This is a genomic window from Streptomyces echinoruber, from assembly GCF_014651135.1.
Taxonomy (GTDB): Bacteria; Actinomycetota; Actinomycetes; order Streptomycetales; family Streptomycetaceae; genus Streptomyces; species Streptomyces echinoruber.
In genome coordinates, this window is record NZ_BMWH01000003.1 from 182,745 (window position 1) to 292,339 (window position 109,595).

Consider the following 109,595-nt stretch of genomic DNA (forward strand, 5'->3'; position numbering starts at 1 on the left):
GCCCCGGCGGGCCGGCGGCGCACAACGGCGGGCCCGCCGGGACCGTGCCGGGCAGACCGGGTACGGGGGCAACAGGTGCAACAGGTACGGGTAGAGCAGGTACGGGTGGAGCAGGTACGGGTGGAGCAGGTGCGGGCGGACCGGGCGCGGGCGGGCCCCTTCCCGGCGGCCGTACCGCACCGGAGACGTCCGGGGCATCCGGGGTGCCCGGGACATCCGGGACGCTTCCGGTGACCGGGACGCCGCCGACGGCCACCGTGCCCCCCTCCGTCCCCACCCCACCTCCCACCCCCTCCGTACCTTCCACCTCCTCCGCCCCGACCACTCCCATCGCTCCCACCGCTTCCTTGGCCCCGCCCGCCGCGCCCCCCGACACCTCGCCGAACTCGCCGAACTCGCCGAACTCGCCGAACTCGCCGAACGGCGCGCATCCCCACGGCCCGGGAGCACCGAGCCCACCGGCCGCACCGGACTTGCCCGATCCGGCCACCGGACTCCCGGACCATGCCGCCGCCGCGGGCCGCGTCGACCGGGCCCGTGCCCGCGTCCCCCGTCCCGCTCCCACCGCCGGTCCGCTGCGGCCGTCCGTGCTGCTGGAGCTCGTCCTGCGCGGCTGGGAGCCGGACCGCTGCGACTGGCGGCTCTCCGTCATCCGCCCGGACGGCGAGGTCCTGGGCCTGGACGAGGCCGAACGGGTCCCGCTGGCCGAGCTGCCCGGCCCGCTCGCCGCGCCGCTCGCGGAGGCGTTCCGCCTGTGCGACGAGCCCGGGCGGCCCGCCGCGCTGCAGGCGGCTCTGCCGCACGCGCTGCTCGGACTGGACGTGGACGCCTGGGAGGTGGTGCCCGGCGTACCGCTCGGCGCGCAGCGGCCGGTCGTCGTCCGCTGCGCCGACCGCGACCAGTTGCCCGGTACGGACGCGTGCGGACCGTACGGCGACACCGGCGCGCCCGGCGACCCGTACGCGGGGAACGGCGACCCGTACGCGGGGAACGGCGACCCGTACCCGGCTGCCGGCGACCCGTACGCGGGAGACGGATTCTCGGCCGCGCAGGAACACCGGGAACGCGCGGCGCGCTGGCGGTGGGTCCACCAGCAGGGTGCCCGGGCGGAGGTCCTCGACTGCAAGGACGGGGTGCCGATGCCCGTGCCGCTGGTCGACGAGCTGCGCGAGCTGCCGCACGCGGCGGTGCCCGTCCTGTGCCGCTACGGCGACCACCGCTTCGAGGACGACTCGGTCGCGCTGGCCCGGGTCGTGCACGGCGGCTTCGGGGTGGCGCTGTGGCGGCGCCGGCGCGGTGGACGGGCCGCGGCGGAGGCGGTCTGCGGGGAGTTCCACCGCCGGGCCGGCGACACCGTGGCGGGCGCGGGCAGCGCCGAGCGGCTGCCGGAGCTGGTGCGCGTCCTGCGCGCGGGGGTGCGCGCGGGCCGCGCGGAGACGTACTGGGCCGACGGCATCGCCCTGTTCTACGACGACCCGCACCAGCCGCTGCCCGGCACCGGCGACCTGCTGGAGGCACCGTGATCCGGCCGGCCTCCGCGATCCCGCCCCGGCCCGCGCCCCCGGCCACCGGGGGCCGCGCACAGGCGCCCCGCGCGTCCCGGCCGCCGGCGCCCGCGCGCCCGCCTCCCCGGCGGCCCCGCCCCGGTCCGGCCCACCGCCGGCCCGCAGTCGGCCCGTCGCCCGTGCCCGCGCCCAAGCGGCAGTCAACTGCCCTGCGCGGAAAGGGAGTAGGCGACCGTCCGGGAAGCACCGGGGCTCTTACCAGGCCTGCGAGGGATCGATACCGTGAGGCACGTTCGACGGCAGCCGGGGTGGACGAGTGACGGACGACGAGGGCCGGACCATGACCGAATCCAGTGAGTGGCTCATCTACCGGGGTGCCGGCGAACCCCACGACGGCATCGACCGGCTGCCTCCGCCCCCGCCCTGGCGCGACTTCGCGAGCCGCGAGGCGGCCGGCGACGGCGGCGACGGTTCGCAGGACCGCAGGCTCGGCGCCCACCGGCACCTGGCCGAGCTGCACCGGCCCGGCGCCGAGGAACTGGAGATGATCAACGCGGCGCTCTACCTGCGCCGCCCCCTGCTGGTCACCGGCAGCCCCGGCGCGGGCAAGAGCACCCTGGCCCACTCGGTGGCGTACGAACTCGGCCTGGGGCCGGTGCTGCGCTGGTCCATCGTCAGCCGCTCCACGCTGCAGGACGGGCTGTACCACTACGACGCCATCGCCCGCCTGCAGGACGTGCAGATCGCCGCACAGGGCGGCCACGGCACGGCGGCCGGCGCGCCCGGCGCCGTGGAGGGCATCGGCAGCTACATCCGCCTCGGCCCGCTCGGCACCGCCCTGCTGCCCTCCGACAAGCCGCGCGTCCTGCTCATCGACGAGCTGGACAAGAGCGACATCGACCTGCCCAACGACCTGCTGAACGTGCTGGAGGAGGGCGAGTTCCACATCCCCGAGCTGGAGCGCATCGCCGACCGGCTGCCCGACGGTCAGGCCGAGGTGCTCACCGCCGACGGCACCAGGACACGGGTGCGCGACGGCCGGGTGCGCTGCCGGGCGTTCCCGTTCGTCGTCCTCACCAGCAACGGCGAGCGCGACTTCCCGGCCCCGCTGCTGCGCCGCTGCATCCACCTGGAGCTCGGCCGGCCCGACCACAAGCGGCTCGCCACCTTCGTACGGGCACATCTCGGCGAGGAGGCGGCGCGCCGCGGCGACGACCTGATCACCCGGTTCCTGGAGCGGTCGCGCAGCGAACTCCTCGCCGCCGACCAGCTGCTGAACGCCATCTACCTCACCGACGCGGCGGCCCCGCCCAGCCGCGAGCGCCTCGCCGACCTGCTGATCCAGCGGCTCGACCGTCCGAGGTGAGGCGCCGATGCCCGACACCGCGCCGCCGCACGGCCCCCCGCCCTCCGGACCCGGCCACGGACCCGGGCCCAGCTACGGCCACGGACCCGGACCCAGCCCCGGCCACGAGGCCGGGAGCCGCGCAGTGCCCGCACCCGACCCCATCGCCGAACTCGTCGCCCGGCTGCGGGAGATCGGCCTCGACCCGGACGCCGAGGGGCTCTGCGACGCGCTGTGGCTGGCCCGGTGGACACGGCGCCCGGACGCGGAGCGGGAGCCGGAGGAGCCCTCCGGTGCCGCGGCCCGCGCCCGGCGCGAGGGCGGCGGGGCACGCGCGGACGTCCCTCCGCGGGAGCCCGGGCGGGAGCCGCGCGAGGTGCGGGAGCCGCCCGGCACCGCACCCCCGGGGCCCGAGCCGGCCGGACCCGAGGGGGAGCGGCGCGTGGCCCTGTACCCGGTGCCGCGCGACGGGGCGCCGCCGGACGACGGCGGACCGCCGCGCGCCCGCCGTGTCCGGCCCGCGGCGCTGCCGCTCGGCGTGCCCGCGGCGCCCGTGCTGCCCGCACCCCTGGAACTCCAGCGCGCTCTGCGGCCGTTGCAGGGCTACCGCAGTCCCGCGCCGCCGCGCCGCCGGCTGCTCGACGAGGTGGCCACCGCCGAACGCAGCGCCGATGCGGGCGGGTTGGTGCTGCCCGTCTTCCGCGCGGTGACCCGGGCGGACGCGCGGTTGCAGCTGCTGATGGACGCGTCCTCCTCGATGCGGGTGTGGGACCGGATGTTCGCCGAGCTGGAGCAGGTCTTCGCGCGGCTCGGCGCGTTCTGGGACATCCAGACCGGCCACCTGCACCAGGGCCCGGACGGCGCACCCGCCGTCAGCCGCAGCCCGGAGCCGTACGCGGCCCCGCTGCACTCCGCCGACCGGCTCGGCGACCCCACCGGGCGCCGCATCACGGTCCTGGTCAGCGACTGCGCGGGCCCGCTGTGGCGCACCGGCCGCGCGCACCGGCTGCTGTACCAGCTGGCCCGGCAGTCCCCCGTGGCCGTGCTCCAGCCGCTGCCGCAGCGGCTGTGGAACCGCACCCGGCTGCCGGTGACCTACGGCCTGCTCACCCGCGGCGAGACGCTCGCGGGCGCGGCCGCGCTGCGGGTGCGCACCCCGGCCGGCACGCCGGTGGAGGCGCGGCGCGGGACGCTGCCGGTGCCCGTGCTGCCGCCGGAGCCGGTCGCGCTGGGCGCCTGGGCGCGGCTGCTGTCCGGGGCGGGCACCGCGCCGGTCTCCGGCGCCGTCGGCTGGGTGCGCGCCGATCAGCCGCCCGCGCCCGGTGCGCGCGCCGGGCGCCGGCCCTCGCCGCTGGAGCTGCTCAGCCGGTTCCGCTCCACCGCCTCCGCGGCCGCCGGCCGCCTCGCCGTCCACCTGGCGGCGGCCCCGCTGTGCCTGCCCGTGATGCAGCTGGTGCAGCGCACCATGCTTCCCGACTCCGGCCCCGCCGAGCTGGCCGAGGTGCTGCTCAGCGGCCTGGTCACCCGGGCCGCGGACGACCACGGCACCCCGGGCGTGCAGTGGTACGAGTTCGCGCCCGACGTGCGGGAGGCGCTGCTGGCGTCGCTGGGCCGGGACGAGGCGATGCTGGTGCTGAAGCACTGCTCGGAGTACATCGAGCAGCGCTACGGCAAGGGCGGCCCCAACTTCCCGGCGCTGGCCCTCGCCCAGCTCGGCGACGGCGGCACGGGCCGCCCGTACCCGGCCGGTGAACGGGAGGCCGGGGAGGAGTCGGGCGGGACCGCCCTGGTCCCGCAGCCGTTCGCCGAGGTCGCCGCGCGGGTGCTGGAGCGGTTCATGCCCCTGCCGGACGAGTTCGCCCGCTACGGCCGGGACCGGTCGGGACCGGTGCCGTCGCGGCCGGCGCACCGGGCGGTGCCCCGCGCCCGCGCGCTGGTGGAACGGTTCGACCGGGAAGGCATGGTGCAGGACCTCATCGACGCCGTCCAACTGCTGCGCGGCGCCGCCGAACACGAGCGGCCCGCGGGCGCCGACCGGGAGCTGTGGACCGAGTACGCCCACTGCGTGCTGCGGCTGTGGGAGGTGCAGGGCGGCGCGGACCTGCTGCGCGAGGCGGAGACCGCCGCCGAACGGGCCGTCGCCCACCCCCACGCCGTACGCGAACGCGCGGTCCTCGCCCGGGTGCTGCGCGCCGCGGCCACCGACCGCCGGCGCCGCGGCGACCGGGCGGGCGCGTTGGACCTGCTCAGCCGCGCCGACCGCGAGTACGCGGTGGCCTGCGCCGCTCCCGACCTGGACGAACAGGAGGCGCTGCGGCTGACGTTGGAGCGGGTGGCCGGGCTGGAGGCCCAGTGGCGGCTCGGCGACGACAGCGCGTTGCTGCAGGGCGCGGTCGGCATGCTGGAGGCGTTCGCCGACGTCTGGCCCGACCGCCCCCGCCCGCCGGAGCTGCCGCTCGCCCACGGCCGGATGCTGCTGCTCCTGGCGGAGGCGACCGCCGACCCGGAGCAGGCCCGCGGCTACGCGGAACAGGCGGCGCGCTCGCTGCGCACGGCCCTGGAGCCGGCGGCGGACGAGACCGGCGGCGGCCCCGGCGCCGGCTCCGGCGGCACCTCTGGCGAGGCGTCGGGCGGCACCTCCGGTGGTATCTCCGGCGACGGCTCGGGCGGCATCGCCGGCCGCGACCGCGTGCGCGTCCTGCAGGACCTGGCGGACGCCCTGCTGCGCGCGGGCGGACCGCTGGACGAGGCGCAGGCCCGCGTCGACGAGGGGCTGGCCCTCGCCCACGAGCAGAGCTCGCGCGCCGCGCTGCTGCTGCGGGCCGGGCGCATCGCCGTCGCCCGGCACGCCGAGACCGGCGACCCCGACGAACTCACTTGTGCCGCCGAGCGGTTCGCCGAGGCGGCGCGCCACACGCCGCGGGACGCGTCGGCCCACGCCGACATCCTCGCCGAGTGGGGGCAGGCGCTGCTGCGGCGGGCGGAGCAGGCCACCGGCGCACGCCGGCCGGAGTTCCTGTCCCGGGCCGTCCGCGTCCTGCGCGACTGCCGCACCGAGACCCCGGCCGGCAGCCGCCACCTTGCCCAGCGCCTGATGCTGCTGGGCCGCGCCCTGATGCTGCGCTACCGCACCCGCGGCGACCGGGTCGACCTGCGCGAGGCCGAGTATCTCTTCGGGCTCGCGGCCGCGGAGGCCGAGGACCCGCTGCGGGCGGCGCGGTGCTGGCTGGAGCTGGGGCAGGCGCAGTTCGAGGCGTTCCAGAGCCTGGGCCGCCCCGCCCGCCTGGACGAGGCCGTCGACGCCTTCCGCGCCGCCGCCGAGTCGGCCCGCGCGGCGGAGGCGGACGCCCGGACCGAGCAACTCCGCCGCACGGCCGTCGAACTGGGCGCGCAGGCCCACCACTGGCGGGGTATGTCCTACGAGGCGGCCGCCCGTCCCCGCGCCGCCCGCGACGCCTACCGGGCGGCGCTGGCGGAGTGGTCGAGACTGCCGGACGGCACGGTCGGCACGGGGGAGCCGACGGCGGGTCAGACGGCCCAGCGGCTTGCCGAGTTGGCGTGAGGATCCGGGACGAGGAAGGAGCGGGGCGGGCGATGAGCCGGAACGACGGGGAGGCACCCGGGGTGCCCGAGAAGCCGCAGGTGCCGCAGGTGCCGCGAGAGGCGGAACCGCCGGAACCGCCGGAGGCGTCGCGGGCGCCGCGAGCAGCGGAATCACCGCGGGTGCCGCAGGTAGTGGAAGTACCGCAGGAGCCAAGGAAGTTGCGGCAGCCACAGGAACCGGGAGCACCGCAGCCGCTCCCCGACCTGCTGAGTCTGGGACTGGCCGAGCTGCGGACGATCGACCACCCGGTGCTGCGCGAGGTCCTCGCGGACCTGCGGGAGCGGGCGGCGCAGCCCAGCGAGACCCTGTGGGGCTTCAACAACGCGTTCTGAAACGGCCTGCAAGCGGTCGTGACCGGTCGAAAAACTCTCTTGACCGGTCAGGTATCGGTCAGATGGGAACGTGACGCGTTTGTGCGGTCCTCCGCCCCGGGCATGTCGTCCCGGACGGGCAGGAGGCCGTGACGCAGGTCCACGGGCGGCCGCACGGCGAAAGACGGCTGGGGGGTGCCGGGAATGTCCGAGGAGACCGCGCCCGCGGGACGGCAACCACCCCACCCTTTCAGGCAGTTCATCGTCAAGATGCACGGCCGCTGCAACCTGGCCTGCACCTACTGCTACCTCTACACCGGCCCCGACCGCACCTGGCGCACCCGCCCCGCCGCCACCCCGCCGGACGTCCTGGAGCGCACCGCCGCCCGCATCGCCGAGCACGCCGCGACCCACGGCCTGACGTCGCTCTCCCTGGTCCTGCACGGCGGCGAGCCCCTGCTCGCGGGCGCCGCCGCCCTCGCCCGCTTCACCACCCTGGTCCGCGACCGCGTCCCGTCCGCCTGCCGCGTCCACGCCACCGTCCAGACCAACGGCACGCTGCTGACCGAGGACGGCCTGGCGGTCCTGGCCCGGCACGGCGTCCGCGTCGGCCTCAGCCTCGACGGCGGCCTGCCCGGCCACAACGCGCGCCGCACCGACCACGCCGGCCGCCCGTCCTGGCCGGCCGCCGCCCGCGGGGCCCGCCTGCTCGCCGCGCGCTTCCCGCAGGCGTACGCGGGCATCCTCACGGTCGTCGACCCCACCCTGGACCCGGCCGAGACGTACGACTCCCTGCTCGCCCTGCGCCCGCCCGCCCTGGACCTGCTGCTCCCGCACGGCAACTGGACCACCCCGCCGCCCCACCTCGCCGGCACCCGCTACGGCGACTGGCTCTGCGCCGTGTTCGACCGCTGGTGGCACGCGGGGCGGCGGCGGACGCGCGTGCGGCTGTTCGAGGAGTGCATCGCCCTGCTGCTGGGGCTGCCGGCCGCGACGGAGTCGCTCGGGCTCGCGCCGTTCGACGCGGTGGTGGTGGAGACCGACGGCGCGATCGAGCAGGTCGACTCGCTGAAGTCGGCGTACGAGGGAGCGGCGGAGACGGGTCTGGACGTCTTCCGGCACTCCTTCGACGAGGCGCTGCGCCACCCCGGCGTGGCGGCCCGCCAGGCCGGGGCGGCGGCCCTGCCGGCGCAGTGCCGTGCCTGCCCGCTGCTGCACGTCTGCGGCGGCGGCCACTACGCCCACCGCTACCGTGCCGGGGCGGGCTTCACCAACCCCTCCGTGTACTGCTTCGACCTGCAGCGTTTCATCCGCCACGCGGCGGGGCGGCTCGCCGCGGGCACGGCACCCGCCCTCGCCTCCGTCCCACGCCGAGGAGGCACCCCGTGACGTTCCCGCCCATCCCGGACCGGGGCCTGACCGAACTCGGCCGCACCGAGGGCGGCCCCGCCACCCTCGACCTCCTTGTCCGCGACCAGGACACCCGGCGGCTGCTGATGCTGCGGGCGGTCCTGGACGCGGTGGAGTCGGCGGAGGCCGGGGTGTGCTCGGCGGGGGAGCGGAGGAGGTTCCGGGAGGACTGGGGGTTGCTGGAGGAGGCGGACCGCACCACCGGTACGGGGCCGGCGGGCCTTGCCGCCGGCCCCGTACCGGCACCCCGCACCACGGCCGAGCCCTCCACCGCGCCCTCCGCCGAGTCCCCGAACCCCCCGGTGTCTCCCGCCCGGACGCGGCTCTTCGCCCCGCTGACCGGCCCCTGGGCCCGCAGCTGCCTGCGCGGGCTGGCGGCGGCGTCCGCCGCCCGCACGCCCGGGCAGCGGCGCACGCTCCGCCGTGACCTGGCCCACTTCAGCGCTCTGGCCGCGGCGGCGGCGGTGCGCGCCGGCATCCCCGTCACCACGCGGCTCACGGCCCGTGACGGACTGCTCGTCCTGCCGTCCTTCGGCGCGCTGCGCACCGCCCGGACGGGCGACGCACCGGTCGACCTCGACCACCGCGGCGCCCGCCTGACCTTCCGCCAACCGGGCGCCGCCGACGTCGTCGTCCACCTGGAGCGGGGCATCGGCGCCTGGTCCGCCGCCCCCGCCTGGACTCCGGCGTACGCACTGCCGGGCCTGCTGCCGTCGGCGCCGCCGCTGCCCCTGGACGACCTGGACCCCTACCGCTTCCTGGAGGACGGCGGCCGCCACCGGACCCTGAGCCGGCCGGCCACCCTGGACGACGCGGAACGCAAACGGTGGCTGCAGGCGTGGTCCGGAACAGCGGCGGCGCTGCGCCTGGGGGGCGAGCAGCGCGTGCACGAGGCGCTCCGGCTGCTGCGCTGCCTGGTACCGCTGGAGGCACCGCCGCACCCGGCCGGGGGCAGCCACGGCGGGGGCAGTTGCAGCGCCACCCGGCGGGAGTCCTTCGGCGCGGTGCTCAGCAGCACCCCGCCGACACCGGCCACGCTCGCGGCCACCCTCGTCCACGAGCTCCAGCACACCAAGCTCTCCGCGCTCGGCGACATGGTGACGCTCCACCACGCCGGGCCCGAGGAGCGGTACTTCGCCCCCTGGCGTCCGGACCCGCGGCCCTTCGACGGCCTGCTGCAGGGGACGTACTCCCATCTGGCGCTCGCCGACTTCTTCCAGCGCTGCGCCCTCGGCGCGTCCCGCCCGGCCCACCGGGAGGCCTCCTGGCGGCACCACGCCCACTACCGGGAACAGGTGGCGGCCGCGCTGCCCACGCTGGTGGGCTCGCCCGACCTCACGGCGCGGGGCCGCCTGTTCGTCGACCGGATGGTCGAGGTGTTCACCCGGCTGGACGACCACCCGGCGCCCCGCGGCCACACGGCACGGGCCAGGGCGTACGTGGAGGCGGCCCGCGCCCTGTGGACCGCACGGGGCGGCGGTCACCCCAACGGGTGAAGAAAAAGCCACCAGTTGAGGGATGAAGATCGTTTCGTTCGGGTGGAAGGGTGGGAAGATTGCGCTCCATGGAGTGCGCCCGCGGCTGCCCTTTCCGCCTCTGTTGCGCCTCCCTCACGGCGTTTTACGATGACGCTCCTACGAGCTAAGGAGGCCGCTGTTGTCTGGGGCTCGTACGTCGGTCCGGCCGGCCGAGGGGGAAGCCGGGAAACAGACCGTCACGATCAGTTTCGCCGGGTTCAACCGCGCCTGGGCGGCCTGGATCGGAGACCGACTGGAGCGCCGGGGATTACGGGTCGTCTACCAGCGCTGGGACTCACCGGCCGAGATCCCCCTGGTGGACAGCCTGCGCGACCTCACCCTCGCCCAGGGCCGGATCCTCGTCCTGGTCAGCGAGTGGTACTTCCAGCTCGGCCCGCGCACCCACGAGGAGTGGAACCGCGCCCTGCGCGAAGTGGTCGCGCCCGATCCCTCCCGGTTCGCCGCCGTGTCGGTCACCACCGCACCGGTGCCGGCCGCCACCGCGGTGCTCGCCCCGGCGGACCTGACCAACGTCGGCCCCGACGAGGCCGAGCGCCGCCTGCTGGACCGTCTGGACCTGCGCGCCGACCCGCTGCCCGACGGCCGTGGCGACGACCGCCGCGGTCCGCGCTTTCCCGCCCTCATGCCGGAGGTCTGGGGCGGGGTGCCGCGCCGCAACACCCGCTTCACGGGGCGCGAGAGGCTGCTCAACGACGCCTACCACAAGCTGCAGGAAGCCCCGCCCGGCGCCGGTGTCCTCACCTTCCACGGCATGTCCGGGGTGGGCAAGACGCAGCTCGCGGCCGAGTACGTCTACCGCTTCGGCTCCGAGTACGACGTCGTGTGGTGGGTGAGCGCCGAGAACCGCGTGCGCTACCGCCGCCTGCTGGCCGAACTCGCCCCCAGACTGGGCCTGTCCACCGGCGCCGAATACGGCGAGCGGCTCCGCGCCGTGCGTGACTCCCTGCGCCGCGGCGAGCCGTACGCCCGCTGGCTGCTGGTCCTGGACGGCGCCGACGAACCCGGCCAGCTCTGGAACATGGTCCCCACCGGCCCCGGCCATGTGCTGATCACCTCCCGCAACCCCGAGTGGAGCGAGCACAACAGCATGCTGCTGGAGGTGCCGGTCTACGACCGCGACGAGTCCGTCGCCTTCATCCGCCGCCGCGCCCCGCGCCTGACCGAGGCCGAGGCCGACCAGCTGGCCGAGGCCCTGGAGGACCTGCCGCTGCTGCTGGACCAGACGGCGGGCTGGCTCAACGACTCCGACCTGTCCGTGCAGGAGTACATCCAGCTGCTGGAGGGCGGCATCGACCAGGACGTGGTCAAGGTCTCCGCCGACTTCCCGCTCGCCTTCCAGACCGCCTGGTCGATACTGCTGAACAAGCTCCGCGAGACCGTACCCGAGTCCGTCGACCTGCTGCGCCTGTGCACCTTCTTCGCGCCCGGGTCCGTCCCCGTGCACCTGCTGCGGGAGCTGCCGCAGGAGGAACTGCCGGAACAGCTCGCCGGGTTGCTCAACGACCCGCTGCTGTGGAACAAGGCGATCAACCAGTTGCGCCAGTACTCCGTGGTGCGCCTGGAGTCCCACGAGACGTCCCTGGACGAGTCCGGGTCCGCCGGCGAGTCGGTCTACCTGCACCGCATGGTCCACCAGATCGTCCACAAGGACATGCCCGACGCGGACCGGCGCGAGTTCGTCGACGTCGTACGGCGGGCCCTGGCCGCCGCCGACCCGCGCCGGCCCGCCGACCCGGACTTCTGGCCGGCCTACGCCGAGATCACCCCGCACCTGAAGCACGCGGACGTCCTGCGGACCACGGACGCGAACGTCCAGCGCCTGGTCCTCAACTGCCTGCGGTACATGTACGTCTCGGGCGAGTTCGCCTCCGGCATCACCCTGGGCAGGCGCGCCCTGAAGGCGTGGAAGCAGCTCCTCGGCGAGACCCATCCGCGGATCTGGTCCCTGACCCACCACTACGCCAACCTGCTGCGCGCGGTCGGCGACTACGCGGCGACGGAGACGCTCGACCGGGCCACCGTCGAGCACCTGCGTCAGGAGCGGGGACCGCAGGACCTCGACCACCTGCGCGCCGCCAGCGGCCTCGCCGCCGACCTGCGCGGCCTCGGCCGCTACGCGGAAGCCCTGGAGGTTTCCCACTGGATCCTGGCCGCCTACGACGAGCTCTTCGGCGACCAGGACGCGCGCACCCTCCAGGCGCGGAACAACGTCGCCGTCTCCCTCCGCCTCCTCGGCCGGTACGCGGAGGCGTTGGAGGCAGACCGGGTCACGCTGGAGGCCAGAAGGAGGCTCCTGCGCGGAAGGCACCACCTGACGCTGTACTCGGAGCTCCACTACGCGACGGACCTGCGCCTGCTGGGCCGCTACACCGAGGCGGAATCCATCCAGACGACGAACGTGAGGGAGCACCGGAACGTCCTGGGCTCCGACAATCCCCAGACGCTGCTGGCGGAGCACAACCTCGCCCACTGCCACTACCGCATGGGGGACCGGGACAGCGCACGCCAGTTGTTCACCCGCGTCCTGGAGCGCTGCGAGCGCAAGCTCGGCGAGACCCACCCCTTCAGCCTGCAGTTCGCCACCAGCATGAGCTGCTTCGCCCGCGAACACGGCGACATCGACGAGGCCCGGGCACTGAGTGAATCCGTCATCGCCCGCTACGAGACGCTGCTCCCCGAGGGCCATCCCTACATCTGCGGAATCCACTCCGACCACGCCCTCATCCTGAGCAAGGTGGGTGAGCGCGCCCAGGCGCACGACCTCGCCGAGAGGGCCCTGCGGGACATGACCGCCGCCGTCGGCGAGCGGCACCCCTGGACGCTGGGCTGCGCCGTCAACGCCTCGGCCCTGCGCAACCTCACCGGGGACCACGAGTCGGCCGCCGACCTGAGCCGGGACACGGCGACGCGGGCCATCGAGGTCCTCGGCCGCACCCATCCGCTCACCCTGTCCGCCCGCACCGCGTACGCCGACGACCTGCGCGCCCTGCGGGACCGCCAACAGGCCGAGAAGGTCGAGCAGGAGACACTGACCGACCTGGAGGAGACCCTGGGCCGCCAGCACGTCCACACCATCTCCGCCCGCTCCCGCGTCCGTCCGTACTGGGACTTCGAACCGCAGGTCATCTGAGCCGCCGCGCCCGGCACGCCCCGCCCGGCACGCCCCGCCCCCTCCCGCACAGCCGAAGGGCCCGTCCCGGACGATCCGGAACGGGCCCTTCGGGGTGGGCCGGGGGTCACCGGCTCACGTGGGGATCACGCCTCGAAGACCTCGCGCACCAGCTGCTCCTGCTCGGCCTGGTGCCGCTTGGCGGAGCCCACCGCCGGGGAGGACGAGTGGGGCCGGGAGATGCGGCGCAGGCGCTCGGCGGCGGGGATGTCCGCGCCGACGGCCAGGTCGAGGTGGTCGATGAGGTTGAGGGCGATGAAGGGCCAGGCGCCCTGGTTGGCCGGCTCCTCCTGGGCCCACAGGTACTTCTCGACGTTCGGGTACTTCTTGATCTCCTCCTGGAGCTCCGCACCCGGGATCGGGTACAGGCGCTCGATGCGGATGATCGCGGTGTCCGTCACGCCCCGCTTCTGCCGCTCGGCGTCGAGGTCGTAGTAGACCTTGCCGGAGCAGAAGACGACCTTGCGGACCGCGGCCGGGTCGACCGTGGTGTCGCCGATGACCGGGCGGAAGCGGCCGGTGGTGAACTCCTCCGTCCGGGAGGCGGCCGCCTTCAGGCGCAGCATCGACTTCGGGGTGAAGACGATGAGCGGCTTGTGGTGCGGGTTGTGCACCTGCCAGCGCAGCAGGTGGAAGTAGTTCGACGGCAGCGTGGGCATCGCGACCGTCATGTTGTTCTGCGCGCACAGCTGCAGGAACCGCTCCGGGCGGGCCGAGGAGTGGTCCGGGCCCTGGCCCTCGTAGCCGTGCGGCAGCAGCAGCACGACGCCGGAGGTCTGGCCCCACTTCTGCTCGGCCGAGGAGATGAACTCGTCCACGACCGTCTGGGCGCCGTTGGCGAAGTCGCCGAACTGGGCCTCCCACATCACCAGGGCGTCCGGGCGGGCCAGCGAGTAGCCGTACTCGAAGCCCATCGCCGCGTACTCGCTCAGCAGCGAGTCGTAGACGTTGAAGCGGGCCTGGTCCTCGGACAGGTACAGCAGCGGCGTGTAGTCCTGGCCGGTCTTGCGGTCGATGAGGACCGCGTGGCGCTGGCCGAAGGTGCCGCGGCGGGAGTCCTGGCCGGCGAGGCGGACGGGCACGCCCTCCAGCAGCAGGGAGCCGATGGCGAGGGTCTCGCCCATGCCCCAGTCGATGGTGCCGTCCTCCACCATCGCCGCGCGGCGCTGCAGCTGCGGCAGCAGGCGCGGGTGGACGGTGAAGTCCTCGGGGATGTTGATCTGGGACTGGGCGATCCGCTTGACGACCTCGGCGGAGACCGCGGTGTCGACCGGGACCGGGAAGCCGTCCTGCGGCTCCTGCGGCTCGGCCGGGACCGGCTGGGTGGTCGTGGTGGCCTCGCGGACCTCGGTGAAGACCTTCTCGAGCTGGCCCTGGTAGTCCTGCAGCGCCTGCTCGGCCTCCTCCAGGGTGATGTCGCCCCGGCCGATCAGCGACTCGGTGTACAGCTTGCGCACCGAGCGCTTCTTGTCGATCAGGTCGTACATCAGCGGCTGGGTGAAGGCCGGGTTGTCCGACTCGTTGTGGCCGCGGCGGCGGTAGCAGATGAGGTCGATCACCACGTCCTTGTTGAAGGCCTGGCGGAACTCGAAGGCCAGGCGCGCCACGCGGACGCAGGCCTCCGGGTCGTCGCCGTTGACGTGGAAGATCGGGGCCTCGATCATGCGCGCCACGTCCGTGGCGTACATGGAGGAGCGCGAGGACTCCGGGGCGGCGGTGAAGCCGACCTGGTTGTTGATGACGATGTGGACCGTGCCGCCGGTGCGGTAGCCGCGCAGCTGCGACATGTTCAGGGTCTCGGAGACCACGCCCTGGCCGGCGAAGGCCGCGTCGCCGTGGATGGCGACGGGCAGGACGGTGAAGTCCGTGCCGCCCTTGTTGATGATGTCCTGCTTGGCGCGGGCGACACCCTCCAGGACCGGGTCGACGGCCTCCAGGTGCGAGGGGTTGGCGACCAGCGACACCTTGATCTGCTCGCCGTCCAGGCCGGTGAAGGTGCCCTCGGCGCCCAGGTGGTACTTCACGTCGCCGGAGCCGTGCATCGACTTCGGGTCGAGGTTGCCCTCGAACTCGCGGAAGATCTGCGCGTACGACTTGCCGACGATGTTGGCCAGGACGTTGAGGCGGCCGCGGTGGGCCATGCCGATGACGACCTCGTCCAGGCGGGACTCGGCGGCCGAGTCCAGCACCGCGTCCAGCAGCGGGATGACGGACTCGCCGCCCTCCAGGGAGAAGCGCTTCTGGCCGACGTACTTGGTCTGCAGGAAGGTCTCGAAGGCCTCGGCCGCGTTCAGGCGGCGCAGGATGCGCAGCTGCTCCTCGCGCTCCGGCTTGGTGTGCGGGCGCTCGACGCGGTCCTGGATCCACTTGCGCTGCTTGGGGTCCTGGATGTGCATGTACTCGATGCCGACGGTGCGGCAGTACGAGTCGCGCAGCACGCCGAGGATGTCGCGCAGCTTCATCATCGACTTGCCGGCGAAGCCGCCGACGGCGAACTCGCGCTCCAGGTCCCACAGGGTCAGGCCGTGCTCGACGATGTCGAGGTCGGGGTGCTTGCGCTGGCGGTACTCCAGCGGGTCGGTGTCGGCCATGACGTGGCCGCGCACCCGGTAGGAGTGGATCAGCTCGAAGACCCGGGCGGCCTTGGTGACGTCGTCGTCGTGGCTGGCGTCGATGTCCCTGAGCCAGCGGACCGGCTCGTAGGGGATGCGCAGCGCCTCGAAGATGCCGTCGTAGAAGTTGTTCTCGCCGAGCAGCAGATTGGCGACCTGGCGGAGGAACTCGCCGGACTGGGCGCCCTGGATGACGCGGTGGTCGTAGGTCGACGTCAGCGTCATGACCTTGGAGATGCCCAGCTTGTTCAGGGTGTCCTGGCTGGTGCCCTGGAACTCGGCCGGGTAGTCCATGGAGCCGACGCCCATGATCACCGACTGGCCGGGCATCAGGCGCGGCACCGAGTGGACGGTGCCGAGGCCGCCGGGGTTGGTCAGGGAGACCGTCACGCCGGTGAAGTCGTCCATCGTCAGCTTGCCGTCGCGGGCGCGGCGGACGATGTCCTCGTAGGCCTGCCAGAACTCGAAGAAGTTCATGGTCTCGGCCTTCTTGATCGCCGCGACGACGAGCTGGCGGTCGCCGTTGGGCTTGACCAGGTCGATGGCGAGGCCGAGGTTGACGTGGTCCGGCTTGACCAGGGTCGGCTTGCCGTCCTTGACGGCGTAGTGCCAGTTCATCGACGGCATCGTCTTGATGGCCTGGACCATCGCGTACCCGATGATGTGCGTGAAGGAGATCTTCCCGCCGCGGGCGCGCTTGAGGTGGTTGTTGATGACGATGCGGTTGTCGAAGAGCAGCTTCACCGGGACCGCGCGGACCGAGGTGGCGGTCGGGATCTCCAGGGAGGCGTCCATGTTCTTCGCGACGGCCGCGGCGGGGCCGCGCAGGGTCACGGTCTCGGGACCCCCGGCCTGCGCCGCCGGCGCCGCGGGTTCGGCCTTGGCCCTGGGCTGCGCGGGCTTCGGCTGAGCGGGGGCCGGCGGTGCCGCGGCGGGCTTCGGCGGGGCGGGGGCCGCGGCGGCGCCGTCGACCTGCGCGGGCCGCGCCGGAGCGGCCGGCGGCCGGGCCGGAGCAGGGGCCTGGGCGGCGGGCTTCGCCGGGGTAGAGTCCGCGGGCCTGGCGGCCTCGGGGGCCGGGGCCTGCGCCTGCTGCTGGGCGGCGCCCGGCTTGTAATCGGCGAAGAAGTCCCACCAGGCGCGGTCTACCGAATTCGGGTCCTGGAGGTACTGCTGATAGATCTCGTCGACGAGCCACTCGTTGGCGCCGAACGCGGCGGCGGGGTTCTTCCCGCCTTGGTCGGTGTCGGTCGAGATGCTCGAGTTACTGGGGGACTGTGGCGACACGGCGGCAACCGCCCTCTTCCGCTTCACAAGATGTATGGACAGCGGGAATAAAGGCTACGCCTCCCGGTGGCCGAAGGTCAGGCCGGGCCCGTTCATCGTCGCGTAAGTCACATCTCGGAGCGTGTTTCGGGCCTGGAAATGGCGGGAAACAAGCGTGGTTCGGATACGGCGGGGAATACGCCGCCGGGGCCCGGCGCCGCTCGCGCACGGGCCCGTCCCTGATCACACGTGTCCGCCCGTGCGAACGCTCGTGGATCTTGTCCTGCCGGTTCGAACCTTACGTCAATCCGACGCGGGCCGCTCTCCTGGAAGAGTGACAAGAATCCGGCACCCCCGCTCGGATTCGGCCACGCCTATCCGCCCGCCGTGCAGGTCCACCGCCCAGCGGGCGATCGCCAGCCCGAGACCGGTGCCGCCGTCGCTGCCCGGACCGTGCGGCCTGCTGACACTGCCGCGGTTGAACCGCTCGAAGACCCGGTGCCACTCCGAGCGCGGAATGCCGGGCCCCTCGTCGATGACCTCGAGCCGCAGCGAGTCCGGCTGCGGCCCGCGCCGTGCCCTGACCGTGACGCGGCCGTGCGGCGGACTGTGCTTGACCGCGTTGTCGATCAGGTTGGCGACGACCTGGTGGATGCGCTCGGGGTCGGCGAGCGCGGTCAGCTCCGGCGGGGAGACGTCCAGGTGCAGGTGGACGTCGGTGCGGGTGTGGCTGCCGGAGTTGGTGGCGATGCCGGCGCGCGCGGAGGCGACCATGTTGGCCTCCTTCAGCACGCCCGACAGGTACGGCCACACCTCGAAGCGGCGCTTCTTCAGCGGCACCACGCCGTTGTCCAGGCGGGACAGGTCCAGCAGCGTCTCCACCAGCCGCCCGAGCCGCTCGGTCTGCTTCAGCGCCGTGCGCATCGTCTCCGGGTCGGCCTCGGTGACGCCGTCCACGATGTTCTCCAGCACCGCCCGCAGGCCCGCGATGGGGGTGCGCAGCTCGTGCGAGACGTTCGCCACCAGCTCCTTGCGCTGCCGGTCCTGCGCCTCCAGCTCGTCCGCCATGCGGTTGATGGTCCGGGCCAGGTCGCCCAGCTCGTCGCGGCGGTTCTCGCGCACCCGGCGCGTGTAGTCGCCGTGCGAGATCGAGCCGGCCACCGCGTTCATCTCATCGAGCGGCGAGGTCAGCGAGTGCGCCACGAACTGCGTGATCAGCAAGGTGGCGATCATGGAGAACACCATGATGAACCGCAGCTCGGTCTTGGTGTGCACCGCGATCATCGACAGGCCCGTCGTGATCAGCACCGAGATGACGACCAGCGCGGCCAGCTTGGTCTTGATCGAGAACGGGCGCAGACCGCCCCAGGACCGTCCCCCATCCGGCCGCGCGGCCGGCGCGTCGCTCATGGCGTCGGGGTCTCCAGCGCGTAGCCGACGCCGTGCACCGTGCGGATCCGCTCGGCGCCGATCTTGCGCCGCAGCGCCTTGATGTGGCTGTCGACGGTCCGGGTGCCGGAGGCGTCCGCCCAGTCCCACACCTCCGCCAGCAGCTGCTCCCGGGAGAGCACCGCGCGCGGGGTGTTGGCCAGGCACACCAGCAGGTCGAACTCGGTGGGCGTCAGGTGGACGTCCTCGCTCTTGACCCGCACCCGGCGCTGCGCGTGGTCGATCTCCAGCTCACCCAGCCGCAGCACGCCCGAGCGCGGGGTGGCCGCGGCCAGCGCGGCCCGCTCCACCCGGCGCAGCAGCACGTGCACGCGCGCCGCCAGCTCCCGCATCGAGAACGGCTTCGTCATGTAGTCGTCGGCGCCGACGCCGAGCCCGACCAGCATGTCGGTCTCGTCGTCGCGCGCGGTGAGCATCAGCACCGGCACCGGCCGCTGCGCCTGCACCCGGCGGCAGACCTCCAGGCCGTCGAAGCCGGGCAGCATCACGTCGAGGATCAGCAGGTCGGGCTGCCATGCCTCGGCGGTGTCGACGGCGGCCGGCCCGTCACCCGCGGTCTGCACGAGGAAGCCCTCGGCGCGCAGGCGGGTGGCGATGGCGTCCACGATCGTCTGGTCGTCCTCGACCACGAGGATCCGGCGCTGTGCGCCCGGGGTCGTCGTCGCCGTGCTGTGGGAGGTGTGTGTCTGCTCCATCGCCCGCCCCTTGGTTTGCTCTCCGGAATCCGTGGGGTGATCCCTGGTCTGCGCAGACCCGCGGTCCGCGCGGGACTGCGATTGACGCTTGAATGATCTGCGCCGGGCAGCAGACTACGGGGAGTTGCCGCGCCTTTGCTATCCAGGGCGGACGCCGAGGTGGACGACGTCGGGAACGCCCCGGGCAACGGGGATCTCTTCGGTACGCACCTGCTGGAACCCGGCATTCCGCAAGCTTCCCTCGAATTCCGGGGACGGTTCGGCCGACCACACCGCGAGCACTCCGCCGGGCCTCAACACCCTTGCGCAGCTTGCCAGTCCGGCCGGTGTGTACAGTCCCCGGTTGTCGTCGGTGACCGTCCAGCCGGGGCCGTTGTCGATGTCGAGACACAGGGCATCCCACGTGACGGATGTCTCATTGACGTAGCTGATGAGGTCCGCTTCCACGAGGTGCGTGCGCGGATCGGCCAGCGCCCGCGCGGAGATCGCCGACAGCGGGCCGGCGCGGTGCCAGTCGACGACGGCCCGTTCGCGTTCGACAACCGTGATCCGGCCCCAGCGCGGCTGCGTCGCGGCGTGCGCCAGCGAGAACCCGACGCCGAGACCGCCGATCAGCAGGCGCGGTGCGGGGCGCTCGCCGAGGGCGGCGAGCGCGGCGTCCACCAGCCGCCGCTCCGACCGCCCGTCGGAGGTGTCCATCAGGAAGCACCCATTGGCGATGATCTCCAGCACGTCGCCGCGCCGCCGCAGCACCACCTCCCCCCAGGGGCCGTCGCGCCGGTCGAGCACGACGGGGTCGGCGCGGGTGTCGCGCAGCCGGCTGCGGCTCGTGTCGTGAGGAGCGCTCATCCGACCCATCCTGCGCCGGGGGCGGGGCGGGGGCGAGCGGTTTTCCGGGGTGGTGCGCCTTTCCGGGGTGGTGTGCCTTCCCGACCGGCCGGAGTGCCCTCCCTCCCTTGCCCGCTCACCGGTATGCGCCGTCTTGCCCTTCTCGTCCCTCCTGATCGCTCACGGCGAACAACAGCTGGGCGGCGCCTGGGGAACAATCGGAGACTCACGAGCATTGAGTCGGCATAGCTCAACTTGACTGCCGAAGGGGAGATCATGGCATCGACGTCCACACCGCTCACCCTGCCCGTGCTGCCGCTCGACGGTGAGGTCGTACTGCCCGGCATGGTGGTTCCCCTGGACCTGAGCGACTCCGAGGTGCGCGCGGCGGTCGAGGCCGCGCAGGCCGCCGCCAAGTCGGAACCCGGAAAGCCCAAGGTGCTGCTGGTGCCACGCATCGACGGCACGTACGCGGCCACGGGCGTCCTGGGCACGGTCGAGCAGGTGGGCCGGCTCGCCGACGGCGACCCGGGCGCGCTCATCCGCGGCCGGAGCCGCGTCAGGATCGGCGCCGGCACCACGGGGCCGGGTGCGGCGCTGTGGGTCGAGGGCACCACGGTCGAGGAGACCGTTCCGGATCCGCTGCCGGGCCACGTCACCGAACTGATGAAGGAATACAAGGCCCTCGCCACCAGCTGGCTGCGCAAGCGCGGCGCCTGGCAGGTGGTCGACCGGGTCGCCGCGATCGACGACGTCGCCGCGCTCGCGGACAACTCCGGCTACTCGCCGTTCCTGACGGTCGAGCAGAAGGTGGAACTGCTGGAGACGACCGACCCGGTGGCCCGCTTGAAGCTCGCCACCCAGCAACTCCGCGACCACCTCGCCGAGCAGGAGGTCGCCGAGACCATCGCCAAGGACGTCCAGGAGGGCGTCGACAAGCAGCAGCGCGAGTTCCTGCTGCGCCGCCAGCTCGAAGCCGTGCGCAAGGAGCTGCGCGAGCTCAACGGCGAGCCGGAGAAGGACGAGTCCGACGACTACCGGGCCCGCGTCGAGGCCGCCGACCTGCCGGAGAAGGTGCGCGAGGCGGCGCTGAAGGAGGTCGACAAGCTGGAGCGGACCTCCGACCAGTCGCCGGAGGGCTCCTGGATCCGCACCTGGCTCGACACCGTCCTCGACATGCCGTGGAACACCCGCACCGAGGACCAGTACGACATCCAGCGCGCCAAGGAGATCCTCGACGCCGAGCACTCCGGCCTGAAGGACGTCAAGGAGCGCATCACCGAGTACCTGGCGGTGCGCAAGCGGCGCGCCGAGCGCGGCCTCGGCGTCATCGGCGGCCGGCGCGGCGGCGCCGTCCTCGCCCTCGTCGGCCCGCCCGGCGTCGGCAAGACCTCCCTCGGCGAGAGCGTGGCCCACGCCATGGGGCGCAAGTTCGTCCGCGTGGCCCTCGGCGGCGTGCGCGACGAGGCGGAGATCCGCGGCCACCGGCGCACCTACGTAGGCGCCCTGCCCGGCCGGATCGTGCGCGCCATCAAGGAGGCCGGGTCGATGAACCCGGTGGTGCTCCTGGACGAGATCGACAAGGTGGGCTCGGACTTCCGCGGCGACCCGGCCGCGGCCCTGCTGGAGGTGCTGGACCCGGCGCAGAACCACACCTTCCGCGACCACTACCTGGAGGTCGAACTCGACCTGTCCGACGTGGTGTTCCTGGCCACGGCCAACGTCCTGGAGGCCATCCCCGAGGCCCTGGCCGACCGCATGGAGATCGTCCGCCTCGACGGCTACACCGAGGACGAGAAGATCGTCATCGCCCGCGACCACCTGATCCCGCGCCAGCTGGAGCGGGCCGGCCTGGACAAGGACGAGGTCGTGATCGACGAGGGCGCGCTGCGCAAGCTGGCCGGCGAGTACACCCGCGAGGCCGGCGTGCGCAACCTGGAGCGGTCCGTCGCCCGGCTGCTGCGCAAGGTCGCCGCCCAGCACGAACTGGGCGAGCGCGAGCTGCCGTTCGCCATCACCGCCGACCACCTGCGCGAGCTGATCGGCCGCCCGCACCACGTGCCCGAGTCCGCGCAGGACCCGGCCGAGCGCCGCACCTCGGTGCCGGGCGTGGCGACGGGCCTGGCGGTCACCGGGGCCGGCGGCGACGTCCTCTACGTCGAGGCGTCCCTGGCCGATCCGGAGACCGGCGCGGCGGGCCTGACCCTCACCGGCCAGCTCGGCGACGTGATGAAGGAGTCCGCGCAGATCGCCCTGAGCTTCCTGCGCAGCCACGGCGCCGAACTGGAGCTGCCGGTGGGCGACCTGAAGGACCGGGGCGTGCACATCCACTTCCCGGCGGGCGCGGTCCCCAAGGACGGCCCCAGCGCGGGCATCACGATGACGACCGCCCTGGCCTCCCTCCTGTCCGGCCGCCTGGTCCGCACCGACGTGGCCATGACCGGCGAGGTCTCCCTGACCGGCCGCGTCCTGCCCATCGGCGGCGTCAAGCAGAAGCTGCTCGCCGCCCACCGCGCGGGGATCACCACCGTCATCATCCCCAAGCGCAACGAGGCCGACCTGGACGACGTCCCCGCCGAGGTCCTGGACAAGCTCGACGTCCACCTCGTCACCGACGTCCGCCAGGTCCTGGAACTGGCCCTGACGCCCGCCGCCAGCGGCGCCGAGCCGGAGGTTCCGGTGGCGGCGATGGGGGTACCTCCCAGGCTTTGAGCACTGGGGGAGGACGCCGCGGGGAAGGGGAGGGGCCCGGGTTCCGTGAGGGAGGCCCGGGCCTCTTCGTACGTGCGCGTGCCGCGGGGACCGGTCAGCCGTTGGCCAGGGCCTGTACCCGGTCCAGTGCCCCGTTGCCGTGCTTGTTCGGGGGCGACCCCCGAGCCTCCGGCCGGGAGGGTGCGGGGTCAGCCGTTGGCCAGGGCCTGCACCCGGTCCAGTGCCCCGTTGCCGTGTTTGTTCGGGGGCGACCCCCGAGCCCCCGGCCGGGAGGGTGCGGGGTCAGCCGTTGGCCAGGGCCTGTACCCGGTCCAGTGCCCCGTTGCCGTGCTTGTTCGGGGGCGACCCCCGAGCCCCCGGCCGGGAGGGTGCGGGGTCAGCCGTTGGCCAGGGCCTGCACCCGGTCCAGTGCCCCGTTGCCGTGCTTGTTCGGGGGCGACCCCCGAGCCCCCGGCCGGGAGGGTGCGGGGTCAGCCGTTGGCCAGGGCCTGTACCCGGTCCAGTGCCCCGTTGAACTTGTCGTGGTCACCCACCGTCGGGCCGGACGAGGTGTACTGCCACATCGTGTGGAACGCCCAGCCCGCCGGCAGCGTCCCTGGGGCCGAGGCGTAGCGGGCGATCCACAGGGGGTTGGTGGATCCGAAGCCGGCGTAGTTGCCGGTGCACTGGGTCCACCAGGAGGTGGCGGTGTAGATGACGGCGTCGCGGCCGGTGCGGGCCCGGTAGGTGGCGAGGAAGTCGCTGATCCAACTGACCATGGCGGACTGGGTCTTGCCGTAGCAGGCCGCGCCGTAGGGGTTCCACTCGATGTCCAGGACGCCGGGCAGGGTCTTGCCGTCCCGGGACCATCCTCCGCCGTGGTCGACGAAGTAGTTGGCCTGGGTGGCGCCGCTGGTGGTGTCGGGCGTGGCGAAGTGGTAGGCGCCGCGGATCATGCCGATGGCGTAGGAGCCGTTGTACTGCTGGGCGAAGTAGGGGTTGGTGTAGTACGTCCCCTCGGTGGCCTTGGTGTAGGCCCACTTCACGCCGCTGTTCCAGAGGGTGGCCCAGTCGACGTTGCCCTGGTGGCCGGAGACGTCGACGCCCTCGGTCTGGGTGACGGCGGCGGGGGCGGGGGCGCCGGCGGCGCGGCCGTCGTGGGCCAGGACGCCGATGCCGAGATAGGCGGAGCCGCGCGGGGGAGCGGTGGCCGCGGCGGAGGGCAGGGCGGTGAGCAGGCAGAGCGCGGCGAGCAGGGCACCCGTGACGGTGAGGCGCCGTGGGGAGGGCAATCCGGGTCTGTGCGCGAGCATGACGTGCCTCCGAAGGCTCGGTGGTGCTCGGTGGGGATGGTGGAGATGGTGGAGATGGTGGAGATACAGAGAACGCCGGGCAGGCCCGTGCCAGGGACGGACGGTGCGGGGGAGGGCGGGACGTCGCCGGCCCGCCGGGGGAGCGCGGTGTTCGTCCTGGCGTGGGCATGCCAGTAATTGCCTGGGCAAGAAGCTACGCACGTAGAACGGAGCCTGGGAAGGGGGTCCGGAGGCTGCCGTTGGTCCAGTCCTGCGAAATACTGACGGAGCTGCGGCGATGGCCGTGCGTGGCGGAAAATTTCACCACCCGGAAAACCGACACAGGGGCTGACGTGCACGAAGACGGAAGAAGCGGCGGGCGCCGAGGTGAGCCCGGCGCGTCGTCGAGTGGGGTGGACCAGGAGTTCCTGTCCCTGGAGCGGGAGTTGACGGTGTTCCTGCGCCGGGCCCGGGCCAACCAGGCCGAGATGGCGCGGGAGGTCCATCCCGACCTGGAGTCCTCCGCGTACGGCCTGCTGGTCCGCCTCGGCGAGTGCGGCCGCCAGCGCGCCACCGACCTCGCCGCCTACATCGGCGTCGGCAAGGCCACCATGTCCCGCCAGCTGCGCGCCCTGGAGGAGCTCGGCCTGGTCGCCCGCGAGCCCGACCCCGCCGACGGCCGCGCCTGGCTGGTCCACCTCACCGAGGAGGGCCGGCGCCGCCTCGGCCGCGTCCGCGAGGCCCGCCGCGCCACCTACGTCCGCCGCCTCGCGCACTGGGACCGGCGCGAGGTCGCGGAACTGGCGCGGCTGCTGCACCGGCTGAACACGGGGATGGAGAGGTAACCCCCGAAAGGTTTCGGCCACCGGTCATCCCCGGGGCGCTGGGCCACCCAGGCCGCCGAACCACCCCCGGACCCGGGCCACCGCCACCCCCGCCCCGGGCCGCTCCCGCCGCCGGGCCTTCCCCCAGCCCCCCGCCCGCCCCGGTCGCGCGGCGGACAGAGCTACAGCTCCACGTACACCACCGTCGCGTCGTCGTGCGTCTTGCTGCGCCGCAGGTATCTCCGCTCCTCGGCGTCGGCCCGCTCCAGGGCCCGCACCCGCTCCACGAGGGCCGCCGCGCCCTCCTTGCGCAGCAGGGAGAGGCAGCCGGCCCAGTCGCCCTCGCCGAACCTCTCCACCCAGCGGGCGGCGCCGTCGGTGAGGGCGGCGAGGGTGCGCACGCGCGCGCGGGGCAGCGTGCCGGTGACGGCGCGGGCGGCCACCGCGGGGTCGGCGGCGGCCGTGAAGAAGCCGCCCTCCTTGTTGCGCAGGGTGGCGTCGACGACGTCGTCGGTGGTCAGCAGGGCGCGCGGGATGCGGGCGAGGCGGTCGTCGAGGACGGGGGTGACCGCGCCGTCGGACGACTCGACGAGGAGGGCCGAGTCGGACAGCACGAGGTACTCCACGCGCTCGGCGTTCCACCGGGCGAGGACCACCGTCGCCTGCGGTGTGCGCGGGTGAGAAAGGTCACAGGTGTCCGCGTGGGCCTCGGCGGTGCGGGCGACGGCCCGGGCCAGCGCCTCGGCGAGGGGGACATCCCGGAGTGAAACGGTCAGTTCGGTCAGCGCGCCGCCGAGTCGCGCCGTGAACCACGGGACGGAATGCAGGCATCCCGTCGCGCCCCGCGGCGGCGTCACGCCGTCCAGGACGACGAGGGAACCGCCCAGTCCCGAGGCGGGTAGCGCGATGCTTGCGAAGTCCTCGTTGGGGTAGGACGGATCTCCGGGCTCGGAAACGACCTCAGTGCGCATTCGGCCAGTCTGCACGAGGCCTTCACAGTGTTCACGAACGGCTGGCAAACAGTGCGGAGTTGTCGCAGGCGCGCAGGTCGGTGCCGGGTTTGGGGGAGAATGCTGCGCTCCGGGGGAGCGTGGTGGCGAATACTGCCAAAGGCTGCCGCCGACGTCCAACCGGCCCGCCGTCGGCGGCCGCGGCACGCGCCGGAGGAACTTGCCCCTCAACTCCCCTCCGATGTTCACTCCTTCGGGTGGCGGCTCGGGTGATACGGGACCACTGCCCACCGGCACTGGGAGGGTCGGAACCCGAAGGGCGTGCCCCCTGCCCGAACGCGGTCGAGTACGCCGGGCGAGGGCGCGGCGGCAGTTGACAGAATGTCACCCGGGACCTTGGTACAGCGGTACGGCGAGTACAGGAATGCGAGCACCGGTGCAGAAGACGCGGCCTCGGCGCACAGGCAAGCAGGCGGCCTCCCCGGCGGGTGCGGAGCGCACGTCGGACACCTCCACCCCCACGACACCCGACGTCGGCAAGGGCCGTCCCACGCATGTGCGCAACCGGCTGATCGCCGCCGTGGCCGTGGTGGCCGCCGCCATCGCCGGGGCCGGCGCGCCCTCCGTGCTGGCGGCCTCCCGGCAGCTCGGTGACTCCCAGGACCTGGTCACGCTCGCCGAGCGGACCGGGGACGCCCTGGCGCTGGCCCACTCCCTCGCCGACGAGCGCGACGAGGTCACCGCCTACATCGCCGCCGGCCGCCCCAAGTCGAAGGCGCCCGACGAGCAGCAGAGCACCCGCGTCGACCGGCAGGTCGAGGAGCTGCGCGGCGACCCGGACATCCCCGCCTGGCTGCGCAGCGACCTCGACGGCGTCGGCGCCGTGCGGCGGGCCGCGCTGACCGGCCGGAGCAGCGCGCTCCAGGCCCACCAGGCGTACTCGGCGGCCATCACCGACCTGCACCGGCTCGCCGAGGAACTGGCCGAGAAGATGCCCGCGCGGGCCGGCGCCGGGGCCCACGCCCTGGCCGAGCTCGACACCGCCGTCCAGCAGGCCGCCGCCGCCCGCGGGCTGCTGCTGGCGGCGCTGAGCGTGCCGCACGCCGCGCAGTCCGCCGTCGACCCCGTCACCGGCCTGCCCACCGCCTCGGCCTCCTCCGGCGCCGGCGCCAAGCAGCGCGACGCGCTCAGCGCCGCCGCCCAGCAGGCCCGGCTGCGCTCCGACGCGGCCCTCGCCGACTTCCGCGACACCGCGCCCGCCGCGGCGAAGGCGTCGTACGACTCCACGGTCACCGGGCCGGAGGTGGAGGCGGCCGACAAGTACCTCGCCGCCCTCACCGACCAGCCCACGCTGTCCGCCGGCGACCTGAACACCAGCACCGGGAAGGTCGGCGACGCCCTGTCGGCCCGCGTCGACGCGATGCGCGGCGTGGAGGCCGCCCTCTACGACCGCCGCGCCAAGGACCTCGCCAAGCTCCGCGACGACGACGTCACCGCACTGGAGATCCGCGTCGCCGTGCTCGGCGCGCTGCTGCTGGTCGCCGTCGGCGTCACCACCGCCCTGGCCCGCAGCCTGACCCGCCCGCTGTCGGTGCTGCGCCGCGGCTCGGCGCGGCTGGCCGGCGCGGAGGACCTCACGGCGCAGGAGCCGGTGCGGTTCACCGGCCGCAACGACGAGTTCGCGCAGGTCGTGCGGAACGTCAACGCCCTGCACGCCCAGGCCGTCGCGCTCGCCGAACGCGTCGCCACCCTGGAGGCCGACCGCAAGCACCTGGTCGGGCAGCGGCAGAAGATGGCCGACGCCCGCGAGGAGCTGCGCGCCGAACTCGACCGGGCCGGCGAGCGGCTGGAGACGATGCGGCGCAGCATCGGCGGCACCTTCGTCAACCTCGCCCTGCGCACGCTCGGCCTGGTGGAGCGCCAGCTCACCGTCATCGAGGGCATGGAGGAGCGCGAACAGGACCCGGAGCGGCTCTCCACCCTGTTCAAGCTCGACCACTTCGCCACGGTCATGCGCCGGCACAGCGAGAACCTCCTGGTGCTGGCCGGCTCCGAGCACGTGCAGCAGCACGCCGGACCGGTCCCGCTCGTGGACGTGGTACGCGCCGCGGTCAGCGAGATCGAGCGCTACGAACGCGTCCGCATCACCGCGCTGCCGCCGCACACGCACGTCGCCGGGTTCGCCGCGGACGACCTGAGCCACCTGCTGGCCGAACTCATGGAGAACGCCACCGCCTTCTCCCCGCCGGAGCAGCCCGTCGAGGTCTCCGGGTGGCTGCTGGAGAACGGCGAGGTGATGCTCTCCGTGCAGGACGAGGGCATCGGCATGACCGCCGAGCGGATGAGTCGCCTCAACGCCCGCCTGGCCGACTTCGACCCCGAGGCGCCCTACGACCACGGCGGCGACGACGGCCTCGGCCTCGGCCTGTACGTGGTCGCGCGCCTCGCCCACCGGCACGGCCTGCGGGTGCAGCTGCGCGAGCAGAAGCAGGGCGGGATCGCCGCGGTCGTCGTGCTGCCCAAGGCCCTGCTCGCGGCCCCGCCTGCCGCGGCCCCGGCCGCCGCCCCGGCCTCCGACGGCACCCACGGCTTCTCCCTGCCCGGCGCCGACGCCGAGGCCAACTCCAACGTCCTGCGCGGCCGTACGGCCGGCGGCGACCCGCTGGTCGCCGCGGCGGAGCGGGCCGTGCAGCGGGCGGAGAAGGACGCGGCAGCGAAGACCGAGGCCGCGGAAGCCGGCCCCGCGCCCGCCGCGGAAGCCGCGTCCCGGGCGGCGGACCGGCCGGAGCGCACCGCGCCGTCCGCGCCCGTACCCGCACCGGCCCCCGCCCCAAAGGCCGCCCCTCGCTCCGGTGGTGCCGCCGAGCACCCCGCCGAGACCACGATGGAGCTGCTGCTGCCCCAGCCCCCGGCCGAACCCGCCGAGTCCGCGGCCCCGGCCGCCGGGCCCGGCACCGAGCCGGAGGCCGCCACAGCCGGGGCGCCCGCCCCCGAGTCCCGGTCCGGCCACGCCGCCGCTCCCGCCGGCCGCACCGCATCCGGCACCGGCACGTCCTCCCCGTACTCCATAGGCCCCGACAGCCACGAGCGGGCTCCGGACGAGGGCGGTGACACCGGGGAGACCGAGGAGACCGAGGAGACCGAGGAACAGGTCACCGCGAAGGGTCTGCCCAAGCGGACCCCGAAGATCGCCGCGCCCGCGGCGGCGCCGCGTCCGCGCACCGGGTCCGTCGACGCGGAGGCGCTGCGCCGACGCCTCGGCGGCTTCCGCCGGGGGGCGGAGGCCGGCTACCGGCGCGTCGAGGCGGAGATCGCCGAGCGGACCGGCCAGAACGCCAGGCCCGCGACCGGGCCGGCACATGCCGAAGAAACAACGGGGGGCACAGTCGAGGAGGCAAGCAGTTGACCGCGCCCAGTACCTTCGGACTGAGCAGTGAAGCCCGCAACCTGCACTGGCTGCTGAACAACCTCGTCGAGGAGGTGCCCGGCATCCTCTCGGTCGCGGTGGTCTCCTCCGACGGTCTGCTGCTGCTCTCCTCCGATCCCGGCCGCAACGCCGAGGCTCAGGAGGCCAGGGGCGTCAGGCGCGCCGGCCCGCGGGGTTCCTCCGCGGATCTCGCCACCATCGTCTCCGGCATCGGCAGCCTCACCGTCGGCGCCGCGAAGCTGATGGACTTCGGCAAGGTCAAGCACACGATGGTGGCGATGGATGAGGGCAGCCTGTTCGTGATGTCCATCAGCGACGGGTCGCTGCTCGGCGTGCACGGCTCCGCGGACTGCGACATGAGCGTGGTGGCGTACCACATGGCGCTCTTCGTGGGCCGCGCCGGGCACGTGCTGACCCCCGAGCTCCGCAGTGAGCTGCGCAGGTCCCTGGAGCAGCAGGCCCCGGCAGGGAGCGAACGATGAGTACCGGACCCAAGAGCCAGCTCCCGGTGCGCGGCGGCGACCGCAAACCGGCACGTGTCAGGCCGTATTCCCTCACGGGCGGCCGTACCCGCTTCGGTCATGTCCTGCTGGTCGAGACCTTCGTGGCCGCACTGGAGGCCCCGAAGGAGCGCAGGGAACTGACGAACGGTACGCTCACCACCCGCGTGATGCCGGAGATGCAGGCCATCGTCGAACTGTGCCGCCGCATGCGCACGGTGGCCGAGATCGCCGCGTTGCTGAAGATGCCGCTGGGTGTGGTCCGCGTGCTCCTCAGCGACCTCGCGGACCAGGGAAAGATCCGTGTGTACGGAACCGGGACCGGCCACGGCACTGGCCGGCCGGACCGCGCGCTGCTGGAAAGGGTGCTGAGTGGACTCCGCCGTCTCTGACGCCGCACGCGTCGCCCCACTCGTCGAGCCCGACGAGGAGCTCAAACCCTGGCAGACCGACCGCACCCGCGCCCCGATCGCGACGAAGATCGTGGTGGCGGGCGGCTTCGGTGTCGGCAAGACCACGCTGGTCGGCGCCGTCTCGGAGATCACTCCGCTGGAGACCGAGGCGCTGATGACCGAGGCCAGCGAGGAGCACGACGACCTCTCGGCCACGCCCGGGAAGCTCACCACCACCGTGGCCATGGACTTCGGCCGCATCACGCTCGACGACGACCTGGTGCTGTACCTGTTCGGTACGCCGGGCCAGCAGCGGTTCTGGTTCATGTGGGACGACCTGGTGCGCGGCGCGATCGGCGCCGTCGTCATGGCCGACACGCGCCGGCTGAAGGACTGCTTCCCGGCACTGGACTACTTCGAAAGCTGCGGGCTGCCGTACGTCGTCGCGGTCAACCACTTCGACGGCAGCGAGCTGTACGACCCCGAGGACGTACGCGAGGCCCTCACGATTCCCGCGCACATACCTGTCATGATCATGGACGCGCGGCGCAGGGTTTCGGTCATCGAGGTCCTGCTGGCCCTGGTGGGTCACGCGCTCGACGAGACGCCCGAATAGGGCGCCCTCGCCGGCGGGCCGACAGCAGCCGTCGTCGTCGTCCAGTAGTCGTAGGAGACACCACCCGTATGCGGAAGATACTCGTCGTCGGAGCCGGCCAGTCCGGCCTCCAGATCGCCCTCGGCCTCCAGCAGCACGGCTACGAGGTCACCCTGATGTCCAACCGGACGGCGGACGAGATCCGCTCCGGCCGGGTCATGTCCACGCAGTGCATGTTCCACACGGCGCTGCAGCACGAGCGGGACCTGGGCCTGAACTTCTGGGAGTCGCAGGCACCGAAGATCGAGGGGCTCGGCGTGTCCGTCGCCGCCCCCGGCTCCCACGACCCGGGCCCCACGCAGCGCGCCATCGACTGGGTGGGCAGGCTCGACAGGTTCGCGCAGTCGGTCGACCAGCGGGTGAAGATGGCCGGTTGGATGGAGACGTTCGCGCAGCGCGGCGGCCAGCTCGTCATCCACGGCGCCGCCGTCTCCGACCTCGACTACTTCTCCCGCGCCTACGACCTGGTACTGGTCTCGGCGGGCAAGGGCGAGCTGGTGCAGATGTTCGCCCGCGACCCGGAGCGCTCCCCCTACAGCGAGCCGCAGCGCGCCCTGGCGGTGTCCTACGTCCACGGGCTAGGCCCGCGTCCGGAGCACCCGGACATGGAGGCCGTGCGCTGCAACCTGGTGCCGGGCGTCGGCGAGCTGTTCGTCATGCCGTGCCTGACCACCTCCGGCCGCGCCGACATCCTCTTCTGGGAGGGCATCCCCGGCGGTCCGCTGGACGTCTTCAACGGCGTCAAGGACCCCGCCGAGCACCTCTCCCTCACCCTGGAGCTGATGAAGAAGTTCACGCCCTGGGAGTACGAGCGCGCCACCAAGGTCGAGCTGACCGACGCCGGCGGCACCCTGTCCGGGCGGTACGCCCCCACCGTGCGCAAGCCGATCGGCCGGCTGCCCGGCGGCGGCGCGGTCCTCGGCGTCGCCGACGTCGTCGTCGCCAACGACCCGATCACCGGGCAGGGCTCCAACTCGGCGTCCAAGTGCGCCGCGGTCTACCTGAAGTCGATCCTGGAGCACGGCGACAAGCCGTTCGACGAGGCGTGGATGCAGGCCACGTTCGACCGCTACTGGGACATCGCCCAGCACGTCACCAAGTGGACCAACGCCATGCTGGCCCCGCCGCCCGAGCACGTCCTCAACCTCATCGGCGCCGCCGGGCAGCTCCAGCCGGTCGCCGACCGCATCGCCAACGGCTTCAACAACCCGGTCGACTTCGAGGACTTCTTCTTCGAGCCGGAGAAGGCGGAGGCGTACCTGGCTCAGGTCGCGGGCGCGGTCCCCGGCCCGGCGGGGGCGTAACCCCCGCCGGCACCGGACGGCGGCTTCGGCGCGGCGCAGGAGCGCGGGGGCGCGCCGTCCGGGGCGGGGCGGCCAAAGGGGCCGGGCCGCCCGGCGCTTTCCCGGCAGGCCCCGTCGGGCTGCTCCACGGCGTACCGCACGGCGCTTGCGTCCTGCGGCGCCGCCGCCCGCGCGGTGCCGAGGGCGCCGGCGGCGACGAGCCGCCGCGCCTCGGCGACGCCGTCGCGCTCCAGTGCGGCGAGCGCGGCGAGCTGCTCGCCGTCGAGGGAGGACAGCAGCTCCTCGACGTCGCCGAGCCGGTCGCGCACGGTGTCGAGTTCTCGCTTCCTGCGCTCGGCGAGGGCGAGTTGCTCGTCGAGCGCCCTGCGGGCCTGCCGGGCCAGCTCGTCGGCCCGCCGCGCGCCGCCGGTGACGCGCCCCACCGCCTCGGCCCGCTCCCGCGCCACCTGCCCGACCACGTGGTCCTCCTCCAGGGCGTGCTGCGGGTCGCGGGCGAGCAGCAGCCGCAGGGAGGACGGAAGGCCGGTGCTGCTCTGGTACTGCTGCCGGGCCAGCCGCCCGGCCGCGCCCCGGCTGTCGTGCAGGGCGAGCCGGGCGCGGGCGAGCGCGCCGTCCAGCCGCGCCACCTCGGCGCGCTGCCACCGCAGCCGCTCCTCGGTGACGCGGTAGGCGTCGCCGGCCTGCTCGGCCTGCCGGTACAGCCGCTGAAGGTCCGTCAGCAGTCCGGCGACCGACGGCCCGGACCCGGGCGCCGCCGCCGCGGGCAGCGGCACGAGCACGGCCTGGGCCGCCACCGCGGCCGTGGACACCAGACGCAGCACCCTTCCTGACACGTCATCACCTCCGCAGCGCGGGCGGCCTCTCCGCCCGCACCGCGAGGATCACCACGCCGCGCCGCGTTCCGCGCGCCGAGCGTGCGCGAAACGGCGCAACGGTGTCACACGTCCGTGTCGCCCGGCTTGCCGCCCGGGCTCCGGCGGGTCCCCTTCCCGGCTCCCCGCCGCGACCAGGGCCACACCGGCCCGCCGCCTGCCCGGCCCTCGGGGTCGTGGACGTACTTCCAGCCCCGCGGCAGCCCCAGCCGGGTGCCGTGCCCCCGCGGCGCCAGGCGGTAGACCAGGACGGTGGGCGGCCCGCCGGCGGGATCGGGGACGGGAACGCGGTAGGTCCTGGGGGGCCGGCCGGTCAGGCCCAGCAGGACGGGCAGGACGCGGCCGTCCAGGGGGCCGCCCTCGAAGGGGATGTCTTCGCTCTTCACGGCACCAGTGTCGGCCGTCGGCGGCGCGTCAGCCCTGCTCGGCGACGCGGCGCACGATCGCCTCGGTCTGCGCGTCCCGGCGCGCGGTGACCGTCAGCACGGCCACGAACTGCTCCACCAGCCAGTCCCGCAGCTCCTCGGCCGGCGGCTGCTTGCCCTCGTCCAGCCAGATCAGCGAGGCCGCCTCCACGGCGGTGATCCACATGCGGACCGTCATCCGCAGCCGGGGCCCGGGCCGGTCGACCCCCAGGTGGCTGAGGATGTGCTCGGCGGCGGCGCGCCGCACCCCGTCGACGATCGCCGAGGTCCGGGAGGTCTCCACCACGCTGCCGCCCTGCAGCAGCGCGCTGAACCCGGCGTCGTGCTCGTCGACGAACGCCAGGTAGCGGTCCAGCGCGCGGGCCAGCCGCGGCAGCAGCGGCCCCTCGCGCGGCTCGTCGAAGCAGTGCCGCAGGTCGTCCGCCGCCGACCTGAGCGCCGCCTCGTAGAGCTGCTGCTTGCCGCCGGGGAAGTACCGGTACACCAGCGGCCGCGACACCCCGGCCGCCTCCGCCACGTCGTCCAGCGAGACGTCCTCGGGCGCACGGTGCGCGAACAGCGACAGCGCCGCCCGCAGGAGCTGGCTGCGGCGCTCCTCGACGGTGAGCCGGCGGTAGGCGCGGGTGGGGGCCTGCGGGGTCATGGCCGCAGCGTAACCGGTGCGGGCGGACGGGTCCCGGGCGTGTGGGCCGCCGGCCCGCGCGCCCGGGTGGCGGTCTTCTTCTACGCCGGCAGCCCCGGCTCCTACGCCGGCAGCCCCGGCTCCTACGCCGGCAGCCCCGGCTCCTACGCCAGCAGCCCCGACGACTTCCACAGCCGCCGTCCGACCCCGCGCAGCACCCCGATGTCGTCGAGGAAGTCGGTCAGCCGCTTGGCGCCCTGCTGCATCACCTCGCGGCGGTGCGGGCTGGCCTTGACCTGGGCCACGGCCTCGCGCTTGTCGAGGCCGACGTTGGTGTACACCTCGGGGTTGACGAAGGCGACGGAGAAGACGCGGGCGAACTCGCCGGAGGAGATGCGGGTGAACTCCTGCGACCACTTCGGCGCGGTCACCATCTGGCGCCGCAGCTCCTCGCGGGCGTACCGGACATGGCGGGCCTCCTCGATGACGTGGATCCGGGTGACGCCCCGGACCAGCGGCTGGACGCGCTCGTCGGGGAAGGTGAGCCGCTGCATCCAGTCCAGCACCTCCTCCCCGAGCAGGGTCGCGGCGAAGGAGCCGGGCGTGGTGGAGACGGTCTTGAACAGCCGGCCGAGGTGCTGGTGGAGGCGGCTGACGGGGTACCAGGGCGCGTCACCGCGGGCGATGAGCCGGGCGAACATCTTGGAGTGCCGGCACTCGTCCTCGATCTCGGTGAGGGCGTAGCGGACGTGCGCGCTGGTGGCGGCCTTGTCGTAGATGTGCCGCACCATCAGCTGCATCAGGATGATCTCGAACCAGATGCCGAGGGAGGCGAGGGCGGTGGCCTCGTGCTGGGAGAGCAGGATGCGCTGCTCCTCGCTCATCCGCTTCCACAGCGGCGTGTCGTACAGCGACACCAGCTCCGGCGGCCAGAACCACTTGCCCTCCTCGTAGGGCGCGTCCCAGTCCAGCTCCTTGTCCGGGTCGAAGGAGTGCCTGGCGGACGACTCGAGGAGCCGTTCGGCCACCTGCTCCCGGTCCTTGAGCAGGCCCAGTGCGTCGCGCAGTCCGGCGATCGCGTCGGCTTCCGTCAGGGTCGTCATGGCTGCTCCGTCTCGTTGCCCGGGGTCACCTTCACGCCTCTTATGAGACTGCCTGTCAGCAAGCTCGTCAATCCCTCGCGCAGGACTTGTTGACTCGGCGTCTACCACGTGTGAGCCTGCGAACATGCCGACCTTCGAGCTGTACGCCAACGACCCCGGTGACCCCCTGTGGCAGGTGCCCGCCTCCGGCGCGGCCCGCTTCAGCTGGGAGTACGACGACGGCCGCGACCGCCTCCTCGCCCTCTACCAGAAGGGCAAGGACAAGCAGTGGGACGGGCAGAAGCGCATCGACTGGGACCTGGAGGTCGACCCCTACGACCCGCTGGGCACCCCGGACGAGGCGCTGTCCCTCTACGGCACGAAGCACTGGGCCAAGCTCACCGACAAGGACAAGGGGGAGCTGCGCCGGCACTACGCCTCCTGGCAGTTCAGCCAGTTCCTGCACGGCGAGCAGGGCGCGATGATCTGCGCCGCGCGGATCGTGGAGTCGGTGCCCGACCTGGACGCCAAGTTCTACTCCGCGACCCAGACCATGGACGAGGCCCGGCACGCCGAGATCTACGGCCGGTTCCTGCACGAGAAGATCGGCATGGTCTACCCGATCAACGACAACCTCCAGGCGCTCCTCGGCGACACCCTGCGCGACTCCCGCTGGGACATGCCCTACCTGGGCATGCAGGTGCTCATCGAGGGCCTGGCCCTGGCCGCGTTCGGCATGATCCGCGACACCACCGACAAGCCGCTGCCCCAGCAGATCCTCGCCTACGTCATGCAGGACGAGGCCCGGCACGTCGCCTTCGGGCGGATGGCCCTGCGCGACTACTACCAGCAGCTCACCGACGCCGAGCTGCGCGAGCGCGAGGAGTTCGTCATCGAGGGCTGCCATCTGATGCGCGACCGGCTGCGCGGCGTGGAGGTCCTGGAGAACTTCGGCATCCCCAAGGCCGAGGCCGAGGTCTACAGCGAGCAGTCCGAGTTCCTCGCCCTCTTCCGCAAGCTGCTCTTCAGCCGCATCGTGCCGTGCGTGAAGGACATCGGCCTGTGGGGCAAGCGCCTGCAGCAGGCCTACGTCGACATGGGCGTCCTGGAGCTGGGCGACTCCAACCTCGACCTGCTCATGACCCAGGACGAGGAGATCGCCGAGAAGCTGGACGCGGAGCGGTTCGCGGCGGAGGAGCGGGAGCGGGTGGCGGAGGTGACGGAGGCGATCGAGGCGGGGAGGCGGGAGTGACGGGACGGCACCGCCCGCCCCGCCGCCTCCACAGCGCCGCCGCTGGACCGAGCAGCCCAGCCCTTCCGGCACCTCGGCCGTCACCGGTGCCGACGCCCCGGGCGGGAACGTCGTCCGCAGGGTGAACGCGTGCGGTGTCGGGCCGTGGGCACGCAGGTGCAGCAGGCGTTCCTCCGCCTCCGCGACCGTCGGCCGGTGTCCCGCCGGCACCCACCACAGGGCCGTCACCGCCTCCTTCAGCTTCTCGAACCTCCCCCACTGCCTTGAAGGCGTGGGGGACCCCCACCCTGCGCCGGGCCATCATCTCCCGGTGCCGCCCCCGGTACATGAACGCGGTCAGGGCGTCGACGTCCCGCCACACCGTCAAGTTGACGATCAGTCAGTCGTCGCCGAGCACGGGCACGTCGGTGGCGTTGCCACAGTCGCCCTGCAGGCGCCAGACGAAGCCGTCGGCGGCGTCGGCGTCGGCGTCGACCGGGTCGAGACCATCGACGAAGTCCTTCAACTGCGGTGATTCCAAAGGGGCTTTGAGGCGGGCGATGTTGACCTGGGCGAGTTCGTGCGCGGCCGGTGTCGGCATGGCCGGGACGACAGGTCGGCGGCCCGGGTGCCGGACAGCCCCGTCTCATCCACCGGGCACCGGCGGCCCGTTCAGCGCCGCCCGCCGGGATGCAGCACCGCCTCCATCACCGCCCGGGCGATCGGCGCCGCGACCCCGCCGCCGCTGATGTCCCCGCGCCGCGCGGTCGCGTCCTCGACCACCACCGCGACGGCGACCTTCGCCTGCAGGTCCTCCTCGCGCTGCGCCCAGGAGACGAACCAGGCGTACGGCACACCGGTGTTGCCCACCCCGTGCTGCGCGGTGCCGGTCTTGCCGCCGACCGTGGTGTGCGGGATCACCGCCGTCCGCCCAGTGCCCCTGCGCACCGCGTCGGCCATCAGCTCCCGCAGCCGCTCGGCGGTCGCCGGCCGCATCACCTGCCGGCCCGGACGGGCGCCGCCCGTGGCCACGACGGTGCCGTTGCCGCGCACCGTGCGCTCCACCAGGTACGGCGGCCTGAGCAGCCCGTGGTCGGCGACGGCCGCCGCCACCATCGCCATCTGCAGCGGCGTGGCCCGGGTGTTGTACTGCCCGATGGACGACAGCGCGAGCTGCGCCCGGTCCACGTGCGTGTCGAAGCTGCTCGGCGCCACCGCGAACGGGATGCGCAGATCCGGGTCGTTGAAACCGAACGCGGCCGCCGTGGCGCCCATCCGGTCCGCGCCGACGTCCACACCGAGCTTGGCGAACACCGTGTTGCAGGACCACGCGAAGGCGTACCGCAGCGAGGCGCCGCCGCAGCCGGACGCCTCGTTCGTCAGCGACGTCGTGGTGCCCGGCAGGCGGTAGGGGGACGGGGTCCGCGTCCGCGCGTCCACGTCGGTCACCACGCGCGCCTCCAGCGCGGCCGCCGCCGTCACCACCTTGAAGGTGGAGCCCGGCGGATAGGTCTGCCGCACCGCCCGGTTGAGCATCGGCCGGGCCTCGTCGGCGTTCAGCCGCGCCCACGCCCGCCGCGCCGACGGCCCGTTGCCGGACAGCTCGCCCGGGTCGTACGACGGCGACGACACCAGCGCCAGGATGCGCCCGGTGGCCGGCTCGATCGCGGCGACCGCGCCCCGCCGGCCGCCCAGACCGTCGTAGGCCGCCCGCTGCGCCGCCGCGTCCAGGGTGGTGACCACGTCGCCGGCCGGGTTGCCCGCGCCCGCGCCCGCGGCCCGGCCCGGCAGCGGGAGCGACGCGAGCAGCGGGTCGGTGCCCGACAGCACGCCGTCGGCGGCGTGCTCCAGGAGCGTCGTGCCGTACTGCTGCGAGGAGAAGCCGGTGACGGGCGCGTACAACGGGCCGTCGGTGTAGGTGCGTTCGTAGCGCAGCGGCTCGTGGGTGTCCCGGGAGCCGGTGACCGCCCGGCCGCCGACCACGATGTCGCCGCGCGGCTGCGCGTACCGGGCGATGGCGTCCCTGCGGTTGGCGGGACTGCGGTCCAGGGAACCGGCCTGCACCACCTGCACCCGGAAGGCGTTGACCAGCAACGCCGCCAGCAGCACCGCGCACAGCGCACCGGCGTGCCGGATGCAGCGGGTCATCGGGCCGGGCGGCCCATTGGGGACCGGCGTACGGCGCGCGCGGTCGCTCAGCCGGATCAGCAGCGCCACGATCGCCCAGTTGGTCACCACCGAGGAGCCGCCCTGCGCCAGGAACGGCATGGCCATGCCGGTCAGCGGGATCAGGCCGGTCACCCCGCCCGCGATCACGAACACCTGCAGCGCCACGATCGAGGCGAGCCCCACCGCCAGCAGCCGCCCGAACGTGTCGCGCAGCGCCAGCCCCGCCCGGTAGCCGCGCTCCACCAGCAGCGCGTACAGCACGTACACCGCCGCCAGCCCGGCCAGGCCCAGCTCCTCGCCCGCGGTGGCCAGGACGAAGTCCGACTTGGCGGCGAAGCCGATGAGGATCGAGTGGCCGAGTCCGAGGCCGGTGCCGAGCACCCCGCCGGCGGCGAACGCGAACAGCGACTGCGCGATCTGGTGGGGGCCCAGGCCCGCCCGGATGGACGCGAACGGGTGCAGCCAGTCCTCCACCCGCACGTGCACATGCGGCTCCAGCCGGGCCACGGCCACCGCGCCCAGCACCGCCAGCACCAGCCCCAGCGCGATCCAGCCGGTCAGGCCCGTGGCGACGTACAGCATCACCACGAACAGGCCGAAGAACAGCAGCGAGGTGCCCAGGTCCCGCTCCAGCACCAGCACGCCCACGCTCAGCAGCCAGATCGCCAGCAGCGGCCCGATCACCCGGCCGGCGGGCAACTGCAGCCGCCACAGGCGGCGTCCGGCGTACGCCAGCGCGCTGCGGTGGGCGGCCAGGTACGCGGCGAAGAACACCGCCAGCAGCACCTTGGCGAACTCGCCCGGCTGGAGGGAGAACCCGGCCAGGCGGATCCAGATGCGGGCGCCGTTCACCGCCGGGAACAGGATCGGCAGCGTCAGCAGCGCCAGCGCGGCCACTACGCACACGTACGCGTAGCGCTGCAGCACCCGGTGGTCGCGCAGCAGCAGCACGACGGCCGTGAACAGCAGCACGCCCAGCGCCGACCACACCAGTTGGGCGGGCGCCGCCGTGTCGTGCGGCGTCTCCAGGTCCAGGCGGTGGATCAGGACCAGGCCGAGCCCGTTGAGCAGCACACCGATCGGCAGCAGCAGCGGATCGGCGTACGGCGCGCGCAGCCGTACGGCGACGTGCGCCAGCAGCGCGAGCGCGCCGAGCCCGGCGCCGTAGCCGACGGCGCCGGGCGGGACGGTGCCGTGCCTGGCCAGGCCCACGGCGCAGTAGCCGCACACCGACAGCAGCACGGCCACCACGAGCAGGGCCAGTTCGACGCCGCGGCGCCGGAGCGGGCGGCGGACGGCGGGCGTGGGCGCGTCCGCCGCCGCCACGATGGTTCCGGCCTTGGTCATGCCCGGAACCTACCCAAAACAGGCGGGTTGTCTGGCGCACCACCGGGGTGTCCGGCGGTGGCGCCCGTCGGCATCGGCGCGGCGCGGGCCCGTTGCCGTCGCCGCGGCGCCCCGCGCCTCGCGTCCGCGCCCGCGTGCCGTCCGTGAGGAGGCGGCGCGGGGGATCGCCCCGGACGTTCTCCTCGCCGGTCGCGCCGGTCGCGCCGGTCCCGCCGGAGATCGGCGCGGCCCCCTCCCCGCGCGCCACCCGGGCGGTCTGGCTGTCCCGGGCGGCCCGGCTGTCCCGGGTGGCCCGGCTGTCCCGGGTGGCCCGGCTGTCCCGGGCGGTCCGGCTGTCCCGGGCGGTCCGGCTGTCCCGGGCGGTCCCGCCGCGCAGGCGCAGGGCGATACCTCCCCCACCTCCCAACGGGGCCGGGCCGACCGATCGCCACCTTAGGGGCGGTGACTCCCGCCCGCCCGCCGCACTGCGCCATCGGGACCGGTGCTGTGCTCCGGTGGGGGAGGGGAGGCTACTCGGCCAGTTCCTCCAGCAGCCGTGCCGTCGCCGGCCCGGCCCGCAGATAGGCGACGAACAGCTCGTTGTGCAGGGCCCACGGCGAGCGCCGGGCCCGGATCAGCCGGATCGCCTCCTCGGCCGGATGCCCGCGCCGCACGAGCGTGTGCGCGACGACCAGCCCCGACCGGTTGTACCCGTGGTAGCAGCGGACGAGCACCCGGCGCCCCGCGTCCAGCGCCTCGCCCGCCGCCTGCGCCAGCCGCATCACGCCCGCCAGTTGCGTGCCGTCCAGCGGCCCGTCCGGGATCGGCCACACCTGGTGCTCCACGCCCGGATCGGGCCCGTGCCCCGGCAGCCGCAGCAGGGTCTGCACCAGGTCGAACTCGTCCCGTACAACGGCCGGCTCCACCTGCCCCGAGCTCCCGCGGAACTCGTGCCCGCCCATCCACAGGCCGGGCACGATCTCATTCCACGGGCTCTTCGGAGCCGGTACGCCGGGCTGCTTCCTGCCGGTCCGCAACGGCGCCTCCCTGGGCTGCCCCTCCCCACCGCTGTCAAAGGTAGCCGGGTTCTTGCCCCCGCAGCACCCCGCCTGTTCCCATGGTCATGGGGGTTCCCATGGCCATGGGGGTGATCGTGCATGAGCGCACTGCGCGTCGTACCGACCCGGCGGCACGGCCAGGACCGGCTCTACGTCTGCCACGTCGACGGCCGGAACGTCGCCTGGTACGACCAGGAGGCGTCCCGGGTCAACCTGATCAGCGAGGACGACCGGGACGCCGTACTGACGGTGCTGCGGCCCTTCCTCACCGGCCCGGTCACGGTCGGTCCGCCGCCCGTCCCGACCCCCGCCGAACTGGCCCGCCTCTCCCTCCACCCCGACGACGACCTGGCGCCCAACCGCCCCGGCGAGGCCCTCCTCGTCGCCCTCGACCGCGACCCCGCCCCACCGCTGCGTCTGCGCCCCGATCCACGCCGCCGCGCCCTGACCGCCGAGCAGACCGTCGGCGACGCCCTCGACGCCCTCGACGGCGCCGGCTGGCACACCCTGCACTCCGTCCCGCTGCCCGGCGGCGACCGCATCCACCACCTGCTCATCGGCCCCGCCGGCCTCTTCGCCGTGCACAGCCTGTACGCCCGCAAGCAGCGCGTTCTCGTCGCGGACCCCATGGTCGGCGTCGGCCGCCACGAGCCCCGCCCCCTCCTGCGCCGCCTGCGTGCCGCGGCCGCCCGCGCCTCCCACGCCCTCACCGCCGAGGTGCACCCCCTGCTCGTGCCGGTCGCCCCGGCGGACGTCGTGGTCACGGTCCCCCTGCGCGGAATCCGGCTCCTGTGGGACACCGAACTGGGCTCCCTGGCCCGCTCGGGCGGTGTGCTGAAACCGGCGGACGTGGAGGCGCTGCACGCCCTGGCCCGGGACCGGAACACGTGGAAGAGGCTGTGAGGCACCGGCCGCCCGGGAGCGGGGCCGGGGCGGTCGCCCCGCCCGCCCGCGCCGCCCGGGGCCGGCCGGCGCCGGAACACGGCACCGCCGTACCGCGGCACCGCCGAGCCGCGGCGGCCGGGATCCGCCGCGCGCCGCCCGGCGGTCACGGGCGTGTCCCGCCCCGGAGCACGACGACGGGGCAGTGCGCGTGGTGCAGCAGGGCCTGGCTGACCGAGCCGAGCAGCAGCCCCGAGAAGCCGCCGCGGCCGCGGGCGCCGACCACCAGCAGGTGCGCGCCGCGGCCGGCCTCGATCAGGGCAGGGCGGATCCGGGAGCGGACCAGGCGCCGTTCCACGGTGAGGCGGGGATGGCGCTCCTGCCACGGCGACAGCGTCTCGTCCAGCAGCCGCTGCTCCTCCCCGCGGAGCCGCTCGACGTTCACCACCACGTTCAGGGGGCCACCGGGACCCTCGTAGGCCCGCTCGCTCCAGGTGTTCCACGCGTGCACCGCCACCAGGCCGGTGCCGCGCAGCGCCGCCTCGGCGAAGGCGAACCCGACGGCCGCCTCGCCCGCCGGTGAGCCGTCGACCGCCGGCAGCACGGGGCCGGCCGGGTCCGGCCGGCCGCGCACCACCATGACCGGGCAGCGGCCGTGCGCGGCCAGGTGCACGGCGGTGGAACCGAGCGGGAGACCGCCGAACGCGCCCCGTCCGCGGCTGCCGACCACGACGAGCGAGGCGGCGCGCGACTCGAACTCCAGCACCGCCAGCGGATCGCCGACGACGACCTCCCGTGCCGTCTCCAGGTGCGGCACGGTCTCGTGGGCCAGTCGCTCGGCCCTGGTCATGGTGCCGTCCACCAGTTCGCGCAGCCCCGCCGCGGCCCGGTCCCACGGGGGTCCGCCGGGCTGCAGGTGCGTGGACGGCCACCCGAAGGCGTGCACCAGGCGCAGTTCCGCGCCGCGCAGGCCGGCCTCGCGTGCCGCGGCCGCCACCGCTTCCAGGCTGGACGGCGAGCCGTCCACTCCCACGACGACCGGGTCCGGCACGGCCCACCTCCTCGTCACCCGCTGCCCGCCCCCCGTCCCAGTCTCCACCGGCGGGCGGTGCCGCGCCCGGGACGGACGCGGACACGGGCCGCCGCGGACCCGCCGGGCCGTGGCGTGGCGGCGTCCGGCGGCAAGGCCCGGCGGCAGGGGAGAGGCTGGAAGGACCTTGGAAGGACGGCGCGGCCTGCCGGCGGCGCGGGACACGGCCCGGCCGGGCGGCGGCACACCACCGGCTCCGCGGCGTGCCGCAGACAGCCACAGACAGCCACAGAGAGCCGCAGACAGCCGTGGAGCCGAGGGCCGCCCGCTTCTTGCGGGCCCTCATTGCACGGTGCGCGCTCCCGCTCGCTTCTCCGTGCCTCCTCGTGGCCCTCGGCTCACTTCCATGGCACCGCCGCCCGCCGTCTGGTTGTAGGGCCGGACGGCCCCGACCGAAGGGGCCGGCCGGCCCGCCCGGACCCCGACGGGGCGGACAGGGCCGCACCGCCCACGACCCCGCCGCGCGGGGCGGACGGGCCGCCGCGCCGATCAGGGCCAGCCAGCGGGCCGGTCCCGCAGGGACCTTCGGCCCCGTGACCGGGATCCGCCGCCGCCCGATGCTGGGACGAAGCAGGACATGTGACGCGTACCGCGCGCCTTCGTCGGTGCCGGGCGGTCCCCGGGAGGTGACGCCGATGTCCGACGCGACGACCACCGACCTGTACGAGGTCACGATGGCCATGTCCTACCTGCGGGAGGGCATGACGGCCCCCGCGACGTTCAGCCTCTTCGTCCGCGACCTGCCCGCCGAGCGGGGCTTCCTCGTCGCCGCGGGAGTGGAGTCGGCCCTGGACTTCCTGTCCGGGTTCCGGGTCGGCCCCGAGGACGTGGACGCCTTCGCCGCCGCGCTGCACCGGCCGCGGCGGGACCTCGAGCCCCTGCTCGGCCTGGAGTTCACGGGTGAGGTGCGGGCGGTGCCGGAGGGGCGGATCGTTCTGGCGGGAGAGCCCCTGCTGGAGGTGACCGCGCCGCTGCCGCAGGCGCAGCTCGCCGAGACGTACGTGCTCAACCGGCTCAGCCACCAGACCGCGATCGCCTCGAAGGCCGCGCGTTGCGTCCTCGCCGCGGCCGGGCGTCCGGTCGTGGACTTCTCCCTGCGCCGTACCCACGGCCCGCAGGCCGGGTTCCAGGCCGCCCGCCTCGGCGCGCTGGTCGGCTTCGCGGGGACCAGCAACGTGGCCGCGGCCACTGCTGCCGGCATACCCGCCGTCGGCACGATGGCCCACTCCTACGTGGAGGCGTTCGCCGCGGAGGAGGACGCGTTCCGCGCCTTCGCGCGGTCCCACCCCGGCCCGGTGACCCTGCTCGTGGACACCTACGACACCGAGGAGGGCGTCCGCGCCGCGGCGCGCGTCCTGCGGGACCTCGGCCCCGCGGCCCGGCCCGGCTCGGCCGTACGGCTGGACAGCGGCGACCTCGGGGCCCTGGCGGCACGGGCGCGCTCCCTCCTCGACGCCGCGGGCCTGCCGGACGTACGGATCGTCGCCAGCGGCGGGCTCGACGAGTACGCCGTCGACGACCTGGTCCGCTCCGGGGCCCCCATCGACGTCTACGCCGTCGGCACCCGCGTCGGGGTCTCGGCCGACGCGCCGTACCTGGACTCCGCGTACAAGATGGTGGAGTACAACGGGCGGCCGGTGATGAAGCTGTCGTCGGCGAAGGTGACGGCACCCGGCCTCAAGCAGGTGTTCCGCCGCCCCGGATACGCCGACGTGGTCGGCCTCGCCGACGAGCGGCCACCCGGCGACGGCAGGCCGCTGCTGGAGACGGTGATGCGGGACGGGCGGCGTACCGGCGACCGGCCCACGGTCGGCGCGTGCCGGGAGAGGTTCACCGCGGACCTGGGTCAACTGCCGCCGGCGGCCCGCCGGATCCGGGCGCCGGTCGCCCCGCGCGCGACGGTCTCCGACCGCCTCGACGCGCTGGCCGCCCGCGTTCGCGGCCGCATCGGGGAACGGCTGCCGGCCGCCGCCGCACGGCCCCGGCCCCGCGACGGACCGACGGACCGCGGCCGGACCGCACCGGACTGCACCGGTCCGCATCCGGGTGAATCACGGTGGGTCCACATGGAGCAATGCGAATCCACGCGAATCAACGCGAATCCATGTGAATCCACGCGAATCCATGTGAGGAATCCATGTGAGGAGAGAGCGATGCCGCACACAGCGGAATGGAAGGTTCGTCTCCACCTCTTCGAGAACGACGACGGAACGACGAAGGCGCGCATGGTGCTGCACACCGGCACCACGGAACTCACCGGCCACGGAACCGCGCGCTGCAGCCCGGCGGACCCGAACGTGCCGGAGATCGGCGACGAACTGGCGGCGGGCCGGGCCCTGAACGACCTCGCGCAGCAACTGCTGAGGCTCGCCGAGCGCGACATGGAGGGCGTGGGCGAGTCCCGGCCGAACCCCCGCCCGGTCACCGGGTGGCCCATGTGACCGGCGCCGCCGCGGGAGGACGCGCGGGATGCGCGGCGGGGCACCGCGGCTGACGCCCGCCGCCCGGCTCACCGAGCGCGGCCCCGCCCCGCCGCCGTTCACGGCCGCCGTCCGCAGACGCCGCTCAAGCCTCGGCCCATGCGGGCGATGCGGTCGACGCGCAGGGTCCTGGTGCGGATCATCGCCCATGCCTCCGGGGCGGCGCAGCCGGGGCAGCAGGCCGGGGTCGGCCCGTCCCGCGGCCCGGGCGTCCATGCCTGCCGACGCCTGCCGACCGCCTGCCGGACATGCGATCACCCGCGTCGGTCCGTCTCCGGCCGGCGGCCCTGCCGGGCCGGGGCGGCAGAGACCGTTCGCCCCCGGTCCGCCGCCGAAGGCACCGGCGGGCTTCCGGCGGCGTACCGGTGAGGCTTTCGGCGCGGCCCGGCGAAGGTTTTCAGCGATGTCCGGCCGTGTCGCCGTCAGGCCACGGTAATGCTGTCGTCGAGGTAGACGTCCTGCACGGCGTGGAGGAGTTCGACGCCCTCGTCGGTGGGCCGCTGGAAGGCCTTGCGGCCGGTGATCAGGCCGGTGCCGCCGGCCCGCTTGTTGATCACCGCGGTCCGCACCGCCTGCGCGAGGTCCCCCTGCCCGGCCGAGGCGCCGCCGCTGTTGATCAGCCCGACCCGGCCCATGTAGCAGCCGGCCACCTGCCAGCGGGTGAGGTCGATCGGGTGGTCGGTGGTGAGCCGGTCGTACAGCAGCGCGTCGGTGCGACCGAAACCCAGGGCGCGGTAGCCGCCGTTGTTCTCCGGCTGCTTCTGCTTGACGATGTCGGCCTCGATGGTCACGCCGAGGTGGTTGGCCTGCCCGGTCAGGTCGGCCGACACCGAGTAGTCCACACCGTCCTTCTTGAACGCCGCGTTGCGCAGGTAGCACCACAGCACGGTGAACATGCCCAGCTCGTGGGCGTGCGCGAAGACCTCGCTGACCTCCTGCAACTGGCGGTCGGCCTGCTCCGAGCCGAAGTAGACCGTGGCGCCGACCCCCACCGCGCCCAGGTCGAAGCACTGCTGGACGGAACCGAACATGATCTGGTCATAGCGGTTGGGGTAGGTCAGCAGCTCGTTGTGGTTGAGCTTCACGATGAAGGGGATCCGGTGCGCGTAGCGCCGCGAGACGGCGCCCAGCACACCGAGCGTGCTGGCGACCGCGTTGCAGCCGCCCTCGACGGCGAGCTCGACGATGTTCTTCGGGTCGAGGTAGCGGGGGTTGGGGGCGAACGCCGACGCCGCGGAGTGCTCGACGCCCTGGTCGACCGGCAGGATCGACACGTACCCGGTGCCGGCCAGACGGCCGTGGTCGAAGAGGGACTGCAGGTTGCGCAGCACCCGGGGCGAGCGGTCGGTCGCGGCCACGACCCGGTCGACGTAGTCGGGACCGGGAAGCACCAGGTCGTCCTTGGGGATTCCCTGGGCGGTGTGGGTCAGCAGGTCCTTCGCCTCGTCGCCCAGCAAGCCTTGGATGTCGGTCATCGTCCCGCCTCTCCGTTAGCTCGGAATGCCGGAGGCTGCAGTCAGGCTCCCGCAGCCGCCGGGCTCCTGCCAGTCCGCGTACGCCGTCCCGGCGGTCCTCTCCCCGCCGCCGCGGCCCTGCCGCGGGCTGCCGCCGGGCGACGGCGGCCGGTGGCCCGGCGGCCCGGTGGCCCGGTGGCCCGGTGGGCACGCGCCCGCCGGCACGCGCCCGCCGGCACGCGCCCGCCGGATGGATCACCGTCCCTGCCCACCGGGTGCACGAACCCCGCGTACGCACCGGCCCGAAACGGGCGGACCCAGGGACCGATGGGCCCTACTCCCGCCCGTGCCGCACCACGGAGAATGGGCTGATGCCACACAACAACGGCTCTCAGGCACTGGACCGGCAGGAATGCCTGCGCCTGCTGGCCAAGGTGCCGGTCGGCCGCATCGTGTACACCCGGCAGGCGCTGCCCGCCGTCCTGCCCGTCAACTTCTCCCTCGACCCCTCCCTCGGTCTCTCCCCCGACACGGACTCGTGCGTGCTGCTGCGCACCTCCGCCGACTCGGACCTGGCCCGTTCCGTGGACGGCGTCGTGGTCGCCTTCGAGGCGGACGAGTTCGACGCGGACGCCGAGTCGGGCTGGAGCGTGGTCGTCACGGGCCGGGCCGCCGTGGTCACCGACCCCGCCGAACACGAGCGCCTGTTGCAGACCGGCCCCCGCTCGTGGGTGACCGCGCAGGACGCGGTCTTCGTGCGGATCTCGTGCGAGATGGTCACCGGCCGACGCATCGGACAGGCCACGGACCTCCGCTGAGCCACGCGCGAACCCCACTGGGCCACGGGCGGATCGCCCTGAGGCACGGGCGGGCCCGCCTGAGCCGCGCGTGGCCTCCGCCGAGCCATGCGCGAGCACCCTGGACGGGCACCTACTGAGCCACCTGAGCCACCTGAATCACCCGAGCCACTCGAGCTACCCGAACCACTCCAGTCACCTGAGCCACACGCGGGCACCCACTGCATCACGCGTGGGCACCCGCCGAGCCACGTGCGGGCACCCGCCGAGCCACGTGCGGGTTCGCCGGGCGCGCGGACGGACGCCTCGGGGCGCCGGTGGTCGTCCTCCCAGCCCGCGGCGACGTGTCCGGGCGCGCGGGGCGCGGGGACGCCGTCCGGTCCGTAGCCGAAGCGGATCAGCAGATGGGGGCGGCACCGCCGCCATGTCCCGCCGCCCGCAGGTCCGGCCATTCCATCGCCCGGCGCAGGATCGAGGTGCGCACCCCGTCACCGTGACGCATGCGACAGCAGGGCCGACCGGTCTGCGGCCATGGCGGCATACGGCCCCGACGATCAGGCGGTTCGGACCGGATGGGACCGGCCCCCCACAGCGCCCACCTCCCCATACGCCCCTCAACGGGCGTCCGCCACCAGGAACTTCACAAGTTCCTCAGTCTTCCTCGCCCGCCCCCTCCTCGCCCAACTCCTCCCCGTCGAACGCCTGGGCGACGGCGAGGCTGTCCTCGTAGACGTGGTGCCGGGTGACGAGGCCGCCCTCGACCGTGAGATGCAGAGCGAACCGTGCGCGGTAGGCGCGTCCGGTGGAGCGGGCGGTCTGACCGATCTCACCGAGCACGACCGCGTCGTTGCCGTCGACGAGGACGCGCTCGATCCTGGTCGCCACGCGCCCGGGCACATGGTGCTCGGCGAGCTCGCGGAAGTGCGCGGTGACGTCGGCACGGCTGGAACGGTGACGGATCCACGGGGTGGCGGCACGACCGTGCTCGGCCTCCGGCCAGTCCAGCTTCCAGTCGATCCGCTCGGCGTACAGCTCCGCGATGCGCTCGGGGTCGCCCTCGCCGATCCGGCGCAACAACTCCTCCACCACGGCACGGGTGGTCTGCGGCATGACTGACGACATGTCACCTCTCAGATTGATATCCACGTCCGGTGACCAGTGACCAGTGACTGGACGCGACGAAATCACCACTGCCGACGGTCCCGCCGAACTCGCCCTCCAACTCAGCCGCACCACCATGCCCAACCGCCTGATGCCAGAGGGCCGGAGGGGACGTCAGGCGGGCCGAGGCACGATGTTCACCGCCCGGTAGTCGTACCCGTCCTGCTTGAAGCCGGGGGCTTCCCACTGGAGGTCCACCCGCTGCCCCGGCGACAGCGTGTGGAACCCCTCCATCTGGATGTGGGAGTAATGACCCCAACACCCGCCGGGAGTCTCGGGGGAATCGAGCACGCCCCACCCCTTTTCGTCATGCCACTCGCGGACAGTCGCAGTCACCATGGGCGCAACCCTACGGACTCCGCCCGCGCCGGCACACCGAAATTCCGGCGTTCCGGCTCGGAAGGCCAGCGCGCTGCAGGAGCCGTCACCGGGCTGCCCCGGGCATCGATCAACACCCTGCGCGAACAGGCCAAGGAGGTTGCTGCCGCCCGCCACGTCCTGCGGATCGAGCGGACCTCCGTCGAAGACCACAAGCAGAACTTCCGCGGCGACCCCGCGCACCAGGGCGAGCAGCACCTGCCGGAAGCAGCCGAGCCGTCGCCAAAGGAAGCGCAGTTCAGCGGCACAGGCCGAAAGAGGCTCACCGAAACACACAAGACATTGAGCCTTTTCAGAGTGGCCACCGGACGGGTGACGAGGCGGGTTCCCGCAACGCACGAGGCTCCTGCGCTGTTAAGAGAGGTGTTCGACCTCTCAACTCATCAGCACAGGAGCCGCGTTGGTTCCCTGTCCTGCCGCACTCGACCTGCCCCACGCACTCGTCGAGTGGGTCACCCTGCTCATCGTCATCCGCGAGGGTGACCGCCGCTGCATGCTGCCCCCGCACCAGCGGGCTCTCATCGGCCTGATCCACCTCCGTCGGCACGACACCCTCGCGCAGATCGCGGCCGGTTACAGGATCTCCGTGGGCCCTGCCCACGCCTACGTCACCGCCGTCATCGCCCCTCTCTCCCGGCGGGCACCCGGACTGCTGCGGGTCCTGCGGGAGAGCGACCCCGGTCACGTTCTGCTCGACGGCACGCCCGCCGCGTGCGACCGGGCCGGCGACAGCCGGGCCGACTACTCCCCAAAGCACCGCCGCCACGGCGTGAACGTGCAGGTCGTCACCGACCCCGTGGGCAGGCTGCTGTGGATCTCGCCCGCGCCGCCCGGCCGCACCCACGATCTCACCGCGGCCCGCACCCACCGGATCATCCGGATCTGCACACGCCGGGGCGTCCCCGTCCTCGCCGACCGTGCCTACGCCGGAGCCGGCCCCTGGGTGACCACACTGGTCCGACGCCCACCCCGTGGGGAACTCACCCCTGCCCAGCGAACGGCCAACCGGGCGCTGTCAGCAGCCCGAGCACCGGTCGAGTGGACCCCACTGAGGTCGCCGAACGCGCTGGCAACAGCGTTGAGGTCCTGTTGAGCCGCTACGCCAAGTGCATCGACGGTCGGCAGGAGATCGCAAACCGCAAGATCGAGGAATTGTTGCGCGAGTACGAGTGAGCGCATGTGGTGTCAGGCTTAGGCCCCCCGGACCTTATCTGGGGGCCTTATGCCATTGCTGCAGCTGACCAGGGGAAACACCCGGAGATCCGGCCCGGTCCTCCACGCTCCACTCGGCGGGCACTGCTCGGCCGTGCTGATACTGCGCTCGGACGAGCCGGATGCCGCAGTCGAAGGTGATCGCAGGAAGTTCCGCCTGGAATTTGCCGAAAAGCTATTGACTCATGACATTCAGTGCGCATCATAGTGAGTAGGCCACAACACCGAAAGAGTCACAAAGTCGATCAGGACGTCTAGTCGGCGTAGTGACTTGGACGGGATGTGGCTGAGGCCCCCGGCAAGCCGGCGCGATACCGAGGCGACAGTGACGACTGAAGCCTCAGGACACGTGCAGTACTACCGGGGACTGTTTTATGCCCTCAAAGCCTTTGCGCGGCTGGGTGCCGGTGCGGAGGTTCGGGCATGCCCACTCTCAGCGGAACCGAAGAGCAGCAGGCGTAGGCCGTTCCTGCAGGCCAGACCTACAGGGCCTTGGCGTTTTGCTAGAGCTGACCTGGGCAGACGCCCCAAGATCCTGTCCACGAATAGTCCACAGACCCCGTCCTGGGGCCGCTCGGCGCTGCATACGCCTGCACAAACACGAAGACCCCGCACTCAGCGTTTCCGCTGGTGACGGGGTCTTTGGGCACCTCATGTGGGTGCCCCCGGCAGGATTCGAACCTGCGCACACGGCTCCGGAGGCCGTTGCTCTATCCCCTGAGCTACGGGGGCGTGTCGCTCGCGGTGGTCGCGGTGACGGGTAGAACACTACCAGCTCCGACGGGGTGGTCATGAACGGGTTTGCAGGGTGGCGGGTGGGAAGCGAAGGGGGCGGGCGTCCACCCGGCGGGCCGGGGCCACCCGCACGGGGTGGAAGTGGGGAAAACCGGGACGCGGTGGCCGGTGTCCACCTACTCTCGAGTTGTGCCAGGGGCGTCGGGCCGGGTGCTTGTGGTGGACGACAACAAGGTCATCCGGCAGCTGATCAGGGTCAATCTCGAGATGGAGGGTCTCGAGGTCGTGACCGCGGCCGATGGTGCCGAGTGTCTGGACGTGGTGCACGAGGTGCGGCCCGATGTCGTCACCCTCGACGTCGTCATGCCGCGGCTGGACGGGTTGCGGACCGCCGCCCGGTTGCGGGCGGACCCGCGGACGCACCACCTCCCCGTCGCCATCGTCAGCGCCTGTACGCAGCACGAGGTCGAGAGTGGCCTCGACGTCGGTGTCGACGCCTTCCTCGCCAAGCCGTTCGAGCCCGCCGACCTCGTACGGCTGGTGCGGCGGCTGCTGGAGTACGGGCGGGGGGCGGCGGCCGCTGCCGGCCATGTGCCCGGCGGCAGCAGCAGTGGCAGTGGCAGTGTGCGTAGTGGTGCCACCGGCGGCAGCGGCGGCAGTGGTGTCGGCGGGGGAGAGGGAGCTGAAGGGGAAGTGGAAGGGGACGGGGGCTTATCCGGTGACGCGGCTGTTTCCCGGGCGCGGGACGCCTCGCTCGCCGAGCCTGCCCCGCCCTGCTGAGCCCCCAGCCCTGCCAAGCCCCAACCTCTACCGAGCCCCGACCCCCGCGGGGCGAGCCGCCCGGATGGGCACCCCCGTCCTCCTTACCGGGGCGTCCGTATCCCGGGATCTCCGCCCACCGGCTCGCCGGATCGCCCCCTTCCTCCCCTACCCTTGTCCCGTGACCCCCGTCGAGCTCTCCCGTACCGTGCTGCGCGCGGTGCGGCGCGCTGTCGACGAGGGGGAGCTGAGTGTGACCGTTCCGGAACGGGCCGTGGTCGCGCCGCCGGGGCCCGGAGGGTGCGGGGACTACGCCACCACCATCGCCCTGCAGCTCGCGCGCCCGGCGGGGCGTCCGCCGCGGCAGGTCGCCGAGATTCTGCGGAGCCGCCTGGCCGCCGCGGACGGTGTCGCCGACGTGACCGTCACCGGGCCCGGGTTCCTCAACATCAGCCTCGCCGGCGACGCGTCCGCCGGTCTTGTCGCCACCGTCCTGCGGAAGGGGCTCCGCTACGGGCACGCCGCCCGCCCGGAGGAGCAGCACCCCGCGCAGCAGGAGGAGCGGCACCCAGCGCAGCAGGCGGTCCTGCTGCGCTGTCCCCGCGAGGTGCGTGCCGTCGTCGTCGCGGACGCCGTCGCCCGGCTGCTGCGTGCCCAGGGCGCCGACGTCCGGGCGTGCTGTGCGGGGCCGCTCGATCCCGCGTGGGCGGACGCCCTCGGCGTACAACACGTGCAGTACGTACGGCACGCACGGCGCACCGGCGCCGCGGACGGTCCAGGAGACGCCGACGGTCCCGAAGGCGCCGGCGGTCACCTCGTCCGGCCCGTTCCCGCCCCCGCCGACCCCGTGCCCCTCGGTCGCGACGCCGGGCGCTGGGCCCTGCTGCACCCCGCCGGTCACGACCGGCCCCGGATCACCGAGGAGCATCTGGTCCAGCGCGAGGGCAATCCGCTGTTCCGGGTGCGGTACGCGCACGCCCGCACCCGTGCCCTGCGCCGCAACGCCGCCGATCTCGGGTTCGGCGCGCGGCCCGGTGACGTACCGGGGGCGCAGCGGCTGCTCGCCCTGCTCGCCGACCACCCCCGTGTTCTCGCCGTGGCCGCCCGCGATCGCGCCCCGGACCGTCTCGCCCGGCACCTCGTCGACGTCGCCGACGCCGTGCTGCCCCTGCTGCCCGCCGTGCTTCCGCGCGGGGAGGAGAAACCCTCGGCCGCCCACCGCGCCCGGCTCGCCCTCGCCGAAGCGGCCGGGACGGTGCTGGCCGGCGGCCTGACCCTGCTCGGCATCGACGCACCCGACCACCTCTGAGGAAGCGCACGCCACCGTCATGAGCCGTTCCGCACACCCCGCCGGGCCCCGCCACGCCGACGTCCTGCCCGAGGGGCACTACCTCGCCCCGCCCGCCGACCTCAACGCCCTCGACGCGAAGGTGTGGGCGCAGACCGTCACCCGCGACGCGCACGGCGTCGTCACCGTCGGCGGGATCGGCGTCAAGCAGCTCGCCGAGGAGTTCGGCACCCCGGCCTACATCCTCGACGAGGCCGACTTCCGCGCCCGCGCCCGCGCCTGGCGCACCGCCTTCGGGCCCGGTGCCGACGTGTTCTACGCCGGCAAGGCGTTCCTGTCGCGCGCCGTGGTGCGGTGGCTCGACGAGGAGGGCCTCAACCTCGACGTCTGCTCCGGCGGCGAACTCGCCACCGCCCTGTCCGGCGGCATGCCCGCCGACCGCATCGCCTTCCACGGCAACAACAAGTCCACCGCGGAGATCGAGCGGGCCATCAGGGCCGGCGTCGGCCGGATCGTCCTCGACTCCTTCCAGGAGATCGTCCGTGTCGCGCACATCGCCCGCTCGCTCGGCGTGCGGCAGCGGGTGCAGATCCGCGTCACCGTCGGCGTCGAGGCGCACACCCATGAGTTCATCGCCACCGCGCACGAGGACCAGAAGTTCGGCATCCCGCTGGCCGGCGGGCAGGCCGCCGAGGCCGTGCGGCGGGCGCTGCAGCTCGACGGGCTGGAGCTCATCGGCATCCACAGCCACATCGGCTCGCAGATCTTCGACATGTCCGGGTTCGAGGTGGCCGCCCACCGGGTGGTGGGGCTGCTGCGGGAGATCCGCGACGAGCACGGTGTCGAGCTGCCCGAGATCGACCTCGGCGGCGGCCTCGGCATCGCCTACACCAGCGACGACGACCCGCGCGAGCCGCACGAGATCGCCAAGGCGCTCACCGAGATCGTCGGCCGCGAGTGCGAGGCGGCCGGGCTGCGCACGCCGCGCATCTCCGTCGAGCCGGGGCGGGCGATCGTCGGCCCGACCGCGTTCACGCTGTACGAGGTCGGCACCGTCAAGCCGCTCGCCGGGCTGCGCACGTACGTCTCCGTCGACGGCGGCATGTCGGACAACATCCGCACCGCCCTGTACGACGCCGAGTACAGCGTCGCGCTCGTCTCCCGCGCCTCCGACGCCGAGCCCATGCTGGTGCGCGTCGTCGGCAAGCACTGCGAGAGCGGCGACATCGTCGTGCGGGACGCCTTCCTGCCCGCCGACCTGGCGCCCGGCGACCTCATCGCCGTGCCCGCCACCGGCGCGTACTGCCGGTCCATGGCGAGCAACTACAACCACGTCCCGCGCCCGCCGGTCGTCGCCGTGCGCGACGGTGAGGCGCGGGTGATCGTCCGCCGCGAGACGGAGGAGGACCTGCTGCGTCTCGACGTCGGCTGAGGAACGGCGGCTGAGGAACGGCGGGGCGGCCGGCGCTCGACGGCCGTCGAGCAGCCGGAAGAGGAGCGGAACGGTCGGCGAATGGTCGGCCGGCGGAAGATCTCCGGTCTTCCGTGCTGGAAAATGAAATATACGTCTCACGATCCGGACGAGAGGCGGAAACTCCCGTCCGGTGCGTGAGACTGGTGGCACCGCAGACGGTTATCAGGAAACGAGGTCGGATGATGCGTACGCGTCCGCTGAAGGTGGCGCTGCTGGGCTGTGGAGTGGTCGGCTCCGAGGTGGCGCGCATCATGACGACGCACGCCGACGACCTCGCCGCCCGCATCGGCGCCCCGGTGGAGCTCGCGGGCATCGCCGTCCGGCGGCCCGGGAAGGTGCGCGACGGCATCGACCAGGGGCTGATCACCACCGACGCCACCGCCCTCGTCAAACGCGGCGACATCGACGTGGTCGTCGAGGTGATCGGCGGCATCGAACCGGCCCGCACCCTCATCACCACCGCCTTCGAGCACGGCGCCTCCGTCGTCTCCGCCAACAAGGCGCTGCTCTCCCAGGACGGCGCCGCCCTGCACGCGGCCGCCGAGCAGCACAACGTCGACCTGTACTACGAGGCCGCCGTCGCCGGCGCCATCCCGCTGATCCGCCCGCTGCGCGAGTCGCTCGCCGGCGACAAGGTCAACCGGGTCCTCGGCATCGTCAACGGCACCACCAACTTCATCCTCGACAAGATGGACTCCACGGGCGCCGGCTACCAGGAGGCGCTGGACGAGGCCACCGCGCTCGGGTACGCCGAGGCCGACCCGACCGCCGACGTCGAGGGCTTCGACGCGGCCGCCAAGGCCGCCATCCTCGCCGGGATCGCCTTCCACACCCGCGTGCGGCTCGACGACGTCCACCGCGAGGGCATGACCGAGGTCACCGCCGCCGACTTCCGCTCGGCGAAGGAGATGGGCTGCACCATCAAACTGCTCGCCATCTGCGAGCGGGCCGAGGACGGCCGGTCCGTCACCGCGCGCGTGCACCCCGCCATGATTCCGCTGGACCACCCGCTCGCCTCCGTGCGCGGCGCGTACAACGCCGTCTTCGTCGAGTCGGACGCGGCCGGGCAGCTGATGTTCTACGGCCCCGGCGCCGGCGGCGCGCCCACCGCCTCCGCCGTCCTCGGCGACCTTGTCGCCGTCTGCCGCAACCGGCTCAGCGGCGCCACCGGGCCCGGCGAGTCGGCGTACGCGGCCCTGCCCGTGTCGCCCATGGGCGAGGTCGTGACGCGCTACCACATCAGCCTCGACGTCGCCGACAAACCGGGTGTGCTCGCCCAGGTCGCCACCGTCTTCGCCGAGCACGGCGTATCGATCGACACGGTCCGCCAGCAGGGCAAGGACGGGGAGGCCTCCCTCGTCGTCGTCACCCACCGTGCGTCCGACGCCTCCCTGAGCGGGACCGTCGAGGCGCTGCGCAGCCTCGACACCGTGCGGGGCGTCGCCAGCATCATGCGGGTTGAAGGAGAGTAACCAGCAATGACCCACCAGTGGCGCGGAATCATCGAGGAGTACCGGGACAGGCTGCCGGTGTCCGACACCACGCCGGTCGTGACGCTCCGCGAGGGCGGCACGCCCCTCGTGCCCGCGCAGGTGCTCTCCGAGCGCACCGGCTGCGAGGTCCACTTGAAGGTGGAGGGCGCCAACCCCACCGGGTCCTTCAAGGACCGCGGCATGACGATGGCCATCAGCAAGGCCAAGGAGGAGGGGGCCAAGGCCGTCATCTGCGCCTCCACCGGCAACACCTCCGCGTCCGCCGCCGCGTACGCCGTGCGGGCCGGCATGGTCTGCGCCGTGCTCGTGCCGCAGGGCAAGATCGCGCTGGGCAAGATGGGCCAGGCCCTGGTGCACGGCGCGAAGATCCTCCAGGTCGACGGCAACTTCGACGACTGCCTCACGCTCGCCCGCGCGCTGAGCGACAACTACCCCGTGGCGCTGGTCAATTCGGTCAACCCGGTGCGCATCGAGGGCCAGAAGACGGCCGCGTTCGAAATCGTCGACATGCTCGGTGACGCGCCCGACATCCACATCCTGCCGGTGGGCAACGCGGGCAACATCACCGCCTATTGGAAGGGCTACCGGGAGTACGCCGCCGACGGCGTCGCGACCAGGACGCCGCGCATGTGGGGCTTCCAGGCCTCCGGCGCCGCCCCGATCGTGCGCGGCGAGGTCGTCAAGGACCCCTCCACCATCGCCACCGCCATCCGCATCGGCAACCCGGCCTCCTGGCAGTACGCGCTCGCCGCCCGCGACGAGTCCGGCGGTCTCATCGACGAGGTGACGGACCGTGAGATCCTGCGCGCCTACCGGCTGTTGGCCGCGCAGGAGGGCGTCTTCGTCGAGCCCGCCTCCGCCGCGTCCGTGGCCGGTCTGCTCAAGGCCGCCGAACAGGGCAAGGTGGACCCCGGGCAGCGCATCGTGTGCACCGTCACCGGCAACGGCCTGAAGGATCCGGACTGGGCCGTCGCCGGTGCCCCGCAGCCGGTCACCGTACCCGTCGACGCGGCCACGGCGGCCGAGCGCCTCGGCCTGGCCTGACCGCCGCGGCCTGACCGCCACCGCCGCGGCCCGGGCGCCCACCTGCCCCGGGCCGGGCGCGGTCCGCCGGTCCCGGCCCGGGAGACCGGGCCTGGCCCAGGAGACCGGATCGTCCGTCCGGGCCGGTCCGTCCGGGCCGGCGGCCCGCCGCCGGGGCCGGGAGCCCGCCCGCTCCCCGGTCCGGGAACCCGCCCACCCGGGTGGGCACCCCCCTCGCTCCGGGCAGGTATCCCGCCCGCCCGGCCCGGGGGAGTCCACCCGCCTCACCCGGAGGGAACCACCGCCAGGTCTACGGCGTTCTCCAGCAGGGAACCCCTATGGAAGGGGCACAGAGGGCTCACGACACGCATCGTGCGCCTCCCGTGCGCCCTATGTCGCCACTGAACCTTCCTTCGATAGGCTGTACTGAACCCGCCCGCCGCATATGCCGCGGTGCCGCGCCGTCTCCGCGGCCCGGCAGCGGCCGGCACCGTTCGGCCGCCCGGCCGACCGGCCCGCAGCGGCCCAAGGGTCTCGGTACGTCGTCGAATGTCGTGCGACACCACGTTCGACACCACGCAGCTCAAGGAGAGTCATCGAGCGATGGCCGGTCCAGCCTTCCGCGCCGCCGCCGTCCGGGTGCGCGTCCCCGCCACCAGCGCCAACCTCGGCCCGGGCTTCGACGCCCTGGGCCTGGCGCTGGGGCTCTACGACGACGTGGTCGTCCGGGTGGCCGACTCCGGGCTGCACATCGACATCGCCGGCGAGGGCAGCGAGACCCTGCCCCGCGACGAGAGCCACCTGCTCGTACGCTCCCTGCGCACCGCCTTCGACGCCCTCGGCGGGCAGCCGCGCGGCCTGGAGATCGTCTGCGCCAACCGGATCCCGCACGGCCGCGGCCTCGGCTCCTCCTCCGCCGCGATCTGCGCCGGCATCGTCGCCGCCCGCGCCGTGACCATAGGCGGCGAGTCGCGACTCGACGACACGGCCCTGCTGGAGCTCGCCACCGAGATCGAGGGCCACCCGGACAACGTGGCGGCGTGCCTGCTGGGCGGGTTCACCCTCTCCTGGATGGAGAACGGCGCCGCCCGGGCCATCAGGATGGAGCCCTCGGATTCCATCGTTCCGGTGGTTTTCGTGCCCGGAAAGCCCGTCCTGACCGAAACCGCGCGCGGCCTGCTGCCGCGCACCGTGCCGCATCTCGACGCCGCCGTGAACGCGGGCCGTGCCGCCCTGCTCGTCGAGGCCCTGACCAGGCGCCCGGAGCTGCTGTTGCCGGCCACCGAGGACCGCCTCCACCAGGAGTACCGCGCCCCCGCCATGCCGGAGAGCGCCGCGCTGGTGGAGCGGCTGCGCGCCGACGGCATCCCCGCGGTGATCTCCGGTGCCGGGCCGACCGTGATGGCGCTGGCCGACGCGGACACCGCCGACAAGGTGGAACGGCTGGCCGGGGAGGACTGGGCCGCCAACCGGCTCCGTCTCGACCCGGACGGTGCGAGCGTGCTGCCGCTCGCGACCCCCGGTGGTGAGTGAAAACGTGCGACCACCGGATGTGGAGAGGGGGAATGTTTGTTGGATCCGGTAGTGTTAACCTCAAGTCTGCACCCGACCCCACCATGGCGAGGTGCCTCGTGTCCCCGTCCGGGACAGACATTCTTCCGGGAGCTCCCCAAGCCGCACCGTGTTCCGTACGTCGTACGTGGGCAGTACGCCGTACGCGGGCGCTGAGCAGGCCGCCGGGCACGCTCCGGAATCGGTGCGACCACGCCGCGTGACACAGAGACACGTGTCACGGCTCAAGGAAGCGCCATCACCAGATATCTCTTCCGCCGCTTTGGCGGACCACCGCCCCGGCACGGTCCACACAGCAAGGACCGAAGCCGGACAGCACAACCGGTCGCCGAGCCAGACAGGCCGACGTCCGCTCCAGGGAAGGACCCTTCGTGAGCGACACCACCGATCTGATGGGCGCACGTGTCGAGGAGACCGCTGCCGCGCCCGCCACGGACGCCTCCGCGCCTGCCACCGGTGCCGGGTCCCGGCGGCGCCGCGGTACCGGCCTCGAGGGCATGGTGCTGGCCGAGCTGCAGCAGGTCGCATCGGGCCTCGGCATCAGGGGCACCGCGCGCATGCGCAAGAGCCAGCTGATCGAGGTCATCAAGGAGGCGCAGGCCGGCGGGGCCTCCCAGGCCGTGTCCGGCGACGGGGGAGGCGGCGCCCCGGCCAAGGCCGAGACCGCCACCGAGACCAAGCCCCGGCGCCGGGCCACCTCCCGAACCCGTACGGGCGACGAGGCCGCCGCCGAGAAGAAGGCGGACCAGCCCGCCGAGCAGGCCGTCGCGACCCAGCAGCAGATCGAGATCCCCGGCCAGCCTTCCCCCAAGCCCGCCACCCAGCCGGAGCAGGGCGGCGCCGCCGAGGAGGCGTCCGCCGAGCGCCGCCGGCGCCGGGCCACCGCCGAGGCCGGCAGCCCCGAGACGGTCGCCGCCGAGGCCAAGGGCGAGCCCCGGGCCGAGACGCCGGCGCAGCCGCAGCAGGCCCCGCAGGGCCAGGGTGACGGCAAGGCCGACGAGGGCGGCGAGGGCCGCCGCCGGGACCGCCGCGACCGCAACCGCCGCAACAAGGGCGACGACCAGCAGCAGGGCCAGGGCCAGAGCAACCAGGGCCAGGCCGGCGGCGGCCAGCAGCAGAACCGCCAGAACCAGGGCGACGACGACTTCGAGGGCGGACGCCGGGGCCGGCGCGGCCGCTACCGCGACCGCCGGGGCCGCCGGGGCCGCGACGAGGCCGGCGAGCCGCAGATCGCCGAGGACGACGTCCTGATCCCGGTCGCGGGCATCCTCGACATCCTCGACAACTACGCCTTCATCCGCACCTCCGGCTACCTGCCCGGCCCGAACGACGTGTACGTCTCCCTCGCCCAGGTCCGCAAGAACGGCCTGCGCAAGGGCGACCACATCACCGGCGCCGTGCGCCAGCCGAAGGAGGGCGAGCGGCGCGAGAAGTTCAACGCGCTGGTCCGCCTCGACTCCGTCAACGGCATGGCGCCCGAACACGGCCGCAACCGCCCGGAGTTCAACAAGCTGACCCCGCTGTACCCGCAGGACCGGCTCCGCCTGGAGACCGACCCGGGCGTGCTGACCACCCGGATCATCGACCTGGTCTCGCCCATCGGCAAGGGCCAGCGCGGCCTGATCGTGGCCCCGCCGAAGACCGGCAAGACCATGATCATGCAGGCGATCGCCAACGCGATCACCCGCAACAACCCCGAGTGCCACCTGATGGTCGTCCTCGTCGACGAGCGGCCGGAAGAGGTCACCGACATGCAGCGGTCGGTCAAGGGCGAGGTCATCTCCTCGACCTTCGACCGCCCGGCCGAGGACCACACCACGGTCGCCGAGCTCGCCATCGAGCGCGCCAAGCGCCTGGTGGAGCTGGGCCACGACGTCGTCGTCCTGCTCGACTCGATCACGCGTCTGGGCCGCGCCTACAACCTCGCCGCCCCGGCCTCCGGCCGCATCCTGTCCGGTGGTGTCGACTCCACGGCCCTCTACCCGCCGAAGCGGTTCTTCGGTGCCGCCCGCAACATCGAGGACGGCGGCTCGCTGACCATCCTCGCCACCGCCCTGGTGGACACCGGGTCCCGCATGGACGAGGTGATCTTCGAGGAGTTCAAGGGCACCGGCAACATGGAGCTCAAGCTCGACCGGAAGCTCGCCGACAAGCGCATCTTCCCGGCCGTCGACGTCGACGCCTCGGGCACGCGCAAGGAGGAGATCCTGCTCGGCGCCGAGGAGCTCAACATCGTCTGGAAGCTGCGCCGGGTGCTGCACGCCCTGGACCAGCAGCAGGCGATCGAGCTGCTGCTGGACAAGATGAAGCAGACCAAGTCGAACGTCGAGTTCCTGATGCAGATCCAGAAGACGACGCCGGCGCCCGGCAACGGCGACTGACGCCGTCCCCCGCGGCAAGGGCCGCCCCCTTTCGGTCACGGAAGGGGCGGCCCTTCGCGCGTCGTAGGACAGGTGTACGATCACGCTCCTTCGGGCCGCTCTTCCGTATCCGGGCCCGAACATCTCATCCCGAGGGGGGACTTGCGTGGGTACACCCATGTCCGGACGCGGCCGGCACAGACGCCGGATGCGTCTCGCCCTGCCCGTCGCCGCCGCGGGCGCCGCCGCGGCCGTCACCGCCGCGCTGCTGACGTCGTCCGCCGACGCGGCCACCGCGCTGCCGAAGCCCACCGTGAAGCCCGCGGTGAGCTCCCCGTCGCTCACCGAGCTCAAGCAGCGCGTGGCCGGCGCCCTGGCCGGTGACGACACCGCCGGGCAGACGGCGAAGTCGTCGCTGAGCGCGAGCACGGGCACGAACACCGCCACCGTCGACCCGAAGATCATCGGCGGCAGCGAGACGACGATCACCTCCGCGCCGTGGATGGCGCAGCTGTGGTACCACGACAAGCGCGGCACCAGCACCGAGAGCGACGACATCGGCTTCTTCTGCGGCGGCGCCGTCGTTGCGCCGACGAAGATCCTCACCGCCGCGCACTGCGTCAAGGGCTACGACTGGCACGCCAACGGCGCCATCGTCACCGGCACCGCCCAGCTGCCCACCGACGACGGCGCGGGCGGCGCCGACCTGCACGGCGGCACCGTCACCGGCGTGTGGAGGCAGTGGAACCACCCGTCGTACAGCGCGTCGACGGTCGACAACGACATCGCCGTGCTCACCCTGCCGGTCCCCGTCAAGGCCACGCCGATCCGCATGACGACGGCCGGCGACACCGCCTCCTACGCCGCCGGGACCAGCGCCAAGCTGTACGGCTGGGGCCGCACCAGCTCCACCAGCCAGGACATCTCCCAGACGCTGAAGACGGCCACCCTGCCCCTCCAGTCCGACACCACCTGCGCGGGCTACTACGGGGCCGACTTCATCAAGGGCCACATGGTCTGCGCCGGCAAGCCCGCCACCGGCAGCGACACCGGCACCACCGCCGCCTGCAACGGCGACTCCGGCGGCCCGCTGGTGGTGAACAACCGCATCGTCGGCGTCGTCTCCTGGGGCGTGGCGGACTGCGTCCGCAAGGGCGCCTACAGCGTCTTCACCAAGGTCACCAGCTACGTCGGCGCCGCCTACCCGCGCATCGACGACACCAACCTCAGCGGCGACCACAAGGCCGACCTGTGGGTGCGCAACGCCTCCACCAGGACCGGCTACGAGAAGGACTCCCGGGGCACCTCCTTCGGCGCCCGCCAGTCCTGGGGCGACTGGGACGGCGTGAACCTGGTCCTGCAGACCGACCTGGACCGCGACGGCTACCAGGACCTGATCTACCGCGTCAGCTCCTCCGGCGACGTCCACTGGACGCACTACGTGCCGGCGAGCGGCAGCTGGGCCACCCGGCAGATCGCCGACAACTGGAAGACCCGCACCCGCATCGTCGCCCCCGGTGACGTCACCGGCGACTACCTGCCCGACCTGCTGTCCGTCGACTCCGCCGGCGTGCTGTGGATCTACCCCGGCAAGGGCAACGGCACCTTCGCCCCCCGCGTGAAGGTCTCCTCCGGCTGGAACCAGTACAACTCGCTGCGTGGCCACGGCGACTTCAGCGGCGACGGCCGTACCGACCTGATCGCCCGCAAGACCGACGGCACCCTCTACCTCTACAAGGGCACCGGCAAGGCCGGCTCGGGCGCCTTCGCCACCCGGATCAAGGTGCGCAGCTGGAGCGGCTACAACGCCTTCGACGCCGTCGGCGACGTCACCGGCGACGGAAAGGCCGACTTCCTGGCCCGCACGCCCGGCGGCACGCTCTACCTGTACCCGGGCACCGGCAAGGCCTCCAGCGAGATCTTCGCCACCCGGATCTCCGTCGGCACCGATTTCAAGCAGTACGACATCTTCGGCTGAGTCCGGGGGAACCCGCAGGTGAGCGGGCAGCCCCGAGACACCGGTGACGCAGCGTGCCCGCCGCCCCGGGCGGCGGGCACGCTGCGTCACGCACCCCTTTCCCGAGTTTTCCCGTCCGGCCATGCGGGCGACGATGGTGGGATACCGGTCGAAACAGACGGATCCCGAACCTGAGCGCCGGGGGCGGCCGACCGGACGAGAGCCGAGGAGCAGATGTCTGCCGAGAGCACGCCGGAGCCCGGGACGACGGGACCGCCCGGCACCACGGGACCCCGCCGTGCCGGGGGCCGGCGCCGCGGGCCGCGCGGCGCGCGCCGCACGGCGCTGCTGGCGCTCGCCTGGACCGCCACGGGCATCGTGGTGCTCGGCGGCACCGGGGCCGGGTACCTGTACCTCAAGCTCAACGGCAACATCCGGAGCGTCGACATCAACCAGGCGCTCGGCACCGACCGGCCCAAGAGGGCCGGCAACGGCTCCGAGAACATCCTGGTCCTCGGCTCCGACACCCGCTCCGGCGGCAACCGCAGGCTCGGCGGCGGCACCGACGACGGCACCGCACGCTCCGACACCGCGATGATCGTCCACATCTACCGGGGCCACCGGAGGGCCGACGTGGTCTCCATCCCGCGCGACACCCTCGTCGACCGGCCCGAGTGCACCGACCCCCGGGGCGAGGACCACCCCGCCGCCCGGAACGTGATGTTCAACTCGGCGTACTCCACCGGCGGCGCCGCCTGCGCCGTGAAGACCGTCGAGTCCCTCACCGGCCTGCGCATGGACCACTACCTCGAGGTCGACTTCGCCGGTTTCAAGGAGCTCGTCGACGAGCTCGGCGGCGTCACCGTCACCACCACCCAGGACATCGACGACCGCGAGAGCCACCTGCGGCTCAGCGCCGGCACCCACCGGCTCGACGGCACCCGGGCGCTCGCCCTGGTCCGCACCCGGCACGGCGTCGGCGACGGCTCCGACCTCGGCCGCATCCAGCTCCAGCAGTCCTTCGTCAAGGCCCTCGTCGACCAGGTCAAGCACCTGGGCGTGCTGACCGACCCCAAGGAGCTGTACGACCTCGCCGACACCGCGACCAAGACCGTCACCACCGACTCCGACCTCGGCTCGGTCAACTCCCTGATGTCCTTCGCAGGCGGCCTGAAGGGCATCAGCAGCTCGCACCTGACCATGGTCACGATGCCGGTGCAGTACGACAGGGCGGACGCCAACCGCGTCGTCGTCGACCAGGCCAAGGCCCGGCAGGTCTGGGACGCCCTCAGGGACGACCGGCCGATCCCCGCGAGCGCCACCAGGGGCACGGCCACCGGCGAGGCCAAGGGCGTGGTCGGCGCCGCCTCCTGACCTCGCCGCGCCCTGACCTCGCCGCCCCCTGACGGCGCGGGGCCGTGCCGGTGCGCGGCCGAGTCGTAACCGATGGCCGTGTCGTACCGATGGCCGTGTCGTACCGGTGCGCGGCGATGTCGTGCCGTTGCGTGGCCGCACCGTGCCGCTGCGTGGCCGCACCCCGCGGACGCGGGGGCCCGGACGGCCCGGGAATACCCGGCCCCGGCCCCCGGTTTTGGGGTATGGAGCCAGTCCTGGCAGACTGGACCGTCGGCTCCGGTTCACGCTTCCGCATCCCGCGGCTGCGACCCGGCGCCCTCCCGCACCCTAGGAGATCCCTTGAAGCGCGACATCCACCCCGAGTACGTCGAGACGCAGGTCAGCTGCACCTGCGGCAACTCGTTCACCACCCGGAGCACCGTCAAGGACGGCGTGATCCGCGCCGACGTCTGCTCGGCGTGCCACCCGTTCTACACGGGCAAGCAGAAGATCCTCGACACCGGTGGCCGTGTGGCCCGCTTCGAGGCCCGCTTCGGCAAGGCTGCTGCCGCCGGCTCCAAGAAGAAGTAGCGAGCCACCGCGCCGGTCCACGGCGGCGCCCCCACGGGGCGCCCCTGGACCGGCGTTTTTGGTCGCCCGCCCACTTCCCGCCTTCGCCCGTCAGGAGCCCAAGATGTTCGAGGCCGTCGAGGAACTCGTCGGCGAGCACGCCGAGCTGGAGAAGAAGCTCGCCGACCCGTCGGTCCACAACGACCAGGCGCACGCGCGCAGGCTCAACAAGCGCTACGCCGAGCTCAGCCCGATCGTCGCCGCCTACCGCTCCTGGAAGCAGACCGGCGAAGACATCGAGACCGCGCGTGAACTCGCCGCCGACGACCCGGACTTCGCCGCCGAGGTCAAGGAGCTGGAGCAGCGGCGCGAGGAACTCACCGAGAAGCTGCGGCTGCTGCTGATCCCGCGCGACCCCAGCGACGACAAGGACGTCATCCTGGAGATCAAGGCCGGCGCGGGCGGCGACGAGTCGGCGCTCTTCGCGGGCGACCTGCTGCGCATGTACCTGCGCTACGCCGAGCGCGTCGGCTGGAAGACCGAGATCATCGACGCCACCGAGTCGGAGCTGGGCGGCTACAAGGACGTCCAGGTCGCCATCAAGTCCCGCGGCCAGGTCGAGCCCGGCCAGGGCGTGTGGGCGCGCCTGAAGTACGAGGGCGGCGTGCACCGCGTGCAGCGCGTGCCCGCCACCGAGTCCCAGGGCCGCATCCACACCTCCGCGGCCGGTGTGCTGGTCACCCCGGAGGCCGAGGAGATCGACGTCGAGATCAACCCGGGCGATCTGCGCATCGACGTCTACCGCTCCTCCGGCCCGGGCGGCCAGTCCGTCAACACCACCGACTCCGCGGTGCGCATCACGCACCTGCCGACCGGCGTGGTCGCCTCCTGCCAGAACGAGAAGAGCCAGCTGCAGAACAAGGAGCAGGCGATGCGTATCCTGCGTTCCAGGCTGCTCGCCATGGCGCAGGAGGAGGCGGAGAAGAACGCCGCCGACGCCCGCCGCAGCCAGGTCCGCACCGTCGACCGCTCCGAGAAGATCCGCACCTACAACTTCCCGGAGAACCGGATCTCGGACCACCGCGTCGGCTTCAAGGCCTACAACCTGGACCAGGTCCTGGACGGCGACCTCGACGCGGTGATCCAGGCCTGCGTCGACGCGGACTCGGCCGCCAAGCTCGCGGCGAGCCAGGCCGCCTAGCACAATCGGCTCACGCAGGGCGTCCCGCCCACGTCCCACGTCCCAGCAGCGCAGCCCTCGGAGGACCAGCGTGCAGCAGAACTTCGGGGGGCGACCCCCAAGCCCCCGCAGCTTGCTGCTCACGGAGGTGGCCCAGGCCACCCGGCGGCTGGCCGACGCCGGCGTGCCCTCGCCGCGCCACGACGCGGAGGAGCTCGCCGCGTTCGTGCACGGCGTGAGGCGGGGGGAGCTGCACACCGTCAAGGACGCCGACTTCGACGCCCGGTACTGGGAGGTGGTCGCCCGCCGCGAGGCCCGCGAGCCGCTGCAGCACATCACCGGCCGCGCCTACTTCCGCTACCTGGAACTCCAGGTCGGTCCGGGGGTGTTCGTGCCCCGGCCGGAGACCGAGTCGGTGGTCGGCTGGGCCATAGACGCCGTGCGCGCCATGGACGTCGTCGAACCGTGCATCGTCGACCTGTGCACCGGCTCGGGCGCCATCGCGCTCGCCATGGCGCAGGAGGTGCCGCGCTCGCGGGTGTACGCCGTGGAGCTGTCCGAGGAGGCCCTGGTGTGGGCCCGCAAGAACATGGAGGGCTCCCGGGTCGAACTGCGGCACGGCGACGCCCGCACCGCCTTCCCCGACCTGGACGGCCAGGTCGACCTGGTCATCTCCAACCCGCCGTACATCCCGCTCACCGAGTGGGAGCACGTCGCCCCCGAGGCACGCGACCACGACCCGGAGATGGCCCTGTTCTCCGGCGAGGACGGCCTCGACCTCATCCGCGGCCTGGAACGCACCGCGCACCGGCTGCTGCGCCCCGGCGGCATCGTCGTCGTCGAGCACGCCGACACGCAGGGCGGCCAGGTGCCGTGGATCTTCGCCGAGGAGCGGGGCTGGGCCGACGCGGCCGACCACCCCGACCTCAACAACCGGCCGCGGTTCGCCACGGCCCGCAAGGCGCTGCCGTGAGCACGCCCCGGACTTCACCCCCGCAGTACGTGTACGAGGAGGCCCGCTAGACATGGCACGGCGATACGACACCAACGACGCGACCGACCGCGCGACGGGTCTGCGCGAGGCCGCGTCCGCCGTCCGCCGTGGTGAGCTCGTGGTGCTGCCGACCGACACGGTCTACGGCATCGGCGCCGACGCGTTCAGCAAGGAGGCGGTCGCCGACCTGCTGCAGGCCAAGGGCCGGGGCCGCAACATGCCCACCCCTGTGCTGATCGGCTCCCCGAACACGCTGCACGGCCTCGTCACCGACTTCTCCGAGACCGCCTGGGAGCTCGTCGACGCCTTCTGGCCGGGCGCGCTCACCCTCGTCGCCCGCCACCAGCCGTCCCTGCAGTGGGACCTCGGCGACACCCGCGGCACGGTCGCCGTGCGCATGCCGCTGCACCCCGTCGCCATCGAGCTGCTCACCGAGGTCGGCCCCATGGCGGTGTCCTCCGCCAACCTCACCGGCCACCCGGCGCCGGAGACCTGCGACGCCGCGCAGGACATGCTGGGCGACTCCGTCTCCGTCTACCTCGACGGCGGCCCCACGCCCGGCAACGTGCCGTCCTCCATCGTCGACGTCACCGGCGAGGTGCCGCGGCTGCTGCGCCGGGGCGCGCTGTCGCCCGAGGAGCTGCGCAAGGTCGTACCCGACCTCGAGGTGGCCAATTGACGGCCCCCGAAGCGGGGCGTGGCATAGGCGAGCGGGACACCTTCCGCATCCTCCACGTCAGCACCGGCAACGTGTGCCGCTCGCCCATCACCGAGCGGCTGACCCGGCACTTCCTGGCGGACCGGCTCGGCGACCCCAGCGGCGGCGGACTGATCGTGGAGAGCGCCGGCACCTGGGGGCACGAGGGCGCGCCGATGGAGGCCAACGCGGAGGCCGTCCTCGCCGACTTCGGCGCGGACGCCTCCGGCTTCGTCGGCCGCGAGCTGCTCGACGAGCACGTCATCCGGGCCGACCTGGTGCTCACCGCCACCCGCGACCACCGCGCCCAGGTCATCTCGATGGGCCACTCGGCGGGCCTGCGCACCTTCACCCTGAAGGAGTTCACCCGCCTGGTGAAGGCCATCGACCCGGCCACGCTGCCCCCGCTGGAGGACGGCGTCGTCGAGCGGGCCCGCGCCCTGGTGCGGGCCGCGGCCGCGTTGCGCGGCTGGCTGCTGGCGCCCAGCCCCGAGGCGGACGAGGTGTACGACCCGTACGGGGCGCCGCTGACGTTCTTCCGGTCGATCGGGGACGAGATACACCAGGCGCTGGATCCGGTGGTGACGGCGCTGACCGGCGTACCCGCCCGGACGTAGCGACCGCGCACCCCGCGCGGCCCGGGCCTACAGTGGACGTACGTCACCGCCGACGCCCGGAGCCCACCATGCCGGTCACGCCCACCCTCGACGCCGACGTGCTGCGGCGGCAGGACCCCGAAGTCGCCGACCTCCTGCTGGGGGAGCTGGACCGGCAGAGCTCGACGCTGCAGCTGATCGCGGCGGAGAACTTCACGTCGCCGGCGGTGCTGGCGGCGCTCGGGTCGCCGCTCGCCAACAAGTACGCGGAAGGGTATCCGGGGGCGCGCCACCACGGCGGCTGCGAGATCGTGGACGCGGTCGAGCGGCTGGCCGTGGAGCGGGCGAAGACGCTGTTCGGCGCGCAGCACGCCAATGTGCAGCCGCACTCGGGCTCCTCGGCGGTGCTCGCGGCGTACGCGGCGCTGCTGCGGCCCGGGGACACCGTGCTGGCGCTCGGGCTGCCCCACGGCGGGCACCTGACGCACGGCTCGCCGGCGAACTTCTCGGGCCGCTGGTTCGACTTCGTGGCCTACGGCGTCGACGCCGAGACCGGGCTCGTCGACCGGGACCAGGTGCACAGCCTGGCCAGGGCGCACCGGCCCAAGGCGATCGTGTGCGGGTCGATCGCCCACCCCCGCCACCTCGACTACGCCTTCTTCCGCGAGGTCGCCGACGAGGTGGGCGCCTACCTCGTCGCGGACGCCGCGCACCCGATCGGGCTGGTCGCCGGGGGAGCGGCGCCGAGCCCGGTGCCGTACGCCGACGTGGTGTGCGCCACCACCCACAAGGTGCTGCGCGGGCCGCGCGGCGGGATGATCCTGTGCGGGGCGGAGCTCGCCGAGCGGGTGGACCGGGCGGTGTTCCCGTTCACGCAGGGCGGCGCGCAGATGCACACCGTCGCCGCCAAGGCGGTCGCGTTCGGGGAGGCGGCGACCGCGGAGTTCGCCGGGTACGCCCGCCGGGTGGTCGCCAACGCGCGGGTGCTCGCGGCGGGGCTGGCGGCCGAGGGCCTGACCGTCGTCAGCGGCGGCACCGACACCCACCTGATCGTCGCCGACCCCGCGCCGCTCGGCGTGGACGGGCGCACCGCCCGGGACCGGCTGGCCGCCGCCGGGATGGTCCTGGACTGCTGCGCGCTGCCCTACGGCGACGCCCGCGGCCTGCGCCTGGGCACGGCCGCGGTGACCACGCAGGGCATGGGCGAGGCGGAGATGGCACGGATCGCGGCGCTCATGGCGGTGGTCCTGCGCGGGGCGCCGGCCGGGAAGGAGGCCGGGGCACGCGCGCGGGAGGAGGTGCGGGAACTGGCCGGAGCGTTTCCGCCGTATCCGGGGTGAACCGGGGTAGGCGCACCCGGTACGCACCCGTACACAGCCACCCGTGGAACCATCGTGGCTACCCGGAAGTCCTCACCTGTATGCGGCGATCGCTAGGGTGTGGGGCTGAGATGGCCAGCGAGACCTGTGGGGAAGCCCGTGCGTGAATACCTCCTGACGCTCTGCATCACGGCCGCGGTGACGTACCTGCTGACAGGGCCGGTGCGGAAGTTCGCCATCGTGGCCGGCGCGATGCCGGAGATCCGGGCGCGGGACGTGCACCGGGAACCCACGCCGCGGCTCGGCGGCATCGCGATGTTCTTCGGGCTGTGCGCGGGACTGCTGGTCGCCGACCACCTCACCAACCTCAACGAGGTCTTCGCCAAGTCGAACGAGCCGCGGGCGCTGCTCTCGGGCGCCGCGCTGATCTGGCTGATCGGCGTCCTGGACGACAAGTTCGAGATCGACGCCCTGATCAAGCTGGGCGGCCAGTTCATCGCCGCCGCCATCATGGTCGTGCAGGGGCTGACCATCCTGTGGCTGCCCATCCCGGGCGTCGGCAACGTCGCGCTGACCCAGTGGCAGGGCACCCTGCTCACCGTCGCGCTCGTCGTCATCACCATCAACGCGGTCAACTTCGTCGACGGCCTGGACGGCCTCGCGGCCGGCATGGTGTGCATCGCGTCGATGGCGTTCTTCCTGTACGCCTACCGCATCTGGTACTCGTACGGCATCGAGTCCGCCGCCCCCGCCACCCTCTTCGCGGCCATCCTCATGGGCATGTGCCTGGGCTTCCTGCCGCACAACATGCACCCCGCGCGGATCTTCATGGGCGACTCCGGCTCCATGCTCATCGGCCTGGTGCTGGCCGCGGGCGCGATCTCCATCACCGGGCAGGTCGACCCGGACGCGCTGAAGCTGTTCACCGGGTCCGAGAAGGCGGCCGTGCACCAGACGGTGCCGGTCTACATCCCGCTGCTGCTGCCGCTGACGATCCTCGCGGTGCCCACCGCCGACCTGGTGCTCGCCGTGGTGCGCCGCACCTGGCGCGGCCAGTCGCCGTTCGCCGCGGACCGCGGGCACCTGCACCACCGGCTGCTGGAGATCGGGCACTCGCACAGCCGGGCCGTGCTGATCATGTACTTCTGGTCGGCGCTGATCGCGTTCGGCGCGCTGGCCTACTCGGTCAACTCCGCGTCGATGTGGATCGTGCTGGGCGTCGCGCTGCTCAGCGCCGTCGGCCTGGTGCTGCTCCTGCTGCCGCGCTTCACCCCGCGCGCCCCGCGGTGGGCCGAGCACTTCGTGCCGCCGCGCTACCGCCGCAGGCGGGCGGCCACCGCCGGGTCCGCCAACTCCCCGGTGGGAGAGGCCGGTTCGCCCTCCGACCGGGAGCAGGAGCCGCCGGTGGCGGTGATGACCGGTGTGGCGGGAGTCAACGGAGCGACCGCGCTGGGCAGTCACCGGCACCGCCCGGAACGGCGCAAGGCGGGAACGTCGCGCTGACGCCAAGGTAAGAATCTGACTAAAGCGTTGCCAAATCGTGGGGGTGCGAACACCCTCATACCAGACAAGTCACCCCAGTTTTTGCACAGACGGGCGGCTTCACACTCATGTGTGACAGCAAGCACACCGGTCAGGTAAAGACTGCATCAAATCGTTTGTGATACCGTTCACGAGAACCCGGATGGAGCCGCAGCGGCGGTCCGGCCGCCCGTCAGGTTCCTTCTCGAACCGGGACTACGCTCGTCCATGACGACCCCCCTGCTGCCCCCTCGAGTGAGCGGAGTTGCCGCCATGCCCTCCAGTGAGGCACGGAACCTGATGCCGATCGCCGTCCCCACGGCGGCTGCCGGCGTGGTCGCCGTTGCCGTCAGCGGTGCGGTCGCCGGCGGCAAGGGAGCACTTGGAGCCGCTGTCGGCACGCTGCTCGCCATCCTCTTCATGGGGATCGGCCTGTACGTCCTGCAGTGGACGGCGAAAACGCTCCCGCAGCTGTTCCAGGCCATGGGGCTGATGCTCTATGTCGCGCAGCTCCTGCTGCTCCTGATCTTCGTCGCCCTCTTCAGGGACACCTCCCTCTTCAACGCCAGGACGTTCGCGGCCTCGCTCATCGTCGCGACGGTCGTGTGGATGGCCGCTCAGGCCCGTGCGCACATGAAGAGCAAGATCTTCTATGTCGATCCGGACTCCACGAAGAGCGGGAAATCCGAGAAGTCAGGGTCTCCGTCGTGAGGAGTGGGGGCGGGACGAAGGGATGCGGGATCTCCTGCTATCGTCCGGTGCCAACTGCGGCATCGCGGGCGCGGGCATCTGAGCTGACGCCTGCTCAAGCGCGAGGCTCGAAGCCCCCCAGCCGCCCCCACATCCGTAAGACACCAGTCCAAGTGCCGATCCGCGGCTGCGTGCCGCGCCGACACAACGAGGTTGCCGTACCCATGCGTCACGCCGAAGGAGCCCGCGGTGAGTGCTGACCAGACCCAGCTCGCCTTTGACTGGAGCTGTCGGATCCTGTCCGACAACGGGTGTGGCTTTCCGGCTCCGGGCCTGCAGTCGTTCCTCTTCAAGCCGCTCGCCACGGTCGGGGGGTTCGAGTTCAACAAGGTGATGCTGCTCGCCCTCGTCACCACGATCCTCGTCGTCGGCTTCTTCTGGGCGGCCTTCGGCAAGGCCAGGATGGTGCCGGGCAAGCTGCAGATGATCGGCGAGGCCGGCTACGACTTCGTGCGCCGCGGCATCGTCTACGAGACCATCGGCAAGCGGGAGGGCGAGAAGTACGTCCCGCTCATGGTCTCGCTGTTCTTCTTCATCTGGATCATGAACATCTGGTCCGTGATCCCGCTGGCGCAGTTCCCGGTGTCGTCGATCATCGCGTACCCGGCGGTGCTGGCGGCGGTCGTCTACGTGACCTGGGTCGTGCTGACGTTCAAGCGGCACGGCTTCGTCGGCGGCTTCAAGAACCTGACCGGCTACGACAAGTCGCTCGGCGCGGTGCTGCCGCTCGTGGTGGTCATCGAGTTCTTCTCGAACGTCATCGTCCGCCCCTTCACCCACGCGGTCCGACTCTTCGCCAACATGTTCGCCGGTCACCTCCTTCTGGCGATGTTCACCGTCGCCAGCTGGTACCTGCTGAACAGCTACATGATCCCGGCCGCAGGCGTCTCGTTCGTCATGACCGTGATCATGGTCCTCTTCGAGCTCTTCGTTCAGGCCATCCAGGCGTACGTGTTCGTTCTCCTGGCCTGCTCCTACGTTCAGGGCGCTCTCGCCGAGCACCACTGATCGATCCACCGCTCCCACCCGCAAGTCGTCCGGTGGCCAACCCCCACCGGTCCGTAAAAGAGAAGGAAGAAACGGCATGTCCGCTGCCATCGACCTCGCTGCCGGCGTCTCCGGTTCCCTCGGTTCCATCGGCTACGGCCTCGCGGCCATCGGCCCCGGCATCGGTATCGGCATCATCTTCGGCAACGGCACCCAGGCCCTGGCCCGCCAGCCCGAAGCGGCCGGCCTGATCCGCGCCAACCAGATCCTGGGCTTCGCCTTCTGTGAGGCGCTCGCCCTCATCGGCATCGTTATGCCGTTCGTGTTCGGCAAGTAATCCCTTCCTACTTGCCCACACGAATCGACGAAAGGCACTGATGTGATCGCCAACCTGGTACAGCTGGCGGCCGAGGAGGAGCAGAACCCGCTCATCCCGCCCGGTCCCGAGCTGCTCGTCGGCACCATCGCCTTCGCCATCGTGTTCTTCTTCTTCTGGAAGAAGCTGCTTCCGAACATCAACAAGGTTCTGGAGGAGCGCCGCGCGGCGATCGAAGGCGGTATCGAAGAGGCCGAGGCCATGAAGGTCGAGGCCCAGAGCGTCCTTGAGCAGTACAAGGCCCAGCTCGCCGAGGCCCGGCACGAGGCCGCGCGTCTGCGCCAGGAGGCGCAGGAGCAGGGTGCCGCCCTCATCGCCGAGATGCGGGCCGAGGGCCAGCGGCAGCGCGAGGAGATCATCGCCGCCGGCCACGCCCAGATCGAGGCCGACCGCAAGGCCGCCGCGTCCGCGCTCCGCCAGGACGTCGGCCGGCTCGCCACCGAGCTGGCGAGCAAGCTCGTCGGTGAGTCCCTCGAGGACCACGCCCGGCAGAGCCGCGTCATCGACCGCTTCCTCGACGAGCTCGAGGAGAAGGCGACGCAGGCCGAGGCGGCCCGATGACCGCGCACGGAGCCAGCCGCGAGGCCCTGGCGGCCGCCCGTGAGCGCCTGGACGCGCTGACGGACGCCACGTCCGTCGACGCCGCCCGGCTCGCCGGCGAGCTGGCCGCCGTCACCGCGCTGCTGCACCGCGAGGCCGGCCTGCGCCGGGTCCTCACCGACCCGGCGCAGCCCGGAGAGCGCAAGGCCGAGCTGGTGCAGCGCCTGCTCGGCACGCAGATCGGCGGCCCGGCCGCCGACCTGGTGTCCGGCATGGTGCGCTCCCGCTGGTCGCAGCCGCGCGACCTGGTCGACGCGCTGGAGCAGCTGGCCGACCTCGCCGACCTGACGGCGGCGCAGCGGGACGGCACGCTCGACGACGTCGAGGACGAGCTGTTCCGGTTCTCCCGGATCGTCTCCTCCTCCACCGAGCTGCGCGCCGCGCTGACCGACCGGGCCGCGAGCACCGAGGCCAAGGCCGAGCTGCTGCACCGGCTGCTCGGCGGCCGCGCCAAGCCGGCCACGGAGCGTCTGGTCACGCGCCTTGTGACCGCGCCGCGGGGACGTAGCCTGGAAGCGGGACTCGAGTCCCTGTCCAAGCTGGCCGCCGAGCGGCGCCACCGGATGGTCGCCGTGGTCACCTCGGCGGTCCCGCTGAGCGACCGGCAGAAGCAGCGTCTGGGCGCCGCCCTGGCGAAGCTCTACGGGCGCCCCATGCACCTGAACCTCGACGTGGACCCCACGGTCGTCGGCGGGGTGCGGGTGCAGGTCGGTGACGAGGTCATCAACGGCTCCCTCGCGGACCGGCTCGACGAGGCCGCCCGCCGCATGGCGAGCTAGCAGCAACTCAACACGTACGTACTGATGACGGCCCTGGTTGGGCCGTGCAGGATGCAGAGTTTTTCGGGTGGGCCGCACCACCGGACCCCCAAGAAACTTCGGGCCCAACAAGGAGAGCAGGGAACCCAGATGGCGGAGCTCACGATCCGGCCGGAGGAGATCCGGGACGCGCTGGAGAACTTCGTCCAGTCGTACAAGCCGGACGCGGCCTCGCGCGAGGAGGTCGGCACCGTCACCTTCGCCGGTGACGGTATCGCGAGGGTCGAGGGCCTGCCCTCGACCATGGCCAACGAACTGCTGAAGTTCGAGGACGGCACCCTCGGCCTCGCCCTCAACCTCGAGGAGCGGGAGATCGGTGCCATCGTCCTCGGCGAGTTCAGCGGCATCGAGGAGGGGCAGCCGGTCACCCGGACCGGCGAGGTCCTGTCGGTGCCGGTCGGCGAGGGCTACCTCGGCCGTGTCGTCGACCCGCTCGGCAACCCGATCGACGGCCTCGGCGAGATCGAGACCGACGGCCGCCGCGCCCTCGAGCTGCAGGCCCCCACGGTCATGCAGCGCAAGTCGGTGCACGAGCCGATGGAGACCGGCTACAAGGCGGTCGACGCCATGACGCCGATCGGCCGCGGCCAGCGCCAGCTGATCATCGGCGACCGCCAGACCGGCAAGACCGCCCTGGCCGTCGACACGATCATCAACCAGCGCGACAACTGGCGCACCGGCGACCCGAAGAAGCAGGTCCGCTGCATCTACGTCGCCATCGGCCAGAAGGGCTCCACCATCGCCGGCGTGCGCCGCGCGCTGGAGGAGAACGGCGCGCTGGAGTACACGACGATCGTCGCCGCCCCGGCGTCCGACCCGGCCGGCTTCAAGTACCTGGCGCCCTACACCGGCTCCGCCATCGGCCAGCACTGGATGTACCAGGGCAAGCACGTCCTGATCGTCTTCGACGACCTGTCGAAGCAGGCCGACGCCTACCGTGCCGTCTCCCTGCTGCTGCGCCGTCCGCCGGGCCGCGAGGCCTACCCGGGCGACGTCTTCTACCTGCACTCCCGTCTGCTGGAGCGCTGCGCGAAGCTCTCCGACGACATGGGTGCCGGGTCGATGACCGGTCTGCCGATCGTCGAGACCAAGGCCAACGACGTCTCGGCGTTCATCCCGACCAACGTCATCTCCATCACCGACGGCCAGTGCTTCCTGGAGTCCGACCTGTTCAACGCCGGTCAGCGCCCGGCCCTGAACGTCGGTATCTCCGTCTCCCGCGTCGGTGGCTCCGCCCAGCACAAGGCGATGAAGCAGGTCTCCGGCCGTCTGCGCGTGGACCTCGCCCAGTTCCGTGAGCTGGAGGCGTTCGCCGCCTTCGGCTCCGACCTGGACGCGGCCTCCAAGGCGCAGCTCGAGCGCGGCCAGCGCATGGTCGAGCTGCTGAAGCAGGAGCAGTACCAGCCGATGGCCACCGAGGACCAGGTCGTCTCCATCTGGGCCGGCACCACCGGCAAGATGGACGACGTGCCGGTCGCCGACATCCGCCGCTTCGAGCGCGAGCTGCTCGACTACCTGCACCGCAAGGAGCAGGGTCTGATGACCTCCATCCGGGAGGGCGGCAAGATGTCGGACGACACCCTCCAGGCCGTCGCCGACGCGATCGCCGAGTTCAAGAAGCAGTTCGAGACCTCCGACGGCAAGCTGCTCGGCGAGGACACCCCGGCCGCCGCGGCGAAGTGACGTAAGGAAGGGACCTGACTCATGGGAGCCCAGCTCCGGGTCTACAAGCGTCGCATCCGATCCGTCACCGCGACCAAGAAGATCACCAAGGCGATGGAGATGATCGCCGCCTCGCGCGTCGTCAAGGCGCAGCGCAAGGTGGCGGCGTCCACGCCGTACGCGACCGAGCTCACCCGCGCGGTCGCGGCGGTGGCCACGGGATCGAACACCAAGCACCCGCTGACGACGGAGGCGGAGAACCCGAGCCGTGCCGCGGTCCTGCTGCTGACCAGCGACCGCGGCCTGGCCGGCGCCTTCAACTCCAACGCCATCAAGGCGGCCGAGCAGCTCACCGAGCGGCTGGAGCGGGAGGGCAAGCAGGTCGAGACGTACATCGTCGGCCGGCGCGGCGTGGCGCACTACAACTTCCGTGAACGGAAGATCGCGGCGTCCTTCACCGGCTTCACCGACGACCCGACGTACGCGGACGCCAAGAAGGTCGCGGCGCCGCTGATCGAGGCGATCCGCAAGGAGACGGCGGACGGCGGCGTCGACGAGCTGCACATCGTCTACACGGAGTTCGTGTCGATGATGACGCAGACGGCGCTGGACGCGCGCCTGCTGCCGCTGCGGGTGGACGAGGTCGCGCAGGAGGCCCGCCCCAAGGGCGAGCTCCTCCCGCTGTACGACTTCGAGCCGTCGGCGGAGGACGTCCTCGACGCCCTGCTGCCGCGCTACGTGGAGAGCCGCGTCTACAACGCGCTGCTCCAGTCGGCCGCTTCGAAGCACGCCGCCACGCGGCGCGCGATGAAGTCGGCCACCGACAACGCCGGTGAGCTCATCGAGACCCTCACCCGGCTTGCCAACCAGGCCCGTCAGGCCGACATCACCCAGGAAATCAGCGAGATCGTCGGTGGCGCGAGCGCCCTGGCCGACGCGACCGCGGGGAGTGACCGATAAATGACCACCACTGTTGAGACCGCGACGGCTACGGGCCGCGTCGCCCGGGTCATCGGCCCGGTCGTCGACGTGGAGTTCCCCGTCGACGCGATCCCGGAGATCTACAACGCCCTGCACGTCGAGGTCGCCGACCCGGCCAAGGCGGGCGAGAAGAAGACGCTGACCCTGGAGGTCGCCCAGCACCTGGGCGACGGCCTGGTCCGCGCGATCTCGATGCAGCCCACCGACGGCCTGGTCCGCCAGGCCCCGGTGACCGACACGGGCGCGCCGATCTCGGTGCCGGTCGGCGACTTCACCAAGGGCAAGGTGTTCAACACCATCGGTGAGGTGCTCAACGTCGACGAGTCCTACGACGGCGAGCGCTGGCCGATCCACCGCAAGGCCCCCAACTTCGACCAGCTCGAGTCGAAGACCGAGATGTTCGAGACCGGCATCAAGGTCATCGACCTGCTGACCCCGTACGTGCGAGGCGGCAAGATCGGTCTGTTCGGCGGCGCCGGCGTCGGCAAGACGGTGCTCATCCAGGAGATGATCTACCGTGTCGCCAACAACCACGACGGTGTGTCGGTGTTCGCCGGTGTGGGCGAGCGCACCCGTGAGGGCAACGACCTCATCCAGGAGATGACCGAGTCCGGCGTCATCGACAAGACCGCGCTGGTCTTCGGTCAGATGGACGAGCCGCCGGGCACCCGTCTGCGCGTGGCCCTGGCGGGCCTGACGATGGCGGAGTACTTCCGCGACGTCCAGAAGCAGGACGTGCTGTTCTTCATCGACAACATCTTCCGCTTCACCCAGGCCGGTTCCGAGGTCTCCACCCTGCTCGGCCGCATGCCCTCCGCGGTGGGCTACCAGCCGAACCTGGCCGACGAGATGGGCATCCTGCAGGAGCGCATCACCTCCACCCGCGGTCACTCGATCACCTCGATGCAGGCGATCTACGTCCCCGCGGACGACCTGACCGACCCGGCGCCGGCCACCACCTTCGCCCACCTCGACGCGACGACGGTGCTCTCCCGTCCGATCTCGGAGAAGGGCATCTACCCGGCCGTGGACCCGCTGGACTCCACGTCCCGGATCCTGGACCCGCGCTACATCTCGCAGGACCACTACGACTGCGCCATGCGCGTCAAGGGGATCCTGCAGAAGTACAAGGACCTCCAGGACATCATCGCGATCCTCGGTATCGACGAGCTCAGCGAAGAGGACAAGATCACCGTGCACCGCGCCCGCCGCGTGGAGCGCTTCCTGTCCCAGAACACCCACGTCGCCAAGCAGTTCACCGGTGTGGACGGCTCGGACGTGCCGCTGGACGAGTCGATCGCGGCGTTCAACGCCATCTGCGACGGCGAGTTCGACCACTTCCCGGAGCAGGCGTTCTTCATGTGCGGCGGTCTCGAGGACCTGAAGAAGAACGCGAAGGAGCTGGGCGTCTCCTGAGCCTCGCGCTCTTGTGGAGGGGGCGGGGCCGTCCCGCCCCCTCTGCCACGCCCCGTAGAATTGACCCCACACCCGGCACCCCCGCCGGGTGGTGACCCGAGGAGCCACCCTTGGCTGCTGAGCTGCACGTCGAGCTGGTCGCCGCCGACCGCCAGGTCTGGTCCGGCGAGGCCACTCTGGTCGTCGCGCGCACCACGTCCGGCGACATCGGCGTCATGCCCGGTCACCAGCCGCTGCTCGGTGTGCTGGAGTCGGGCCCGGTGACCATCCGTACGAGTGACGGTGGCACGGTCGTCGCCGCGGTGCACGGCGGTTTCATCTCGTTCGCGGACGACAAGCTGTCGCTGCTGGCCGAGGTCGCCGAGCTCGCCGACGAGATCGACGTCCAGCGTACGGAGCAGGAGCTGGCGCGCGCGAAGGCGGAGGCCGACACGGACGCCGAGCGGCGCGCGGACGTCCGCCTGCGGGCGGCGGCGGCGCGCTGACCACGCTGACCATGGGAGCGTCCCCAGGCCTTAAGCTCTGGGGGAGCGCCGTGTCATGACGTCACTCAGCCGCGGCGGGAACCGGCACGAGCCGGTTCCCGCCGCGGCTGAGGCGGCTACGGGTGTTCTCACAGTCCCCTTACCGAGGAGTCGAGGAGGTCGGTGCCGATGGTCCTCGCTCTGACCGTGTGCGGCGTGCTGGTCGCACTCGTGGTGGTGGGGCTGTTCATCTTCGGGCTGCGCCGCAGGCTGATCCAGCGTTCCGGCGGCACCTTCGACTGCTCCCTGCGCTGGGACGCCCCCGAGACGGGCGACGCCGGCGGCAAGGGCTGGAGCTACGGCGTGGCCCGCTACAACGGCGACCGCGTCGAGTGGTTCCGCGTCTTCTCCTACGCCCCGCGTCCGCGCCGCGTCCTGGAGCGCGCGTCGATCGAGGTGGCCGGCCGCCGCCTGCCCGAGGGCGAGGAGGAGCTGGCGCTGCTGTCGGACTCGGTGATCCTGGCCTGCCTGCACCAGGGCAGCCGGGTGGAACTCGCGATGAGCGAGGACGCGCTGACCGGTTTCCTCGCCTGGCTGGAGGCGGCTCCGCCCGGCCAGCGGGTGAACGTGGCCTGACACGCGTCTCTGCCCCCGGACGGCCCGTCCGGGGGCAGAGGTGTCTTCGCCGGGCCGCGGCCGGCTCAGAGGTTGCTGTTGATGGCGCCGACCAGCTCGCCGTCGGCGGTGTCGCCGCTGAACTCCCAGAAGAAAGCGCCGCCCAGGCCCTGATTCTTCGCCCAGGCCATCTTCCCGGCGATCGTCGACGGGGTGTCGTACGACCACCAGTTGCCGCCGCAGTGGGCGTAGGCGGTGCCGGCGACGGTGCCGGTGACCGGACAGGAGTTCTTCAGAACCTTGTAGTCCTCGATGCCCTGCTCGTAGGTGCCGGCCGCCGGGCCGGTGGCGGTGCCGCCGGGGGCGTCCTGGGTGACGCCGGTCCAGCCGCGGCCGTAGAAGCCGATGCCGATGAGCAGCTTGCGCGCGGGCACGCCGATCGCCTTGAACTTGGCCATCGCGTCGGCCGTGGTGAACCCGGCCTTCGGGATGCCGCTGTAGGAGGTGAGCGGCGAGTGCGGGGCGGTCGGGCCCTGGGCGTCCCAGGCGCCGAAGAAGTCGTACGACATCACGTTGTACCAGTCGACGTACTGCGCGGCGCCCGCGTAGTCCGCGGCCTCGATCTTCCCGCCCGAGGAGCCGTCGGCCGTGACGGCCGCGGTGACCAGGGCGGAGGAGCCGAACTTGGCGCGCAGCGCGGCCATCACGTTCCTGAAGGCGGCCGCCCCGCTGGTGTCGCAGCTCAGCCCGCAGGCGTTCGGGTACTCCCAGTCGATGTCGATGCCGTCGAAGACGTCGGCCCAGCGCGGGTCCTCGACCAGGTCGTAGCAGGACTGCGCGAAGGCCGCCGGGTTCCTGGCCGCGTCCGCGAAGCCGCCGGACCAGGTCCAGCCGCCGAAGGACCACAGCACCTTCAGGTTCGGGTACTTGGCCTTCAGCTCGCGCAGCTGGTTGAAGTTGCCGCGCAGCGGCTGGTCCCAGGTGTCGGCGACCCCGCTGACGGACTGGTCGGCGGTGAACGCCTTGTCGTAGTCGGCGTAGGAGTCGCCGATCGCGCACTTGCCGCCGGTGACGTTGCCGAAGGCGTAGTTGATGTGCGTGATCTTCGCCGCCGAGCCGGACGTCACCAGGTTCTTGACGTTGTAGTTGCGGCCGTAGATGCCCCACTCGGTGAAGTAGCCGAGCTTGACCTTGCCGCCGGGGGAGGGGTTCGGGTCGGTGCTGCCGCCGCCGGTGGTGCGGACCTTGACGGCGCCGCTGGCCGGGCCGGTCTGGTCGGCGGTGTCGCGGGCCTGCACCGTGTAGGAGTAGTCGGTGCCGGCGGTCAGGCCGGTGTCGGTGTACGAGGTGGTGGTGACGGTGGCGACCTTGGTGCCGTCGCGCAGCACGTCGTAGTTCTTGACGCCCTGGTCGTCGGTCGCCGCCGACCAGGTCAGCTTGACCGAGGTGTCGGTGACGGAGGAGGCGGTGGGGGTGCCGGGCGCGGAGGGCGGGTTGTCGCCGGGGACGGTGACATCGCCGTCGCAGCTGCCGCCGTTGAGGGTGCAGTGGGCGGGGGCGCCGGAGCCGGAGCCGTTGAAGCCGAAGGAGACGGAGGCGCCGGGGGCGAGGCTGCCGTTGTAGGACTTGTTCTTCGCCGTCCAGTGGGTGCCGGAGGACGTCACGTCCGCGTCCCAGGCGCTGGTGACGGAGGTGCCGGAGGGGAAGTCCCACTCCACGGTCCAGGAGCTGATGGCCGTGGTGCCGGTGTTCTTGATCGTCCACTTGCCTTCGAAGCCGGTGCCCCAGTCCTGGGTCTTGGCGTAGGTGGCGGTGGCGGTGGCGGTGGCGGTGGCGGTGGCGGCGGTGGCGGTGGTGGCGGCGGCCCGGGCGGGGCCCGCCAGGCCGGTCAGCCCGGCGAGGGGGAGGGCCAGCGTCGCCAGTGCGGCCGCTGCCCGGTGTCTGAAGCGCATGGCGCGCCTCCTGGATGCTCGTGGGGATTTTGTCGGGGGCATGACTAAACCGCAGTGCGGTGCGGCGAGAATAGAAAGGTCTGGACCATCGGTCAATAGGTCTGGACCAGTGCCCCGAAAGATGCGATGGGATCCCCAACTTCCCTGCGGAAGAAGCGGTTTGGGTCACGCCGCATGATGCGCCGCCGGTCCCGCCCGCCCCGCCGGACGCCCGCCGTTTCCCGTCGCGGGCCTGCCGCTCTCCGTCCCGGGCCCGCCTCCTCCCACCGCGGGCCTGCCGCTCCCCGCCGCTCCCCGGCGCCGGCCTACCGCTCCCCGCCCGGCACCCACAGCACGTCCCCCACGTCCTTGTTCGCCGTGCGCGCCAGGATGAACAGCAGGTCCGACAGCCGGTTGAGGTAGGTGGCCGTGAGAGGGTTCATGGTCTCGCCGTGGACCTCCAGGGCCGCCCAGGTCGAGCGCTCGGCCCGCCGCACCACCGTGCAGGCCTGGTGCAGCAGGGCCGCGCCGGGGGTGCCGCCCGGCAGGATGAAGGAGCGCAGCTTCTCCAGGCGCTCGTTGAAGCGGTCACAGTCCGCCTCCAGGCGGTCGATGTAGAACTGCTCGACCCGCAGCGGCGGGAACTTCGGGTTCTCCACCACCGGTGTGGACAGGTCCGCACCCACGTCGAACAGGTCGTTCTGCACGCGGGTGAGGACCTCGACGATCTCCTCGTCCAGGCCGCCCAGGGCGAGCGCGGTCCCGATCACCGCGTTGGCCTCGTTGGCGTCGGCGTACGCGGCGATGCGCAGGTCGGTCTTGGGGACCCGGCTCATGTCACCGAGGCTGGTGGTGCCCTGGTCGCCGGTCCTGGTGTAGATGCGCGTCAGATTGACCATGCGGCCAGCGTAGTTACGCTCCGGCCGTCCGGAACACGCGTGTGCCCACCGTCACGGACAGCGCGGCGAGGGCGACGGCCACCAGCGCGCCGTACAGCACGTGGGCGGTGGCGTACGAGCCGACGTAGGCGTCGCGGACCGCGTCCACCAGATAGCGCAGCGGCACCAGGCGGGAGAGCGCGTCCAGCCAGGCCGGGGCGAGCGTCATCGGGACGAGCAGTCCGGACAGCAGCATGGACGGCATGGTGAGCGCGTTGATCACCGGGGCGAACTGCTGCGGCGTGTCCACCCGCATCGCCAGGGCGTAGGAGAGCGAGGCCAGGGAGACGGCCAGCAGGGTGACGAAGGCGAAGCCGATGAGGATGCCGGGCAGCGGCGCGCGCAGGCCCATCGCGACCGCCGCCAGGACCAGCAGCACGGCCTGGAAGAGCAGCACGGTGGCGTCCCGCAGGACCCGGCCGAGCAGCAGGGCGAGGCGGCCGGCCGGGGTGACCCGTAGCCGCTCCACCACCCCCTGACTCTTCTCGACGATGATCGTGAACCCCGCGAACGAGGCGCCGAAGAGGGCGAGTTGCAGCAGCAGCCCGGGAACCAGCACCTGCCAGGAGCTGCCCCGCGCGCCGAGCGGCAGGTGGGTCAGGAGCGGACCGAAGAACAGCAGGTACAGCAGCGGCATCAGCAGGCCGAACAGCAGGGCGAAGCGGGAGCGCAGGGACTGGCGCAGGTAGCGGCCGTAGATGAGGGCGGTGTCGTGGAGCAGGGGCGGCAGTGGCATGAGAGTCCTCGGCTGGTCCGGCGGCAGTGGCATGGAAGTCCTCGGCCGGTCTAGACGGCGACGGGGGCGGTGTCCGCGGGGGCCGGGCCGCGGCCGGTGATCGCGAGGAACGCGTCCTGCAGCGAGGCGTCGGGCGAACCGCCGTAGGTGCGCTTCAGCGCGCCCGGCGTGCCCTCGGCCGCCACCGTGCCCCCGTCGACGATCACCAGGCGGTCGGCGAGGGCGTCGGCCTCGTCCAGGTAGTGGGTGGTCAGGAAGACGGTCGTGCCGTGCTCGTCGCGCAGCCGGCGCACCAGGTCCCACAGGCCGGCGCGGCTGCCGGGGTCGAGTCCGGTGGTCGGCTCGTCGAGGAACAGCACCTTCGGACGGTGGGTGAGGGCCATCGCGATGTCCAGGCGGCGCCGCTGCCCGCCGGAGAGCGCGGCCGTCCTGCGGTCGAGCAGCTCCACCAGGTCCATCTCCCGTGCCAACTCCTCGGCCCGCTCGACCGCCTGAGCCTTCGTCAGGCCGTACAGGCGTCCCTGGGTGACCAGCTCCTCCCGCGCGGTGACCTGCGGGTCGGTCCCGCCGGACTGGGCGACGTAGCCGCAGGCCCGCCGCACGCCGACCGGGTCGGCGAGCAGGTCGCAGCCGGCGACGGTGGCGGCGCCCCCGGTGGGCCGCAGCAGGGTGGTCAGCATCCGCAGGGTCGTGGTCTTGCCGGCGCCGTTCGGGCCGAGGAGGCCGAGGATCTCGCCGGGGCGGACGGTCAGGTCGATGCCGCGCACGGCCTCGACCGGGCCGTGCTGGGTGTGGAAGGTACGGGCCAGACCGGCCGTACTGATGATGGTCATGCCCCCAGAAAAACAGAGACGCTGAAAAATTGCAACGACCCCAAAATTTCAGCGGACCCAGTCAGGCGGTTAGGATGCGGGCATGACTGAGGGGCTCCGGGAGCGGAAGAAGCGGCAGACCAGGCAGTACATCTCCGACGTCGCCACGGCCCTGTTCGTCGAGCGCGGCTTCGACGCCGTCACCGTCGCCGAGGTCGCGGAGGCCGCGAACGTCTCGGTGAACACCGTCTACAACTACTTCCCGGCCAAGGAGGACCTCTTCCTCGACCGCGCCGCCGGGCTGCGCGACCGGCTCTCGCGGTGGGTGCGCGGCCGCGGCCCCGGCGAGTCGGCCGCCGGCGCGGTGCTGCGCGAGCTGCGCGAGGAGGTGGAGGCCGTCTCGCCCCGGGTCGGGCTGCTGCCGGGCTACGGCGCCTTCATGCGCGTCGTGCACGCGGCACCCACCCTGCGCTCCCGCCTGTGTGCCCTGCAGGAGGAGATCCGCGCGGACCTGGAGGCCACCCTGCGCGAGGAGACCGGCGCCGCCGACGGCGACCCGCTGCCGGAGCTGGTCGCCGGGCAGCTCGCCTGGATCCACCAGACCGTCGTCGGCCGCATCGGCCGCCGGATGCTGGAGGGCGGCACCCCGGAACAGGTGTCGCGCGAGGCGCTGGAGCTGCTGGACGACATCGAGGAGCTGCTGGGCGAGAGGGTGCTCACCTACGCCGTCCGGGGCGCGCGGTGACCCTTCCCGGTGTGATGTCCGTCATCTGAGACGTGACGCGCGTTACTAACCCGTCACACCGCCTCTCACGGGCGCTAGTGTCCGCCCGAGAGGAACCGAACACCATGTGTGAGGGAGTGGGAGTGGCAGGGAAGCTCGCCGTCATCGGGGCCGGTCTGATGGGATCCGGCATCGCCCAGGTGTCCGCCCAGGCGGGCTGGGACGTCGTCCTGCGCGACGTCACCGACGAGGCCCTCAGGCGCGGCACCGACGCCATCAGGGCCTCGTACGACAAGTTCGTCAGCAAGGGCAAACTGGAGGCGCACGACGCGGATGCCGCCCTGGCCCGCATCACCGCGACCACCGACCTGGACGCCGCCGCCGACGCCGACATCGTCGTCGAGGCGGTCTTCGAGAAGCTGGAGGTCAAGCACGAGATCTTCCGCACCCTGGACAAGCTGGTACGCGAGGACACCGTGCTCGCCTCCAACACCTCCGCCATCCCGATCACCAAGATCGCGGCGGCGACCGAGCACCCGGAACGCGTCGTCGGCACCCACTTCTTCTCGCCGGTGCCGATGATGCAGCTGTGCGAACTGGTCCGCGGCTACAAGACCAGCGACGAAACCCTCGCCAAGGCGCGGCAGTTCGCCGAGTCCGTCGGCAAGACCTGCATCGTCGTCAACCGCGACGTGGCCGGCTTTGTGACGACCCGTCTGATCTGCGCCCTGGTCGTGGAGGCGACGAAGCTGTACGAATCGGGCGTGGCGAGCGCCGAGGACATCGACCTCGCCTGCAAACTGGGCTTCGGCCACGCCATGGGCCCGCTGGCCACCGCCGACCTGACGGGTGTCGACATCCTGCTGCACGCGACCGACAACATCTACACCGAGTCCCAGGACGAGAAGTTCGCCCCGCCGGAGCTGATGCGCCGAATGGTTGACGCCGGTGACATCGGCCGGAAGAGCGGGCAGGGCTTCTACAAGCACTGATCGTCGCCCGCACCCCGGGGGGTGTCACCCCTCGGGGTGAATTCGGTATCGGTTTGCTTACAGACGGCAACCTTATCGGGCCGTATCGAGTCAGATCTTGCACACCCGCACCACCCATCACGGGCATGACGCCGCCGCACTCACGAACCACGGGGAGCGCATATGCACATCAGGGGCGACCACGCCGAGCTGGTCGTCGGGGGCCGCCTCGACGTCCGCAGCGCGGCGGACGCCCGTACGGTCCTGCACGCGGCCGTCGACGGCGGAGTCGGCGACCTGGTCCTGGACCTGTCCGAACTCGACTCCTGGGACGCCACCGGACTCGGCGTGATCATGGGGGCCCACCGGCGGGCCGGCCGCCTCGGCCGGCGCCTGGTGCTGCGCGGGGTGCCCCCGCAGCTGCAGCGCCTGCTGGTGGCCACCCGGCTGCACCGCATCCTCGCCATCGAGGGCGGCGTCGGTCTGGAGTCCCTGCCCCGCGTCTGACGCCCGGCGGGTGTGCCCCGGCGCGTCCGGGAAACCCGTCGACGAGGCCGTGAACCGTACGACTCACGCAATCCTCACAAGACCGTGATGTCCCGGACGGTTCGGTACACCGCCCTGTCGGAGATACTGGGCCAAGGTTTAAGGTTCGGTCGTCCGCTGCCAGTACCACCCTCGAGCGGGCCCGGACCAGAAGCGACAGCGCGGTGTGCGGCAAGGCCGGGAGGGGCTTCGCACTCGACGCTTTTGGGGGGCTTGAACCAATGGACCCGAACAACCCGGGACCCCAGGAGTACGGCCACGACGGCGACGGCCACCCGTCGCGTCGGCGTCCGCCCCGGGACTCCCTCGCATCCGACTTCGGACAGCACGCGCCCGCGCTCGCCCGCACGGTGCGACTCGTCTGCGGAGACCACCTGCTCACCGTCAACCCCGTCGACGGCAGTGAGATCGAGGTGTGCCCGCCCGCGGAGCGGCCGGCACGCCCCGAGAAGCGCACGGCGGCCGAGCGCGCCGAGGCCGAACGCGCCGCCCGGGCCCCCGTCCCGCCCGGCCCCGCGCAGCCGGAGCTGCCGCTGCTGGCCCGGCAGGAGCAACGCGAGCAACTGGTCCGGCTGCTGGCCCGCGGCCGCTCCGTCCGCCTGGTGGGCCCGGCCGGCTCCGGCCGCACCCGCCTGGCCCACCTGGTCGCCGAGGACTGCGAGGACCTCGCCCCCGACGGCGTCGTACGCCTCTCCGGCTTCCGGCGCACCGCCGAGGACCTGCTGTACGACCTGTTCCACGCCGTCTTCCAGGCACCCCGGCACCGGCCCGAGGCGGACGAACTCGCGCGGTACGTCGCCGAGATCGGCGCCGTCGTGGTCGTCGACGACCTGGAGTTCGGCGGCGCCGCCCTCGACGAGCTGCTGGCGGCCACCCCCGAGTGCGCCTTCCTGCTCACCGCCACCCCCGACGTGCCCGCCCCGGCCGCCGGCTCCGACGTGGAGGAGGTCGTCCTGCCCGGCCTGGACCGGGCGGTGAGCCTGGACCTCCTGGAGCGCGCCGCCGGCCGCTCCCTCACCGAGGAGGAGGCCAACTGGGGCGGCGACCTGTGGTTCGAGTCCGAGGGCCTGCCCCTGAGGTTCGTGCAGGCCGGGGCGCTGCTGCGGCAGCGCGACCGGCGCCGGGCCGACGCGTCGGCCGTCGACGAGTTCGGCGTCTTCCAGGACGCGCCCCCCGCCGACGCCGTCCCCGCCGACGCGGTCCCCGCCGACGCCGACACGGCCGGGGACGACCCCCTGCCCCCGCTCGGCGAGGCCGCCGCGCCCGCGCCGCTGCTCGCCGCCCGGCTCAGCCCCTCCGCCCGCGCCACCCTGCGGTTCGCCGTCGCCCTCGGCGGCGAGGTGCCGCACCAGGCCCACCTGCCCGCCCTCGTCGGCGACACCCACGCCGACGCCGCCCTCGGCGAGCTCGCGGGCTGCGGACTGGTCACGCCGGTCGGCTCCCGCTACCGGCTCGCCACCGGCGTCCTGACGAAGCTTCAGGCCGCCGGATACGCCGACGGGGCCGAGGAACGGGCCCTCACCGCCGCGCGGCACTACGCCTGGTGGGCGGGGCACCCCTCGGTCACCCCGGAACGGGTGTGCGCCGAGGCCGACGCCCTGCTCGCCGCCCTCGACGTCCTCGTCCCGGCCACCACGCCGTCCGAGGAGGGCGCCGACAGCCCGCCCGCCGTGCACCTGGCCCGCACCGCGGCCCCCGCCTTCGCCGCCGGCCTGCACTGGAGCGCCTGGGAGCGGGCGTTGCGCGCCGGCGCCGAGGCCGCCCGCGCCTCCGGCGAGGTCGCCGAGCAGGCGTACTTCCACCACGAACTCGGCGTGCTGGCGCTGTGCCGCGGCCGGCTGGACCGCGCCCGCGCGGAACTGGAGACCGCCATCGGCCTGCGCGGCGCGCTCGCCGACCGCCGCGGCACCGTCGCCGGGCGCCGCGCGCTCGCCCTGGTCGCGGACCGCTCCGGCAGCGCACCCGGCCTCGCCGCGGTCACCGGCGAGGACCCCGCCGCCCGCCCGGAGGAGCCCGCCGCACCGTCCCGCGGCACCCCCGCGGCCTTCCCGGCGCTGCAGCCGCCCACGCCGTCCCCCGCCACCCCGGCCGCGGCCGTCCCCCGCACACCGACGGCATCGGCCGTCCCTCGCACGCCGACGGCATCGGCCGTCCCTCGCACGCCGACGGCATCGGCCGTCCCTCGCACGCCGACGGCACCGGCGGCCCACCGGGGCCGGGGCGGCCTGCGCAGTCTGGCCCGCCGCAACCTCGCGGCCGCCGGCGCCGGTGCCGTCCTCGTCGCCGTCCTCGGCACGGTCGTCACCCTCGGCGCGACTTCCCACAACGACGCCGACGACCCCGCCACCCGGGGCGGCGTCCACCCCTCCGCCAGCCAGGACCCCGGCGACGACAGCCTCGGCGCCGACAAGGCCGCCGACACCGGCGCCCCCGCCGCCGGCCGGCCCACCGACCCGGGCCCCGACGGCACCTACGGCACCGCCGACGACCCCACGCCGAAGGCCACCGGCACGCCGTCCGACCGGCCCACCGGCGTCCACGGCAGCCCCAGCGCCACGCCGGGCACGCCGAGCGGACCGGCGTCGCCGACGTCGACGAAGCCCACCCCGCGGCCGTCGACGCCGTCGAAGACGCCGAAGCCGTCGTCCAGCCCGTCCGAGCCGTCCGGCTCCCCCTCGGCGTCTTCCTCCTCGTCGTCCTCGCCCTCCACCTCGCCGCCCGCCACGACGAACACGGCCGGCGCCCCCACCGGCACCGCCGGTTCCGCGAGCGCCCCGGCCGGCGGCGACACGGTCTCCCCGGGCGGCCGCACCGGCTCGCCGGACAGCACGGGCATGGTGATCTGACGTACCGGGATCCGACGTACCGGCCGGGACACCGGGGGCCGGGTCCGTTCGCGGACCCGGCCCGCTGCGTCGGGGCCTCACGGGCCGGGCGCGGCGGGGCGCGGCGGCCCGGCGGCACCGCTTGCCCGTCCACGGTCCGGGTACAGCGTCTGCAGGAGCGAGACACCAGCCCGGCCCGGAGTTCACCGAAAGTGACGTGCCCGTGACCCATCCCGACGGCCCCGGCGGCGACCAGGCGAAGGACGCGTGCGACGGCCCGAAGACCGTCGCGCTGGAGATCGCGGACGCCGTGGAGAGTCTGACGGCGCTGTGGTCACTGGCCGCCCAGGAGGCCGTGCTGCGGCTGTCCCTGCACCAACTGCGGGCGCTGCGGGTGCTGGAGGCCACGCCCGGCCTCAACCTCACCGGGCTCGCGGAGCGCCTCGACATAGGTCTGCCCACCGCCAGCCGCCTGTGCGACCGGCTGGAGGCGGCCGGCCTGCTGGAACGCGGCGCCCACCCGCACCGGCGCCGCGAGGTGCGGCTCGGCCTCACCCCCCACGGCCGGCGGGTCCTCGCCGACGTCGCCGACCGCCGCGCCCAGGCCCTCGCCGCGACCCTGGCCGCCATGGAACCCGCCGAACGCGCCGCCCTCCACCGCGGCATGAGGGCCTTCCTCACCGCCCGCAACGGGCTGCTGCCGCCGGCCGGGGACGCGGGGGAGTAGCCGCGCCCCGGCGGTCTCGGCGGCTCAGGTCCCCGGCGCCTGCGCGCGGCCCTTCCCGCCAGGCACACCGCCGCCGCGCCCGCCGTGGGACCGCCGCCGCCGAAGTGCCCGACGGGACCGGAGACGACGGCGGCCCCGGCTCACCCCGTCCCCGGCCGCGGTACGGGCATGCCGGCCAGCCACATCACGACGGTGACGGTGGTGCCCCCGCCGGGCCGGGTGTCGACGCGGAACTCGTGCACCAGCCGCCTGGCGCCGCTCAGCCCCAGTCCCAGGCCGCCGCCGGTGGTGTACCCGTCGGTCATGGCCAGCTCCAGGTCGCGGATGCCGGGCCCGGTGTCCACGAAGGACAGCCGCAGGCCCCGCGCCTTCCCGTGGGCCACGGGCGTGATCTCCAGGTGGCCGCCGCCGCCGTGGACCAGGGTGTTGCGGGCCAGTTCGCTGGCCGCGGTGATCAGCTTCGTCTGCTGCACCAGCCCGAACCCGAGGGCGGCCGCGGCCTGCCGTACCTGGTGCCGGGCCCAGGCCAGGTCGGCGTCCGAGCCGATCGGCAGGATCGTGGCGGCGGTGCCGGGCGAGGTCTGCATCAGCCGCCTCCCTCCGCGTCCGGGGCACGAGCGCCGGCCGGGTCCGGGCCCGACAGCAACTCCAGGGCGCGCTCGACGTCCAGGGCGGTGAGCAGACCCGGCAGGGTCAGGCCCAGCTCGACCAGGGTGATCGCGACCGCCGGCCGCATGCCGGTCAGCACCGTCCGCGCGGCCAGCAGCCGGGCGCTCGCGGCGATCTCGGCCAGGACCCGGCCGAGGTAGGAGTCGACGACCTCCACGCCGGAGATGTCGATGACCACGCCGGTGACCCGGCCGCCGGAGTGCCGCGCGATGCGCCGGGTGAGGTCCTGCCGCAGCCGCTCGGCCGTGTCGTCGTGCAGGTCGCCCTGCAGCGTGACCAGCAGGACGTCCCCCAGTGCCAGGACCGGTACCGGGGCCGCGTAGCCGGGGGACGGCACGCTCACGGCCGGCCCGCGACGGCCGGTACCGGCCCGGAGATCTCGACGTCCAGCCGCCGCAGCGCGTACACCAGCGCGTCCGACAGACGCGCCCGGGTGACGATCGCGCCGAGGTCGATGCCGAGGTGGACGATGGTTTGCGCGATCGCGGGCCGGATGCCGGAGACGACGCACTCGGCGCCCATCAGGCGGGCCGCGGCGACCGTCTTCATCAGGTGCTGGGCGACGAGCGAGTCCACCGTGGGCACGCCGGTGATGTCGAGGATGGCGTACCGGGCGCGCTCGGCGACCACGGCGTCCAGCAGGTTCTCCATGACGACCTGGCTGCGGGCGCTGTCGAGGGTGCCGATCAGGGGGACGGCGATGATGCCGTCCCACAGCTTGATCACCGGGGTGGTCGCCTCCAGCAGCTGCTGCCGCTGCCGCTCGATGAGGTCCTCGCCGGTGCTGAGCGCCGTCTCCATCACCACCAGGCGCAGCGTGCCCATGAGCAGGGCCAGCGCCAGCAGGCATTCCTGGGCCCGTGGCGCGGCCGGGTCGGGGAACTCGGCGCGCAGCAGCTCGGCGGCCGGTGCGCGCAGGGCCGCGACCTCGTCGGCGATCCGGGCGGGGGAGCAGCCGGTGCGGGCCCGGGCGGCGGCCGTCCGGCCCAGCTGCTCGCGCACGGTGCCGTACCCGGCGGCGGTGATGTCCTCCAGGCGTCCCGACGCGGCCACCGCGGCGAGCGCGTCGGCCACCGCCTTGGACGCCTCCACCGCCTCGTCCCGCGAGACGGTGAACACCGTGCGGAACAGGGGCGCGTCGGCCCAGCGCTGGGCGATCTGCTCCCGGCGCCGCTCCAGGAAGGCCCTCACCTGCTGTGCCGCCGCCCCGGGGGCCGCGTCGTGCTCCGACACTGCTTCGTCTCCCTCGCCGAGGCCGCGCGGCCCGCCCGGCGGCAGGCAACCAGCCGAATGGTTGCAGTATGGCAAACGTTAGCGCCGGCGGTGTGGCGCGGACAACACACGATCGAGGCAAGGGCGGCGGCGCGCCGGAGCGTCAGCGCCCCCGCCAGTCCAGGCACACCACCATGGCGTCGTCGTCCGGAACGGACGTGCCGCGATGGCCGGTCAGCTCCCGCAGGATGGCCCGCGGCACCTCGGCGGCCGGCAGCAGCCGCGTGGCCTGTATCGCCCGGGTCAGCGCGGTGTCGCCGTAGGCCTCGCCGCCCGGGGAGGCCACGGCGTAGACCCCGTCGCTGACGAAGACGAGCCGGTCGCCGGGCTCGACGTGGAACTCCTGCGCCACGTAGTCGGTCTCCTCGAACATGCCGAGCGGGAGCTGGGCGTCGAATGTGACGCGCTCCACCGTACCGGCGCGCAGCCGCAGAAGCTGGGGGGATCCGGCATCCACCACCCGGGCGCGCCCCGTGGCCAGTTCGAAGTCGAACATCAGGACCGACAGGTAGCGGCGGCCGCGGTAGTGGGCGTAGACCGCCTGGTCGGCCAGGGCCGCCTGGTCGGCGAGGGAGAGGCCGGCCCGGCGCGCGTTGCGCAGCGCGTTGACGGCCAGGTTGGTCAGCAGAGAGGCCTCGATGCCCTCGCCCATGCCGTTGGTGACGTACAGCAGGAGGCGGTCGGCCGTGCCGGACCAGTCGAAGTTGTCGCCGAAGATGGCGTACGCGGGCTCCAGTTGGGCGCCGAGGTCGTACTCGGGGCGGGAGCAGGAGCGGCCGGGCAGCAGCTGCCACTGCATCTCGGCGGCCAGGGTCAGCCGGTCCTTGCGCCGCACCTGCAGGTACAGGTCGGTGTCCCGCTCGGCGACGATCACCTCGTGCCCCAGCACCTCGGCGATCTCGGCCAGTTCGGGCAGGCGGTCCGTCAGGTGCTCCCCGCCGGGCAGGGTCACCGTCAGCACGCCGAGCCGGTCGCCGCGCACGGTGACGGGCAGGTGGACGCGGACCGGGTCCTTCCGGGCGTCCTCCACGAACGGCTGCTGGGCGCCGAAGGCCCGGCCGGCCGGGGTGTTGTGCACCGACTGCGGCTCCGGCGCGTGCGGCGGGCCGGACACCGGCTGCAGCACGGTCATGCCGTAGTCGGCCAGGAACAGCTCGACGGCGTGGGCGCCGTAGTGCTCGCGCAGCGCCTGCCGCACCGCGTCGAGCAGTCGGTGGGGTGCCGCCCGGCGCAGTGCGCGCTCGGCGGCCGCGAATCTGTTCACGATGATGAATGCACCAATCCTTCGTCGGGTGCTCACAGGCGGACGGAAGAGGGTAAAACAGGTGCTCGGGGGCGCGGCTTGCGCAAGTCACCGCTGGCCGGCCCGCACGCCTAGTACGCTGACGGTCATCCCGGCGCCTGTGAGAGTGTGACTGTGACTTCTTTCCGCCCCCGTCCAGAGCCGGCCGAGGTCGCGCGGGTGACCTCGAGGGCCGCGGAGTTGCTGGAAGTCCTGTGGGGGCGCGCCTCCACCGCGCCCGCCTCCGCCTCCCAGTTGCGGGTGCTGCTGATCCTCGAACACCACGAGGGCATCAACCTGCGCACCCTCGCCGACTCGCTCGCCTCCACCCCGCCCTCGACCAGCCGGCTGTGCGACCGCCTCCAGGCCGCCGGCTTCGTCGAACGCGTGACGAGTCCGCACGACCGGCGCGAGGTGCGGCTGCGGCTGAGCGGCCGGGGCCGCGCCTTCGTCGCCGACCTGCGCTCCCGCCGGGAGCAGGCGGTGCAGGCGGTCCTCGACCGGATGCCGGTCGCGCAGCGGACCGCGCTGCTGCGGGGCCTGGAGGCGTTCTGCGACGCGGCGGCGACGCAGATACACGACGCACCGCGGGCGTCGGAGTCCGGCAGCCGGACCGCCTGAGCGGACCGTCCCGACGCCGGGTTCCCGGACACCATGGCCGTTCCTTCCCCGAGCACGTCCGACACGGCTACTTTCTTGCCTCGTGTTCATGGTTGTCAAACGGCAACTGTCCGCTCCTCCTCACCGTGTCCGCCGCCGGGGCGGTCCGTCCGCCTCCGTTTCCTCCGTTTCTCTCCGGTTACCCGTGAAAGCCGCGGTCCTGCGACGCCTGTGGTCAAGATCTCCACGGCCGCCGGCCGGGGAGCGGCGAGCAAACAGGCGGCGGTGAGCGGCCGGGAACGGCGAGCGGCCCCGGGCCGGCGGTACCTACCGCCGGCCCGGGGCCGCTCGTTGGGGCAGGACGCGCGGGTGCCGGAACGTCAGGGCGCCGGAGCTTCAGGACATCGGAGCGCCGGGGCGTCGGAGCGTCAGAACAGGCGCAGCTTGTCGTCCTCGATGCCGCGCAGCGCGTCGTAGTCCAGGATGTGGCAGCCGATGCCGCGGTCGGTGGCGAGCACGCGGGCCTGCGGCTTGATCTCCTGGGCGGCGAAGATGCCGCGCACCGGGGCCAGACGGGGGTCGCGGTTGAGCAACTCCAGGTAGCGGGTGAGCTGCTCGACACCGTCGATCTCGCCGCGCCGCTTGATCTCCACGGCCACGGTCTGCCCGGCGGCGTCCCGGCACAGGATGTCGACCGGGCCGATCGCGGTGGGGTACTCGCGGCGGATCAGGGTGAAGCCCTCGCCGAGCGTCTCGATGCGGTCGGCGAGCAGTTCCTGCAGGTGGGCCTCGACGCCGTCCTTGATCAGGCCGGGGTCCACGCCGAGTTCGTGCGTGGAGTCGTGGAGTATCTCCTCCATCGTGATGATGAGCTTCTCGCCCGCCTTGTTGGTGACGGTCCACACGGCCGGCCCGTCGCCGTCCGCGGGCTCCTCCTTCAGCGTGCAGGGCGGCGACATCCAGTTCAGGGGCTTGTACGCCCGGTCGTCCGCGTGGATCGAGACGCTGCCGTCCGCCTTGACGAGGACGAGCCGGGGAGCGGCCGGCAGGTGGGCGGTGAGCCGGCCCGCGTAGTCGACGGAGCATCGGGCAATGACGAGACGCATGGTCCGCAACGCTACTCGACGGGCCCTGCACGGTGCGAAGCGCGTCCGTGCCGTCTCGTCGATCACACGCACATCTCGGTCAACTCCTGTTCAGTATTGGCCGATTGCGCCTGATGCAGCTTCGCTGTCCGGTCGTTTGCCTGGTGCCGCCCCCCTCCGCTGCCTACCGTAGTGAACGGGAGGTCGCGGCGCGTGCACACAGCGTGTCCGGTGGCGCGGGCTCCCCTATCTGTCCGGCAACCCCTGCTGGTTGGGGGTGCGAGAGGAGAACCCATGTCGCTCGACGTCTCACCGGCCCTACTCGAACAGGCCGAGCGAGGCGAGGTCGACGAAGCCGCCTTCGTCGACTGCGTCCGGACCTCCCTGCCCTACGCATGGGAGATGATCAGCTCCCTGGTGGCCCAGCTGAAGGTGGACGGTGGCAACTTCGCCGACAACCAGACGCCCCCGCCGGACGAGCAGGCGCGCGGCCAGCTGCTGCGCGCACTCGCCAGTGACGCGATACGCGGCGCGCTGCAGCGGCACTTCGGGGTGCGACTGGCGTTCCAGAACTGCCACCGGGTGGCGGTGTTCCCGCTGGACGCCTCGGCCGACGAGCCGCTGGCACGCTTCACCTCGGTGCGCAGCCAGTTGCTGAACCAGTCTCCGGAGCTGCGGGACTGCTGACGCGGAACCGCTCGCTTGCCGCTCCACTCGCGGGAGGTGCATCAGGTACTGGGGCGGCAAGCACCCGGGCCCGGTGGCACGGCCCGGGCTCGGCGGCACCACCCCGGCCGGCGCCGGCGTCCACCGGGCGACCGTGCCGGCGCCCCGCCGCCCCCCTTCGTCAACGCGTCCTTGTCATCGCGTTCTCGTCATCGCGCCCTTGCCGCCGTGTCCTTGTCGCCGTGCCTTCGGCGCCGCGGCTTCTCACCCCGCGTGCGCCACGGCGGGGCGCGCCAGCCGGGGCAGGACCTCGGCGCCCAGGCGCCGCACGTTCTCCTCCGTCGCCGCGAGGTCGCCCGAGCCCTCGAGGAGGAGGGCGAAGCGGGTGATGCCGGTGCGTTCGCTGGTGGCGGCGAGGCGGTCGGCGCACAGTCCGGGCGGCCCCACGGGGTGCAGCCCGCAGAGGAGTTCGGTGTAGGCCACCGGGTCGCGCATCCGGCGGGCCCGGCCGTCGACCGTGACGTGGGCGTCCAGGCCCTGCCTGAGCCAGCCCGGCATCGCCTTCAGCAGCGTCTCCACCGCGTCGGCGCGGGTGTCGGCGATCTGGCAGATCCCGGCCGAGACGTGCGGCGCGCCGCGGATCTCGCCGGCCGGCCGGCCCGCCGCCCGGGCGTGCCGCTGCCACAGGGCGATCATCTCGGCCTTCTCCTCGTCGCCGACGTGCATCCCCAGCAGCATCGGCAGTCCCCGCTCGGCGGCCAGCCGCACGCTCGCCGGCGAGGTGCAGGCGACCACCACCTCGGGTCCGGGTGCGTCGGTCAGCGCCTCGCACGGGCGCGGTACGACGGACACCTCGCGGAAGCGGAACCGCTCTCCCGACGCCCCCACCACCGGCTCGCGCAGCCAGCGCAGCAGCAGGTCGAGCGACTCGGGGAAACCCGTCTCGTACGCTTCGAGCCCCGCGCCGAAGACCTCCAGGTCCACCCACGGGCCGCCGCGCCCCACCCCCAGCGAGAACCGGCCGCCGCTGGTCACGTGCAGCAGCGCGGCCTGCTCGCCCAGGGCGACCGGGTGGGCGGTGGGCAGCACGCTGACGGCCGTGCCGACCCGCAGGCGCCGGGTGCGGCCGAGCAGCAGCGCGGCCAGGGTGACCGCCGACGGGCACGTGCCGTAGGGCACGAAGTGGTGCTCGGCCAGCCAGACCGTGTCGAGCCCGGCCTCCTCGGCGACCTCGGCCGAGCGGACCGCGCGGTGCAGCGCCTCCCCATGGCCCTGGCCCGGGAACTGGGCCGCCAACACGAAACTTCCCACACGCATCGCATTCCTGCTTCCTGGCTCCGACACGGAGCTCCCCCACCCGGCATAACCGGCCGACACGTGCCGAGGACACGGCCTGAGTGGAGGGATTTGCGGATTGTCTGCGGAATGCGCCGCACGGCTGTCCGGCCGCCGGCCGCCGGCGGTCCGCGAGGCCCGCCGGGGCGGTGAGTCATGAGTACCCGGGTACGGCCGCGTAGGCTGGAGTTCGCCCGAACTTCCCGTACCGGCCCGTGAGGTGTGCTGTGTCTCCGCGTCGCAACCGACCCAAGGGCGGTCCCCGGGGGACCGTTTCGTCCGGCCGGAGCGCCGAGGACGAGCGGTCCGGCCGCTACGGCGGCTGGCAGACGACGGAGAGCTGGCGGGGCGAGGAGTTCAGCGTCCGCCATGTCGCCGGGGCGAGCGCCGCGGGCAAGACCTACCGCTGCCCGGGCTGCGACCAGTTGATCCCCTCCGCGGTCCCGCACGTCGTGGCCTGGCCCGAGCACGCCGGCGTCGACGACCGCCGGCACTGGCACAAGGCGTGCTGGAACGCGCGGGACCGCCGCACTCCGGGAGTGCGGCGGTCCCGCAACGCGCCGAGGTTCTGAGGGCCGCGCCGGCCTACACGTCCCGCTTGTGCAGCAGCAGGTGCGCGGCGGCGTACCCGGCCGCCGTCAGCCCGAGCACGATCCACAGCGGGTCCCAGCCGGACGGGCCCTTCTCGTCGAGCGCGGCGCCGTAGAAGACGAAGAACTGGCTCGGCAGGGAGTACTCGAAGAGGAACTCGCGCACGCCCTCCAGCGCCCGCGAGAACATGAACAGCGCCAGGACCAGCGGCGCCAGCATGACGCCGATCATGACGGTGATGGCGCCGGCGGAGTGCCGCAGCAGCGAGCCGACGCACAGCGACAGCAGCCCCAGCAGGGCCACGAAGAGGGAGACGCCGACCGTGCCCTTCAGCCATTCCGCGCCGGTGGGCTGCCGGGCACCGTGACCCTCCAGCAGCGCCACGTCGGCGAGGGAGACCAGCGTGATGGCGACCAGGCTGACCACGAAGGCGACCGCGAAGAACACGATGCTCTTGGCGGCGAGGACCCGGCCGCGGTTCGGGCAGGCGGTCATCGTGGTGCGGATCATGCCGGTGCCGTACTCCGACGACATCGTCAGCACCCCGAGGGTGATCAGGCAGACGGAGCCCACGAGCAGGCCGAAGGCCCCGGTGCCGAGCGGGTTCTCGCCGCTGGACAGGTCCGTGTCGGTGCCGACCACGACCAGCGCGGGCAGCAGTCCCACGCCGATGGTCAGCAGTACGAACACCCCGAGCGTCCACATCGTGGAGCGCACCGAGCGCATCTTCGTCCACTCGGCGGCGATCGCGTGCCCGAGGTGCGTGCGCACGACGGGGATCGGCGAGGTGTAGCCGGGACAGGGCGGGGCGGGCGCGGTCTGCGGCAGCGGGGGCTGGGGCGTGCTCATCGTGCGTCCTCGGTGTCGGTGCGGGCGGCGGAGGGCTGCGCCGCCGCCGGCGCGGCGGCGGGCCGGTCCTGCGCGGGCCGTTCCTGCGCGGTCCTGTCCTGAGCCGCGCCCGGCTCGGCCGCGCCCTGGTCGGCCGTGGGCCGGGGCGCCGGCTGCGCGTACGGGTTGACGGGCGGCGCGGCGGGGTGCGCGGGGTGCGCGGGCGGAGTGCCGTAGGGGCCGGGCTGCGGCGGCGCGTACGGGGCGCCGCCCGCACCGGGCGGCGGCGGGGGGTACCAGCCCGGCTGGCCCTGCCCCGGAACGGGCAGCGGCGGCTGCGCGCCCGGCTGCGGCGGCGCCATCAGGCCCTCCCGCTGGTCGACCGTCGAGCGGTAGTCGACGACGCCCTGCGTCATGCGCATGTACGCCTCCTCCAGCGAGGCCTGATGCGGCGACAGCTCCCACAGGCGTACGCCGGCCTCGTGCGCGATGTCGCTGATGCGGGGCAGCGGCAGCCCCGTCACGCGCAGCGCGCCGTCCGGCTCGGGCAGCACGTGGGCACCGGCCTCGGTCAGCGCGGACGTCAGCTTCTCCCGCTGCTGCGGCTCGGTGTCGGGGGTGCGCACGCGCGCGAAGTCCGCGGAGTTGGCGGAGATGAAGTCCTTCACGCTCATGTCGGCGAGCAGTTGCCCGCGCCCGATGACGATGAGGTGGTCGGCGGTGAGGGCCATCTCGCTCATCAGGTGGGAGGAGACGAAGACGGTACGTCCCTCGGCGGCCAGGGCCCGCATCAGGTTGCGCACCCACAGGATGCCCTCGGGGTCGAGGCCGTTGACCGGTTCGTCGAACAGCAGCACCTGCGGGTCGCCGAGCAGCGCGGCGGCGATGCCGAGCCGCTGGCCCATGCCCAGCGAGAAGCCCTTGGACCGCCGCTTCGCCACGTCCTGCAGGCCCACCACGCCGAGCACCTCGTCCACCCGGCGGGCCGGGATGCCGGACATCTGGGCCAGGCACAGCAGGTGGTTGCGGGCGCTGCGGCCGCCGTGCACGGCCTTGGCGTCCAGCAGCGCGCCGACCAGGCGGGGGGCGTTGGGCAGCTCCCGGTAGGGGCGGCCGGCGATGGTGACCCTGCCGGAGGTGGGGTTGTCCAGCCCGAGGATCATCCGCATGGTCGTGGACTTGCCGGAGCCGTTGGGCCCGAGGAAGCCGGTGACCATGCCCGGGCGCACCTGGAAGGAGAGGTTGTGCACAGCGGTCTTGTCGCCGTAGCGCTTGGTCAGGCCGACTGCTTCGATCATGCTCCGCACCCATCGGAAGGATCAGGACAGCGGGGGCAGACGCCCCCGCAAGGGTTAGGAGGATATCCAGGCGCCGACGGTTCCGTTCAAGAACAAGCAAAAGGCGTAACGGTCCCGAACGAGGCCGGACGGCACGGGACGGCGGTGGCCGATCGGCACGGGACGGCGGTGGCCGGACGGCACGGGACGGCGGTGGCCGGACGGCACGGGACGCCGGTGGCCGCCCGCCGGTGACCGCCCCGTCCGTCCGTACGGTCCGTACGTGTCCGTACGGACCTTAGGCGTCGCGCCGCTTGAGCACCGCGTACCCGCCCGCGAGCGCCGCGGCCACCCACAGCACCATGATCCCCAGGCCGGCCCAGGGGCCGTACGGGGTGTCGTCGGCCGGGGCGACGACCTGCATGATGCGGCTGCCGGCCTGGTCGGGCAGGAAGCGGCCGACCCTCTTGGTGGCGTCGACGTTGCCGAGGACGTGCGAGATCAGGAAGAAGAAGGGCATCAGGATGCCCAGCGACAGCAGCGGTGAGCGCAGCATCGCGGCGACGCCCATGGAGAAGACGGCGATCAGGGTCATGTAGAGGCCGCCGCCGACGACCGCGCGCAGCACGCCCGGGTCGCCGATCGACGCCCGGTGCGGGCCGAGCATGGCCTGCCCGAGGAAGAAGGCCGCGAAGCTGGTCGCCATGCCCACGGCGAGGGCGAGGCCGGTGGCCACGGCGATCTTGGCGAGGAAGAAGGTGCCGCGCTGCGGTACGGCGGCCAGCGAGGCGCGGATCATGCCGGTGCTGTACTCGTTCGACACCACCAGCACCCCGAAGACGACCATCGCGAGCTGACCGATGTTCATCCCGGCGAAGGCGGCGAACGTCGGGTCGAAGGCGAGCCGCTGGTGCGGGCCGAGCCTGCCGACGTCGTGGCGCAGCAGGCCCGAGACGAGCATGCCGAGGGCGGCCGTGACCACCAGGGCGAGGGAGAGCGTCCACACCGTGGACGCCACTGACCGGATCTTGGTCCACTCGGAGCGGACGACGTTGCGCACGGCCACCGCCTCAGTTCCCCTTCCGCCGGTCGGCGCCCCACCGCGGGGCGGGCGTCTCGTCCTGCGCGTGGTACTCCACCGTCTGCGCGGTCAGCCGCATGAACGCCTCCTCCAGGGACGCCTGCCGCGGGCTCAGCTCGTGCAGCACGATCCGGTGCTGCGCGGCCAGTTCGCCGATCCGCTCGGCCTTGCCGTCCGCCACCTCCACATCGCCGCCCAGGGTCTCGACAACCGTGACGCCCGCCTCGTGCAGCACGTCCAGCAGCCGCTCCCGCTCGGGGGTGCGGATGCGGACGTACGACCGCGCGTTGCGCCGGATGAACTCGGCCATGGAGGTGTCGGCGAGCAGCCGTCCCCGCCCGATGACGATGAGGTGGTCGGCGGTGACGGCCATCTCGTTCATCAGGTGGGAGGAGACGAACACCGTCCGCCCCTGCGCGGCCAGCGACTTCATCAGCGTGCGGATCCAGTGGATGCCCTCGGGGTCGAGGCCGTTGACCGGTTCGTCGAACAGCAGCACCCGCGGGTCGCCCAGCAGCGCGGCGGCGATGCCGAGCCGCCGGCCCATGCCCAGCGAGAACGTCTTCGTCTTCTTCCGGGCCACCGCCGCCAGACCGACCGTCTCCAGCACCTCGTGCACCCGGCCGCGCGGAATGCCGTTGCTCTGCGCCAGGCACAGCAGGTGGTGGAAGGCGCTGCGCCCGCCGTGCCAGGCCTTCGCCTCCAGCAGCGCGCCGATGGACGTCAGCGGGTCCTTCAGCCGGTCGTAGGGCCGGCCGTCGATGCGGACCTCCCCGGCGGTGGGCCGGTCGAGTCCGAGCATCATCCGCATGGTGGTGGACTTTCCGGCGCCGTTGGGCCCGAGGAAGCCGGTGACGACCCCCGGCCGCACGGTGAACGTGAGGCGGTCGACCGCGACCTTCTCGCCGTACCGCTTCGTCAGCCCGGCCAGTTCGATCATGCGGCCACGCTAAGCCGCCCCCCGGGCACCCGCCACCCGGGCACCCGCCCCCCCGGGCGGTGGCGGTGGAGCGACACGGTGCGCCGAAGGCCCGCGCCCCTGCGCGGGGACGCGGGCCTTGGGTCACCGGCCGGGGCCGGGGCTGTCGAGGACGGTCAGCGCGACTGCTGCGCCGGCACGCCCCGGGAGACGGGCTCGTCGTCGGTCGACGGCGTACCGGTCGCCGCGACGGCCGCACCCGTGAGCGTCGCCAGCATCTCGCGGACGTTGGTGAGCTGGGCGTTGATGGAGTCGCGCCGGTTGGTGAGGGCCGCCAGCTCGCGCTCGGACTCGGAACGGATGCGCTCGGCCTTGGCGTTGGCGTCGGCCACGATGTCCTCGGCCTGCCGCTGGGCCGTCTCCACCGTCTGGCGGGCCCGGCGCTCGGCGTCGGTGCGCAGCTTCTCCGCCTCCAGGCGGAGCTGCTCGGCGCGGTGCTCGATCTCCGCGAGGCGCTTCTCGGCCTTGGCCTGACGGGCCGCCAGGTCGCGCTCGGACTGCTCGCGCCGCTTGGCGAGGTTGGTCTCGAAGTCCGCGGCGGCCTGGGCGGCCTTGGCGCGGGTCTCCTCGAAGAGGGCGTCGGCCTCCTCACGCTTGGCCTGCGCGTCCCGCTGCGCCTCGGCGCGCAGCTGGGCGGCCTCGCTCTTGGCCTTCTCGACGATCCGCACGGCCTCGTCCTCGGCCTTGGCCTTGCGCTCCGCCGCGTACGCCTCGGCGTCGTTGCGCACCTGCTGGGCCGCCGACTCGGCGAGCTCACGGTGCTGTTCGGCCGCGCGCCGCGCCTCCTCGCGCAGATCCTTGGCCTCTTCCTCGGCGAGGCGCAGGATCTTCTCGACGCGTGCGCCGAGACCCGCGTACGACGGTTCCGCATCGCTGATCTGGGCCTGCGCGTTCTGCGTCTCGAGGTGCAGCTCCTCGATGCGCTTCTCCAGCGCGGTGATGCGAGCGAGGGCGCTGTCACGGTCGGAGACGAGCTTGGCGATACGTTCGTCCACCTGAGCGCGGTCGTACCCACGCCGCACAAGCTCGAAGCCGTAGGGGGAAGTGTCGCTCATGGGGTTCCTGTCGAATGAGACCGGTGAGGTGATAGGTGGAATCCTAGGGGCCGAAGCGGCGTGTCATCGAGCGGATACAGGTTTGATCTGGAGAATGACACCCCTTTTGGGCGGCTGGGCGCCGGACGGCCGGCCGAAGATCTGGTCAAAGGTGTCAGAACACACCGGAACGCGCGTCCTGGCCACCGGTCCGCCATCCTGCCACCCGAACGGGTTGCCCGTCCCTAGCTCTCTGACGACTTGCCACCCGAACGAGTGGCACCCGCGGTGGCCCCCGCCTTGACGCCCCCGTCCTTGGGCGCCGCCGGGGCCTCGAACGACTCCAACGCCTCCAGCACATCCTGCACACGGGAGATCTCCGCGTTGATGTCCTCCCGGCGCCGCATGAGGATCTCCAGCTCGCGCCGGCCCTCCTCCACGGTCCGCTTGGCCTCGCGGATCGCCTCGGCCTTGAGCTCCTCGGCCTCCTTGATGAGCGCCGCCTTCTTCTGCTCGGCCTCCTTCAGCAGGCCCTCGGCCTTCTTCACGGCGGCGATGCGCACCTTGCCGGCCTCGGTGTCGGCCTCCGAGACGATCTCCTTCGCCTTCTTCTCCGCCTTGGCGAGCTGCTCCTCGGCCGCCTTGATCAGCGCGTCGCAGCGGTCGCCGGTCGACTTCATCGTCTCGGCGGCCTCGCGCCGCGCCCGCTCGTGCAGGTCCTCGATCTCGGCGGTGATGCGGGCCCGCAGCTCCTCGGCGCGCTCCCGGATCAGGGTGGCGTCCCGGCGGGCGCCGACGAGCAGCTCGTCCGCGTCCGTACGGGCCTTCTCCACCAGCGCGTTGCCCTCGACGGTGGCCTCGGAGACGATCCGGTCGGCCTCCTTGCGGGCGGCGCCGACCATGGTGTCGGCCTGCGCCTCCGCGTCCGCCTTCGTCTTGACGGCCTGCTGCTGCGCCTCGGTGAGCAACTTGTCGGCCTCGGCGGTGGTCTCGGTGATGAGTTTGTCGACCTGCTCGGCGGCCTCCGAGCGGCGCTTGTTGGCCTCCTTGCGGGCCTCGTCGAGGGTGCGCTCGGCCTCCTCGCGGGCGGCCGCGGTGACCCGCTCGGCCTCGGCCTCGGCCTCCGCCCGCAGGCGCGCGGCCTCCTCCCGGGTGCGCTCGGCGTGCGCCTGCGCGGAACCGACGGCCTCGGCGGCCTCGGCGCGCAGCCGCTCCGCCTCGTCGGTGGCGTCCGCGAGCAGCTTCTCCGCCTTGGCGACCGCCTCCGTACGCACCCGGTCCGCCTCCGCGGCGGCCTCGGCGCGGGCCCGGTCGGCCTGGGCGGTGGTCTCGGCCAGCATCCGCTCGGCCTCGGCGGTGGCCTCCGTGATGAGGGTGTCGGCCTGCGCGGCCGCGTCGGAGCGGATGCGGTTGGCGTCCTCGCGGGCCTCGGCGCGGGTGCGGGCGGCGGCCTGGTCGGCCTCGGCGATGGTGTCCGCGGCCTCGGTGCGGGCCCGCACCGCGTGCTCGTCGGCCTCCGAGCGCACCCGCTCCGCCTCGGCCATGGCCTCGGCGAGGGTGCGCTCGGCGAGCGCCTTGGCGGCCTCGGTCTCCTCGGCGGCCTCGCGGCGGATGCGGGAGGCGTCCTCGCTCGCCCGGTCCCGCTCGGCGTAGGCGTCGGCGCGGACCCGGTCGGCCTCCTCCTGGGCCTCCCGGCGGGTGCGCTCGGCCGCGTGCTCGGCGGCGGAGCGCAGACCGGCGATCTCCTCCTGCGCCTGCTCGTGCAGCCCGGCGACGGAGTCGCGCACCTGCTGGGCGTGCTGCTCGGCCGCCGACACCAGCTCGGTGGCGCGCCGGTCGGCCTCCTGCACCAGGCGGCGGGCCTCCGCGTCGGCCTCCTCCACCCGTCGGCGCGCGGCGGCCAGCAGCTCCTCGCTCTGCTCGCGGGCCCGCTCGCGCTCCTGGTCGGCCTCCTCGCGGGCCGCGCCGAGCAGCTCCTCGGCCTCGCGGCGGCGCCGGTTGGCCTCCTCCTGCGCCGCGGCCAGCGTCTCGGACGCCTCCTGGCCCAGCCGCTCGGCGGCGGCCTGCGCCTCGGCGCGCACCCGGTCGGCGGTCTCCTGCGCCTCCGTGCGCAGCCGCTCGGCCTCGGCGGCGGCCTCCGAACGCAGCCGTACGGCGACGGCCTCGCCCTCGGCGCGGGCGGCGGAGGCGTCCGAGGCGGCCTCGGTGCGCAGCCGGTCCGCCTCGTCCTCCGCCTGCTGCTGCAGCGTGCGGATGCGCTCGGCGGCCTCGCTGCGCAGCCGCTCGGTCTCCTCGGCGGCCTCGCGCCGGATGCGGGCGGCCTCCTCGCGGGCCTCGGCGAGGGCCTGCTCGGCGGCGGCCAGCCGCTGCTCGGCCTCCGCCTGCAGCCGCGCCAGCTCCTCGGCGGCCTCTGCCTGCCGGGCGGCGACGGCCCGCTCGGCCTCCTCGCGCAGCTCGCGCGCGGCCCGCTCGGCCTCCTCGCGGATCCGCTCGGCCTGCTCGGTGGCCTCCGCGCGCTCCTTCTCGGCCTCCTTGCGGGTGCGCTGCAGCACCTCGTCGGCCTGCCGGCGCAGCGTGGTGGCGCGCTCGATGGCCTCGGTGCGCACCTTCTCGCTGTCGGTCTGCGCGGTGGTGCGCAGCTCGTCCGCGTCGGCCTTCGCCTTGGCCAGCAGCTCCTCGGCGGTCCGGGCCGCCTCCTCGATCTGCGCCACGGCCTCCTTGCGGGCCTCGGCGCGGATCTTCTCGCCCTCGGCGACGGCCTCGGCGCGCAGCTGCTCGGCCTCGCCGCGCAGCCGGCGGGCCTCCTCCTGCAGCTCGACCGTCTTGGCGCGGTACTCCTTGGTGTCGTCCTTGGCGGCGCCCTTGAGCTGCTCGGCGATGTCGTGCGCCTCGGCGCGCAGCCGGTCCGCCTCGGCCTCGGCCTCCCGGCGGATCCGCTCGGCCTCCTCGGCGGCCGCCCGGGTGGTCTGCCGGGCGTCCTCCTGCGCCTTGTTCAGGACGTCCTCGGCGGTCCGGGCCGCCTTGGACAGCTGGGTGGCGGCCTCCTCGGCGGTGATGCTGCGGGCCTTCTCGGCGGCCTCGGCGAGCAGCTTCTCCGCCTCGGCGCGGGCGTCGGCGACCAGCTGCTCGGCCTCCGCCCTGGTCGTCTCGGCCTCCTTGGTGGCCTCCTCGACGAGGCGGGCGACCTGCTCCTTGGCGACGCGGGTGCGCTGCTCGTTGGCGGACTCGGCACTGGCCAGGGCCTTGGCCGCGGCCTCCTTGGCCTCCGCGACCAGCTTCTCGGCCTCGGCGCGCGCCTCGCGCAGCGCGGTCTCGGCCTGCGCCATGCGCTCCTCGGCGGCGCGGCTCAGCTCGGCGGCGCGCCGGCGCGCCGCCTCCGACTCCGACACGCCGGCGGCGCGCAGCTGCTCGGCGTGCTCGGTGGCCTCCTGCGCCTGCGTGGAGGCGGCGTTGAGGAGGCGTTCGGCCTCGGCGCGGGCGCGGCGCAGCACCTGCTCGGCCTCCGCGCGGGCGGCCTCGGCCTCGCCCTGGAGGCGCTGGCGGGCCTCGGCGGTCAGCCGCTCGGCCTCGGCGCGGGCGGCGGCCAGGGCCTGCTCGGCCTCGGCGCGGGACTCCTCCAGCAGCCGGCGGGCCTGGGCCTCGGTGCGGGCGCGCAGCTGCTCGGCCCACGCCACGTTCTCGTTGACGTGTGACTCGACGGTCTGCCGGCGCTCGGCGAGCTCCTGGTCGAGCTGCTGGCGGCGGGCCACGGCCTCGGCGTGCAGCTCGGCCTGGAGGCGGGCGGCCTGCTCGGCGTGCTCCTGCAGGATCCGCTGGGTCTGGGCGCGGGCCTGGCTCAGCTCCCGCTCGGCCTCGGCGCGGATCTGGTCGGCCTGCATCTGCGCCTGGCGCAGCAACTGCTCGGCCTGGTAGCCGATGTCGGCGCTGTCGTAGGCGGGCCGGGACATGATGGTGCGGCGCGCCTCGTGCAGCTTGGCGCGCAGCACCTCGACCTGGTAGCCGAGGTCCTCGGCATGCTGGATCGCCTTGTCCCGCTCGGTCTTCAGCCGCTTCATCTCGGCCTCGAACCGAGTCAGGTGGTCGACGTCAGCCGCCGGCTCTCGCTCCTGGCTCTCGTAGCCCCGCACTGCGCGGTCCCATCCGTCCCCTGGTCGCAAGTCTCCCAAACGAGCTCCGTCCATACGCGGAACGGGGCTCCCGGGGAATGGTGTCAGATGGGCGGCGGAGCATGGGCTGTTGCCCCGTCGCGCGACCCCCGAAACCCGGACCCCGGTATGCGGCCACCCCCCGAGAGAAGGCGACCGCACCCAACCCTACCGGCCCCTTCGTACGAGGGTCAGTGCGCAGACGACTCAACAGGCGCGGAAGTGACCAGTTCCGTCAGGACGCCGTGGCAGTCCTTGGGGTGCAGGAAGGTGATCCGCGACCCCATGGAACCGCGTCGCGGCTCGTCGTACAGGACGCGCACGCCCTTGCCCCGGATCTGCTCGGCGTCGCCGTCCACGTCCGCGGTGCCGAAGGCGATGTGGTGGACGCCCTCCCCGTTCTTCGCCAGCCACTTGGCGACGGTGGAGTCCTCCCGGATCGGTTCCAGGAGCTGGAGGTAGGAGGAGCCGCCGTCCGAGGTGTCGTTGATCTTGAGCATGGCCTCGCGCACGCCCTGCTCTTCGTTGACCTCGGTGTGGAACACCTCGAAGCCGTATGTGGCCCGGTAGAACTCGACAGTGGCGTCGAGATCGAAGCAGGCAATCCCGATGTGGTCGATTCGCGTCAGCATGGAATCAGTGGAGCGCTGTCGGGATGGTTACGCAACGTGCGCGCGATCACACCGACGGCCCGATGACGGCCCGGACTACCCCTCAGTACATTCGAAGTAAACCCTCGTTCACTCCTCGGCTCGCTCGAGCTGGAAGGGGATCTCACCTCATGGCTGCAACGAACGGCACGACCTCCGTCATCGTCGCGGGTGCCCGCACCCCGATGGGGCGGCTGCTCGGCTCGCTGAAATCCTTCTCCGGAGCCGACCTCGGCGGCTTCGCCATCAAGGCCGCCCTCGACCGTGCGGGGATCGGGGGCGACCAGGTGCAATACGTGATCATGGGCCAGGTGCTGCAGGCCGGGGCGGGGCAGATCCCGGCGCGGCAGGCCGCGGTCAAGGCCGGCATCCCGATGAGCGTCCCGGCGCTCACCATCAACAAGGTGTGCCTGTCCGGCCTCGACGCGATCGCGCTCGCGGACCAGCTCATCCGCGCCGGCGAGTTCGACATCGTCGTCGCCGGCGGCCAGGAGTCCATGACCAACGCCCCGCACCTGCTGCCCAAGTCCCGTGAGGGCTACAAGTACGGTGCGATCCAGATGCTCGACGCGATGGCGTACGACGGCCTGACCGACGCCTTCGAGCACATCGCGATGGGCGAGTCGACGGAGAAGCACAACACGCGGCTCGGCATCGGCCGGGCCGAGCAGGACGAGATCGCCGCCCTGTCCCACCAGCGTGCCGCCGCCGCCCAGAAGAACGGCGTCTTCGAGGCCGAGATCACCCCGGTGGAGATCCCGCAGCGCAAGGGCGACCCGGTCCTGTTCAGCCAGGACGAGGGCATCCGCCCGGAGACCACGGTCGAGTCGCTGGCCAAGCTGCGCCCGGCCTTCAGCAAGGACGGCACCATCACGGCCGGCTCCTCCTCGCAGATCTCCGACGGCGCGGCGGCCGTGGTCGTGATGAGCAAGGCCAAGGCGCAGGAGCTGGGCCTGGAGTGGATCGCGGAGATCGGCGCCCACGGCAACGTGGCCGGCCCGGACAACTCGCTGCAGTCGCAGCCGTCCAACGCCATCCGGCACGCGCTGAAGAAGGAGGGCCTGGAGGTCTCCGACCTCGACCTCATCGAGATCAACGAGGCGTTCGCTGCGGTCGCCGTCCAGTCCATGAAAGATTTGGGCGTTACCCCCGAAAAGGTGAACGTGAACGGTGGCGCGATCGCCCTCGGCCACCCCATCGGCATGTCCGGTGCCCGCATCGTGCTGCACCTGGCGCTGGAGCTGAAGCGCCGGGGCGGCGGCGTGGGCGCGGCCGCGCTGTGCGGCGGCGGCGGCCAGGGCGACGCGCTGATCGTGCGGGTGCCGAAGGCCTGAGTCCCCTCTCGACCGACCTCTTGACGTGAACGGAGCTGTGATGCAGGACGTCTCCTCTCTGGTGGCCCAGGCCAGGGAAGGCCGGCCACGGGCCGTCGCCCGGCTGATCTCCCTGGTGGAGGGGGCGTCCCCGCAGTTGAGGGAGGTCATGGCGGCCCTGGCGCCGCTGACCGGCAACGCCTACGTCGTCGGCCTGACCGGCTCCCCGGGCGTCGGCAAGTCGACCTCGACGTCCGCGCTGGTGTCGGCCTACCGGCGGCAGGGCAAGCGGGTCGGCGTGCTCGCCGTCGACCCGTCGTCGCCGTTCTCCGGCGGCGCGCTGCTCGGCGACCGGGTGCGGATGTCGGAGCACGCCTCCGACCCCGGCGTCTACATCCGCTCCATGGCGACGCGGGGCCACCTGGGCGGCCTCGCGTGGGCGGCGCCGCAGGCCATCCGGGTGCTGGACGCGGCCGGCTGCGACGTGATCCTGGTGGAGACGGTCGGCGTGGGCCAGTCGGAGGTGGAGATCGCCTCCCAGGCCGACACCAGCGTGGTGCTGCTGGCGCCCGGCATGGGCGACGGCATCCAGGCGGCGAAGGCCGGCATCCTGGAGATCGGCGACGTGTACGTCGTCAACAAGGCCGACCGCGACGGTGCCGACGCCACCGCGCGCGAGCTCAACCACATGCTCGGCCTCGGCGAGGCCCGCGCCCCCGGCGACTGGCGCCCGCCCATCGTCAAGACGGTCGCCGCCCGCGGCGAGGGCGTCGACGAGGTCGTGGAGGCGCTGGAGAAGCACCGCGCCTGGATGGAGGAGCGAGGCGTCCTGGCCGAGCGCCGCCTGGCCCGGGCCGCCCGCGAGGTCGAGACCATCGCGGTGACCGCGCTGCGGGAGCGCATCGGCGACCTGCACGGCGACCGCCGCCTCGGCGCGCTGGCCGAGCGGATCGTCGCCGGCGAGCTGGACCCGTACCGGGCGGCGGACCAGCTGCTGGAGGAGCTCACGCAGGGCTGAGCACGACCCCGGGGG

The 109,595-nt window shown here is 73.1% G+C and carries 85 protein-coding genes, 1 tRNA gene and 7 pseudogenes (1 of these 93 only partly in view); 57 read left to right on the forward strand and 36 right to left on the reverse strand.

The window, feature by feature from the left end; translation table 11 throughout:
* The 7 genes from IE225_RS32870 to fxsT all read left to right on the forward strand — a co-directional run.
* On the forward strand, positions 1–1,523 hold the 3' portion of the coding sequence (locus IE225_RS32870) for a VMAP-C domain-containing protein (RefSeq protein WP_229879274.1). The gene continues 1,222 nt to the left of window position 1, outside the view; 1,523 of the gene's 2,745 nt are visible here — the last part of the coding sequence; its start codon lies beyond the left edge, outside the window; its stop codon occupies positions 1,521–1,523.
* A 322-nt stretch (positions 1,524–1,845) separates the two neighbouring features.
* Complete coding sequence (locus IE225_RS05915) at positions 1,846–2,871, forward strand: AAA family ATPase (protein ID WP_190056260.1); 1,026 nt, start codon at positions 1,846–1,848, stop codon at positions 2,869–2,871.
* A gap of 124 nt (positions 2,872–2,995) precedes the next feature.
* Positions 2,996–6,412: an SAV_2336 N-terminal domain-related protein gene (locus tag IE225_RS05920; protein ID WP_190056261.1), complete on the forward strand. Its 3,417-nt coding sequence runs from the start codon at positions 2,996–2,998 to the stop codon at positions 6,410–6,412.
* Positions 6,413–6,612: 200 nt separating this feature from the next.
* Positions 6,613–6,786, forward strand: a complete 174-nt coding sequence (gene fxsA, locus IE225_RS05925; RefSeq protein WP_190056262.1) for an FxSxx-COOH cyclophane-containing RiPP peptide — start codon at positions 6,613–6,615, stop codon at positions 6,784–6,786.
* Positions 6,787–6,969: 183 nt separating this feature from the next.
* The gene (locus tag IE225_RS05930; protein ID WP_190056263.1) at positions 6,970–8,154 is read left to right on the forward strand and encodes an FxsB family cyclophane-forming radical SAM/SPASM peptide maturase; all 1,185 of its coding nucleotides are present in this window, start codon (positions 6,970–6,972) and stop codon (positions 8,152–8,154) included.
* Positions 8,151–9,671, forward strand: a complete 1,521-nt coding sequence (locus tag IE225_RS05935; RefSeq protein ID WP_190056264.1) for an aKG-HExxH-type peptide beta-hydroxylase — start codon at positions 8,151–8,153, stop codon at positions 9,669–9,671. The genes IE225_RS05930 and IE225_RS05935 overlap by 4 nt, the downstream gene beginning before the upstream one ends.
* Positions 9,672–9,831: 160 nt before the next feature.
* A complete protein-coding gene (gene fxsT / locus IE225_RS05940; RefSeq protein WP_190056265.1) occupies positions 9,832–12,843 on the forward strand; it encodes an FxSxx-COOH system tetratricopeptide repeat protein in 3,012 nt (1,003 codons plus the stop codon).
* 125 nt (positions 12,844–12,968) lie between these two features.
* Here the strand turns inward: fxsT and IE225_RS05945 are convergent, their stop codons facing one another.
* From IE225_RS05945 to IE225_RS05960, 4 genes are all read right to left on the reverse strand, one after another.
* Positions 12,969–16,778 carry a multifunctional oxoglutarate decarboxylase/oxoglutarate dehydrogenase thiamine pyrophosphate-binding subunit/dihydrolipoyllysine-residue succinyltransferase subunit gene (locus tag IE225_RS05945; RefSeq protein WP_190056266.1) on the reverse strand — a complete coding sequence of 1,270 codons (3,810 nt, stop codon included), beginning with the start codon at positions 16,776–16,778 and terminating at the stop codon, positions 12,969–12,971.
* A gap of 282 nt (positions 16,779–17,060) precedes the next feature.
* On the reverse strand, positions 17,061–18,167 hold the full coding sequence (locus IE225_RS05950) for a sensor histidine kinase (protein WP_190056267.1): 1,107 nt from the start codon (positions 18,165–18,167) through the stop codon (positions 17,061–17,063).
* A complete protein-coding gene (locus IE225_RS05955) occupies positions 18,164–18,901 on the reverse strand; it encodes a response regulator transcription factor (RefSeq protein WP_190056268.1) in 738 nt (245 codons plus the stop codon). Before IE225_RS05955 ends, IE225_RS05950 begins: the two co-directional genes overlap by 4 nt.
* A gap of 138 nt (positions 18,902–19,039) precedes the next feature.
* Positions 19,040–19,750 (reverse strand): spermidine synthase family protein, encoded by a 711-nt coding sequence (locus IE225_RS05960; protein ID WP_190056269.1) that lies wholly within the window; start codon positions 19,748–19,750, stop codon positions 19,040–19,042.
* A gap of 255 nt (positions 19,751–20,005) precedes the next feature.
* On the opposite strand from IE225_RS05960, the gene lon reads away from it, so the two are divergent.
* Positions 20,006–22,441 carry an endopeptidase La gene (gene lon / locus IE225_RS05965; RefSeq protein WP_190056270.1) on the forward strand — a complete coding sequence of 812 codons (2,436 nt, stop codon included), beginning with the start codon at positions 20,006–20,008 and terminating at the stop codon, positions 22,439–22,441.
* Positions 22,442–22,911: 470 nt separating this feature from the next.
* Here lon and IE225_RS05970 read toward each other — a convergent pair whose 3' ends face one another.
* Positions 22,912–23,733, reverse strand: coding sequence for a lysozyme (locus IE225_RS05970; protein WP_190056271.1), 822 nt, complete (start codon positions 23,731–23,733; stop codon positions 22,912–22,914).
* Positions 23,734–24,065: 332 nt separating this feature from the next.
* Here IE225_RS05970 and IE225_RS05975 point away from each other — a divergent pair, with 332 nt between their 5' ends.
* Positions 24,066–24,557 carry a MarR family winged helix-turn-helix transcriptional regulator gene (locus IE225_RS05975; protein WP_190056272.1) on the forward strand — a complete coding sequence of 164 codons (492 nt, stop codon included), beginning with the start codon at positions 24,066–24,068 and terminating at the stop codon, positions 24,555–24,557.
* A gap of 161 nt (positions 24,558–24,718) precedes the next feature.
* Here the strand turns inward: IE225_RS05975 and IE225_RS05980 are convergent, their stop codons facing one another.
* Positions 24,719–25,507, reverse strand: coding sequence for a protein phosphatase 2C domain-containing protein (locus IE225_RS05980; RefSeq protein ID WP_190056273.1), 789 nt, complete (start codon positions 25,505–25,507; stop codon positions 24,719–24,721).
* A gap of 415 nt (positions 25,508–25,922) precedes the next feature.
* Here IE225_RS05980 and IE225_RS05985 point away from each other — a divergent pair, with 415 nt between their 5' ends.
* The 5 genes from IE225_RS05985 to IE225_RS06005 all read left to right on the forward strand — a co-directional run bounded on the left by IE225_RS05985 (position 25,923) and on the right by IE225_RS06005 (position 31,764).
* Positions 25,923–28,892, forward strand: a complete 2,970-nt coding sequence (locus IE225_RS05985; RefSeq protein ID WP_229879276.1) for a sensor histidine kinase — start codon at positions 25,923–25,925, stop codon at positions 28,890–28,892.
* Positions 28,889–29,395 carry a roadblock/LC7 domain-containing protein gene (locus IE225_RS05990; RefSeq protein ID WP_190056275.1) on the forward strand — a complete coding sequence of 169 codons (507 nt, stop codon included), beginning with the start codon at positions 28,889–28,891 and terminating at the stop codon, positions 29,393–29,395. The genes IE225_RS05985 and IE225_RS05990 overlap by 4 nt, the downstream gene beginning before the upstream one ends.
* Positions 29,392–29,805: a DUF742 domain-containing protein gene (locus IE225_RS05995; protein ID WP_190056276.1), complete on the forward strand. Its 414-nt coding sequence runs from the start codon at positions 29,392–29,394 to the stop codon at positions 29,803–29,805. Before IE225_RS05990 ends, IE225_RS05995 begins: the two co-directional genes overlap by 4 nt.
* On the forward strand, positions 29,786–30,421 hold the full coding sequence (locus tag IE225_RS06000; protein WP_190056277.1) for a GTP-binding protein: 636 nt from the start codon (positions 29,786–29,788) through the stop codon (positions 30,419–30,421). Before IE225_RS05995 ends, IE225_RS06000 begins: the two co-directional genes overlap by 20 nt.
* A gap of 68 nt (positions 30,422–30,489) precedes the next feature.
* Positions 30,490–31,764 (forward strand): styrene monooxygenase/indole monooxygenase family protein, encoded by a 1,275-nt coding sequence (locus IE225_RS06005; protein ID WP_190056278.1) that lies wholly within the window; start codon positions 30,490–30,492, stop codon positions 31,762–31,764.
* A 59-nt stretch (positions 31,765–31,823) separates the two neighbouring features.
* Here the strand turns inward: IE225_RS06005 and IE225_RS06010 are convergent.
* The 4 genes and pseudogenes from IE225_RS06010 to IE225_RS06025 all read right to left on the reverse strand — a co-directional run.
* A pseudogene (locus IE225_RS06010) lies at positions 31,824–32,597 on the reverse strand (coiled-coil domain-containing protein); the annotation flags it as partial.
* Between the two features lie 104 nt (positions 32,598–32,701).
* Positions 32,702–33,022 (reverse strand): DUF8847 domain-containing protein, encoded by a 321-nt coding sequence (locus IE225_RS06015; RefSeq protein WP_190056280.1) that lies wholly within the window; start codon positions 33,020–33,022, stop codon positions 32,702–32,704.
* Between the two features lie 28 nt (positions 33,023–33,050).
* Complete coding sequence (locus tag IE225_RS06020) at positions 33,051–33,704, reverse strand: TetR/AcrR family transcriptional regulator (protein WP_190056281.1); 654 nt, start codon at positions 33,702–33,704, stop codon at positions 33,051–33,053.
* Between the two features lie 143 nt (positions 33,705–33,847).
* Entirely contained in the window at positions 33,848–34,786 is a 939-nt protein-coding gene (locus IE225_RS06025) for an AurF N-oxygenase family protein (RefSeq protein WP_190056282.1), read from the reverse strand.
* A 124-nt stretch (positions 34,787–34,910) separates the two neighbouring features.
* Here IE225_RS06025 and IE225_RS06030 point away from each other — a divergent pair, with 124 nt between their 5' ends.
* Positions 34,911–36,017 carry a ferritin-like domain-containing protein gene (locus tag IE225_RS06030; RefSeq protein WP_190056283.1) on the forward strand — a complete coding sequence of 369 codons (1,107 nt, stop codon included), beginning with the start codon at positions 34,911–34,913 and terminating at the stop codon, positions 36,015–36,017.
* Between the two features lie 45 nt (positions 36,018–36,062).
* Here the strand turns inward: IE225_RS06030 and IE225_RS06035 are convergent.
* The 4 genes and pseudogenes from IE225_RS06035 to IE225_RS06050 all read right to left on the reverse strand — a co-directional run.
* Positions 36,063–36,597, reverse strand: a pseudogene (locus IE225_RS06035) (DUF3291 domain-containing protein); the annotation flags it as partial.
* A 71-nt stretch (positions 36,598–36,668) separates the two neighbouring features.
* The gene (locus IE225_RS06040; protein WP_190056469.1) at positions 36,669–38,144 is read right to left on the reverse strand and encodes a penicillin-binding transpeptidase domain-containing protein; all 1,476 of its coding nucleotides are present in this window, start codon (positions 38,142–38,144) and stop codon (positions 36,669–36,671) included.
* A 30-nt stretch (positions 38,145–38,174) separates the two neighbouring features.
* Positions 38,175–39,512, reverse strand: a pseudogene (locus IE225_RS06045) (FtsW/RodA/SpoVE family cell cycle protein); the annotation flags it as partial.
* A gap of 509 nt (positions 39,513–40,021) precedes the next feature.
* On the reverse strand, positions 40,022–40,528 hold the full coding sequence (locus tag IE225_RS06050; protein WP_190056284.1) for a protein-tyrosine phosphatase family protein: 507 nt from the start codon (positions 40,526–40,528) through the stop codon (positions 40,022–40,024).
* A 120-nt stretch (positions 40,529–40,648) separates the two neighbouring features.
* On the opposite strand from IE225_RS06050, the gene IE225_RS06055 reads away from it, so the two are divergent.
* The gene (locus IE225_RS06055; protein ID WP_190056285.1) at positions 40,649–41,452 is read left to right on the forward strand and encodes a nuclease-related domain-containing protein; all 804 of its coding nucleotides are present in this window, start codon (positions 40,649–40,651) and stop codon (positions 41,450–41,452) included.
* Between the two features lie 145 nt (positions 41,453–41,597).
* Here the strand turns inward: IE225_RS06055 and IE225_RS06060 are convergent, their stop codons facing one another.
* A complete protein-coding gene (locus IE225_RS06060) occupies positions 41,598–42,482 on the reverse strand; it encodes a universal stress protein (protein WP_190056286.1) in 885 nt (294 codons plus the stop codon).
* A 674-nt stretch (positions 42,483–43,156) separates the two neighbouring features.
* Here IE225_RS06060 and IE225_RS06065 point away from each other — a divergent pair.
* Together IE225_RS06065 and IE225_RS32875 are read left to right on the forward strand one after the other, a co-directional pair.
* A pseudogene (locus tag IE225_RS06065) lies at positions 43,157–44,503 on the forward strand (nicotinate phosphoribosyltransferase); the annotation flags it as partial.
* Between the two features lie 171 nt (positions 44,504–44,674).
* Positions 44,675–44,962: a DUF1876 domain-containing protein gene (locus tag IE225_RS32875; RefSeq protein WP_268249991.1), complete on the forward strand. Its 288-nt coding sequence runs from the start codon at positions 44,675–44,677 to the stop codon at positions 44,960–44,962.
* 461 nt (positions 44,963–45,423) lie between these two features.
* On the opposite strand, the gene IE225_RS06070 is transcribed toward IE225_RS32875, so the two are convergent.
* Positions 45,424–46,476, reverse strand: a complete 1,053-nt coding sequence (locus IE225_RS06070; RefSeq protein WP_190056288.1) for a class I fructose-bisphosphate aldolase — start codon at positions 46,474–46,476, stop codon at positions 45,424–45,426.
* A gap of 350 nt (positions 46,477–46,826) precedes the next feature.
* Here IE225_RS06070 and IE225_RS06075 point away from each other — a divergent pair, with 350 nt between their 5' ends.
* Positions 46,827–47,273, forward strand: coding sequence for a pyridoxamine 5'-phosphate oxidase family protein (locus IE225_RS06075; RefSeq protein ID WP_190056289.1), 447 nt, complete (start codon positions 46,827–46,829; stop codon positions 47,271–47,273).
* 630 nt (positions 47,274–47,903) lie between these two features.
* Here the strand turns inward: IE225_RS06075 and IE225_RS06080 are convergent.
* Positions 47,904–48,374 carry a nuclear transport factor 2 family protein gene (locus IE225_RS06080; RefSeq protein WP_373303136.1) on the reverse strand — a complete coding sequence of 157 codons (471 nt, stop codon included), beginning with the start codon at positions 48,372–48,374 and terminating at the stop codon, positions 47,904–47,906.
* Positions 48,375–48,527: 153 nt separating this feature from the next.
* Positions 48,528–48,752: a cold-shock protein gene (locus tag IE225_RS06085; protein WP_190056471.1), complete on the reverse strand. Its 225-nt coding sequence runs from the start codon at positions 48,750–48,752 to the stop codon at positions 48,528–48,530.
* A 439-nt stretch (positions 48,753–49,191) separates the two neighbouring features.
* Between IE225_RS06085 and IE225_RS06090 the strand changes: the two are divergent.
* Together IE225_RS06090 and IE225_RS32880 are read left to right on the forward strand one after the other, a co-directional pair.
* Positions 49,192–49,830, forward strand: a pseudogene (locus IE225_RS06090) (transposase family protein); the annotation flags it as partial.
* Positions 49,827–49,964, forward strand: a pseudogene (locus tag IE225_RS32880) (integrase); the annotation flags it as partial. The pseudogenes IE225_RS06090 and IE225_RS32880, both read left to right, overlap by 4 nt.
* A gap of 699 nt (positions 49,965–50,663) precedes the next feature.
* Here IE225_RS32880 and IE225_RS06095 read toward each other — a convergent pair.
* Positions 50,664–50,735, reverse strand: a tRNA-Arg gene (locus IE225_RS06095).
* Positions 50,736–50,927: 192 nt separating this feature from the next.
* Here IE225_RS06095 and IE225_RS32885 point away from each other — a divergent pair.
* The 26 genes from IE225_RS32885 (at position 50,928) to IE225_RS06225 (ending at position 79,566) form a co-directional block, all read left to right on the forward strand.
* The gene (locus tag IE225_RS32885) at positions 50,928–51,518 is read left to right on the forward strand and encodes a response regulator (protein WP_229879277.1); all 591 of its coding nucleotides are present in this window, start codon (positions 50,928–50,930) and stop codon (positions 51,516–51,518) included.
* Positions 51,519–51,678: 160 nt separating this feature from the next.
* Positions 51,679–52,806 carry an ArgS-related anticodon-binding protein NrtL gene (gene nrtL / locus IE225_RS06105; RefSeq protein ID WP_190056291.1) on the forward strand — a complete coding sequence of 376 codons (1,128 nt, stop codon included), beginning with the start codon at positions 51,679–51,681 and terminating at the stop codon, positions 52,804–52,806.
* A gap of 19 nt (positions 52,807–52,825) precedes the next feature.
* Positions 52,826–54,217: a diaminopimelate decarboxylase gene (gene lysA, locus IE225_RS06110; protein WP_190056292.1), complete on the forward strand. Its 1,392-nt coding sequence runs from the start codon at positions 52,826–52,828 to the stop codon at positions 54,215–54,217.
* 221 nt (positions 54,218–54,438) lie between these two features.
* A complete protein-coding gene (locus tag IE225_RS06115) occupies positions 54,439–55,731 on the forward strand; it encodes a homoserine dehydrogenase (RefSeq protein WP_190056293.1) in 1,293 nt (430 codons plus the stop codon).
* 6 nt (positions 55,732–55,737) lie between these two features.
* A complete protein-coding gene (gene thrC, locus IE225_RS06120) occupies positions 55,738–56,796 on the forward strand; it encodes a threonine synthase (protein ID WP_190056294.1) in 1,059 nt (352 codons plus the stop codon).
* Between the two features lie 582 nt (positions 56,797–57,378).
* A complete protein-coding gene (gene thrB, locus IE225_RS06125; protein WP_190056295.1) occupies positions 57,379–58,308 on the forward strand; it encodes a homoserine kinase in 930 nt (309 codons plus the stop codon).
* A gap of 410 nt (positions 58,309–58,718) precedes the next feature.
* Positions 58,719–60,728 (forward strand): transcription termination factor Rho, encoded by a 2,010-nt coding sequence (gene rho / locus IE225_RS06130; protein WP_190056296.1) that lies wholly within the window; start codon positions 58,719–58,721, stop codon positions 60,726–60,728.
* Between the two features lie 187 nt (positions 60,729–60,915).
* Positions 60,916–62,685 (forward strand): trypsin-like serine protease, encoded by a 1,770-nt coding sequence (locus tag IE225_RS06135; protein WP_229879278.1) that lies wholly within the window; start codon positions 60,916–60,918, stop codon positions 62,683–62,685.
* 213 nt (positions 62,686–62,898) lie between these two features.
* Complete coding sequence (locus IE225_RS06140) at positions 62,899–64,038, forward strand: LCP family protein (RefSeq protein WP_190056297.1); 1,140 nt, start codon at positions 62,899–62,901, stop codon at positions 64,036–64,038.
* Positions 64,039–64,359: 321 nt separating this feature from the next.
* Positions 64,360–64,590, forward strand: a complete 231-nt coding sequence (gene rpmE / locus IE225_RS06145) for a 50S ribosomal protein L31 (RefSeq protein WP_190056298.1) — start codon at positions 64,360–64,362, stop codon at positions 64,588–64,590.
* Positions 64,591–64,693: 103 nt separating this feature from the next.
* Positions 64,694–65,770, forward strand: a complete 1,077-nt coding sequence (gene prfA / locus IE225_RS06150) for a peptide chain release factor 1 (protein WP_190056299.1) — start codon at positions 64,694–64,696, stop codon at positions 65,768–65,770.
* Positions 65,771–65,882: 112 nt separating this feature from the next.
* Positions 65,883–66,722 carry a peptide chain release factor N(5)-glutamine methyltransferase gene (prmC, locus tag IE225_RS06155; protein WP_190056300.1) on the forward strand — a complete coding sequence of 280 codons (840 nt, stop codon included), beginning with the start codon at positions 65,883–65,885 and terminating at the stop codon, positions 66,720–66,722.
* Between the two features lie 52 nt (positions 66,723–66,774).
* The gene (locus IE225_RS06160) at positions 66,775–67,422 is read left to right on the forward strand and encodes an L-threonylcarbamoyladenylate synthase (protein WP_190056301.1); all 648 of its coding nucleotides are present in this window, start codon (positions 66,775–66,777) and stop codon (positions 67,420–67,422) included.
* Positions 67,419–68,057, forward strand: a complete 639-nt coding sequence (locus IE225_RS06165; RefSeq protein ID WP_190056302.1) for an arsenate reductase/protein-tyrosine-phosphatase family protein — start codon at positions 67,419–67,421, stop codon at positions 68,055–68,057. Before IE225_RS06160 ends, IE225_RS06165 begins: the two co-directional genes overlap by 4 nt.
* Positions 68,058–68,125: 68 nt before the next feature.
* The gene (gene glyA / locus IE225_RS06170) at positions 68,126–69,376 is read left to right on the forward strand and encodes a serine hydroxymethyltransferase (RefSeq protein WP_190056303.1); all 1,251 of its coding nucleotides are present in this window, start codon (positions 68,126–68,128) and stop codon (positions 69,374–69,376) included.
* Positions 69,377–69,514: 138 nt separating this feature from the next.
* Complete coding sequence (locus tag IE225_RS06175) at positions 69,515–70,858, forward strand: MraY family glycosyltransferase (RefSeq protein ID WP_190056304.1); 1,344 nt, start codon at positions 69,515–69,517, stop codon at positions 70,856–70,858.
* Positions 70,859–71,149: 291 nt separating this feature from the next.
* A complete protein-coding gene (locus tag IE225_RS06180; protein WP_190056305.1) occupies positions 71,150–71,587 on the forward strand; it encodes a Cg1360 family ATP-synthase-associated protein in 438 nt (145 codons plus the stop codon).
* A 228-nt stretch (positions 71,588–71,815) separates the two neighbouring features.
* Complete coding sequence (gene atpB, locus IE225_RS06185; protein ID WP_506004977.1) at positions 71,816–72,634, forward strand: F0F1 ATP synthase subunit A; 819 nt, start codon at positions 71,816–71,818, stop codon at positions 72,632–72,634.
* Positions 72,635–72,710: 76 nt separating this feature from the next.
* A complete protein-coding gene (atpE, locus tag IE225_RS06190) occupies positions 72,711–72,950 on the forward strand; it encodes an ATP synthase F0 subunit C (protein ID WP_190056306.1) in 240 nt (79 codons plus the stop codon).
* Between the two features lie 42 nt (positions 72,951–72,992).
* Entirely contained in the window at positions 72,993–73,550 is a 558-nt protein-coding gene (locus IE225_RS06195) for a F0F1 ATP synthase subunit B (RefSeq protein ID WP_190056307.1), read from the forward strand.
* Entirely contained in the window at positions 73,547–74,368 is an 822-nt protein-coding gene (locus tag IE225_RS06200; protein WP_190056308.1) for a F0F1 ATP synthase subunit delta, read from the forward strand. Before IE225_RS06195 ends, IE225_RS06200 begins: the two co-directional genes overlap by 4 nt.
* Positions 74,369–74,497: 129 nt before the next feature.
* Entirely contained in the window at positions 74,498–76,090 is a 1,593-nt protein-coding gene (gene atpA / locus IE225_RS06205; RefSeq protein ID WP_190056309.1) for a F0F1 ATP synthase subunit alpha, read from the forward strand.
* 21 nt (positions 76,091–76,111) lie between these two features.
* Entirely contained in the window at positions 76,112–77,029 is a 918-nt protein-coding gene (locus IE225_RS06210; RefSeq protein ID WP_190056310.1) for a F0F1 ATP synthase subunit gamma, read from the forward strand.
* Entirely contained in the window at positions 77,030–78,466 is a 1,437-nt protein-coding gene (atpD, locus tag IE225_RS06215) for a F0F1 ATP synthase subunit beta (protein ID WP_190056311.1), read from the forward strand. It abuts the gene before it with no gap.
* A gap of 110 nt (positions 78,467–78,576) precedes the next feature.
* Positions 78,577–78,951 carry a F0F1 ATP synthase subunit epsilon gene (locus tag IE225_RS06220; protein ID WP_190056312.1) on the forward strand — a complete coding sequence of 125 codons (375 nt, stop codon included), beginning with the start codon at positions 78,577–78,579 and terminating at the stop codon, positions 78,949–78,951.
* A 168-nt stretch (positions 78,952–79,119) separates the two neighbouring features.
* Positions 79,120–79,566: a DUF2550 domain-containing protein gene (locus tag IE225_RS06225; protein ID WP_190056313.1), complete on the forward strand. Its 447-nt coding sequence runs from the start codon at positions 79,120–79,122 to the stop codon at positions 79,564–79,566.
* Positions 79,567–79,631: 65 nt separating this feature from the next.
* Here IE225_RS06225 and IE225_RS06230 read toward each other — a convergent pair whose 3' ends face one another.
* From IE225_RS06230 to IE225_RS06245, 4 genes and pseudogenes are all read right to left on the reverse strand, one after another.
* Positions 79,632–81,497, reverse strand: a complete 1,866-nt coding sequence (locus IE225_RS06230; RefSeq protein ID WP_190056314.1) for a glycoside hydrolase family 18 chitinase — start codon at positions 81,495–81,497, stop codon at positions 79,632–79,634.
* A gap of 305 nt (positions 81,498–81,802) precedes the next feature.
* The gene (locus IE225_RS06235; RefSeq protein WP_190056315.1) at positions 81,803–82,375 is read right to left on the reverse strand and encodes a cob(I)yrinic acid a,c-diamide adenosyltransferase; all 573 of its coding nucleotides are present in this window, start codon (positions 82,373–82,375) and stop codon (positions 81,803–81,805) included.
* A gap of 13 nt (positions 82,376–82,388) precedes the next feature.
* Positions 82,389–83,150: an ABC transporter permease gene (locus IE225_RS06240; protein WP_190056316.1), complete on the reverse strand. Its 762-nt coding sequence runs from the start codon at positions 83,148–83,150 to the stop codon at positions 82,389–82,391.
* A 50-nt stretch (positions 83,151–83,200) separates the two neighbouring features.
* Positions 83,201–83,902 (reverse strand): annotated as a pseudogene (locus IE225_RS06245) (ATP-binding cassette domain-containing protein); the annotation flags it as partial.
* Between the two features lie 163 nt (positions 83,903–84,065).
* Here IE225_RS06245 and IE225_RS06250 point away from each other — a divergent pair.
* The 5 genes from IE225_RS06250 (at position 84,066) to IE225_RS06270 (ending at position 89,755) form a co-directional block, all read left to right on the forward strand.
* Positions 84,066–84,707, forward strand: a complete 642-nt coding sequence (locus tag IE225_RS06250) for a TetR/AcrR family transcriptional regulator (RefSeq protein WP_190056318.1) — start codon at positions 84,066–84,068, stop codon at positions 84,705–84,707.
* Positions 84,708–84,829: 122 nt separating this feature from the next.
* A complete protein-coding gene (locus tag IE225_RS06255) occupies positions 84,830–85,678 on the forward strand; it encodes a 3-hydroxyacyl-CoA dehydrogenase family protein (protein WP_190056319.1) in 849 nt (282 codons plus the stop codon).
* Between the two features lie 162 nt (positions 85,679–85,840).
* Positions 85,841–86,164 (forward strand): STAS domain-containing protein, encoded by a 324-nt coding sequence (locus tag IE225_RS06260; RefSeq protein ID WP_190056320.1) that lies wholly within the window; start codon positions 85,841–85,843, stop codon positions 86,162–86,164.
* A gap of 260 nt (positions 86,165–86,424) precedes the next feature.
* Positions 86,425–89,049 carry an ATP-binding protein gene (locus IE225_RS06265; protein WP_190056321.1) on the forward strand — a complete coding sequence of 875 codons (2,625 nt, stop codon included), beginning with the start codon at positions 86,425–86,427 and terminating at the stop codon, positions 89,047–89,049.
* A 202-nt stretch (positions 89,050–89,251) separates the two neighbouring features.
* The gene (locus tag IE225_RS06270) at positions 89,252–89,755 is read left to right on the forward strand and encodes a MarR family winged helix-turn-helix transcriptional regulator (protein WP_190056322.1); all 504 of its coding nucleotides are present in this window, start codon (positions 89,252–89,254) and stop codon (positions 89,753–89,755) included.
* A 140-nt stretch (positions 89,756–89,895) separates the two neighbouring features.
* On the opposite strand, the gene IE225_RS06275 is transcribed toward IE225_RS06270, so the two are convergent.
* The 4 genes from IE225_RS06275 to IE225_RS06290 form a co-directional block, all read right to left on the reverse strand.
* On the reverse strand, positions 89,896–90,342 hold the full coding sequence (locus IE225_RS06275) for an ATP-binding protein (RefSeq protein ID WP_190056323.1): 447 nt from the start codon (positions 90,340–90,342) through the stop codon (positions 89,896–89,898).
* The gene (locus IE225_RS06280; protein WP_190056324.1) at positions 90,342–90,767 is read right to left on the reverse strand and encodes an STAS domain-containing protein; all 426 of its coding nucleotides are present in this window, start codon (positions 90,765–90,767) and stop codon (positions 90,342–90,344) included. Before IE225_RS06280 ends, IE225_RS06275 begins: the two co-directional genes overlap by 1 nt.
* A complete protein-coding gene (locus IE225_RS06285; protein ID WP_190056325.1) occupies positions 90,764–91,657 on the reverse strand; it encodes an STAS domain-containing protein in 894 nt (297 codons plus the stop codon). Before IE225_RS06285 ends, IE225_RS06280 begins: the two co-directional genes overlap by 4 nt.
* Before the next feature lie 142 nt (positions 91,658–91,799).
* Positions 91,800–92,960 (reverse strand): PP2C family protein-serine/threonine phosphatase, encoded by a 1,161-nt coding sequence (locus IE225_RS06290; RefSeq protein WP_190056326.1) that lies wholly within the window; start codon positions 92,958–92,960, stop codon positions 91,800–91,802.
* 147 nt (positions 92,961–93,107) lie between these two features.
* Between IE225_RS06290 and IE225_RS06295 the strand changes: the two genes are divergently transcribed.
* Complete coding sequence (locus IE225_RS06295; RefSeq protein ID WP_190056327.1) at positions 93,108–93,599, forward strand: MarR family winged helix-turn-helix transcriptional regulator; 492 nt, start codon at positions 93,108–93,110, stop codon at positions 93,597–93,599.
* 407 nt (positions 93,600–94,006) lie between these two features.
* Here the strand turns inward: IE225_RS06295 and nucS are convergent, their stop codons facing one another.
* A complete protein-coding gene (gene nucS, locus IE225_RS06300; protein WP_190056328.1) occupies positions 94,007–94,684 on the reverse strand; it encodes an endonuclease NucS in 678 nt (225 codons plus the stop codon).
* 273 nt (positions 94,685–94,957) lie between these two features.
* On the opposite strand from nucS, the gene IE225_RS06305 reads away from it, so the two are divergent.
* On the forward strand, positions 94,958–95,350 hold the full coding sequence (locus tag IE225_RS06305; protein WP_190056329.1) for an SCO5389 family protein: 393 nt from the start codon (positions 94,958–94,960) through the stop codon (positions 95,348–95,350).
* 243 nt (positions 95,351–95,593) lie between these two features.
* On the opposite strand, the gene IE225_RS06310 is transcribed toward IE225_RS06305, so the two are convergent.
* Positions 95,594–96,646: an LLM class flavin-dependent oxidoreductase gene (locus IE225_RS06310; RefSeq protein ID WP_190056330.1), complete on the reverse strand. Its 1,053-nt coding sequence runs from the start codon at positions 96,644–96,646 to the stop codon at positions 95,594–95,596.
* 245 nt (positions 96,647–96,891) lie between these two features.
* Between IE225_RS06310 and IE225_RS06315 the strand changes: the two genes are divergently transcribed.
* Positions 96,892–97,236, forward strand: coding sequence for an Rv1322 family protein (locus IE225_RS06315; RefSeq protein WP_190056331.1), 345 nt, complete (start codon positions 96,892–96,894; stop codon positions 97,234–97,236).
* Between the two features lie 13 nt (positions 97,237–97,249).
* Here IE225_RS06315 and IE225_RS06320 read toward each other — a convergent pair whose 3' ends face one another.
* The 7 genes from IE225_RS06320 to mce all read right to left on the reverse strand — a co-directional run bounded on the left by IE225_RS06320 (position 97,250) and on the right by mce (position 107,231).
* Positions 97,250–98,104 carry an ABC-2 transporter permease family protein gene (locus IE225_RS06320; RefSeq protein WP_190056332.1) on the reverse strand — a complete coding sequence of 285 codons (855 nt, stop codon included), beginning with the start codon at positions 98,102–98,104 and terminating at the stop codon, positions 97,250–97,252.
* The gene (locus tag IE225_RS06325; protein ID WP_190056333.1) at positions 98,101–99,381 is read right to left on the reverse strand and encodes an ABC transporter ATP-binding protein; all 1,281 of its coding nucleotides are present in this window, start codon (positions 99,379–99,381) and stop codon (positions 98,101–98,103) included. The genes IE225_RS06320 and IE225_RS06325 overlap by 4 nt, the downstream gene beginning before the upstream one ends.
* A 277-nt stretch (positions 99,382–99,658) precedes the next feature.
* Positions 99,659–100,426 (reverse strand): ABC transporter permease, encoded by a 768-nt coding sequence (locus IE225_RS06330; RefSeq protein ID WP_190056334.1) that lies wholly within the window; start codon positions 100,424–100,426, stop codon positions 99,659–99,661.
* A 4-nt stretch (positions 100,427–100,430) separates the two neighbouring features.
* Positions 100,431–101,381: an ATP-binding cassette domain-containing protein gene (locus IE225_RS06335; protein WP_190056335.1), complete on the reverse strand. Its 951-nt coding sequence runs from the start codon at positions 101,379–101,381 to the stop codon at positions 100,431–100,433.
* Positions 101,382–101,536: 155 nt separating this feature from the next.
* Positions 101,537–102,475, reverse strand: a complete 939-nt coding sequence (locus tag IE225_RS06340) for a coiled-coil domain-containing protein (RefSeq protein ID WP_190056336.1) — start codon at positions 102,473–102,475, stop codon at positions 101,537–101,539.
* A 224-nt stretch (positions 102,476–102,699) separates the two neighbouring features.
* A complete protein-coding gene (gene scy / locus IE225_RS06345) occupies positions 102,700–106,581 on the reverse strand; it encodes a polarized growth protein Scy (RefSeq protein WP_190056337.1) in 3,882 nt (1,293 codons plus the stop codon).
* A 209-nt stretch (positions 106,582–106,790) separates the two neighbouring features.
* Complete coding sequence (gene mce, locus IE225_RS06350) at positions 106,791–107,231, reverse strand: methylmalonyl-CoA epimerase (protein ID WP_190056338.1); 441 nt, start codon at positions 107,229–107,231, stop codon at positions 106,791–106,793.
* A gap of 149 nt (positions 107,232–107,380) precedes the next feature.
* Between mce and IE225_RS06355 the strand changes: the two genes are divergently transcribed.
* Together IE225_RS06355 and meaB are read left to right on the forward strand one after the other, a co-directional pair.
* Entirely contained in the window at positions 107,381–108,583 is a 1,203-nt protein-coding gene (locus tag IE225_RS06355; protein ID WP_190056339.1) for an acetyl-CoA C-acetyltransferase, read from the forward strand.
* Between the two features lie 40 nt (positions 108,584–108,623).
* A complete protein-coding gene (gene meaB, locus IE225_RS06360; protein WP_190056340.1) occupies positions 108,624–109,580 on the forward strand; it encodes a methylmalonyl Co-A mutase-associated GTPase MeaB in 957 nt (318 codons plus the stop codon).
* The last annotated feature ends 15 nt before the right edge of the window (positions 109,581–109,595 follow it).

Bases quoted from the DNA above. Each gene is read 5' to 3' on its own strand.
- IE225_RS05915 (WP_190056260.1), top strand. From the start codon at position 1,846: ATGACCGAATCCAGTGAGTGGCTCATCTACCGGGGTGCCGGCGAACCC.
- IE225_RS05930 (WP_190056263.1), top strand. From the start codon at position 6,970: ATGTCCGAGGAGACCGCGCCCGCGGGACGGCAACCACCCCACCCTTTC.
- IE225_RS05950 (WP_190056267.1), bottom strand. From the start codon at position 18,167: ATGAGCGACGCGCCGGCCGCGCGGCCGGATGGGGGACGGTCCTGGGGC.
- IE225_RS05955 (WP_190056268.1), bottom strand. From the start codon at position 18,901: ATGGAGCAGACACACACCTCCCACAGCACGGCGACGACGACCCCGGGC.
- IE225_RS05960 (WP_190056269.1), bottom strand. From the start codon at position 19,750: ATGAGCGCTCCTCACGACACGAGCCGCAGCCGGCTGCGCGACACCCGC.
- lon (WP_190056270.1), top strand. From the start codon at position 20,006: ATGGCATCGACGTCCACACCGCTCACCCTGCCCGTGCTGCCGCTCGAC.
- IE225_RS05970 (WP_190056271.1), bottom strand. From the start codon at position 23,733: ATGCTCGCGCACAGACCCGGATTGCCCTCCCCACGGCGCCTCACCGTC.
- IE225_RS05980 (WP_190056273.1), bottom strand. From the start codon at position 25,507: ATGCGCACTGAGGTCGTTTCCGAGCCCGGAGATCCGTCCTACCCCAAC.
- IE225_RS05995 (WP_190056276.1), top strand. From the start codon at position 29,392: ATGAGTACCGGACCCAAGAGCCAGCTCCCGGTGCGCGGCGGCGACCGC.
- IE225_RS06005 (WP_190056278.1), top strand. From the start codon at position 30,490: ATGCGGAAGATACTCGTCGTCGGAGCCGGCCAGTCCGGCCTCCAGATC.
- IE225_RS06020 (WP_190056281.1), bottom strand. From the start codon at position 33,704: ATGACCCCGCAGGCCCCCACCCGCGCCTACCGCCGGCTCACCGTCGAG.
- IE225_RS06025 (WP_190056282.1), bottom strand. From the start codon at position 34,786: ATGACGACCCTGACGGAAGCCGACGCGATCGCCGGACTGCGCGACGCA.
- IE225_RS06030 (WP_190056283.1), top strand. From the start codon at position 34,911: ATGCCGACCTTCGAGCTGTACGCCAACGACCCCGGTGACCCCCTGTGG.
- IE225_RS06040 (WP_190056469.1), bottom strand. From the start codon at position 38,144: ATGACCCGCTGCATCCGGCACGCCGGTGCGCTGTGCGCGGTGCTGCTG.
- IE225_RS06055 (WP_190056285.1), top strand. From the start codon at position 40,649: ATGAGCGCACTGCGCGTCGTACCGACCCGGCGGCACGGCCAGGACCGG.
- IE225_RS32875 (WP_268249991.1), top strand. From the start codon at position 44,675: ATGCCGCACACAGCGGAATGGAAGGTTCGTCTCCACCTCTTCGAGAAC.
- IE225_RS06070 (WP_190056288.1), bottom strand. From the start codon at position 46,476: ATGACCGACATCCAAGGCTTGCTGGGCGACGAGGCGAAGGACCTGCTG.
- IE225_RS06075 (WP_190056289.1), top strand. From the start codon at position 46,827: ATGCCACACAACAACGGCTCTCAGGCACTGGACCGGCAGGAATGCCTG.
- IE225_RS06080 (WP_373303136.1), bottom strand. From the start codon at position 48,374: ATGTCGTCAGTCATGCCGCAGACCACCCGTGCCGTGGTGGAGGAGTTG.
- IE225_RS06085 (WP_190056471.1), bottom strand. From the start codon at position 48,752: ATGGTGACTGCGACTGTCCGCGAGTGGCATGACGAAAAGGGGTGGGGC.
- lysA (WP_190056292.1), top strand. From the start codon at position 52,826: ATGAGCCGTTCCGCACACCCCGCCGGGCCCCGCCACGCCGACGTCCTG.
- IE225_RS06115 (WP_190056293.1), top strand. From the start codon at position 54,439: ATGATGCGTACGCGTCCGCTGAAGGTGGCGCTGCTGGGCTGTGGAGTG.
- thrC (WP_190056294.1), top strand. From the start codon at position 55,738: ATGACCCACCAGTGGCGCGGAATCATCGAGGAGTACCGGGACAGGCTG.
- thrB (WP_190056295.1), top strand. From the start codon at position 57,379: ATGGCCGGTCCAGCCTTCCGCGCCGCCGCCGTCCGGGTGCGCGTCCCC.
- IE225_RS06135 (WP_229879278.1), top strand. From the start codon at position 60,916: ATGCGTCTCGCCCTGCCCGTCGCCGCCGCGGGCGCCGCCGCGGCCGTC.
- IE225_RS06140 (WP_190056297.1), top strand. From the start codon at position 62,899: ATGTCTGCCGAGAGCACGCCGGAGCCCGGGACGACGGGACCGCCCGGC.
- prfA (WP_190056299.1), top strand. From the start codon at position 64,694: ATGTTCGAGGCCGTCGAGGAACTCGTCGGCGAGCACGCCGAGCTGGAG.
- IE225_RS06160 (WP_190056301.1), top strand. From the start codon at position 66,775: ATGGCACGGCGATACGACACCAACGACGCGACCGACCGCGCGACGGGT.
- glyA (WP_190056303.1), top strand. From the start codon at position 68,126: ATGCCGGTCACGCCCACCCTCGACGCCGACGTGCTGCGGCGGCAGGAC.
- IE225_RS06180 (WP_190056305.1), top strand. From the start codon at position 71,150: ATGCCCTCCAGTGAGGCACGGAACCTGATGCCGATCGCCGTCCCCACG.
- atpE (WP_190056306.1), top strand. From the start codon at position 72,711: ATGTCCGCTGCCATCGACCTCGCTGCCGGCGTCTCCGGTTCCCTCGGT.
- IE225_RS06200 (WP_190056308.1), top strand. From the start codon at position 73,547: ATGACCGCGCACGGAGCCAGCCGCGAGGCCCTGGCGGCCGCCCGTGAG.
- atpA (WP_190056309.1), top strand. From the start codon at position 74,498: ATGGCGGAGCTCACGATCCGGCCGGAGGAGATCCGGGACGCGCTGGAG.
- IE225_RS06210 (WP_190056310.1), top strand. From the start codon at position 76,112: ATGGGAGCCCAGCTCCGGGTCTACAAGCGTCGCATCCGATCCGTCACC.
- atpD (WP_190056311.1), top strand. From the start codon at position 77,030: ATGACCACCACTGTTGAGACCGCGACGGCTACGGGCCGCGTCGCCCGG.
- IE225_RS06225 (WP_190056313.1), top strand. From the start codon at position 79,120: ATGGTCCTCGCTCTGACCGTGTGCGGCGTGCTGGTCGCACTCGTGGTG.
- IE225_RS06230 (WP_190056314.1), bottom strand. From the start codon at position 81,497: ATGCGCTTCAGACACCGGGCAGCGGCCGCACTGGCGACGCTGGCCCTC.
- IE225_RS06235 (WP_190056315.1), bottom strand. From the start codon at position 82,375: ATGGTCAATCTGACGCGCATCTACACCAGGACCGGCGACCAGGGCACC.
- IE225_RS06240 (WP_190056316.1), bottom strand. From the start codon at position 83,150: ATGCCACTGCCGCCCCTGCTCCACGACACCGCCCTCATCTACGGCCGC.
- IE225_RS06250 (WP_190056318.1), top strand. From the start codon at position 84,066: ATGACTGAGGGGCTCCGGGAGCGGAAGAAGCGGCAGACCAGGCAGTAC.
- IE225_RS06260 (WP_190056320.1), top strand. From the start codon at position 85,841: ATGCACATCAGGGGCGACCACGCCGAGCTGGTCGTCGGGGGCCGCCTC.
- IE225_RS06265 (WP_190056321.1), top strand. From the start codon at position 86,425: ATGGACCCGAACAACCCGGGACCCCAGGAGTACGGCCACGACGGCGAC.
- IE225_RS06275 (WP_190056323.1), bottom strand. From the start codon at position 90,342: ATGCAGACCTCGCCCGGCACCGCCGCCACGATCCTGCCGATCGGCTCG.
- nucS (WP_190056328.1), bottom strand. From the start codon at position 94,684: ATGCGTCTCGTCATTGCCCGATGCTCCGTCGACTACGCGGGCCGGCTC.
- IE225_RS06305 (WP_190056329.1), top strand. From the start codon at position 94,958: ATGTCGCTCGACGTCTCACCGGCCCTACTCGAACAGGCCGAGCGAGGC.
- IE225_RS06310 (WP_190056330.1), bottom strand. From the start codon at position 96,646: ATGCGTGTGGGAAGTTTCGTGTTGGCGGCCCAGTTCCCGGGCCAGGGC.
- IE225_RS06320 (WP_190056332.1), bottom strand. From the start codon at position 98,104: ATGAGCACGCCCCAGCCCCCGCTGCCGCAGACCGCGCCCGCCCCGCCC.
- IE225_RS06325 (WP_190056333.1), bottom strand. From the start codon at position 99,381: ATGATCGAAGCAGTCGGCCTGACCAAGCGCTACGGCGACAAGACCGCT.
- IE225_RS06335 (WP_190056335.1), bottom strand. From the start codon at position 101,381: ATGATCGAACTGGCCGGGCTGACGAAGCGGTACGGCGAGAAGGTCGCG.
- IE225_RS06340 (WP_190056336.1), bottom strand. From the start codon at position 102,475: ATGAGCGACACTTCCCCCTACGGCTTCGAGCTTGTGCGGCGTGGGTAC.
- mce (WP_190056338.1), bottom strand. From the start codon at position 107,231: ATGCTGACGCGAATCGACCACATCGGGATTGCCTGCTTCGATCTCGAC.
- IE225_RS06355 (WP_190056339.1), top strand. From the start codon at position 107,381: ATGGCTGCAACGAACGGCACGACCTCCGTCATCGTCGCGGGTGCCCGC.
- meaB (WP_190056340.1), top strand. From the start codon at position 108,624: ATGCAGGACGTCTCCTCTCTGGTGGCCCAGGCCAGGGAAGGCCGGCCA.